The sequence below is a fragment of the Streptomyces sp. S.PB5 genome (genome assembly GCF_030403745.1).
Lineage (GTDB): Bacteria > Actinomycetota > Actinomycetes > Streptomycetales > Streptomycetaceae > Streptomyces.
On record NZ_JAQMWP010000019.1, the window covers coordinates 1 to 113076 of the forward strand.

The following is a 113076-nucleotide window of genomic DNA, read 5'->3' on the forward strand; positions in this document are numbered from 1 at the left end:
ACGCCCGGTTACATTCCGAACCCGGAAGCTAAGCCTTACAGCGCCGATGGTACTGCAGGGGGGACCCTGTGGGAGAGTAGGACGCCGCCGAACTCCTTTTAGAGCTCTGGCTCTTGGGCAACATGCCCAAGAGCCAGAGCTTTTTTGCGTTGAGGTAAGGTCAGGGGGCATCGTTGGCACGTTTCGCACAGGAGGCCCCCGGGTGGAGGTCCAGGAGACCCGCGTACAGACGGACCGGGTACTCACCATCCCCAACATCCTCAGCATGGCGCGCCTCGTCGGTGTGCCGCTCTTCCTGTGGCTGATTCTGAGGCCCGAGTTCGGTGGCCCCAAGAGTGACGGCTGGGCGCTGCTGGTGCTGGCCTTCAGCGGGGTCAGCGACTACCTGGACGGCAAGCTCGCGCGGCGCTGGAACCAGATCAGCAGCCTCGGCCGGCTCCTGGACCCCGCGGCGGACCGGCTCTACATTCTCTCGACTTTGGTCGGACTCACTTGGCGCGAGATTCTGCCGATCTGGTTGACCGCTGTACTTCTGGCGCGTGAGTTGGTTCTGCTGGTGATGGTGGGCATCCTCAGGCGTCATGGCTATCCGCCTCCGCAGGTGAACTTCCTTGGCAAGGCCGCGACGTTCAACCTGATGTACGCCTTCCCGTTGCTTCTGCTCAGTGACGGTAGTGGATGGCTTCCGTCACTCGCTGCTATTTTCGGATGGGCGTTCGCCGGATGGGGTACAACGCTGTACTGGTGGGCAGGAGTCCTCTACGTGGTACAAGTCCGCCGCCTGGTCCGTGCGGACGCCATGGCCGATTGAACTCGCCGATTGGCGAGGCCCCAGTGGCTCGATGGCCCGCTACGGAAAAGTGCGGGACAATCAGGGCGGGTGAAGTCGGCTAGACCGTCGTCTCTTAGAGGAGGACGCTTCCGACATGAAGGCCGTCGTGATGGCCGGAGGCGAAGGCACACGCCTTCGTCCCATGACCTCAAGCATGCCCAAGCCGCTCCTGCCTGTGGCCAACCGCCCGATCATGGAGCATGTGCTACGGCTGCTCAAAAGGCATGGGCTCAACGAGACCGTCGTTACTGTCCAGTTCCTGGCCTCCTTGGTCAAGAACTACTTCGGTGATGGCGAGGAGCTCGGAATGGAGCTCTCCTATGCCAATGAGGAGAAGCCACTCGGTACCGCCGGAAGCGTCAAGAACGCCGAAGAGGCGTTGAAGGACGATGCTTTCCTCGTCATCTCCGGTGATGCCCTGACCGACTTCGACCTCACCGAGCTGATCAATTTCCACAAGGAGAAGGGCGCGCTGGTCACCGTCTGCCTGACGCGCGTACCCAATCCGCTGGAATTCGGCATCACCATTGTCGATGAAGAAGGAAAGGTCGAGCGCTTCCTCGAGAAGCCGACCTGGGGCCAGGTCTTCTCCGACACGGTGAACACCGGCATCTATGTGATGGAGCCAGAGGTCTTCGACTATGTCGAGCCCGATGTCCCCGTCGACTGGTCCGGCGATGTCTTCCCGCAGCTGATGAAGGAAGGCAAGCCGGTCTATGGCTTTGTGGCCGAGGGGTACTGGGAGGACGTCGGTACCCACGAGAGCTATGTGAAGGCGCAGGCCGACGTCCTGGAGGGCAAGGTCGACGTCGAGATCGACGGCTTCGAGCTCTCGCCCGGTGTGTGGGTGGCCGAGGGCGCCGAGGTGCATCCCGATGCAGTTCTCCGCGGGCCGCTCTACATCGGGGACTACGCCAAGGTCGAAGCCGGTGCGGAAATCCGGGAACACACGGTCGTCGGCTCCAACGTGGTCGTGAAGAGCGGCGCCTTTCTGCACAAGGCCGTAGTACACGACAACGTGTATGTGGGGCAGCAGAGCAATCTGCGGGGCTGTGTCGTCGGCAAGAACACCGACATCATGCGTGCGGCGCGGATCGAGGACGGTGCCGTCATCGGCGACGAGTGCCTCATCGGTGAAGAATCGATCGTGCAGGGCAATGTACGGGTCTACCCGTTCAAGACCATCGAGGCCGGCGCCTTCGTCAACACCTCGGTCATCTGGGAGTCCAGGGGTCAGGCGCATCTCTTCGGCGCGCGTGGGGTGTCCGGCATTCTGAACGTGGAGATCACGCCGGAGCTCGCGGTACGTCTCGCCGGCGCGTATGCGACGACGTTGAAGAAGGGCTCCACCGTGACGACCGCCCGCGACCACTCCCGTGGTGCGCGTGCGCTGAAGCGGGCGGTGATTTCGGCGCTGCAGGCCAGCGCCATCGACGTACGGGATCTGGAGAACGTACCGTTGCCCGTGGCCCGGCAGCAGACCGCGCGGGGCAGTGCCGGCGGGATCATGATCCGGACGACGCCGGGGGTGCCGGACTCCGTCGACATCATGTTCTTCGACGGGCGGGGTGCCGACCTGTCGCAGGGGAGTCAGCGGAAGCTGGACCGGGTGTTCGCGAGGCAGGAGTACCGGCGGGCCTTCCCCGGGGAGATCGGGGATCTGTACTTCCCCGCCAGCGTGTTCGATTCGTATACCGGGTCATTGCTGCGGAACGTCGATACGACAGGTGTCGCCGAGTCCGGGCTGAAGGTCGTCGTCGACGCGTCCAACGGTAGTGCCGGGCTTGTGCTGCCCAGCCTGTTGGGGAAGCTCGGGGTGGACTCGCTGACCATCAATCCCGGTCTCGACGAGTCCAGGCCCACGGAGACCGCGGATGTGCGGCGGTCGGGGCTGGTGCGGCTCGGGGAGATCGTGGCGTCGTCGCGGGCCGCGTTCGGGGTGCGGTTCGACCCGGTCGGTGAGCGGCTGTCGCTCGTCGACGAGAAGGGGCGGATCGTCGAGGACGACCGGGCGTTGCTGGTCATGCTGGACCTGGTGGCCGCGGAGCGGCGGAGCGGTCGGGTGGCGCTGCCGGTCACCACGACGCGGATCGCCGAGCAGGTGGCGGCGTATCACGGCACGCAGGTGGAGTGGACGACCACGTCGCCCGATGATCTGACGCGGGTCGGGCGTGATGATTCCACCATCTTCGGTGGGGACGGCAAGGGCGCCTTCATCGTGCCGGAGTTCAGCAGTGTGTTCGACGGTACGGCGGCCTTCGTACGGCTCATCGGGCTGGTGGCGCGGACTCAGCTGACGCTCAGCCAGATCGATGCGCGGATTCCGCGGGCGCATGTGCTCAAGCGGGATCTGGCGACTCCGTGGGCGGTCAAGGGGCTTGTCATGCGGCGGGTCGTGGAGGCGGCCGGGGAACGTTTCGTCGATACGACGGATGGTGTGCGGGTCGTGGAGACCGACGGGCGGTGGGTGATGGTGTTGCCCGACCCCGCCGAGGCCGTCACCCATCTGTGGGCGGAAGGGCCGGACGACGCATCCGCCCAGGCGTTGCTCGAGGAGTGGTCGGCGGTCGTGGACAGCGCCGGGCGCTGAATGGCGCTGCACGCGTGCGTGCCGGGCAGGTCTCCCAAGGGGGCCTGTCCGGCACGTCGGTGGGGCCATTCGGAGGTAGTGGTCGCGACGTGCGACGATGTGCGGCATGCCGCAGCAGCCCCCCGTTCGGAGCACCCCCACGCGCCCCTCGCGCCCGGACGCATCTATGTCGCTGCTCACCAACGTCATGGACCACAGCCTCGACGACGGGTACGCGGAAGCGGCCGAGCGGAAGAAGGCCGCCGGCGAGGGCGGATTGCCCAAGACGCTGCGGGCGAAGCTGGGTCTGGCCGCCGGGTTGGTCCTCGCCGCCCTGGTGGTGACCGTCGGGGCTGCGCAGGCGCGGGTCGCGGCTCCGGTCGTGGCCAAGGAACGCGAGGAACTGATCGATCGCATCGACCGTGAGACGGACGCGGCGGACAAGCTCGAGGACTCCGTCGACGAACTGCGTGACGAGGTGAGTGCCCGGCAGCGCGAGGCGCTCCGGGACAGCGGCGGGAGCGGCCAGGCGGATCTGGTGGGCATTCTGTCGGGAGCCACGGCGGTGCACGGTCCCGGTGTGAAGCTCGTCGTGGACGACGCCAAGGAAGCCAGCACGGGGGGCGACGGGGATCCGCGCGAGACCTCCGGGTTCTCCGACACCGGGCGGGTGCGGGACCGGGACATGCAACGCGTGGTCAACGGACTGTGGGAATCGGGCGCCGAGGCCATCTCCATCAACGGGCAGCGGCTGACGGCGCTCTCGGCGATCAGGGCCGCGGGTGACGCGATACTGGTCGACAACAGGCCGCTGGTGCCGCCGTACACGGTGCTGGCGGTGGGGGACGGGCAGCGGCTGAGCACCAGGTTCCAGAACAGCGCCGACGGGCTCTATCTGAACGCCCTGCAGGAGAACTACGGCATCCGGACGGGCATCTCCGTCGAGGGGGATCTCCGGCTGCCCGCAGCACCGAGTGTGATCGTACGTACAGCACAGCCGAGAACTGAGAAGGGCACATCGTGATCGCCGTACTGGGCCTCGTCGTGGGAGTCGTGGCCGGCCTGTTGGTCCGGCCTGAGGTTCCGGCGGTCGTCGAGCCTTATCTGCCGATCGCCGTGGTGGCGGCGCTCGACGCCGTCTTCGGTGGTCTGCGGGCCATGCTCGACGGCATCTTCGACGACAAGGTCTTCGTGGTGTCGTTCCTGTCCAACGTGGTCGTCGCCGCGCTCATCGTGTTCCTGGGCGACAAGTTGGGTGTGGGTGCCCAGCTGTCCACGGGTGTCGTGGTCGTGCTCGGGATCCGCATCTTCTCCAACGCCGCGGCGATCCGCCGGCACGTGTTCCGGGCGTGAGGCCGATGAGCAACCAGGACGAGACGCCGGAGAACAGGCTGCGCAAGGAGCTGCCCGAAGAGGTCGCCTCGACAGCCCCCGAGGCCGCCGCACCGGCCGCAGAGCCCGAGCCCGGGCTGACCGGGCGCCAGCGGCTGGCGCAGGGGCTGTGGCCGCCGCGTGTCACCAGGGCCCAACTCATCGTCGCCGTGCTGCTGTTCGGCCTCGGATTCGGTCTCGCGGTCCAGGTCGCGTCGAACAGCGACGGGGACAGCGCCCTGCGTGGTGCGCGTCAGGAAGATCTTGTTCGCATTCTCGATGAACTGGATGACCGTACTCAGCGTCTTGAGGACGAGAAGGCGGGTCTGGAGAAGCAGCGGGACGAGCTGGAGAACAGCTCCGACCAGGCCGAAGAGGCCCGCAAGCAGACGCTGGAGAAGGAGAGGCAGCTCGGGATCCTGGCGGGCACCGTGGCCGCGCAGGGGCCCGGCATCACGATGACGATCGATGACACGAAGGGGACGGTCGAGGCGGACATGCTGCTCGACGCGATCCAGGAGCTGCGCGCGGCCGGCGCCGAGGCGATCCAGGTGAACGGGGTGCGCGTGGTGGCGGGCACCTATCTCACCGACTCGGGCAAGAGCGTGAGCGTCGACGGGAACAAGATCAACGCTCCGTTTCGTTTCAAGGTCATCGGCAAGCCGCAGGACCTGGAACCGGCGCTCAACATTCCTGGAGGCGTGGTGCAGACTCTGGAGAAGGAGCAGGCCACCGTTACCGTCGAGCGGTCGACCAAGATCGTCGTGGACGCCTTGCGAGCGGCGAAGCAGCCTGACTACGCTCGGTCGTCCTCCCAGTGAACCGCGGGTGCATGGGGGGCGTCCGGCCAGGGCATGAGGTTGCGGGGGGTCGGCGCACCGATTGGGTGGTGCGTGGTGGAAACTGTCAGGTGGATACGGACGTTGTGAGGATGTCCGGGTCGGCCGGTGTATGCAATCAGGGTTCGTCCTGCCCCACGGGCGGGTCTGTTTCGGTCAAGGGGAATCGCCCGTGAAGTTGTTTGCGAAGTTGTTCGGCAAGAGCGCGCGAGAGGGCAGTGACAATGCCAACGCGACCGCTCGTCATCGCGCGCAGCCCGACGCGGAGGGCCAGCGTCCGCTGTTCCGGGATCAGGTGGGCGGTGACGTTCCCGGAGGTCAGGGCGCGCCGTCTGTTGACCCTGCGCAGTCCGGCGGCATAGGTTTCGGGCAACCGTCAACCTCAAGTACGGGTGGAGAGTTTTCCATGTCGGCCCTGGTGTGTACGAGGTGCGGTAACCGCAACGCGGAGAACAGCCGCTTCTGCTCCAACTGTGGTGCGCCGCTGCGCGGTACGCCCGAGCGTCCGTCGGAGACGACCTCCACGATCTCCATCTCCGGTCTCGAGGCCTACGATGCCGAGGTCACCGGTCAGACGCAGATGCCCATGCTGTCTCCGGAGGCACAGGCGGCCGTCGACGCGCTGCCGCTGGGCTCCGCGCTCCTGGTGGTGCGCCGCGGGCCGAACTCGGGCAGCCGTTTCCTGCTGGACGGCGAACTGACCACCGCCGGGCGTCATCCGCAGAGCGACATCTTCCTGGACGACGTGACCGTGTCGCGTCGGCACGTGGAGTTCCGTCGCCAGCCCGACGGCTCCTTCACCGTCGCCGACGTCGGCAGCCTCAACGGCACCTATGTCAACCGCGAGCGGATCGACTCGGTGCCCCTGCACAACGGCGACGAGGTGCAGATCGGCAAGTACCGGCTGGTCTTCTACGCGAGCCAGCGGGGCTACTGACCCGCCCCCGGGCTCCGTCCGGGGGGACACCCCCAGGGAAGGTCCATGCTTCAAACACCGAGCGGCGGTGCCCGGGACGGTACCGCCGCCGCGGACAGTGGGCTGATGAGCATCGGCACGGTGCTGAACGCGCTGCGCGAGGAGTTCCCCGAGGTCACCATCTCCAAGATTCGTTTCCTGGAGTCGGAGGGGCTCATCGAGCCGCAGCGGACACCTTCGGGGTATCGCAAGTTCAGCCCTGAGGACGTCGAGCGCCTCGGACACGTCCTGCGGATGCAGCGGGACCACTATCTGCCGCTCAAGGTGATCCGGGAGCATCTGGACGCCATGGAGCGGGGTGAGGCCGTCGTGCTGCCCGTCGTGGGACGGCAGCGGGACGGCGAGGCGGTGCCGGAGGCCTTCGAGGCCCCCACCGCGGCACGGATCGGGCGCGCCGAGCTGCTCGCCGCCGCCGAGATCGACGAGCGGGAGCTTCAGGAGTGGGAGTCCTACGGGCTCATCGCTCCCCTGTCCGACGGCGTGTACGACGCCGAGGCGGCGATCGTGGCGGGGCTCGTGGCGGAGCTGGGGCGGTTCGGGATCGAGCCGCGGCATCTCCGGGTGATGAAGGCCGCGGCCGACCGTGAGGCGGGGCTGGTGGACCAAGTGGTGGCCCCGCTGAAACGTCACCGTAATCCCCAGACCCGGGCACACGCGGAGGCCCGTACGAAGGAACTGGCGGGGCTCACGGTGAAGCTGCACTCGGCACTGGTGCAGACCGCCCTCGGCGTACGGCTGCCCTGAGGGGCTTCCGGGCCGGATCCGCCACCCGTTTCCGGCCCGACTACCCAAACGTCCCGGGCACGGCCTAGGGTTGCTGTGTGAACGAGCTCGATGTCGTAGGTGTCCGGGTCGAAATGCCCTCCAACCAACCGATCGTGCTCCTGCGTGAAGTGGGAGGCGACCGCTACCTCCCCATCTGGATCGGGCCGGGGGAGGCGACGGCGATCGCTTTCGCCCAGCAGGGCATGGCCCCCGCGCGACCGCTGACCCACGACCTGTTCAAGGACGTGCTGGAGGCCGTCGGCCAGGAGCTCACCGAAGTACGTATCACCGACCTGCGTGAGGGTGTCTTCTACGCCGAGCTGGTGTTCGCCAGCGGGGTCGAGGTGAGTGCCCGCCCGTCCGATGCCATAGCGCTGGCACTGCGCACCGGAACGCCCATCTACGGCAGCGACGGTGTGCTCGACGACGCAGGCATCGCGATCCCGGACGAGCAGGAGGACGAGGTGGAGAAGTTCCGCGAGTTCCTCGACCAGATCTCGCCCGAGGACTTCGGCACCAGCAGTCAGTGAGAGGCGGCCGGACCGACGGACCCACCGCTGTGTGACGGGTCGGCTGTGTCCGGTGACCACTGAAATGCTGGCATTTGCCAGCGGCGAGTGAGAGCGTCCTGCGGCCCCGCTCGAGCGCATTCGGCTAGCCTTTCCCCGCGGTGGGGTACGGGAAACCACTCCTAGGGTGATTATCACTCGGCGTGCCGAGTGTGGCGATCGTTGACGCACCCCGGGTGACTGCCTACCGTCGAGAAGGCAGGTCAAGGACGGAGGTCGGCGTGAGAAGCAGCGGCGACGGTACGACGGCTGGGGGCGCTCCGGGACGCAGTCTCGGAGCCGGCGGTCCGTACCCGCTTCACGGCAGCGCGGCCGACCATGTACCGCAGCGACCGGCGGCCGTGCCGAGCAGCGGCGGAGGGGCGACGTCCATGGCGTCCGAGGAGATCGGCTACCGCGGTCCGACGGCCTGTGCGGCCGCCGGTATCACCTACCGGCAACTGGACTACTGGGCGCGCACCGGGCTCGTCGAGCCAAGCGTGCGGCCCGCGTACGGGTCGGGGACGCAGCGGCTCTACAGCTTCCGGGACGTCGTCGTCCTGAAGATCGTCAAGCGGTTCCTCGACACGGGTGTGTCACTGCAGAACATTCGTACTGCCGTGCAGCATCTGCGGGAGCGCGGGTTCCGGGATCTGGAGCGGATGACGCTCATGAGCGACGGTGCCACGGTCTACGAGTGCACCTCGCCGGACGAGGTCCATGCGCTGCTCCAGGGCGGGCAGGGGATCTTCGGGATCGCCGTGGGTGTGGTGTGGCGGGATGTCGAGAGTGCGCTGTCCCAGTTGCACGGGGAGCGGATCGACACCGGAGAGACGTTGGTGGGGCACAATCCCGCGGACGAGCTCGCGCGGCGGCGGAACCGCGCTGTCTGAGCGGTTCTCGGGGCTGGTGGCCCTTGGGAGCACTGCATTGTCAGTGGCGTAGGGCAGCATCGGACATGTGAGAAACGCGCCCACGATCCTGCATCTCGACATGGATGCCTTCTTCGCCTCGGCGGAGCAGGCGTCCAAGCCGAGCCTGCGGGGGAAGGCCGTGGTCGTGGGCGGGCTGGGGCCGCGCGGGGTGGTGGCCACGGCGTCTTACGAGGCTCGGGTTTTCGGCGTTCACTCCGCCATGCCCATGGCTCAGGCGCGGCGGCTCGCGCCCAACGCCGCGTATCTGGTGCCGCGCTTCGGGTTCTACCGGGCGATCAGTGAGCAGGTGATGGGGCTGCTGCGGGACCTGTCGCCGCTGGTGGAGCCGCTCAGTCTGGACGAGGCGTTCGTGGATCTGGAGGCCGGGGGAGCGGCCTGGGACGAGGAGTCCGCGCGGCTGGCCGGGGCGAAGCTGCGTGCCGACATACGGGCCGTCACCGGGCTCACCGGGTCGGTGGGGCTCGCCGCGTCCAAGATGCTTGCGAAGATCGCTTCCGAGCAGGCCAAGCCCGACGGGCTGGTGGTGATCGAGCCGGGGACCGAGCGGGCGCTGATCGGGCCGATGTCGGTGCGGATCCTGCCGGGGGTGGGGCCGGCGACGGGGGATCATCTGCGCCGGGCCGGGATCCACACGGTCGAGGAGATCGTGGAGGCGGGGGAGGACGAGCTCGTCCGGCTGCTGGGGAAGGCCCATGGACATGGGCTGTACGCGATGGCCATGGCGTACGACGAGCGGTCCGTGGTCGCTGAACGGGAGACCAAGTCCGTCTCGGTCGAGGACACGTATGACGTGGACATTCATGACCGGATGCGGGTGGGGTTCGAGGTGCAGCGGCTGGCGGACCGGTGTGTGCGGAGGCTGCGGGGAGCCGGGTTGTCGGGGCGGACCATCGTGTTGAAGGTGCGGCGGTACGACTTCTCCACGCTGACCCGGTCCGAGACCTTGCGGGGGCCCACGGATGATCCGGCGGTGGTGCGGGAGGCCGCGGCTCGGTTGCTGGAGTCCGTGGACACGACCGGCGGCGTGCGATTGCTGGGGGTGGGGGTGAGCGGGCTCGCCGATTACACACAGGAGGATCTGTTCGCTCAGGCTGCGGGAGAGCGGGTGGAGCTGGGGGAGGAGGTCGCTGAGGAGGCTGTTGCCGAGGAAGGGCCGGTGGTTGCTGAGCGGCGGTGGGCCTCGGGCCATGATGTGCGGCATGCCGAGTTCGGGCATGGGTGGGTGCAGGGGAGCGGGCTGGGGCGGGTGACGGTGCGGTTCGAGACGCCGGATTCCGAGCCGGGGCGGGTGCGGACGTTTTCCGTGGACGATCCTGCGTTGGCTGTGGCCGAGCCGTTGCCTCTGGTGCGGGTCGAGTGTGGGGCGGCCGGCCTTCGGCCGGATCCGGGTTCCCACTCGCACCGTCCGTGACGGTTTCGTCGTCGGGTGTGGGTGGCTCCTGTGTGTGGGGCAGCGCCGTTGGCGGCTGCGGCCCCGGAGCGTCAGGGTTCCACGTCCTCCGTGCCTGCAAGCTTGCCGAAGTCCCGGTCCGGGAACGGGGGCGGTGGGGCCGCGTCCAGGCCGTAGTGGTGGTAGAGCTGTAGTTCCTGGTCGGGGGAGAGGTGGCGGCCCACGCCGAAGTCGGGGGCGTCCTTGATCAGGGCCCGGTCGAAGGGGACTCGTAGGGTGCCCTCGATCAGTTCGCTGGGTTCCAGGGGGACGAAGGCGTCTCTGCTGAAGAGGCCGGTGCGTATGGCTGCCCATTCCGGCACGCCGGTCGCGTCGTCGAGGTAGATCTCGTCGATCGTGCCGATCTTGGTGCCGTTGCGGTCGAAGGCCTTGCGGCCGATCAGGTTGCGCGGATCGATATCGGTCTGCACGGGCCCTCCACTTGGTCGCGACTCGCAACTCATCCGTAAGCACTACGAAAGAGCACATTGGGGGAGGTGGCCACTCGAGGGCTCCTCGAGGTAGCGGCGTTGACCTCGCTGGTAGGCTGGCAAGCGGCTGCTGACCCCGTGCGGGAGAGTCCTCCGGACACCATCCGGAGGCGCCGAAGGAGCAAATCCTCCCCGGAATCTCTCAGGCTCACGTACCGCACGGACGAGGTCACTCTGGAAAGCAGGGCGGGTGTCGACGGCTTCCGCTCTCACCGACGGTGAAAGCCGGGCACCCTCGGGCGGTCCGGTGAAGCTCTCAGGTTGAGATGACAGAGGGGGAGGCCGTCCGGGTACCCGTGCCGTGGTGCCCCTCGAAGGTCGTGTCAGACCAGGAGGCCTCCGTAATGACCGCCCACCGCATTCCGCTCACCGAGCTCGAGCAGGGGATTCCCTTCGAGCAGCGTCATATCGGCCCTGACCATGAGGCTCGGGCCAAGATGCTGGCCCAGGTCGGGTACGGCTCGCTGGACGAGCTCACCGCCGCCGCGGTGCCGGATGTGATCAAGAACGCCGACGCGCTCGATCTGCCGGGGGCCCGCACCGAGGCCGAGGTGCTTGCCGAGCTGCGCTCGCTGGCCGACCGGAACCAGGTGCTGGGTTCCATGATCGGGCTCGGGTACTACGGGACCTTCACGCCGCCCGTCATCCTGCGCAATGTCATGGAGAACCCGGCCTGGTACACCGCCTATACGCCGTATCAGCCGGAGATCTCCCAGGGGCGGCTCGAAGCGCTGCTCAACTTCCAGACCATGGTCGCCGACCTCACCGGGCTGCCCACCTCGGGTGCCTCGCTGCTGGATGAGGGGACGGCGGCCGCTGAGGCCATGGCTCTGTCCCGGCGTATGGGGAAGAACAAGAAGGGGCTGTTCCTGGTCGACGCGGACGCTCTTCCGCAGACCATCGCCGTGATCGAGACCCGGGCCGAGCCGACCGGGGTCGAGGTCGTCGTGGCCGACCTGAGCGACGGCATTCCGGCCGAGGTCGCCGGGCGGGAGATCAACGGGGTGCTCGTCCAGTACCCCGGCGCCTCGGGTGCCGTACGGGACATCAAGCCGTTGATCGACCAGGCTCATGAGCTGGGTGCTCTGGTCACTGTCGCCGCTGATCTGCTGGCTCTCACGCTGCTGAAGTCGCCCGGGGAGCTCGGGGCCGACATCGCGGTCGGAACCACGCAGCGGTTCGGTGTGCCCATGGGGTTCGGCGGTCCGCACGCCGGATACATGGCGGTGCACGAGAAGTTCGCGCGGAGCCTGCCCGGGCGGCTCGTGGGCGTGTCCGTGGACGCGGACGGGAACAAGGCGTACCGGCTGGCGCTGCAGACGCGTGAGCAGCACATCCGGCGGGAGAAGGCGACCAGCAACATCTGTACCGCGCAGGTGCTGCTCGCCGTGATGGCCGGGATGTACGCGGTGTATCACGGGCCCGAGGGGCTGAAGGGCATCGCGCGGCGGACGCAGCGGTACGCGAGCATTCTCGCGGCCGGGCTCACCGCGGGCGGTGTCGAGGTCGTGCACGGTTCCTACTTCGACACGGTGACCGTGCGGGTGCCGGGCAAGGGCGTCGAGGTCGTTGCCACGGCGCGGGACAACGGCGTCAATCTGCATCTCGTGGACGCCGATCACGTCTCCGCGTCCTGCGACGAGACGACCACGCGGGCCCAGCTGGGTGCCGTATGGGCGGCTTTCGGGGTCGAGGGGGACGTCGAGGCGCTGGACGCCGGGACCGAGGACGCGCTGCCGGACGCTTTGCTGCGGAGCGATGACTTCCTGACGCACCCCGTCTTCCATCAGCACCGGTCCGAGACGGCGATGCTGCGCTACCTGCGCCGGCTGGCCGACCGGGACTACGCGCTCGACCGCGGCATGATCCCGCTGGGCTCCTGCACGATGAAGCTCAACGCGACCACCGAGATGGAACCGGTCACCTGGCCGGAGTTCGGGCAGCTGCACCCCTTCGCGCCGGCCGAGCAGGCGCAGGGGTATCTGACGCTCATCTGGGAGCTGGAGGAGCGGCTCGCCGAGGTCACCGGGTACGACAAGGTCTCGCTGCAGCCCAACGCCGGGTCGCAGGGGGAGCTGGCCGGGCTGCTCGCGGTGCGTGGATACCACCGGGCCAACGGCGACGAGCAGCGGACCGTCTGTCTGATTCCGTCGTCGGCACACGGGACGAATGCCGCCAGTGCGGTCATGGCCGGGATGAAGGTCGTCGTCGTGAAGACCGCCGAGGACGGCGAGATCGACGTCGAGGACCTGCGGGCGAAGATCGAGCAGCACCGCGACGAGCTGGCGGTGCTGATGATCACGTATCCGTCGACGCACGGGGTGTTCGAGGAGCATGTCGCCGACATCTGTGCCCAGGTGCATGAGGCCGGCGGGCAGGTGTACGTCGACGGGGCCAACCTCAACGCCCTGGTGGGGCTTGCCAAGCCGGGGCACTTCGGTGGGGACGTCTCGCATCTGAATCTGCACAAGACCTTCTGCATCCCGCACGGTGGCGGCGGTCCGGGGGTCGGCCCCGTCGGCGTGCGGGCGCATCTGGCGCCGTATCTGCCGAACCACCCGCTGCAGCCTGCCGCCGGACCGGAGACGGGTGTCGGGCCGATCTCCGCCGCGCCCTGGGGGTCTGCGGGGATCCTGCCGATCTCCTGGGCGTATGTGCGGCTCATGGGTGGGGAGGGGCTGAAGAGGGCCACGCAGGTGGCCGTGCTCAGCGCCAACTACATCGCCAAGCGGCTCGAGCCGCACTACCCGGTGCTCTACACCGGGCCGGGCGGGCTCGTCGCGCACGAGTGCATCATCGATCTGCGTCCGCTGACCAAGGCGACCGGGGTGAGCGTGGACGATGTGGCCAAGCGGCTCATCGACTACGGGTTCCACGCGCCGACGATGTCGTTCCCGGTGGCCGGGACGCTGATGATCGAGCCGACCGAGTCCGAGGACATCATCGAGATCGACCGGTTCTGCGAGGCGATGATCGCCATTCGCGGGGAGATCGAGAAGGTCGGGGCGGGGGAGTGGCCCGCCGACGACAATCCGCTGCGGAACGCGCCGCACACGGCCGGGGCGCTGGGCGGGGAGTGGGCGCACGCGTACTCGCGTGAGGACGCCGTGTTCCCGGACGGGGTGTCGGTCGCGGACAAGTACTGGCCGCCGGTGCGGCGGATCGACCAGGCGTTCGGTGACCGGAACCTGGTGTGTTCCTGCCCGCCGCTGGACGCGTACGAGGACTGACGCTGCTGACTGAGAAGGGCCCCGCTTTCGGCGGGGCCCTTCTTCTGTGTCACGTCTTCTGTGTCAGGTGGTGGAGAGGGAGACCTCGGTCGATTTGATCAGCGCCACCACCGGGGTGCCCGCTGCGAGGGACAGGTCCGCGGCGGCGTCCTTGGTGATGGCGGCGGTCAGTTCGGTGCCGTCGACGGCGATCTTGACGGCTGCCATGGCGGGGCCGGAGGTGACTCGGGTGACCGTGCCGGGGAGCTGGTTGCGGATCGAGAGGCCCTCGACATGGCCGGTGGCGAGGGAGACCTCCGTCGACTTCACGAGGGCGCGGACGGCGGTGCCCGGGGTGAGGGCCAGGTCCTCGGCCGCCTCTCTGGTGATCGCGGCGGTGAGGTTCTGGCCGCCGCTGAGGCGGAGCTTGACGGTGGCCATGACCTCGCCGGGGGTGACCTCGGTGACGGTGCCGGGGAGCTGGTTGCGGATGCTCAGGGTCATGGCATCAACTTAGGCGCGGGTGGGGTTTGGTGCAGGTATGCGGGTGTTTGCGTCGGCTTCGAGGGTGCGCGGGTTGCACGGGTCAGGAGAGGCCGGACGCTCGCAGTACCGACAGTGCGGTCTCGTCGTCGATCTTGTGGGCCAGGTGGTGGAGTACGGCTGTGTTCTGGTGCAGGGTGCCGTGTTCTCTGGAGCGGCGGATGCCTGTGTCGAGTTCGTGCCACAGGAGGGGGTTGGCCACGAGGACCCGTGGGTCCAGCTCCAGGCGGTTGCCGTGGGTGTCCCGGAGGATCAGGTGCGAGGAGATCTGACCGTGGAGCTGTACTGACACCAGGGCGTCCGTGTGGACCCTGCGGTGGGTGGTGAGGCTCTGCACGTCCAGCCAGCCCGGGCCGGCGGTGACGCGTTGGGGGAAGAGCACCGCGAAGACCGCGGCGGAGAGGGCGAGCCAGAGGAGGGCGCGGGTGAGGGTCAGCGTGCCCATGTCCCAGTCGACGAGGAGGGCCAGGGTGGCGAAGGCGAGGGTGAGGCAGGTCGCCAGCCGGACGCTGCCTTGCCAGTGGCGGTCGGTGGTCGGGGGCGCTGGGTCGCTCCGTCCGCTCGGTCTCATGAGGTGACGGTAAGGCGGGAGTGGGGGTGGGGGCGGGGCCGTTGATGGGGTTCTGACGTTGGGATGTTGAAGATTGACGCGAATCTGACGGCGGGGGCGGGCCGTTCTGGCGGTCAGCCCGTGTGCACCCTCGGGCGGCGTGCCCGGTCCGGTTCCGCCTCTCGGAGGACCTCCCGGGTGACCGGGGCCACCTCGCCCTGGCCGAAGAGGAAGAAGCGCAGGAAGTTGGCGAACGGGTTGCCCTCGGTCCACTCGAAGTAGATGTGAGGGGTGCAGCCCGTGGCGTCGCGGACGTGGAGGAGCAGCGCGGCCAGCGCGTTCGGGATCGACGAGGATTCCAGGGTCAGCACCCGGTAGCGGTTGTGGAGGACCTCGCCCCGTACGGTCAGACCCGCCTCGAACTCGGAGGGGTCCAGGACCGTGACCTCCACGAAGACGAAGTCCTCCTGGTCGGGCATGTCGTTGTCGGCGCGGATCTGGTCGATCTTGTCCCGGTACTCGGCCTTGTCGCGCTGGTCGGGCTCGTTGGCGATGAAGCGGATCTTGCGGCTGGCCATGTCGCGGATGAATCGTTCCGCCATCGGGTCCAGGGTCACGCTCGTCACACGGAGTTCGAAGGCGCGGGCGAGACGGGAGAGAAGGGACACGAGGATGATGCCGGCGATGAAGCAGGCGCCGATCTTCACGCCGTCCGGGCGTTCGATGACGTTGACGACGGTGGTGTAGAGGAAGACCGCGGAGATCACGGCGAAGGCGATCGTCCAGTTCCGCTGGCCCGCCTTGCGTGCCGCGATCGTCACCGCGATGGCGGCCGAGCTGATCAGGACCAGCACGCCGGTGGCGTACGCGCCGCCCTGGGCGTCGACGTCGGCGTCGAAGATCCAGGTGACCAGGAAGGCGATCAGGGTGAAGACGATGACCATCGGGCGGACGGCCCTGGCCCAGTGCGGGGCCATGCCGTAGCGGGGGAGGTAGCGCGGCATCAGGTTGAGCAGGCCGGCCATCGCCGACGCGCCGGCGAACCACAGGATGGCGATCGTGGAGACGTCGTAGATCGTGCCGAACGCGCCGCCCAGGTACTGGTGGGCGAGGAAGGCGAGCGCGCGGCCGTTGGCGTCACCGCCGGACTCGAACTCCTTCTCCGGGATCAGCAGCGTGGTGATGAAGCTGGTGGCGATCAGGAAGCAGCTCATGATCACGGCGGCGGTGGTGAGCAGCTTCTTGGTGTCGCGGATCCGGCCGACCGGGTTGTCGTCCGTCTCGCCGGGGTCGCCCTTCACATGCGGCATCACCGCCACGCCCGTCTCGAAGCCGGAGAGGCCGAGCGCCAGCTTCGGGAAGACGATCAGGGCGACGCCGATCATCACGAAGACGTTGCCGTGCTCGGCGGTCAGGGCGCTGGACCAGTCGGTGACGACATGGCCGGCCGTGATGACGTGCCACAGACCGACGATGACGACCACGACGTTCAGGGCGAGGTACACGCCCACCAGGGCCACCGCGACGCCGATCGCCTCCAGGAAGCCCTTGAGGAACACCGCGCCGAGCAGGGCGACCAGGATCAGGGTGATCAGCATCTGCTGGTCGTGCAGAGCGCTCTCGAGGTGCGGGTTCTCGACCAGGTGGGTCGAGGCGTCGGCCGCCGACAGGGTGATGGTGATCAGGAAGTCGGTGGCGGCGAAGCCCAGCAGGGTCAGGACGAAGAGCTTGCCCTTCCAGAAGGTGAGCAGACGCTCCAGCATGGCGATCGAGCCCTGGCCGTGGGGGCTTTCCTCGGCCACGCGGCGGTACACCGGCAGGGCGCCCGCCAGCGTCACGATCACGAGGACGATCGTTGCGATGGGGGACAGCAGACCGGCCGCGAGGGCCGCGATGCCGGGCTGGTAGCCGAGGGTCGAGAAGTAGTCGACGCCTGTCAGGCACATGACCCGCCACCACGGCTGGCCCTCGTGCTCCAGCTTGGACTCCTTCTGCCGAGCCGGCTGACCGTGGCCCTTGCCCATGTCGGACAGACCCTCCAGCATCCAGGCGCGCATGCGACTGGGCGGCGCTTTTTCGGTCGTGGCCATCGGGGGGCTCCTGGTGTGCGGCTCAGCATGTGGTTCCGGCCATCACACGGACGGCGGGATCAGCGTAAGCGGAGAGTTACGTCAGGGCCCACGGATGAGGGGGCTGGACGCGTCAAGCTTCCGTTAAGACTGGCCTGTCAGGCGTCCTCCGGGCATCAGAGGGAGGCATTGGGGCCAACTCGCGGTGGATTGGGCCGTATGGGGCACGGGGTGGTGTTCGTTACCCGCGGATACCCAGCGTCATCGCACGGCTCGGGGTGCTGCGGCGATTCCGGTCGGTGGGGCGGCCGGTCGGCCGCGTGGTCCAGGGGTGCGTGGGCGAGGGCGTCGGTGTGTGTGGGTGGAGGCGTATGCGCGGGAGCGCGGCCGAGCCGACCGGCGAGCTGCTGCTCACCGCCGCCCGGCTCGGGGCGAGGCTCGTCGCGTTCCGTCAGACGTCGGCGAGGCGGGCCTCCTCCAGCTCGGCGAGTTCCTCCAGGCGCTTCAGGCCCGCGCCTGCCAGGCCGTCTCCCTGGGCGACGAGGTCCGTGCCGTCTCCGTCTGCTCTCCCGACGCCGAGAACTGGGCCGCCCTGCGCGCGCTGGAGCGCTCCTGGGCCGAGTGGGACCCCGGGGTGCCGCTGGTCCGGCTGACCTCCGAGCGGCGCAGCCTGGGCCGTCCCATCGCCGCGTACGTCCGTGAGGTCATGGCGTCCGAGCCGGCCTCCCGGGTCACCGTGCTGATCCCGGAGACCCGGGCCGGAGCGGCTGTGGCTGGGGGTGCCCCCGCGCGAGCGCAGCCGAGCGTGGGGGAGGTTGCTGCGAACCAGCGGGGTGCCGTCGTCGCCCATGCCGTACGGCGGGAGACCGACGCGGTGATCTGCCGGCTGCGGTTCCGTCTGTCCTGACGCGGCGAAGACCGGATAGCCCGCAGCGACGGGCTCACCGCCGCCTTGCCCAAGGAACTGGCCGTGCAGCGCGGGCTGGTGGAGGATCTCGGCGGTACCTTCCACCATGTCGTCGGCGACGACATCCCCGCGGCGCTGCTGGACTTCGCCCGCGGGGTCAACGCCACCCAGATCGTGCTCGGCGTCTCCCGCCGCAAGAGCTGGCAGTACGCCTTCGGGCCCGGCGTCGGCGCCACCGTCGCCCGGGACTCGGGGCCCGACCTCGACGTCCACCTGATCACCCACGACGAGGCGGGCAAGGGACGCGGGCTGCCGGTCGCACGCGGCACGCGCCTCGGACGGTCGCGCATCATCCGGGGCCGGGCGGTCGGCGTGCTCGGCCCGGTCCTCCTCACCGCGCTGCTGACGAACGTCTCCTTCGAGGTCGGCCTCGCCAACGACATGCTGCTGTTTCTGTCGCTGACGGTGGCCGCGGCTCTCCTCGGCGGGCTCTTGTCGGCGCTCGCCTCCGCGGCGGCCGGCTCGCTCCTGCTGAACTGGTTCTTCACCCCGCCCGTCCACACCTTCACGATCGCCGACCCGCGCGGTGCCGGGGTCGGACTCGGGCTCGCGGTCGCCCGTGGCTTCGCCGAGGCGATGGGCGGCACGATCAACGCGGAGGACACGCCTGGGGGCGGGCTCACGATGGTCCGAGCCTGCGGAGAGTGACGGAGGGGCGGGGTCCGGGGGAGCCGGAGGTGCCGGCGGCGGTGGTGTCGTAAAGCGCTGCTCCGCGATGGAGGGACGCCGCCGAGGCCGGTGAAGCGCGGTTCCTGCAAGGTTCCGTGCGGCGTTGTCCGCGTCGCCCAGGTCGTGCCCCGGCACCAGCCCCGGTCCGCGCGAGCGGGGCCGGGGCCACCTTGCCCGTACCCCGGGCGACTCATACAGTCCGCTTCGTAATGTTCGTTGACTGGGTCGAATGTTTCGGAAGCCCCGGCCGGAGGGATTACACACATGCGGACGTACGACAACCCCGTGATCGGCGGATTCCATCCCGACCCGAGTGTGTGCCGGGTGGGCGAGGACTACTACCTCGTCTGCTCCAGCTTCGAGTACTTCCCGGGCGTGCCCCTCTTCCACAGCCGTGACCTGGTGCACTGGCGGCAGATCGGCAACGTCCTGGACCGGCCGGGCCAGTTGGAGCTGCCCGACGGGCTTCCTGCCTCGGCCGGGATCTACGCCCCGACCCTGCGCCACCATGACGGCCGGTTCCATCTGATCACCACCAATGTCGGCGCGGGCGGCAACTTCGTCGTCACCGCGGAAAGACCCGAGGGGCCGTGGTCCGACCCCGTGTGGATCGAGCTGGACGGCATCGACCCCGACCTGGCCTGGGACGAGGACGGCAACTGCTGGGTCGCCGTCGCGGGCTGTGCGGTCGCACGGATCGACCCCGCGTCGGGCAAGGTGCTGGAAGGGCCCCATCCGGTGTGGTCCGGGTCCGGGATGCAGGACCCGGAGGCGCCGCACCTGTACCGCATCGGCGAGTGGTGGTACCTGCTGGTCGCCGAGGGCGGTACGGGACTCGGGCACAGCGTCTCGATCGCCCGGGCGCGGTCGCCGCGCGGGCCTTTCGAACCGAACCCGTCGAACCCGGTGCTGACCCACCGCAGCACCGGCTCGCCCATCCAGTGCACCGGCCACGCCGACCTGGTCGAGGCGGTCGACGGGACATGGTGGATGGTGCTGCTCGGCACCCGTCCGCGCGGCTACTTCCCCTCCTTCCATGTGCTGGGCCGTGAGACCTTTCTGACCCCGGTGGAGTGGGGCGAGGACGGCTGGCCCGAGGTCGGCCCGGTCCTGGAACGGCACCCGGCGCCGGCCGCCTGGCACCCCGTCGGACTCCCGCCCGTACGGGACGACTTCGACGCCGCAGGTCTGGCCCCGCACTGGATCTCCCCGCGCCGCAGGCCGGACGAGGCGTGGTCGCTGGAGGAGCGGCCGGGATGGCTGACCCTGCGGGCGACGGGCGGCAGCCTGGACCGGGCCGCGCACACTTTCGTCGGACGCCGCCAGCAGCACCACGACTGCCGGTTCGCTGCCCGTCTTGACCCCGGAACGGGCCGCGCCGGACTCTCCGTACGCCTCGACGAGGCCCACCACTACGACATCGAGGTCGCCGGGGGAGAGGCCGCCGTGTTCGCCCGCGTCGGTCCGGCACGGCAGTGCCTGGCACGGCGGGAGGTGGCGGCGGGGCCGGTCACCCTCACCGTGGAGATCCGCACGGACCGGCTGGTGTCCCCGACCGGCCAGGAGGAGCCCGGACTGCGCGCCGGCGGCCCCGACGCGATCGCGCTCTCGGTCGACGGCGTACGGCTCGCGGACCTGGACGGCCGCTATCTGTCCACGCAGGTCGCCGGCGGCTTCACCGGGCGGGTGGTCGGGATGTACGTCACCGACGGCACCGCTGCCTTCGACTGGTTCGAGTACGAGCCCGGGACGCGGCGGTAGTTCCGGAAGGCGCCGGAAACTCTCGGAACGGGCAGTTCGGTGCCAACCGGCGCGGACGCCGTGAGAGTTGGCCGCAGATTCACCTCGTACAAGGGGTTGCCACCGTTTGGCAGCTGTCTCTAGGGTGCGGCAACAGCGAAGCTTTCTGGATCAACTCCGAAACTTTCGGTCCAGTGGACAGGCGTGGACGCGCCGTCCCGTACCCAAGGAGCACACCATGGGCGACCCGGCACTGTCCCGCCGCGGCTTCCTGGCGGCGTCCGCCGCGGCCGGTCTGGGCATGACCGCACTGAGCGGCTGCGGCGGCGACTCGGACGGAAACGAGTCGGCCGACGGGACGACCACGATCGAATGGTGGAACATCTCCACCACCGAACCGGCCCACACCGTCTGGGCGGATCTGGCCAAGAAGTTCGAGGCCCAGAACCCCAAGGTGAAGGTGAAGATCGTCCAGTTGGAGAACGACGCCTACAAGTCCAAGATGACGGCGCTGATCGCCTCCGGCAAGCTCCCCGACATCTTCCACACCTGGGGCGGCGGCGTCCTCAAGCAGCAGGTCGACGCGGGACTCGTCGAGGACCTCACCGACCGGACCAAGCCGTGGTCCGACGGTCTGCTGAAGGTGTCGAAGGAGCCCTATCTCCTCGACGAGAAGGTGTACGGCATACCGTTCGACATCGGCATGATCGGCTTCTGGTACAACAAGGCGCTCTTCCAGCAGGCCGGCATCGCCGAACCCCCCACCACCTGGAGCGCGTTCCTCGAAGCCGTCAGCAAGTTGAAGGCGAAGAACATCACCCCCATCGCCCTCGCGGGCAAGGAGAAGTGGCCCGGCATGTACTACTGGGCCTATCTCGCGATGCGCACCGCCGGCGCGAGCGCCCTGCAGAAGGCCTATGACGACAAGGACTTCACCGGCGCCGAGTTCGTCCAGGCGGGCGCCCATCTCAAGACCCTCGTGGATCTCCAGCCGTTCCAGAAGGGCTTCCTCAACGCCGCCTACTCCACCCCGACCGGCCAGGCGGCCACCGTCGGCAACGGCAAGGCGGCCATGGAACTCATGGGCCAGTGGGCCCCGAACGTACAGGCCGACTCCGGCAAGGGCCTCGGCAAGGACCTCGGCTTCTTCCCGTTCCCGGCGGTCGAGGGCGGCAAGGGCACCATCACCGAGGTGTTCGGCGGCGGCGGCGGGCACGCCCTGCGCCGGGGCGCCCCGCAGGCGGCGGTCGACTTCCTGAAGTTCTTCGCCTCGGAGGCGACCGACCTGGTACTGGTCAAGGAGACCGGCGCCCTCCCGGTGGTCCCGAACGCGGAGAGCGCCATCTCCGACCCCAACATCAAGGCCGTACAGGCGCAGTTGAACGCCGCCACCGGCTTCCAGCTCTACCTCGACCAGGCCTACGCCCCCGCCGTCGGCCAGGAGGTCAACGACAGCGTGGCCGCGCTCATCGCCGGCTCCAAGTCCCCCGAGCAGGTCGCCCAGTCGATCACGAAGGTCTCGAAGGAAGAGCAGTAGCAGCCGATGACCTCCACGTTCCTCGCAGACAAGCGGAGCGGTCCCGGCACGGACAGCCCGCCCCCGGAGAAGGTCAGGGCCCGGGGGCGGGCCCGGCGGCGCGTCCTCAACTGGCTGACCGCGATGGGGTTCCAGCTGCCCGCCCTGGTCCTGTTCAGCGGGCTCGTGCTGCTGCCGATGCTGTTCGCCCTGTACGCCGCCTTCTTCCGCTGGGGCGGCTTCGGGATGCCCGAGGACTACGTCGGTGTCGACAACTTCACCGACCTCTTCGACAACCCGGTCTTCCTGGGCGACCTGTGGCGCTGCCTCCTCCTGGTGCTGCTCACGCTGGCGTTCCAGCTGCCGTTCGCGCTCGCCATGGCCGTCATGCTCAACCAGCGGCTGCGCGGCCGGGCCGTCTACCGGATGCTGTTCTTCGCGCCCTACGTCCTGTCCGAGGCCATCACGGGCGTGCTCTTCAGCATGGTGTTCACCCCGGACGACGGCCTCGCCGACCACGTCCTCGGCAGCATCGGCCTGGACAGTCTCGGCGGGGAATGGTTCGCCGACCCGTCCTGGGTCATGCCGACCCTCTTCATCGTCATGACCTGGAAGTACTTCGGCTTCCACATGATGCTCTACCTGGCCGGGCTCCAGTCCGTCCCCCGGGAGCTGACCGAGGCGGCGCTGATCGACGGGGCGAGCGCCTGGCAGCGCTTCCGCAGTGTCACCCTGCCGCTGCTCATGCCCACCATCCGCATCAGCATCTTCCTGGCCGTCATCGGCTCCATCCAGCTCTTCGACCTGGTCTGGGTGATCACCCAGGGCGGCCCGGACCACCACTCCGAGACCATGGCCGTGACCATGTTCCAGTACGGCTTCAAGCGCTACCAGGTCGGCTATGCCAGCGCGATCAGCGTGGTCATGTTCGGCATCTGCCTCGTCTTCGCCCTCGGCTACCAGCGGTTCGTGCTCCGCCGCGACCTCGAAGGGGCCACCACCACGATGAGGGGGAACGGCAAGTGACCCGCAAGAGCAACGCCGCACGCACACTGCCGCTGCACGTCATCCTCGTCGCCGTCGGCGCCGTCATGGTCGTCCCCCTGGTCTACGCCGTCCTGTCCGGCTTCAAGTCCACCGACGAGCTCTCCAGCAACCCCTTCGGGCTGCCCAAGAAATGGCTGACCGGGAACTACACCGAGATCCTCGGCGGCGGCGACTTCTGGCGGCTGCTCGGCAACAGCACCCTGATCGCGGTCGCCACGACCGTGATCCTCGTCGCGGTGTCCGCGCTGGCGGCCTTCTCCTTCGCCCGGTTCGCCTTCCGGGGCCGGGAGGTGCTGTTCACCTTCTTCACGATGGGGCTGATGTTCCCCTTCGCGGTGGCCGCCCTGCCGCTGTTCCTGCTGCTGCGCTATCTCGGCCTGCTCGACAACCCGCTCGGCGTCATCCTGCCGCAGGCCGCCTTCGGGCTGCCGATGACCATCATCATCCTGCGCGCCTTCTTCCGGGAGATCCCCGGCGAACTGGAGGAGGCGGCCACCCTCGACGGGTGCAGCTCCTTCGGCTTCTTCTGGCGGGTGCTGCTGCCCATGGCCCGGCCGGCGCTCGGCACCGTCTCGGTGCTGGCCGTCGTCACCAGCTGGAACAACTTCATGCTGCCGCTGCTGGTGTTCACCGACAACACCTGGTGGACCCTGCCCATCGGCGTCCAGCAGTTCCAGGGCCAGTACTCCGCCGACTACGCGCGCATCTTCGCCTATCTCGTCGTCGCGATGGTTCCCGCCCTCGCCTTCTACTCGGTCGCCGAGCGACAGCTCGTCGGCGGCCTCACCGCCGGAGCCACCAAGGGCTGATGGCGTAAGTACGGCTCACCTCCCCCACCCGCACGTGAGGAGTCGCACCATGCGCAAGACCCGTCTGAGACTCATCGGCGCCCTCGCCGCCGGCTTGATGGCCGCCGGCGTCGGTACCGGCGCACCGGCCCAGGCGCAGGACGAGCCGGCCACCCTCGCCGAACTCGCCCAGCAGCACGGCCGCTACTACGGCAGCGCCACCGACAACCCCGAACTCGTCGACGAGCCCTACAAGGCCCTCCTCGGCAGCGAGTTCGACATGATCACCCCCGGCAACGGCCAGAAGTGGTACGCCACCGAACCCCAGCAGGGTGACTTCGACTTCACCCTGGGCGACGAGATCGTGAACCTCGCCCGCGCCAACCACCAGCGGGTACGCGGCCACACGCTCGTCTGGCACAGCCAGCTGCCCGACTGGCTCACCAGCCGCGAGTGGACGGCGCCCGAGCTGCGGGCCGTGCTGAAGAAGCACATCCAGACCGAGGTGCGCCACTACCGCGGCAAGATCTACGCCTGGGACGTCGTCAACGAGGCCTTCAACGAGGACGGCACCTACCGCGAGACGATCTTCTACAAGACGCTCGGCCCCGGCTACATCGCCGACGCCCTGCGCTGGGCCCACCAGGCCGACCCGAAGGCCAAGCTGTACCTCAACGACTACAACGTCGAGGCGGTCGGCCCCAAGAGCGACGCCTACTACAAGCTCGCCAAGGAACTGAAGGCGCGGGGTGTCCCGCTGCACGGATTCGGCCTCCAGGCGCACCTCGCGCTGCAGTACGGCTATCCGACGACCCTTGAGGACAACCTGCGGCGCTTCGCCAAGCTCGGCCTGGACACCGCGCTCACCGAGGTCGACGTACGGATGATCCTGCCCGCGGACGAGGCGAAGCTGGCCACGCAGGCAGAGTGGTACCGCGATCTGACCGAGGCGTGCCTCGCGGTGCGTCGCTGCGTGGGCATCACGCTGTGGGACTACACGGACAAATACTCCTGGATCCCGGCGTTCTTCGACGGCGAGGGTGCCGCCCTGCCCTGGGACGAACAACTCCAGCCGAAGCCCGCCTACTTCGCGATCAGGGAGGCACTCGAGAAGTAGCGGCACGCTGAGACACCCGGCGGCTGGGCAAGGAGGGGAGTCCGCCGGGATGAGGCCCGGCCCGGGGGTGTGGTCCACCGCCGGGCCGGTGCCGTGTCAGCGGGCCGGGGGAGCGGTGCTCGCGCGGATCACCAGTTCCGTGCCGAGCTCCACCCGCGGCGAGTCCGGCTGTTCGTCGCGGGCCAGCCGCAGGACCGTACGGACGGCCAGCTTGCCCATGTCGGCGAGCGGCTGGCGGATCGTGGTGAGGGGCGGGGCGGACCACCGTACTTCCGGAAGATCGTCGAAACCGACCAGGCTCATGTCCTCCGGGACCCGCAGACCCCGGCGGCGCATCGCCTCGACCGCGCCGAGCGCCATCTGGTCGCTGGCGGCGAAGATCGCCGTAGGGGGGTCGGGCAGGTCCAGCAGGGTGTTGCAGCCGGCGAACCCGGACTCGGGCCGGAAGTCGCCCGGTACGACGACGGCGTCGTCGACCACGAGTCCCGCACCCTCCAGCGCCGCGCGGTAGCCGTCGAAGCGGGCCCGGGAGCACAGCAGCCGGGGCGGGCCCGCGATCAGGCCGATCCTGCGGTGGCCCAGCGACAGCAGATGCTCGGTGGCCGCCATGCCGCCCGACCAGTTCGCGGCACCGATGGTGGGGGCGTCCAGCGCCGGGGAGCCCGCCGGGTCGACGACGACCAGCGGGACGCCGAGGATGCGCAACTCCTCGTGCAGCACCGGCTCCAGGTCCGAGGTGACCAGGATGACGCCGTCGGAGGCGCGGGCCCTGAGGTTGCGCATCCACTCGCGGGCGTCGCCGGAACGGCCGTGGATCGCCGAGACCACGGTCCCGACGCCGGCCGCGTGCGCCACCTCCTCGACCCCTCGGATGATCTCCACCGCCCAGGGGCTGTCGAGGTCGTTGAAGACCAGGTCGAGCAGGGCGGCGCCGGTGCCGGAGGCCGTCGGGCGCTTGCGGTAGCCGTGCCGGCGCAGCAGCTCCTCCACACGGGCCCGGGTCTTCGGGGACACGTCGGAACGGCCGTTGACGACCCGGGAGACGGTCGGTACGGAGACCCCGGCCTGCCGGGCGATCTCGGTGATGGTGATCCGGCCCCCCGTGTCGGACGGCCCCTCGGTGTCGACCTCGTGTGCTGCCAACTCCCCACCTCCGTCGACGGATCGAAACTTCCAGAAGTCTTCCGGAAAACGGGCAGCCGTGGGAGGGGAACGCGAGGGATGACCGTAGTGGACAAGGGGGAACACGAGGAGTGAGCACCCCTGGACATGCGTCGGGGCCGGTTCGCAGCGAGTGTCTGCGGGCCGGCCCCTCAAATCACCGGGGCGGTCGGTCCCACCGCCCGGTATCGCCTGCGCCTCAGGCTGCGGTCATCACCTGTTCGGTGCCCAGCGGGCGGTGCGGGGCGATGATCTTGCCGTCGGGCAGGAGCTCACCGGTGTCCTCGAAGAGCAGAACGCCGTTGCACAGCAGGCTCCAGCCCTGCTCCGGGTGGTGCGCCACGAGTCGGGCGCCCTCCCGGTCGGCGGATTCGGCGGTCGGACACGACGGCTGGTGCTGGCACATTGGTGGGATCTTTCGCTTCGGCGTGGTTTTCATCGCTGCCCCCGTTGTGATAAGTCGGTCGGAACCAGTGTTGCCCCACGGGCGTCAATCCGCAGGGATTTGGCAGCACCGCTACTCACAGGTTCATGACGCATCACCCGCCTGGACGGTTCATCCCAACTGCACTGTCTCTTCGGGTGGTTCGAGATGGCCGGATGGGGCTAGTCCGGTCGGGGCGGGGCATGAAAATGGCTCGTACGAGCTTTATTGCGCTCGTACGAGCCGGGGTTCTGGTTTTCAGGCGAGCTGTCCCAGCAAGGGGCCCGGAGATACCCGATGGGTCAGCACCGGGAGCAGTTCGGCCACCCGGTGCGGCCGGTGGGCGGCGATACCGGGCGGCGCGGGGGCGAGCGGGACGAGCAGATCGGTGGCGGCGGGGTGGCCGGAGGCGCCGTCCGCGGTGCAGTCGCCGTGCAGCCAGAGCGTGAGCATGTAGAGGCCGGGGACCGAGAGCAGACGGGGCTGGTAGGGCTGTTTCATCGTCTCGGCCTGGCGCAGTGCGCGCTCGGTCGAGGTGATGTAGGGACCCTCGAAGAAGTGCGAGAAGGCCCACCCGTCGGGGGTCAGCCGGGTCTCGGCCGCGGCCACCGCATGATCCCCGCTGCGGATCAGGAAACGCCAGCCGGCCAGCCGGGTGGCGGAGGCGCCCGCTGCGGTGATCTCGTCAAGTACGTATACGGGCAGGGGGAGTTCGGGGGTGGTCGGACCCTGGGCGGCGCGCAGGGAGGGAGTTCGGGCCTCGCGGACCGCGGTGGGCGAACCGAGCGCAGTGAGGACGGAGCGAAGTGCTGGTGCGGGAGCCGGGGGGACATGCAGCGGCATGGTGGTTCGCCTCTCATTCGACAGGCACGGTGGCGCGAGGGCGTGGGCGGACGGCGCTGTCAGCTCGCGGGGGCAGAGTGGCGGGGGCCGGGTCGTGAGGCGTGCGTGGTGTGGGTGAGCCCGCCGTACGTCACCTCGACGGCAGGATCGGACCGACCGTGGGCGCCAGCCTTCTGTCTCGTCCGCGGAGTTTATACGACACGTGTTCAGACGGTGTTTCATCTAGCCGTTTCCGACGTGAAGAACAAGGGGCAATTCGGTCGGCGACAAGCGGGAATCATCCCGATTTCCAGCGGCTGTAAGGCGATGACCTGGATGAATGTCCAAGGCGCGGTCGGCCCGTTCTCGTCGGCGTTTTTCACGAGATGTTCAGGGAACTCGAAACTGCGCCGAGCCGTATGCCCGATGAATGTGCCGCCGGTCTCGGGCAACAGGGTAGCGGGCGACGGGTCCGCGCGGGACGTTATCGATCGCCTCGGCTGGGCATCATCCCACGTGACCCGAGACCGGCGGCCGGATCTTCGGCCCGCCCATCCGAGGAGGGACGCTTCGATGGGGGAGAAGGTCGTGGCAGGTCGGTTCGATCTGTCCGATCGGCAGCTCTACCGCGGCAAGCTCCGCAAGTGCCTGACGGGACTGGAGCGGCTGCTGGAGGAGAGGCGGTTCGACCGCCCCAGGAACCTCATGGGGCTGGAGATCGAATTGAATCTCGCCGGTACCGACGGCATGCCGAAAATGCTGAATGCGCAAGTGCTCGAACGGATCGCGAGCCGAGATTTCCAAACAGAACTCGCCATGTTCAATCTGGAAGTCAACATAGCCCCACACCCTTTGGGTGGCCGGGTATTCGACCGGCTGGCGGAGGAAATCCGCACCTCGCTGGCATATGCGCACCGGAAAGCGGGCGAGCTCGACGCGGGAATCGTGATGATCGGCATTCTGCCGACGCTGGACCGGGATGACCTGGTCTCCTCCAACCTCTCCGACGTCGACCGCTACACGCTGCTCAACGACCAGATCGTGGCCGCGCGCGGTGAGGACTTCGTCCTCGACATCGACGGCGTCGAGCATCTCGTCTGCACCTCCAAGTCCATAGCCCCGGAGGCCGCCTGCACCTCCGTCCAGCTGCACCTCCAGGTCACCCCGGCCCGCTTCGCCGCCGTGTGGAACGCGGCACAGGCCGTCGCCGCCGCGCAGATCGCCGTCGGGGCCAACTCGCCCTTCCTCTTCGGGCATGAGCTGTGGCGCGAGTCCCGGCCGCCGCTGTTCCAGCAGTCCACGGACACCCGGCCGCCCGAGCTCCAGGCCCAGGGGGTCCGGCCGCGGACCTGGTTCGGCGAGCGGTGGATCTCCTCGGCGTACGACCTCTTCGAGGAGAATCTGCGCTACTTCCCGCCGCTGCTGCCCATCTGCGACGAAGAGGATCCGCTGAAGGTGTTGGACGAGGGCGGCGTCCCGTCCCTCGCGGAACTCGTCCTGCACAACGGCACGGTGTACCGCTGGAACCGCCCCGTCTACGGCATCGCCGACGGCGTCCCGCACCTCCGCGTCGAGAACCGCGTGCTCCCGGCCGGCCCCACCGTCACGGACGTCATCGCCAACGCCGCGTTCTACTACGGCGTCGTCCGCGCCCTGGCGGAGGAGTCCCGCCCGATCTGGACCCGGCTGCCCTTCGAGGCGGCCGCCGCCAACTTCGACGCGGCCTGCCGCGACGGCATCGACGCCCGCTTCGACTGGCCGCGACGGGGCCGGTACGGCGGCCTGGCCCAGATCGACGCCGTCACCCTCGTCCGCGACGAATTGTTGCCGCTGGCCGAGGCGGGCCTCGCCGCGTGGGGCGTGGAGCCCGCCGACCGGGACCTGTACCTGGGCGTGATCGAAGAACGCTGCCGCCGCCGCACCAACGGCGCGACCTGGCAGTCCGCCACCTTCCACCGGGCCCTGGAATCAGGCCTCGACCGCAGTGCCGCACTCGCCGCGACGACCCGCCGGTACGCAGAACTGATGCACCTCGGCGAACCGGTCCACACCTGGCCGGTGGGCCTCCCGGAGCCGGTGCCGCTGGGGTGAGACGGGGGTGGAACGGGCTGTGGGGTGCGGGGAGCGGTGGGCTGTCGCGGACGGTGGGTTGGGGGAGCCGTGGGCTAGGACGGGCGGTGAGTTGGGGCGAGCCGTGGGCTGTGACGGGCGGTAGGTCGGGAGGAGCGGCGGGTTGCGGCGGGCGGTGGGTTGGGGGGAGTCGTGGGTTGTGGCGGACGGTGGGTTGGGGCGGGCCGCGGGCTGTGACGGGCGGTAGGTCGGGAGGAGCGGCGGATTGTGGCGGGCGGTCAGTCGGGGCGAGCCGCTGGCTGTGGCGGACGGCGAACCGTGCTTCCCGTGCCCCCGCCGCCCCCGTTCCTGCGGCGCGGCTCGGCTTGCTGCCGGCGCCGCCGCCCTCGCCCCTGCGGCTCGCGCCAGCCTGCTCCTGGCGCCCTCGCTTCTACGGCTCGGCGCAGTCTGCTCCCCGTGCCCCCGCTCCCGCTGCCCCCGCCCCCATGGCGCGACTCGGCGTGCTCCCGGCGCCGCCGCCCTCGCTCCCGCGGCTTGCGCCAGCCTGCTCCTGGCGCCCCCGCTCCTACGGCCCGGCTCAGCCTGCTCCCCGTGCCAACGCTCCCGCGGCTCGGCTTGCTGCCGGCGCCGCCACCCCCGCTCCTACGGCTCGCGCCAGCCTGTGCCCCCGCTCGCGCTCCCGCGGCTCGGCGCGCTCCCAGCCCCCCGCTACCCCCGCTCCCGCGGCTCGCGCCAGCCTGCTCCCGGCGCCCGCGGCGCCCCCGGTGCGCCTCACCTCACCCCGCCCCCTGCGCCCCCGCCGCCACGATTGCCTTCAGGATGACCTCGTGGATCTCGGACGGGTCGGTTACCTCCTGGCCTGTGCCGCCTGTGGACCGGGCTATCTGCTGGGCCTCGGCGCGGTCCGCGTCGGGGCCGACGGCGATCATGATCAGGGGGACCGGGCGGTCGGGGTCGGTGAGTTGCTGGAGGCGGCTGATGAGGGTGCCGCGGGAGATGCTGCCGGGGTCCTGGTTGACGCCGTCCGTCAGGACGACCAGGGCGTTGAACTTGCCGTCGGCGTAGGAGGAGGTGGCCGCCTTGTACGCGGCGAGCGTGGTGTCGTACAGGCCCGTCGCGCCGTTCGGGACCGGTGTGAGGCCGCTGAAGGCCGCCGTGAGTTCGTCCCGTTGGGTTCCGCCGTCCTTGCTGTCGCCCAGGCGCCCCGTCGGCACGAGGACCCGGTAGTCCTTGTCGCCGTCCAGCTTGGTGGAGAACTTCCAGAGGCCGATCTCGTCCTCCGGTGTGAACGTGGCGAGCGCCTGGAGGAGGGACGCCTTGGTGACGTCCATGCGGGACTGGGACGTACCCGGGACCAGTTCGGACATGGAGGAGGACGCGTCGACGACCGTGGTGATCCGCGCGTTCTGCACGGTGATCGTCCAGGTGCCCAGCGCCTCCTGGAGGGCCGTCTCCGCGGCCGGCTTGAGGGCGTCCTGCGCATACGGCTGCGGCTTGCTGCCGCCCGCCCGCGTCACCAGCGTCTGCGGCACCTCGTCGGCGGACGTACGGAAGCCGTACTTCTCCATGAGCCGCGCCTGCTCGGGCTTGCGCAGATAGTTCATGAACCGCAGCGCCGCCCGGCTCTCGTCGGTGGTGAGCTTCGGCTGGTCGACCAGTGAGAACGGGTAGTCCAGCCGGGGCGAGCCGTCCTTCGGGTAGAAGAGGTCGAGTCCCTCGCCGTCCCCGGCGGAGTTGTACGCGAACGCCGCCTGCTCGCTGAGGATCAGCGCCTGGTTGCGCTTGGGGTTGCCCTGCTCGGTGCCCGAGGAGTCGCGCGGCAGGGTGTCGAGCACCTGGGTGTCGCTGTCGGAGGTCCGCTGCGACAGCGTCTTCATCATGGCCGCGGCCTGGGTGTCCCCACCCTCGATCCCGGCGGCGCCGGTGCTCAGCTGGGTCAGGGCGAGCAGCCCCGTCGCACTGCGCGAAGGATCGGCCGCGCCCAGCTTGAGCGAGTCGTCCTGCATGGTCGCGCCGACCAGCTCGATCCAGTCGTACGACTTCTGCGGCCACCCCAGCGACTTCGCGGCCTCAGGGACCATCGCCACACCGACCGGGCTGGAGGCGAAGCTGCCGACCGGGGTCACCTCCGTCGCCTTGGTGTCCGCCGCGATCCGCTGGATCCACAGCTCCGAGTCAGGAACCCACACCTGGACATCGGTCTTCCTGCCCGCCAGCAGGGTGTCGGTGAGCTTGTACGAGTCCTGCGCGGTCACCTCCATGGCGACGCACCGGCCGTCGGAGGTCAGGTTCTGGTCACGGGCGCGCTTCGCCGCGGCGCGCAGGGCCGGGGCCAGGTCGGGGGAGGCGGCTAGCTTCAGCCGCACCGCGTCGTCCTGGCAGGAGCCACCGAAGGAGAGCAGTCCGCTCTGGACCGCGGCCGCCGTACCGCCCGCGGCGGTCAGGACGAGCACCGTCGCGATGGCCACCGTACGGCGACGGGTGCGTGGGCGGGGGTCGCTGCCGCCCGCCCCATACTGATCGGGCAAGCTGTGACGTCCCATGACGGTGGTGCCCCTCCCTGTCGTACCTGCTGCCGGTCCACGGCCGTATGGCATGCGAAGGGGAGGTCTGCCCCGTACGGTGTCCGTCCCCCGACGGCCTGTCACGCACGATCTTCGTAAGTTCTTTCGAGACCCTAGCGGGGCGGCGTTGGGGATGGGACGGGATTACTGAATTGGAGTCAGGTGTGCAGGGAGAGGCGGGCCTCGTGGCCGATTCTTTTCCAGAAGACCGCCCTTCACGGCGGATCTTCCGGGACGAGACGCTGCTCGTTCTGGGGCTTTCGCTCGGTGCGAGCGGAGTGTCCGCCCTCATCAGCTTTGTCGGATCGGTCACCAAACCGGGCGGGCTGAAGGACCAGGCGGCCACCCTCAACGCCTCCGCCGCGCCGGGCCGCCCCTGGCTCGATCTCGCCTGGCAGCTCTTCGGGATCGCCTCGTCCCTGGTGCCCGTCCTCCTCGTCGCGCACTTCCTGCTGCGCGAGGGCGGGAGCCTGCGCACCCTCGGCTTCGACCGCACCAGGCCCTGGCCCGACCTGGGCCGCGGGGCGGCGATCGCGGCGGTGATCGGCAGCACCGGAATCGCCTTCTACCTGGCCGCACGCGGGCTCGGCTTCAATCTCACGGTGGTGCCGGAGGCGCTGCCCGAGGTGTGGTGGAAGTACCCGGTGCTGATCCTCTCCGCGATGCAGAACGCGATCCTCGAAGAGGTCATCGTCGTCGGCTATCTGCTGCGCCGGCTGCACCAGTTGGGCTGGACGCCCGGGACCGCGCTGGTGGCCAGTTCTGTGCTGCGCGGGTCGTACCACCTCTACCAGGGCATCGGCGGGTTCATCGGCAACATGGTGATGGGCGTGGTGTTCGTCTACCTCTACCGCAGATGGGGGCGGGTGGGCCCGCTGGTGGTGGCGCATTCCCTGCTCGACATCGGGGCGTTCGTCGGCTACGCGCTGCTGGCCGGGAAGGTGGACTGGCTGCCGACGGCATGACCCCCGGCAGCCGGCGATCCGCTAGACGAGCAGCTCGCCCTCGATGGTGGTGACCGCGCGGCCGGTGAGCAGTGTGCGGTCACCGATCAGCTGCGTGCGCACGCGGCCGGAGCGCGGCGAGGCCTGGAGGCCGGTGAGGTCGGTACGGCCCAGGCGCTCGGACCAGAAGGGCGCGAGGGCGGTGTGGGCGCTGCCGGTGACCGGGTCCTCGTCGATCCCGATGTTCGGGAAGAAGCAGCGGGAGACGAAGTCGTAGCCGAGCTCGGGGTTCTCGGCGCGGGCGGTGGCGATGACACCGCGCTCCGAGTAGGCACCGAGCGCCCTGAGGTCGGGGCGCAGTGCGTGGATCGTCTTCTCGTCCGCCAGCTCGACCAGCAGGTCACCGACGTTCGGCCCGGTGTCGAAGGCGGCCAGCGGCTCGGCGCCGAGAGCCGCGGCGACCCCGTCCGGCAGCTCGACCTGGGTGAGCGGGGCGGTGGGGAAGTCGAGGGTGACCGAGCCGTCCGCAGCGGGCGTGGCGATGAGCACCCCGCTCCGTGTGGCGAACCGCACCGGGCCCTCGTGGGCACCGGTGGTGTGCAGCACATGGGCCGTGGCCAGCGTCGCGTGCCCGCACAGGTTCACCTCGGCGGCCGGCGTGAACCAGCGCAACGCCCAGTCCGCCTCCCCGCCCGCGGGCAGCCGGTGGGCGAACGCCGTCTCGGCGTGATTGACCTCCACGGCGATGTTCTGCAGCCGGTTGTCGTCCGGGAAGGCGTCCAGGAGCAGCACCCCGGCAGGGTTCCCGGCGAAGGGGCGGTCCGTGAAGGCGTCGACGATTCGGATACGCATGAGTCCGACGCTAGAGGCCCGGGAAACCGCAGACCAAGGCCAATTCCGGAGCACTGGACCGATTTGGGGACGGGCACTCTCTGGACGCGCCCGGACAGCGGTGCGACCGTCGTCAACGCGTCCCGCGCCCACGACAGCTCAGGAGGTCTCCATGACCAAGCCGTCCGTTCTCGCCGCGCTGATGTCCGGGCTGCGGAGCGGCGCGATCGAAGTCGTCGATCTGACCGCGCCGCTGTCGTCGGAGACCCCGGTGATCCAGCTGCCCGAGCCGTTCGGGCAGACGCAGGTGTTCGAGCTGGAGGAGATCAGCCGGTACGACGACCGGGGGCCGGCCTGGTACTGGAACAACTTCCGTACCGGGGAGCACACCGGGACGCACTTCGACGCCCCCAACCACTGGGTCACCGGCAAGGACCTCGCCGACGTGGCCTCCGTACCGGCGAGCCGGCTGATCGCCCCCGCCGCCGTGCTGGACTTCTCCGCGCTCGCCGCCAAGGACCCCGACTTCCTCGTCGAGGTGGACCACATCAAGGCGTGGGAGACCGAGAACGGGCCGCTGCCCGAGGGCGGTTGGCTGCTGTTGCGGACCGGATGGGACGCTCGCTCGCACTCGCAGGAGGAGTTCCTGAACGCCGACGAGAACGGCCCGCACACCCCCGGTCTGTCGCCGGAGTGCGCGCGCTGGGTCGCCGAGGAGTCGCCGGTGATCGGCCTCGGGACCGAGACCGTGGGCACCGACGCCGGAGCGGCCCACTCCTTCGACCCGCTCTTCCCGTGCCACTCCTACCTCATGGGCAACGACAAGTACGGGCTCACCCAGCTCCAGAACCTGGGCGAACTGCCCGCCACCGGTGCCGTCGTCATCGCCGGCCCGCTGCCCATCCTGAAGGGCTCCGGCTCACCCGCCCGCGTCCTCGCCCTCGTGGAGCGCTCATGAAGGTCGCCGAAGCCGTCGGCCGGGCACTGACCGCGGCCGGCGTGGACCACGTCTTCGGCGTGGTCGGGTCGGGCAACTTCCACCTCACCAACGCCATGGTCGCCGCCGGTTCCCGCTATGTCGCCGCCCGCCACGAGGGCGGAGCCGCCACCATGGCCGACGCCTACGCCCGGATGAGCGGGGCGGTCGCCGCGCTCAGCGTCCACCAGGGCCCCGGTCTCACCAACGCCCTGACCGGCATCGCCGAAGCCGCCAAGAGCCGTACCCCGCTTCTCGTGCTCGCGGCCGAGGCGACGCAGCCCACGTCCAACTTCTACGTCGACCAGGAGGCGCTGGCCCGTGCGGTCGGCGCGGTCACCGAGCGCGTGAGCTCCCCGCACTCCGCGGTCGAGCAGGCCTGCGGCGCCGTACGCCGTGCCCTGCACGAGCGTCGTACCGTGCTGTTGAACCTGCCCCTGGACGTACAGGCCCTGGACGTCGCCGACACCGCCGCGATCGCCGTCGTCCCGCCGCCCGCGCGGGCCGCAGTCGAGCCGTCGGACGCCGACGTGGCGGCCCTGGTCGCCGCACTCGAAGGCGCCCGCCGCCCCGTCTTCGTGGCAGGCCGCGGCGCCCGCTCGCCGGGCGCCCGGGACGCGCTCGTCGCGCTCGCCGGACACCACGGCGCGCTGCTGGCCACCTCCGCCGTCGCCCACGGGCTGTTCCAGGGCGACCCGTGGTCGCTCGGCATCTCCGGGGGTTTCGCGTCCCCGGTGGCGGTCGAGCTGATCCAGGGCGCCGATCTCGTCGTCGGCTGGGGCTGCGCCCTCAACATGTGGACCATGCGGCACGGCCGTCTCATCGGCCCGGACGCCGTCGTCGTACAGGTCGACGACGACGCGTCCGCGCTCGGCGCCCACCGGCAGGTGCACCTCGGTGTCGTCGGGGACGTGGAACGCACCGCACGGCGTGCGCTCGACGCCGGCGGCAACGAGCGGCGGGAGGGGTACCGGGGCGAGGCCGTCGGCCCGCAGGTGCGATGGCGGGACGTGCCGTACGAGGACGAGAGCACCCGGGACCGCATCGACCCGCGCACGCTCGGCATCGCCCTCGACGACATCCTCCCGGCGGAGCGGGTGATCGGCGTGGACTCCGGGAACTTCATGGGCTACCCGAGCGCCTATCTGTCCGTCCCCGACCACCACGGGTTCTGCTTCACCCAGGCCTTCCAGTCGATCGGCCTGGGCCTCGCGACCACGATCGGCGCCGCGCTGGCCCGGCCGGACCGGCTGCCGGTGGCCGCGCTCGGCGACGGCGGCGCGCTGATGGGCGCGGCCGAGCTGGACACCGTACGCAGGCTGGGGCTGCCGATGGTGGTCGTGGTGTACGACGACGAGGGGTACGGGGCCGAGGTGCACCACTTCGGGCCGGACGGCCACCCGCTCGACACGGTCACCTTCCCGCCCACCGACATCGCGGCCATCGCCCGCGGCTACGGCTTCGAGGCGGTGACCGTGCGGACGTGCGCCGATCTCAAGGCGGTCGAGGACTGGGTGGCGGGGCCGCGGTCGGCGCCGCTGCTCGTCGACGCCAAGGTGGCGGGGGAGCACGGGGCCTGGTGGCTGGAGGAGGCGTTCCGAGGGCACTGAGGGGTAGCCGGGGCGAACCGCCTGTCAGTCGAGCTGGATCAGCCCCCGCCGCGCGGCCTCCGTCACGGCAGCCGCGCGGTTCTCCACCTTCAACTTGCGGTAGATCCGCACGAGATGCGTCTTCACGGTCGCCTCGCTGAGGAACAGGGCCTGGGCGATCGCCCGGTTGCTCAGCCCCTCCGACGCCAGCCGCACGACCTCCACCTCGCGCTCGGTGAGATCGACGTCGGGCCGGACCACCTGCCCGACGAGTTCGCCGACCACCTCGGGGGCGAGGGCCAGCACGCCGACGGCGGCCCCGCGCACGGCCCGGAAGAGTTCCTCGGGCGGCCCGGCCTTCAGTACGTATCCCCGCGCGCCTGCCTCCAACGCCCGCACCACGTCGGCCCGCCCGGAGTAGCTCGTCAGCATCAGCACGGGTACGGCGGGAGCCTCGGCGCTCAGCCGGCGGACCGCGTCGACACCGTCGAGGTCGGCGCCCGCGAACCGGAGGTCCATCAGCACGACGTCCGGCTTCAGCTCCACGGCCAGCCGTACGGCCTCCTCGCCGCTGCCCGCCTCCGCGACCACCGCGAGATCCGGTTCGCCCTCGAGCAGGGCGCGCAGTCCGGCCCGTACGACGGCGTGGTCGTCGGCGATCACCAGGCGGACGGGCGTCCGGTGGTCCGTCATCCGGCGGTCGCCGAGGTCAGCCGGGGAGTCGCCGCCGGCAGCACGGCCCGCACGTGTGTCCCCCGGCCCGGCGCGCTGGTGACCCGCAGGTCGCCGCCGTACTCGCGCAGCCTCGCGCGGGCGCCGGGCAGGCCGAAGCCACGGGTCGACAGGGCGGGAGCCCCGGCAGCGCCCGCCGGATCGAAGCCCACTCCGTCGTCCTGTACGTCGAGTTCGACGCGGTCCGCCTCATGGTGGAGGGTGACCAGCACATGCGCAGCGCGCGAGTGGTCACGCACATTCGCCAGCGTGCCCTGGGCCACCCGGAACAGGGTGGCGGCCGCCTGCTCGTCCAGGACGGGACGGGGCTCGCCCGCGGAACGGAACCGCACCTGCGCCGCGGCCCCCGCCTGCTCCACCTGGGCGCACAGCAGCCGCAGCGAGCCTTCGAGGCCGGCCTCGGCGACGGCGGACGGGGTGAGGTCGTGGATGATCCGGCGGGTCTCGGCGAGATTGCCGTCCAGACCATCGGCCACCGCGCGCACCCGGGTGCGGGCCGCGTCCGGCCGCCGGTCCCAGTCCCGCTCGGCGGCCTGCAGCAGCATCAGGCTGCCCGCGAGCTCCTGGGCGAGGGTGTCGTGCAGATCCCGGGCGATCCGGGCACGCTCGGCGAGCACACCCGCCCGGCGCTGCTCCTCGGCCAGGACGTCACGGGTGCTCCGCAACTCCTCGAGGAGGCGCTGGCGTTCGGCCGCGTCCCGCTGCTGCGACCGGTAGAGGGCGACGGTGCCCCAGACGGCCGCGACCGGGACCAGCGCCATCTCCAGGTCGAGCCGGCCGGTCGAGCCGAGCAGCCGGCCGCCGAGAAGGAGGGAGATCGCACCCACCGCCACGAGCGCCGCCCGCCGCCCGAGGGCCCGCAGCGCCGCGCACGCCAGGGGCACCCCGCACCAGGCGTACGCCCAGGTCAGCGGGGTCGGGGCGAGGAACAGCAGGAGGCCCCACAGGGTGAGCAGGGTGGTGATCCAGGCGGCCCGGACGGCCGGACCGAGCCGGTTCCACAGCCCGAGACCGGTCCCGTACACCACGGCCAACAGCCCGCTGACGCCGACGATCTGCGGGCACAGCGGGCTGTCGAGAGCGAGGAGCCGCACGGCGGCGACACCCACGACGAGGAAGAACACGAGGTGCGGGGCGTGTTCCAGGGTGCGCCGGGTGCCGTTGGCGAGAGCGCGGTCGGTCACGGCAGATCCCCTTGGACTCACTGATCCACTCGGACAGGGCGCCCGAGTCTATCGAGGACTCGTATGACCTATGTGAAGTGTTGTGAAGCGCTGTTGCGTCACGCCCCCGGGTGCAGCCCCGGCCAGCCCGGCGTCGGGTCACCCTTCACCTCGCCGAAGTACAGCGCGAAGGTCTGCTTCCAGCGCTCGATCGCGGCACGGTCGGCCATGAAGCGGGGGAAGCCGTCGATGTGCGCGTTGGGGTACTCCCACACCGGCTTCAGACCCGTAGGGGGAGTGACGTCGGCGCGGACGGACCAGCCGTTGAAGGAGCCCTGCTGGGTGCCGAGCGACAGCTGCCAGTTGAGGTACAGCTTGGCGGCGGCCGGGTGCGCGGCCTGCTTCAGGATCGCGGCGCGCTGGCCCCAGGCCATGAACGGGGCGCTGTCCGGGACGACCCACTTCACGGGCCCGGTGGCGAGCGGGGCGCCCGAGCCGCCGACGCCGATCGCGTGGGTGCCGGCGCGGACCGCGTCGGCGGGGGAGTTGCTGCCGCGCGCGAACCGGACGTCCTGGGCGGCGAACCCGGCCACCCATTCCCAGCCGTACTTCTGGGCGTAGAGCGAGAAGAGGTAGAGGACCGCGTCGTCGTCATGCGGGTACGACGAGGCGATCTTCCCCTTCCACTTCGGGTCGACCAGGTCCAGCGGGGTGCTCGGGGCGTCCGAACCGACCACCGACGGGCTGTACATGAAGCTGAACCCGATCGCCCCGATGGCGACCCAGGCGCCGTGCGGGTCCTTGAACTTGTCGTACACCTTGGAGAACCCGGCGGGCTTGTACCGCAGCAGCCGCCCCTGCTCCTTCCAGCGGGTGAAGTCCTGGAGGGTCTGCAGCTGGACGACATCGGGGACGAGGGTGTCGGTCGCGAGCTGGTTGTCGACGCGGACGTCGTGGTACTTGCTGTAGTCCACCACCAGGGTCAGGTCGATGTCGGGGAAGCGCCTCAGGAACGCGGCCTTGGTGAAGTCCTGCTGTGTGGGCGTGTCCCCACCGGCGTAGATGACGAGCTTCCCGCCCTCCGCGAGCGCGGCCTGGTACAGCTCGTCGAGGGTTCTGGTCTCCTCGGTACTGGTGCGGCCCGCGGCCTGGGCGGACGTGCTGCTCAGCGCGCCGAACGCGAGTGCGGCACCGGCGCTGGTCGCGAGAACACGGCGTCTGCTGGGGAAGCTGGACATGGCGTGGAGACCTCTCTGCTGGGGGTGACTCCCGCATCCTGACCGTTTCCGGTGGCTGCCCGCGTCCTCCGTGCGGAGCGAGGGGCGGGCTGGAGAGGTAAGCGCGATTCAACCGAACGATTGACCTGGGCGCTTGTCAGTCGAACTATTCCGATATATCGTTGACGCATCGCGACAGATCAACGATGGATGGAGTGATTGCGATGCGTTCCCATGGATTCGAACGTGGACACGGTGGCCCTGGCCCGCGCGGCCGGGGTGGTTTCGAAGGACGGCGTGATGCCTTCGGGCCCTTCGGTCCGGGCGGTGGCCCCGGTGGTTTCGGCGGGCCCGGTTTCGGGCCGGGGCCCTGGGGTCCGCGAGGGCGTGGCGGTCCCAGGGGGAGGGCGCGGCGCGGCGACGTACGGGCGTCGATCCTCGCCCTGCTGAGGGACCGGCCCATGCACGGGTACGAGATGATCCAGGAGATCGCCGAACGCAGCGGCGGGGCATGGAAGCCCAGCCCGGGTTCGGTGTACCCGACCCTTCAGCTGCTGGAGGACGAGGGCCTGATCGCCAGTGAGAGTGAGGGCGGCAAGAAGCTGTTCGCGCTCACCGACGCCGGCCGTACCGCGGCCGAGGAGGGCCCCGACGCGCCCTGGGAGGAAGCCTCCCGTGGTGTCGACTTCGAGGCGCTGGGCGAGATCCGCCAGGCCGGCTTCGGTCTGATGGAGGCCTTCGGCCAGGTCTGGAAGACCGGCAGCAAGGAACAGCGCGAGAAGGCCCTCGCCGTCATCAACGAGGCCCGCAAGAAGCTGTACCTGATCCTCGCCGACGAGGACTGACAGGCGTGACGACGTGAAAGAGGCGCCCCGTGGACCCGGTCCACGGGGCGCCTTCACGTGCGCGTGTGTCGGGGTCAGGCCACCAGCCCGGCGAGCTTGCGCAGCGACTCGTTGAGCGCGGCGGTGCCCGAGTCCTTGAGCTTGCCCGCCATGAGGGCGACCGCGGCGCCGGTGAACTCGCCGTCGATGCGGACGGTGGTGGCGTCGCCGTCGGGGGTCAGGGTGTAGCGCGTGGCCACCGTCACCGCCATCGGACCCTTGCCCTTGATGGCGAAGGTGCGGGCCGGCTCCACCTCTTCGATGGTCCACTCGACCTCGGCCGGGAAGCCCATCAGCTTCATGTTCTCCTGGAAGGTCCCGCCCGCCTCGAGAGCCGTCGGACCGCCCTCGGGGAAGCTGGTGTGCGTGGCGTTCCATTCGCCGTACGCGGACCAGTCGGTGAGTTGGGCCCACACCTTCTCGGTCGGCGCCTCGATCCGTGCCTCCGCGCTGATTTCGGGCATGCGACCACCTCTTTGTCTCGGGCTGTGGTGTCGCGGAACGTAGCCGCAGGGGTCGCAACATTCAATACTGATGAACTGTCAGAAAATATGGAGACCTCAGCTCACCAGCCGTATCACCGCCGCGTCGAACAGATCCCAAGCCCGCGGGAACCCGCTCTCGTCGTGGCAGTGCCACGCCTCCCAGAACAGGTCGGCGAGCAGTGCGTCCTCCGGGGCGTACACCCGGTACACGTACTGCCTGTCGTCGATGGCCGGCAGAGCAACCAGCCAGCACCTGCTCTCCATGTCCGTGTTGGACGTACGAGGGGGCACGGCGGTTGCGCACGGGGCGCGAGGCGGGACGGCACGCGCCCCTGCGGGCAGTGCGGCCTGATGTCATCCGTAAGGAGGAGATTCCGGCCGTCGGGGTCCACTCTGTGTGGGACGCGAAGATGGTTCCCTCCGGGGATGCCTCATGCCGACGTGGCTGATGGGGTGGGGGATGTGCCACCCCGTATACCCCGACAGTCCGCGAACGAGCCGGGCGGTCACCGCGCGGACATCGATGCCGGCCTCGGTGAGGACCTGGCAGCGGTGGTCTCCGGCGCGCGTCGGCGGGCGCTCCGGGACGGGGACCGGCAGATCGACACGGCCCATCTGCTGCACTCGCTCCTGGAGCACGACGCCGAGGTCCGCGCCGTCTTCGAGGACGGACCGCAGCTGGCCCGGCTCCTCGGCTATCTCGTGCAGCGCAGCATCGGCTACGGCCTGCGCTGGCAGGGCAGCGTCGAGGACTCCGGCGCGGTGCCCGTGGTGCCCGAGTCGGAGGGGTACTCGCCGCTGGCCGCGGGCGCGATGGAGCACGCCGCCGAGCGTGCCGTCCGCCGCGGCCTCGTCCGTGCGAACGGCACCGACCTGCTGAGCGCCCTCGTCCTCGACCCCGAGGCCCGCGCCGTCGAGGTCCTCACCCACGCCGGCATCGAGGCGGCCGTGGTGCTGGACCGGATCGAGAGCCGGGTGCGGCGGGCCGTCTGAGCCCGGTCGGGATCAGCCGTCCGGGCCCGATCCGGGCGGCCCTGCATGCCTAGCCCCCCTGTCCTGCTCACCTGATCCCGGCCGTCTGCCCGGTCCAGCCGCTGAGACAGGTGTCAAGGGGGGTGACGCTCATGTCATCGCCTGTCATCATGTGCCGGTGCATACGACTGACAGCAGAGGCGGCAACCGCGGAAAGGGCGTCGGGCTCGGACTCGCGCTCGCGTCCGCGGTCGCCTTCGGAGGATCCGGCGTCGCGGCCAAGCCGCTGATCGAGGCGGGGCTCGACCCGCTCCACGTGGTGTGGCTGCGCGTGGCCGGCGCGGCCCTGGTGATGCTGCCGCTCGCCGTCAGGCACCGCGCGCTGCTGCGCACCCACCCCGCCCTGCTCGCCGGGTTCGGTCTGCTCGGCGTGGCCGGTGTCCAGGCGTTCTACTTCGCCTCGATCTCCCGGCTGCCGGTCGGTGTCGCCCTGCTCGTCGAGTACCTCGCCCCCGCCCTCGTCCTGGGCTGGGTCCGGTTCGTGCAGCGCAGGCCGGTCACGCGCGCCGCCGCCGTCGGTGTGGTCCTCGCGGTCGGCGGCCTCGCCTGTGTCGTCGAGGTCTGGTCCGGGCTGAGCGTCGACGCCGTCGGCCTGCTCCTCGCGCTCGGCGCCGCCTGCTGCCAGGTCGGCTACTTCGTCCTGTCCGACCAGGGCAGCGGCTCCGGCACCGGGGCCCCCGATCCGCTGGGCGTCATCGCGTACGGCCTCCTCGTCGGCGCCCTCGTGCTCACCGTCGTCGCCCGCCCCTGGACGATGGACTGGTCCGTGGTCGGCGGCACCGCCGACCTGAACGGCACCTCGGTCGCCGCCGCCCTGCTGCTGTCCTGGATCGTCCTCGTCGCCACGGTCGTCGCCTATGTCACCGGCGTCCACTCGGTGCGACGGCTCTCGCCCCAGGTCGCCACCGTGGTCGCCTGCCTCGAAGCGGTCATCGCGACCGTCCTGGCCTGGGTCCTGCTCGGCGAGCACCTGTCCGCCCCGCAGATCATCGGCGGTGGGGTCGTCCTCCTCGGCGCCTTCATCGCCCAGTCGTCGACCCCGGTGAAGCCCTCCCCGGAACCGGTCGCGAGCGGCGGCCCCGAAAGGGAGCTGTCCGCTCGCTCCGCCGCCTCCTAGGCTGACGATCATGCATTCCCACCGAGTCATGGCAGCGCCCGCTGCCCGATTCGGCTGACCCAACCCGGCCCCCGCCGCGCCTTTTCGCCCTCGTACTGCTGACCGCCGCACGTCTGCTGCGCGGCCCGCGGTCCCGTGCCGCCGTACGGGAACCGCAAGCCCGCAAGGCCGTGCGGGCCGTCGCCACGGGGCTCGGGCTCGCGGGGTTCCAGACCGCTTACTTCGCCGCCGTGCAAGCCACCGGACTGGCCGTGGCCACCGTGGTGACGCTCGGCGCCGGTCCCGTCCTCGTCGCGCTCGGGGCCCGGCCGGCCCTGGGGGAGCGGCTCGGGCGTGGCGGGGCCGTCGCCGTCGTCGGTGCGGTCGCCGGGCTCGGGGTGCTCACGCTCGGCGGCGGGGACTCGACGGTACGGCCCTCAGGCGTGCTGTTCGGCTCGTCTCGGCGGCCGGGGGGTGCGCGACGACCCTGCTCACGCTCCGCTGGGGCCGGGACGGCGGGACGGACGCCGCCGGTACGTCGGTCGGGGTGTTCGCGGTGACCAGCGTGCTGCTGCTGCCGTTCGCGCTGGCGGAGGGGCTGGTGCCGCAGACCGGGGAACCCGCCCTGATGCTCTGGCTGTTGGGCTACCTCACGGCCGTCCCCACGGCCCTCTCCTACGCGCTCTACTTCGCGGGCGCGGCCGTCGTGCGCTCGGCCACCGTGTCCGTGATCATGCTCCTCGAACCGGTCAGCGCGGCGGTGCTCGCCGTCGTCCTGTTCGGCGGACACCTCACGGCACCGATCCTCGCCAGCACCCTGCTGATGCTGGGTGCCGTCACCGGGCTCGCGGTGTCGGAGGCACGTGGGGCGCGGCGGGCGGCCATGTGGCGCCGAGGGGCCCTCGCCGTCCGGTGAGGGCCCCTTCGGTCAGGCGCGGCGGCGCAGCAGATGCTCACGGGCCGCCGCGTCGCCCGGCCCGGACCGTTCCGTCAGTTTCTCCAGGATCCGGTCCTGCACCTCGGGCGCCCGATGGTTCGCGTACTTGAACTTCGCGCGTACGTCGGTGACTTCGAGCCGCACCCCGCGAAGACCGGACAGCAACCGGCTGTACGGCCCCTCGCCGACGGCCGCTTCGGCCGAGCCGCCCTCCGGCTGGAAGTGGCCGACCTGCCGGTTGAGCAGTGCGGCCTTCTCCGCCGGGTCGTCCACGACATGGGCCCGGCAACGGAGTTGGACGGCCGCGTAGAAGCTGGTGGGTGTGCCGTGCTCGGGCGGGGTGTCCGGGGCCGCCTGCCAGGGTCCGGGGACATACGCGTAGTCGTCGACCACGCTCAGCACGACCTCCGGGTTCGCCAGCAGCGCGGCCCACATCGGGTTCGGGCGGGCCAGGTGGGTGAGGGCCTCGCCGCGTTCGGCGTCGTACACGAAGTGCAGCGGCTGGGCGTAGGGCGGTTCGCCGTCGAGGCCGTTGACGACCAGGGTGCCGAAGTCGTGCACGGCCAGCCACCGTTGCCACTCGGTGTCGTCGCGGGCCCTGTCCCAGGGATGGATCAGCATCACAGGGCCCGGAGGTAGCCCGGGAGTTCGGTGCCGGGGGCCAGGAGCGCGTCGGCGACCGGAGTCTCGTAGCCCTTGCGCAGCGGGACCACGCCGGCCCAGTGGGGGAGGTCGAGGTCCTCCGGCTCGTCGTTGACCCCGCCCGTGCGCAGCTTGGCGGAGACCTCGTCCAGGTCCAGCCGGATCACGGCGGTGGCGGCGAGCTCCTTCTTGTTGGCGGGCCGCGAGTCCTGGGAACGGCCGGCCACGACATGGTCGACGAGCGCGTCCAGGGCGAGCCGCTTCTCCTGCGGGTCCGTCACGTCGTACGCCGTGCCGTGCACCACCACCGACCGGTAGTTGATCGAGTGGTGGAAGGCCGAGCGGGCCAGGATCAGCGCGTCCACATGCGTCACCGTCAGACACACCGGCAGCCCCGGGTCGGCCTGGCCGGTCATCCGCAGCGGGCGCGAGCCCGTCGAGCCGTGCACGTACAGCCGCTCGCCGACCCGGGCATAGAGCGTGGGCAGCACGACCGGGGCGCCGTCGCGGACGAAGCCGAGATGGCAGACGTAGGCCTCGTCGAGTATCGAGTGCACGACCTCCCTGTCGTACGACGCCCGGTCCGCGGAGCGGGTGGGAACCGTGCGGTCGGTCGCCGGGTAGGTGGCGGGCGGCGTCTGTTGCCGGGTCCCCTGCATGGTGGTCTCCATTTGCGTCCGGTATTGCACTAGTGCATAATTTGGTTTGTGCTAGGAGGATACAAGATCCAGGGGCGACGCGCAGCGGAGATTGCGGCGAGCGTCGAGCGTGCGGTGGGCGCCGGAGAGTTGGAGCCGGGGCAACTCCTGCCGCCCATGCGGGAGTTGGCGGCCGATCTGGAGGTCAATCCCAATACCGTCGCGGCCGCGTACCGGATCCTGCGGGAGCGCGGGGTCATCGAGACCGCGGGGCGCCGGGGCAGCCGGGTGCGGCCCCGGCCGGCCACGACCGGGCGCGAGAACATCCGGGTCGAGGTCCCGGAGGGGGTGCGGGACGTGGCGAAGGGCAATCCGGATCCAGGACTGCTGCCGTCCCTGGCGTCGGCCTTCGCGGCGGCCGCCGAGCAAAACGACCGGGAGCCGGTTCTCTATGGCGAGGCCGCCGTGGAGCCGGAGCTGGCGCGGCTGGTGCGGGATGCGCTGGACGCCGACGGGGTTCCGGACGGGCCGGTGGAGGTGGCCTCGGGTTCGCTGGATGCGATCGAGCGGGTTCTCGCGGCCCATCTGAAACCGGGGGACACCGTCGCGGTCGAGGACCCGGGGTGGGGGAGCCTGCTCGACCTGGTGCCGGCGCTCGGGCTGGACACCGCTCCGGTCGGCGTCGACGACGAAGGACCGTTGCCGGACGATGTGCGGCGGGCGCTGGCGGCGGGGGCACGGGCGCTGATCGTGACCGACCGGGCGCAGAATCCGACCGGGGCCGCGGTGACCGCGGGGCGGGCGCGTGCCTTGCGGGCCGTACTGAAGGAGCACCCGGAGGTGCTGCTCATCGAGGACGACCACGGGCACGGCATCGTGGATCTCCCGCTGCATCCCCTGGCCGGGGTCACTCACAGCTGGGCCTTCGTGCGGTCCGCCGCCAAGGCCTACGGGCCCGATCTGCGGCTCGCCGTGTTCACCGGGGATGCCGTGACGGTCGACCGGGTGCGGGGGCGGCAGCGGCTCGGGCCCGGGTGGGTCAGCCGGATCGTGCAGCGGGCGTTCGCCCGGTTGTTGACCGAGGGAGCGGTCGACACGAAGGCGGTGGCCGCGGCGTACGCGGGGCGCAGGGACTCGTTGATCGGTGCGCTCGCCGAACGGGGCGTCCCGGCGCACGGCCGCAGCGGGATGAACGTGTGGATCCCGGTGCCGGACGAGACCGGTGCGGTGGCTCGGCTGCTGCATGCGGGGTGGGCCGTGGCACCGGGGGCGCGGTTCCGTATGGGCGCCCCGCCCGGCATCCGCGTCACCGTGTCGACCTTGAGCGACGAGGAGACGGTGCCGCTGGCGGAGGCGATCGTGTCGGCCGTGGGGACCGGGCGCGCGCGAGGGCACGTCTAGCGGGAGGCGAGGTCATGGTCACGCTGCGGGCCGGCGGGGGCTGATCGCGCCCCGCGGCGGAGCCGCGCATTGACGGAGCCCCGCACCTGGGTCAGAGCCGCGCCCGCCAGGACGATCAGCGCTCCCACCGGTGTCGACCAGCTCAGCGGCTCCCCGAGGATCGCCACGCCCGCCGCCGCGGCGATGACCGGGATGAAGTACGTGACCATCTGGGCCGTCGTCGGGCCGACTTCCGCCACCGAGCCGTACTGGACGAGGGCCGCCAGGCCTGTGCCCAGGGCGCCCAGCGCTGCGATCGCCGACAGGGGCGTCAGGGCGAAGTGGCTCGGAAAGGCGGTGAACAACGGTGTCACGACCGCCGGTTGGAGCGTCGCCAGCAGCAACTGGGCGCCGGTCATGGACAGGTGGGAGCGGCCGGTGCCGGCCAGGGTGCGGCGGACGTGGATCCAGCCGATCGGGTGGCTCAGCGAGGCCGGCAGGGCCATCGCCGTGCCGCCCGCGTCCAGGCCGCGACTGCCGGACGGGCCCAGGTGCGCGCCCCGCGCGGCAGCCGCTCCCGCTTCACCGCCGTCGCCGCCGCCGGTCGAGGGCGGGGGCCCGGGGTGTGCGGCGGTGGTCATGGGGCACACCTCGGCCGCGAGGACCTCGTAGCGCAATCGAGATTTCCGCCCCGGTATCTCGTAGCATCGCTTACATGTTGAACCTGGAGCGCCTGCGCACCCTCGACGCCCTCGCCCGGCACGGCTCGGTGAGCGGTGCCGCGGAGGGGCTGCACATCACGACGTCCGCCGTCTCGCAGCAGATGTCCAAGCTGGAGCGCGAGGTCGGCCAGCAGCTCCTCGCCAAGCACGGGCGGGGGGTGCGGCTCACGGACGCGGGGCGGCTGCTCGCCGAGCACGCGGCCCGCATCCTGTCGCAGGTCGAGCTCGCCCAGTCCGATCTGGAGGCCCAACGCGGGCAGGTCGTGGGGGAGTTGAGGCTGTCCGCCTTCCCCACCGCCGCGCGCGGACTGTTCCCCCACGCGCTCGCCGCCCTCAAGGCCGAGCACTTTGCCCTGCGCGTGCGCTCGTGCGAGCTGGAGCCGGAGCTGGGCATCGCGGGCGTGGTCCGCGGCGACCTCGATCTCGCCGTGGTCCTCGACTGGTACAACAAGCCGATGCCGCTGCCCGACGGCCTGGTCAAGGCGTCCGTCCTCGACGACCCGGCGGATGTGGCGATGCCGGTCGGCCACCGGCTCGCCGACCGTGACGAGGTGGACCTCGCGGAGTTCGCCGGGGACGAGTGGATCACCTGGGGAGAGGGGGAGTTCTGTCATGAGTGGCTGATGTTCACCCTGCGCTCCAAGGGCATCGAGCCGATCGTCGGCCACCGCGCCGCCGAGACGCACACCCAACTCGGGCTCGTGGCAGCAGGGTTGGGCGTCTGCATCGCCCCGCTCCTCGGCCGGCACCCGATGCCCGACGGGGTCGTCACCGTCCCGCTCAAGCAGCGGGTCCGACGGCATGTGTACGTCGTCTGGCGTGCCGACGCCGACCGCCGCCCGTCGATCAGGGCAGCGGTCGAGGCGCTCAGGGACGCGGCCGCGAAACTCGGCTGATCCCGCGCAGGCCCCCTTAACTGCCCTGCAGCGCAGCCAACTTGCGGAAGTCCCACGACACGATCTTCTCCGGCGTCAGCCGCATCCACGCGTGCCGTCCGTCGTGCGGCATCTCGTCGAGACCGAAGTTCTTGCGCGCGAACAGCGTCTCGGGGGCATCGAGTTCGGCGTACAGGTCGCCGACCCGGGGCGCCTCGCCCACGAACTCCACGGCGCCGGTCAGCTCGACGCCGCGCAGCTCGTCGTACTCCTCGCCCGTGTCGACCACGATCGCGACCCGCGGATCGCGCCGCAGATCGGTCCAGCGCTTGCTCTTGACCACCGAGTACAGCCACAACGCGGTGCCGTCCCAGGCGAACCAGAGCGTGCTGACATGCGGCGCGCCGCTCGCCGACACGGTGGCGACCCGGCAGGTGCGCTGACTGGTGAGGAACTCGTCCAGCTCGCCCGGCGTCATCATGATCTTCCGGCCCCGGCGTTGCTGAGTGACGGTCATGCGGCCCCCTCTTCCTTCTCCCACGTCGTGTCAGAGGAGAGATCCTCTGACATCACGTCAGAAAAGGATGCGGTGTCTTCCGTCGGCACGCAATGGTGGTTACGCTCGCCCGCTCCACCGTCGGCGACCAGGGGGGAACCGTGCCGTCGAACCAACAGCTCAGCGAGCTCCTCGATCCGCACTCCACGGTGCTGCTCACCGTCGAGTGCCAGCAGGGTGTCGTGGGCCCGGACAGCGCGCTGCCCGAACTCGCCAAGGAGGCACGGCAGTCGGGCGCCCTCGCCAACGTGGCCCGGCTGGTGGCCGGTGCCCACGAGAGCGGCATCCAGGTGATCCACGCCATCGCCGAACGCCGCCCCGACGGCCGCGGCGCCAACCGCAACGCCCGCCTCTTCCGCGCCGCCGAACGGCTCCCCGTCCAGCAGCTCTCCGGCACCACCGCGGTCCGGGTGGCGGCCCCGATCGAGGTGGCGGAGGAGGACTTCGTGGTACGGCGGCTGCACGGGCTGTCGCCGATCCAGGGCACCGACGTCGATCCGCTGCTGCGCAACCTCGGCTGCCGCACGCTCGTCGTCACCGGAGTCTCCGCCAACGTGGCCGTCCCCAACGCCGTGTTCGACGCGGTCAACCGGGGTTACACCGCCGTGGTCGTCACGGACGCCATCGCCGGGGTGCCCTCCGACTACACCCCCGCGCTGATCCGCAACACCCTCGCCCTGGTCGCCACCCTCGCGACCACGGCCGAAGTGCTGGGCTGTCTCACGCGAGTTCGATCGAGTCGCCGCTCACGCTGATCTTCTCCTCGGGCAACGGCTGTGTGGCGGGCCCCTTCTTCACACTGCCGTCGGTCACCGAGAACTCGCTCTTGTGGCACGGACAGGTGATGACCCCGTTGGCGATCCCGGTCACCGCGCAGCCCTGGTGGGTGCACTTCGACGAGAACGCCTTGAACTCACCGGACGTGGGCTGGGTGACCACCACCCCCGCGTCCTTGAAGATCTTGCCGCCCCCCTCGGGGATGTCCGACGTCTTCCCCAGGACGGTCCCGGAGGACGCGGAGGAGGACCCCTCGTCCGAGCCGCACGCGTTGAGCGTGATGGCGAGTCCCGCCGCGCCCACCGCCGCCACGACCGTGCGGCGGCTCGGTGCCGAGGTGGGATGAAGCGATTCGCTGGACATGGTCACGTCCCCTTCCGCGGATGTCTCCTGCACTGCCCAGGGGTACGGACCCGGCGTGCCGGTTGTTCACCCACCCCTCGGTAACCTGGGGCGATGCTCAAGGAAGCCATCGCGACCCGCTTCATCACGCCCCTGCGTGAGGGCGGCTCGCTGCCGGGCCTCGTCGAGGCCGACGACTTCGGCACGTACGTCATCAAGTTCACCGGCGCCGGACAGGGCCGCAAGACGCTGGTCGCCGAGGTCGTCGTCGGCGAACTCGCCCGCCGGCTGGGCTTCCGGGTGCCCCGGCTCGTCACGCTCGACCTCGACCCCGTGCTCGGTCTCGGCGAACCCGAGCAGCAGGTCCAGGATCTGCTGAGGGCCAGCGGCGGCACCAACCTCGGCATGGACTTCCTCTCCGGCGCCCTCGGCTTCGACCCCCTCGCCTTCGGCGTGAGCCCCGAGGAGGCCGGCCGGATCGTCTGGTTCGACGCGCTGGTCAACAACGTCGACCGCTCCTGGCGCAACCCGAACATGCTGATGTGGCGGGGCGACCTGTGGCTCATCGACCACGGCGCGACCATGATCTGGCACCACAACTGGCCGGGCGCCGAGGCGTCGGCCGCGCGCCCGTACGACGCCTCGGACCACGCTCTCGCCCGCTTCCGGCCCGACATCGTGGCGGCAGCCGCGGACCTGGCCCCCCTTGTCACCGAGGACCTCCTCGCCGAGGCCACCGCCGAGATCCCGGACGTCTGGCTCGCCGACGAACCCGGCTTCGACACCCCGGACGAACTGCGCCGGGCCTACGCCCGGCCCCTGCTCGCGCGGGCCGCGGCGATCCACGAGCGCGTCACCGGAATCGAGGGGGACAAGTGAGCGAGCGGCACATCCACATGGCCGGCAGTGTCGTCGAGCGGCACATCATCAAGGGCGGCCAGGGCGGCGGCCGGGACGTCTTCGAGTACGCCCTGCTGCGTGTCGTCCCCCGTATCGAGCGCGGCGAGTGCGTCAACGCCGGCGTGCTCGTCTACTGCCGTGCGAAGGGGTACCTCGGTGCCCGCACCCACCTCGACGAGGCGCGGCTGCTCGCCCTGGACCCGGACGCGGACGTGACCGGGATCCGGGCGGCCCTGGGCGCCGTCGAAGGGGTGTGCGGCGGGGCGGACACGGCCGGTCAGGCAGCCGGGGACGACGCCGGGCGGCGCTTCCGCTGGCTGGTCGCACCCCGCTCGACGGTCGTCCAGCCGGGGCCCGTGCACACCGGGCTCACCATCGATCCGGCGGCCGAGACGGAGCGCCTGCTGAACCTCCTGGTGAGGTAATGGATCACACCTGACGGGCGTGGCGTTGACACCGGGTGCCAGGGCTTCTAGCGTCACGTCTGCCGAAGGTACTAAGCGGTCGCTCACCGATCGGGCCGCACATTCTTCAAGGGCGAGGAGAAGCAGCAATGTCCACCACTGAGCAGCGGGTAGCCGTCGTCACCGGCGCCGCGCGCGGCATCGGTGCCGCCACCGCCGTACGACTGGCCGCCGAGGGCCGCGCGGTCGCCGTCATCGACCTCGACGAGGCCGCCTGCAAGGACACCGTCGAGAAGATCACCGCGGCGGGCGGCAAGGCCATCGCCGTCGGCGCGGACGTCTCCGACGAGGCCCAGGTCGAGGCGGCCGTCGCGCGCGTCGTCGCCGAGCTCGGCGCCCCGACGATCCTCGTCAACAACGCGGGCGTGCTCCGCGACAACCTGCTGTTCAAGATGAGCGCCTCGGACTGGGACACCGTCCTGAACGTGCACCTGCGCGGCTCGTTCCTGATGACGAAGTACGTCCAGAAGCACATGGTCGACGCAGGCTTCGGCCGCGTGGTCAACCTGTCCTCCTCCTCGGCGCTCGGCAACCGCGGCCAGGCCAACTACTCCGCCGCCAAGGCCGGTCTCCAGGGCTTCACCAAGACCCTCGCCATCGAGCTCGGCAAGTTCGGCATCACCGCCAACGCCGTCGCCCCCGGCTTCATCGCCACCGACATGACCGCCGCGACCGCCGCGCGCGTGGGCATGGGCTTCGAGGAGTTCAAGGCCGCGGCCGCCACCCAGATCCCCGTCGCGCGCGTGGGCGAGCCCGACGACATCGCCAACGCGATCGCCTTCTTCACGAACGAGGCCGCCGGCTTCGTCTCCGGCCAGGTGCTGTACGTGGCCGGCGGACCGCTCGACTAAGCGATCAAGGGACCTAGGGATCATCGACATGACTGAACTGCCTGAGCTCTCCGGCAAGGTCGCCCTCGTCACGGGCGCCAGCCGGGGCATCGGCTACGGCGTCGCCGAGGCGCTCGTCGCGCGCGGTGACCGCGTCGTCATCACCGGCCGCAACGAGGACGCCCTGAAGGAGGCCGTCGAGCAGCTCGGCGCCGACCGCGTCATCGGCGTCGCCGGCAAGGCCCACGACGAGGAGCACCAGGCCGTCGCCGTCGCGCGCGCCATGGAGGCCTTCGGGCGGGTCGACTACCTGGTCAACAACGCCGGTACCAACCCGGTGTTCGGGCCGATCGCCGACCTCGACCTGAACGTGGCCCGCAAGGTGTTCGAGACCAACGTGATCTCGGCGCTCGGCTTCGCGCAGAAGACCTGGCACGCCTGGCAGAAGGACAACGGCGGCGCGATCGTCAACATCGCCTCCGTCGCGGGCGTCGCGCCCTCGCCCTTCATCGCCGCCTACGGTGTCAGCAAGGCCGCGATGATCAACCTGACCGCGCAGCTCGCGCACGAGTTCGCGCCCAAGGTGCGGGTCAACGCGATCGCCCCGGCGGTCGTCAAGACCAAGTTCGCGCAGGCCCTGTACGAGGGCCGGGAAGCCGAGGCCGCCGCGTCCTACCCGCTGGGCCGGCTCGGTGTGCCCGCCGACATCGGCGGCGCCGCCGCGTTCCTGACCTCGGCGCAGTCGGACTGGATCACCGGGCAGACGCTCGTCATCGACGGCGGCATCTTCCTCAACGCCGGCGTCGGCTGACCGACCCCGCACTCACCACGGGCGCCACTGGACACCGGTGGCGCCCGTGTCCATGTACAGCACCTGCACAGACCCTCGACAGGGAGGCCACGGCGGCCCCCGGTGTCCACAGGCCGGAGGACCCGGTTCAGGTCGGGTAAAGCTGCGGTATGGTCTGCCAACCCTTGGTATGGCAGCTCGAGGAGCGTGCGCGTGTTCAACCGGAACAGAGGCCTTCGGCGGATAGCAACCATCGCGTCCATATCGTCGCTGGTGGCCGGATGTGGTGTGTTCTCCTCGGACTCCTCCGACGACGAGGGCGCGATCATCGTGGGTACCACCAGCGCCCCGGCCACACTGGACCCCGCGGCCTCGTGGGACAACTCCTGGGAGCTGTTCCGCAACGTCTACCAGACGCTCCTGAACTACTCCCCGGGCGGCACCGCCCCCGAGCCCGACGCCGCCGAGAGCTGTGAGTTCACGGACGCGTCGAGCACCGAGTACGCCTGCACGCTGCGCGAGGGCCTGAAGTTCTCCAACGGGCACACCCTGGACGCCAGTGCCGTCAAGTACTCGATCGACCGGATCAGGAAGATCAACGTCAACGGCGGCCCCGCGGGCCTGCTGGGCACCCTCGACCGGGTGCAGGTGAAGGGCGACCGCGAGGTCGTCTTCCACCTCAAGCAGCCCGACGCCACCTTCCCGCTGGTGCTCACCACGCCCGCCATGTCGATCGTGGACCCCCAGGAGTACTCCGCGAGCGAGATCCGCAAGGACGGCGAGATCAGCGGCTCGGGGCCCTACACCCTCGACGCCTACGACGAGGGCGCGAAGGCCGAACTCGTCCGCAACGGCAACTACAAGGGCATCGCGGACCGCCAGAACAGCGCCGTCACCATCCGCTACTTCCAGCAGTCGGACGACATGGTGAAGGCCCTCAGGGACAAGCAGATCTCGGTCGTCTACCGCGGTCTGGCCGCCTCCGACACCGTGGACATCGAGGACAACCAGCGCCAGGAGGGGCTCCAGCTCGTCGAGAACGCCACCTCCGAGATCAGCTACCTGGTGTTCAACCCCAAAGACCCCTGGGCCGCGAAGCCCGCGGTCCGCAAGGCCGTCGCCCAGATCGTCGACCGCGGGGCGCTCGTGCACAAGGTCTACAAGGACACCGTCCAGCCGCTGTACTCGATGGTCCCGGCCGGGCTCACCGGCCACACCACGGGCTTCTTCGACGACTTCGGAAAGCCCAGCGTGGCCAAGGCCGAACGGATCCTCACCCAGGCCGGGATCACCGACCCGGTCCCTCTGACCCTCTGGTACACCACCGACCGCTACGGCTCGACGACCAAGCCCGCCTTCGAGGAGCTGAAGCGGCAACTGGAGGACTCCGGCCTCTTCGAGATCACCCTCAAGAGCCGCCCCTGGAAGACCTACGTCGAGGGCTACCAGAACGGCGAGTACCCGGTGTTCGGGCGCGGCTGGTTCCCCGACTTCAACGACGCCGACAACTTCATCGCCCCCTTCGTGGGCGAGCAGAACGCGCTCGGCACCCCGTACGACGCCCCCGAGATCACCGGCAAGCTGCTGCCGCAGTCCCGCGCGGAGAGCGACCGCGGGGCCGTGGCCCAGCAGATCGAGGACGCCCAGCAGATCTTCGTGGACGACGCACGGCTGCTGCCGCTGTGGCAGGGCAAGCAGTACGTGGCCGCGGACGAGGAGGTCGGCGGCCTGGAGAACGTCATCGACCCGGCGACCATGATGACGATGTGGGAGCTGTACCGGAAGACCAGCTGGTAGAGCGGGGTTTCCCGCGGAACGGAGTGCGTTGTCAGTGGTCGCCTGTAGGTTCTGAGACCTGAAGTGACCGCACGACATAAGGACGTTGACGTGACCGACATCGCCATGCTGCCCGAGTCCTGGCGCGGGGTCCTGGGCGACGAGCTCCAGCAGCCCTATTTCAAGGAGCTGACGGAGTTCGTCGAGGAGGAGCGGGCGAAGGGTCCCGTCTACCCGCCGCGCGAGGAGGTCTTCGCCGCACTCGACGCGACGCCGTACGACCGGGTGAAGGTCCTGATCCTCGGTCAGGACCCGTACCACGGCGAGGGCCAGGGACACGGCCTGTGCTTCTCGGTCCGCCCCGGCGTGAAGACCCCGCCCTCCCTGCGGAACATCTACAAGGAGATGAAGGAGGAGCTGGGCACCCCCATCCCGGACAACGGCTATCTGCTGCCCTGGGCCCAGCAGGGCGTCCTGCTGCTCAACGCGGTGCTCACCGTCCGCTCCGGCGAGGCGAACTCGCACAAGGGCAAGGGCTGGGAGAAGTTCACCGACGCGGTCATCCGCGCGGTGGCCGACCGGCCCGACCCGGCGGTCTTCGTGCTGTGGGGCAACTACGCCCAGAAGAAGCTCCCGCTGATCGACGAGAGCCGGCATGTGGTCGTCAAGGGCGCGCACCCCTCGCCCCTGTCGGCGAAGAAGTTCTTCGGCTCCCGTCCGTTCACGCAGATCAACGAGGCGGTCGCCCAGCAGGGCCACGAGGCGATCGACTGGACGATCCCGAACCTGGGCTGAGCCGCCGCCGGGCCGGTTCCCCGGTGGACCGGCCCGGTGCCGCCTGACCGGGATTGCCGGTGCGGGCCGTTAGCGTCGGGTGGTATTGACCGACGAGCGCCCGGAGGACGCGGTGGCGGAGCGACAGGAGCAGACGGTGCCCGATGCCGTGATGACACGCATCGGGCAGGTCGTCATGCTGCATCACGCGGGGGACCGCGAGGAGGCCCGGCACCGCTTCCTGGACCTGTGGGCGGAGATCGGCGAGCACGGAGACCCGTTGCACCGCTGCACCCTGGCCCACTACCTGGCCGACACCCAGGACGACCCCTCGGACGAACTGGCCTGGGATCTCCGGGCGTTGACGGCGGCCGAGGAGCTGACGGACGACCGTCTCGCCGAGCACGAGGGCGCCCTCGCGGTGCGGGCCCTGTACCCGTCGCTGCATCTGAACCTGGCGGCCGACTATGTGAAGCTCGACCGCACCGAGGCCGCCCGCACCCATCTGGCGCGGGCGCGCCGGGCCGCGGGCGCCCTCGGCGACGACCCCTACGGCGACGGCGTACGGGCGGCGATCAGCCGACTCGAACTGCGGCTGGGCGAGGAGAGCGGAGGCGGTTGGGCGCCGCCGAGACAGCGCCCCTGACCACACCGGTCAAGGCCCGCAAGGGTGCGGGTCCGCGGCCGGGGCCCGTCCGCCCGGACCGCGGCCGACGCCGGTACTGGCACCGGCGACCGCGCCGAAACCGTGCGGCCGAGCCTCGCCCACCCCTGACGCCCTCGCGGCCGCGCCCCGCCTAACGCCCGTACGCCTGCTCGCAGATCGCCGCCTCCGGGCTGTCCTTGTGCCAGCCGCCGTACTGTTTCCCGAGCTTGCACACGTCCGGGTTCTTCGGTACCTGCCTGGCCACGTCGGGGATCTCGACGCGCGGTTGCTGCGGCTGCGGGATGTCGGGGTGCCGGACCTCGGGGCGGGCCGGCTCGGGGTGCGGGTGGGAGCGCGGCGCCCGCTGCCCGGCCGGCGGTGCGGCGGCGGAGGGAGGTGCCTCCCTCGGCACGGGCGCGCTCGGTCTGGACTTCCTGGACGATTCGATCAGTTGCAGGGCCTCCTGGGCCGGCGCCTGCACGACCTGTGGCTCCGCCCTGCCGTCGGGCCGGGGCGCCGACGGTCCGGAGGGCACCGGCAGCGGCCCCGGGGCGACGGGTGGGCGTTCGACCGTCACACAGCCGGAGAGGGCCGAGAAAGCCACGGTGGCCAGGAGGGTTGCGGTGGTCGTCGTTCGATGCACCCGCGCAACTCTGCTGGGTCGAGCCGGGTTTGGGACAGCGGACAAGCGGAGGTTGCCCCGCACGGGTGATCTCCGGCCCCGTACGGAGGGCGAGCCCTCCGCGAGGGTGACGTCAGTCGCCGGTCGCGCCGTCGAGGCGCTCGCGGATCAGATCGGCGTGGCCGTTGTGACGGGCGTACTCCTCGATCATGTGGGTGTAGATCCACCGCAGGTTGAAGCGCTCGCCGGTGCGCCGGTGCTTGCCCGCGGACAGGTCGTCCAGGGCGAACCGGGCCGCGTTCGCCCGGGCGATCTCGATCTCGGCCTCCCAGGTGGCCCGGGCCTGAGCCCAGGTGTCCGCCTCGGTCAGATGGAACTCCCCGTCCGGGTCCTCGTCGCTGTAGTAGATCGGGCCCGCGTCCTCGTCGGCCAGCACCTTCCGGAACCAGCCCCGCTCGCACTCGGCCAGATGCCGCACCAGCCCCATCAGGGAGAGCGTGGAGGGCTCCACGGAGGCGGTCCTGAGCTGGGCGTCGGTCAGTCCTTCGCACTTCCACGCCAGGGTCTGGCGGTGATAGTCGAGCCAGCCCTCCAGCATGGTGCGTTCGTCGGCGTCGGTGGCGGGTTCGCTGCGCGGAGTCTGCGTCGTCATGCCCGCATCGTGTCCTACGCCGCCCGGTACGACCACGCATTTAGGGCCATGACGTCGAACCGCGCCCTGAGGGCCGTGACGCGGCAACGCGATCACCGCGCCCGCCCTAGCCGGCCCGGAGCTCCCCCTCGCGGGGATTCGACGGCGCACCCGACCGGCGGCCGCCGCGGCCGCCGTATGCTTCCGTCGTGTCAGGCGTGGGCAAGCGGTAGGGAGACCATCCAGTGAAGGTCGGCTGCATCGGACTCGGCGACATCGCCCGGAAGGCCTATCTGCCGGTGCTCGGCGGACTGCCCGGGGTCGAACTCCATCTGCAGACCCGTACGCCGGCCACGCTCGCCCAGGTCGCCGACGGCCTGCACCTGCCCGAGGGGCAGCGGCACGTGGACCTCGACGCGCTGCTCGCCGTGGGCCTGGACGCGGCCTTCGTGCACGCGGCGACCGTGGCGCACCCCGAGATCGTGACGCGGCTCCTGGAGGCGGGCGTACCGACGTACGTCGACAAGCCGCTGGCGTACGAACTCGCCGACTCCGAGCGGCTGGTGGCGCTCGCGGAGGAGCGCGGGGTGTCCCTCGCCGTCGGGTTCAACCGGCGTTACGCGCCCGGGTACGCGCAGTGCGCCGATCATCCGCGCGAGCTGATCCTGATGCAGAAGAACCGGATCGGGCTGCCGGAGGAGCCGCGGTCGATGATCCTCGACGACTTCATCCATGTCGTCGACACCCTGAGGTTCCTGGTCCCGGGCCCGGTCGACGACGTGACCGTGCGCGCCCGGGTCGAGGACGGGCTGCTGCACCACGTCGTGCTGCAGCTCTCCGGGGACGGCTTCACCGCGCTCGGGGTGATGAACCGGCTCAGCGGCTCGACCGAGGAGGTCCTGGAGGTGTCCGGGCAGGACACCAAGCGTCAGGTGGTCAACCTCGCCGAGGTCATCGACCACAAGGGGCAGCCCAGTGTGCGGCGGCGCGGGGACTGGGTGCCGGTGGCCCGGCAGCGCGGCATCGAGCAGGTCGTCCTGGCCTTCCTCGACGCGGTGCGCGCGGGCAAGGTGCTCAGCGCCCGGGACGCGCTGGCGACCCATGAACTGTGCGAGCGGGTGGTACGTGCGGTGCAGGAGCGGGCCGCCTGAGCCGCAGCGCCCTGAAGCCCCGGCCCGCGCACCAGACGGCGACGACGAGCAGCGCCGCGTGGGCCGGCCAGTCGCCGAAGCGGACGTACGGCGTGACACCGGTGGCCAGCGGTACCTCGTAGACCGCGGTCGCGTCGGCGCTCGTGCCGAGCCATGAACCCACCCGCTGTCCCTCCGGGCCGTAGACCGCGGAGACCCCGGTCAGGGTCGCGTGGACCATCGGGCGGCCCGTCTCGGCGGCGCGCAGGGCGGCGAGCGAGGCGTGCTGCTCAGGGGCCCAGCTCTGCTGGAACGTCGACGTCGCCGACTGGGCGATCAGCACCTCGGCGCCGTCCTCGGCGAGATGCCGGCTCATGTCGGGGAACGCGGACTCGAAGCAGACCATCGGACCGATCCGCAGCCCGTGCCCCACGTCCATGACGACCTGCTCGGTGCCCTGCCTGCGGTTCTCGCCCGCCGCCTTGCCGACGGAGGTGGCCCAGCCGAGCAGCGAGCGGAACGGGATGTACTCGCCGAACGGCACGAGCCGCATCTTGTCGTAGCGGTCGCCGGTGAGGCCGCTCGGACCGACCAGCACCGAACTCTTGTAGATGCCGGGCTTGTCGGAGCGCCGGGCGTCCACGTTGACGAGGACGTCGGCGCCGGTCTCCCTCGACAGCGCGGCGAGCCGGCGCGCCAGGTCGGGGCGGTCGCCGAGGTCGAAGCCGACGCTGCTCTCACCCCACACGATCAGGTCGACGTCCTGCCCGACGAGCTGCCGGGTCAGCTGCTCCTCGCGGACGAAGCGCTTGTCGCCGCCCTCGATGACGCCGGGCTGCACGACGGCGATCCGCACGCTGCCGTCGGGATCCGGCCGCGGCGACCACATCCACGCCGCGGAGCCGGCGGCCGCCGTGGCGAGGAGCGCGGCCATGGCGGGTACGCGGGAGGGCCGGACGGTGACCAGGAGGGCGACCGCGACATTCACGGCCACCACCAGGAAGCTGATCAGCCACACCCCGCCCACCGACGCCACCCGCAGTGCGGGCTCCACCTCCCACTGACTCGCGCCGAGCATGCCCCATGGCCCGCCGAGCCCCTGCCAGGAACGCACCAGCTCGACCAGCAGCCAGCCCGACGGCAGGACGAGCAGGGCCCCCGCGATCCGGCCGGGCGAGGGCGTCCCGGCGAGGAAGTGCCGTACCAGCCGGCCCCAGGGCGCCCACAGCGCGCCGAGCAGGGCCGCGATGACGAAGGTGAACACATGCAGGCTCGGCAGCAGCCAGTGGTGCATCGCCAGCATGAAGCCGAAGCCGCCCGCCCAGCCGTCGTACACAGCCCGCTTCCCGGTCGGGGCGGAGCGGACGAGAGCGATCCACGGGACCAGGGCGACGTACGCGAACCACCACAGGGACGGAGCGGGGAAGGCGAGCACGGGCAGGGCGGCGGCCAGCGCGGCGACGGCGGACCGCCGCCAAGGGGAGGTGAGCCAGTGGCCGAGCGTCTTCATACGGCGCCTCCCTACCCCGTGCGTCCCTCCAGTGTGCGTGGTGCGGACGCCCCGGGGACAGAGGGCGTCGCCTCAGTTGATCATGGACGTGGCGCGGGGGCAGGGAGGCGCCGCCACTTCTCCTGTACGACGACCTCGCGCAGCCGCCAGCCGTCGTACGTCCGCAGCAGCCGGAAGGCGTACCGGCCGCCGCAGATGAAGTCGGGGGCGGCACCGGGTCCGTCGCCGTCCCGGTCGATGCGCATCGGGTTGACGTAGTCGGCCTGGACCTGGGCCGTGTCGCCCGTGTCGTGGTCCCACTGGCCGAAACTGATCCGCCGGTTCACGATGAGATGCTGCCGCATCGAGAACACCGCCAGGCTCTCCGAGAGCCACGCGGCGACCTGCCCGGCATCCCCCTCGACACCGCCCGCCGAACGGTAGTCCGCGCGTCCGTCCGGGGTGAACAACCGCCGGTACGCCTCCCAGTCGCCGTCGTCCACGGCCACCGCGTAGTCGGTGACCAACTCGTCGACGGCCAGCCGGTCCATCACAGTGGCGAGCTCCACACGCTGCGTCATCGGCTCAGTGTTGGGCATGGGGCGGGCGGGGCCAAGAGGCGTGCGAGGAGATTCACACGCCCCGGGGCGGCGCCGTATGCGCGGCGGGGGCTCGGTGGGCGGGTGCGGCTCATCGCGTCGCCTGTCCGTCGGACCCGTCGGCCCTCCACGCCGTCGCCACCGGCAGGAACCTGCTGCCGGCCGCGTGCGCCGCCATACGGGCGTTGCGGGCCTCCGCCTCGGGGCCGTCCGGGAGGTGGAACTCGTCGCCCGCGCTCGCGGAGCGGGCCTGCATACGGGTGGCGGCCGCCAGACGGCGGCGTACGTAACGCTCCAGCGCCTCGGGTACGTCGGACGGCGTCGCGGCGGTGAGGCAGTCGACGAGGACGGCGGCGTCGACGATGGCCTGGGCCGCGCCCTGGGCCTGGAACGGCACCATGGCGTGGGCGCTGTCGCCGAGCAGGGTCACCCGGCCGGTGTTCCAGCGGGCGAGCGGGGCGCGGGTGTAGATGCCCCATCGGTACATCGATCCCGCGCGTTGGAGGATCCGGAGCACTCGGGACTCCCAGCCCTCGAAGGCGCGCAACGGCTCCTCCGGCTCGGCCTGCTCCGTCCATGACTCGCGCGCCGTGTCCGTCCCGAACACGGCCACGACGTTGAGGAGTTCGCCGCGCCGCAGCCAGTAGTGGACGAAGTGCCGGCCGGGCCCGAGCCATATCCCGGTGTCCGGGAGGTCCAGGTCGGCCACCCCGGCGGCCGGGAGCAGCGCCCGGTAGGCGGCGGTCCTGGAGAAGACGGCCTCGTCCGGGCCGAAGAGCCACTGGCGGGCCGCGGAGCGGATGCCGTCCGCGGCGACCACCAGGTCGGCGTCGAGGTGTTCGCCGCCTGCCGTCGTCACGCCGGCGGACTTGTCGTCCTGGTCGACACCGACGGCCTCGGTACCCAGTCGCACCAGCTCGGCCGGTACGGCGGCGGCCAACGCCTGCTGCAGATCGGCCCGGTGGAGCTGGAGATAGGGCGCCCCGAACTCCTCCTCGACCTCGCGCCCCAGGGCGTACCGGCAGATCTCCGTCCCGTCCGACCAGGTACGGAAGCTCAGATCCCCGGGGTGCGCGGCCCGCGCGGCGACCGCGTCCAGCAGCCCCAGCCGGTCCAACTCCCGTGTGGCGTTGGGCGCGAGCTGGATCCCCGCGCCGAACTCGGTGAACCGCGGTGTCTGCTCGATCAGCGTGACCTCATGACCGGCCCGGCGCAGACCGAGCGTCGCCGCCAGCCCTCCGATGCCCGCGCCTATGACGATCGCTCGCATGGCACGACAGTAGCGAAGGGGACTCCGCGGCCGTACCAGGTGTTTCAGGCATCCGTGCGTCTCAGTCATCTGTGCGTCTCAGGCATCCACGCGACCGATTCCTTCAAGACCGGGCCCGCGGCGCCTTCGTACCGTCGGAGCCATGGACACGATCGCCCCAGTCTCGCGACACCTCAGCACCCACATCGACCGCCCCGCCGCAGCGGTCTACGCCTACGCGTCGATCCCCTCCAACTGGCCCGAGTGGGCTCATGGGCTGGGATCGTCCATGGACGAGATCGACGGACAGTGGATCTCGGATTCGACGGCCCTGGGCGGCCGGGTCGCCGTCGCCTTCACGCAGAAGAACGAATTCGGAGTGCTCGACCACGACGTGACCCTGCCCTCGGGCGAGGTGATCCACAACCCGGTCCGCGTGATCCGCGACGGCGACGGCTGCGAGGTGGTGTTCACCCTGCGCCGCCGACCGGGCATGAGCGACGCGGACTTCGAACGCGACGCGGCCGCGGTCTCGGCCGACCTCGCCACGCTCAAGCGGCTGACGGAGCGCACCGCCCGGGGGTGAAGACATCTCCATCATGACAGGTCGGAGGCGGTTTTCGTAGGACGAACGGCACTGCTCCACAGCCTTGTCCGACCCGCGTCCCGGCTCTCAGAATCGCCGTCATGGATCACGCGGAGAAGGTCGACCAGGATGCGGTGCTCAGGGCGCGGGCGGTGCTGCTGGAGTCGGGGCGGCCGAGCGTGGCGCGGCAGGTCGAGGCGTTCCGGGTGCTGTCGGCGGTGAGTCCGTTGAGCTACGTTCCGAAACTGGCCGAAGCGCTGGTGTCGTATGCATATCAAGAGGTCTGGGGCCGTCCGGAGGCGCGGACGGACGTGCTCGCGGAGGCGGCGGCCGCGGCGCGGCGGATCGATACCGGGGACCCGCGGCGGACCGAGGTACTGGTCAGGGTCCTGGACGCCTACCGATCGAGCCTGTACGCCCTCGGGCGCCGGGCCGAGGGGCTGGCCGTCTGTGAGGAGATGGCCGAGGCCGGCCGGTGGGGCTTCGAGCACGGGCAGGTGGAGAGCGCCGTGTACGGGCACGGGCGGCTGGTGGTGGCACTCGCCGAGGAGGGGCGGCACGGGGAGGCGGCGGACATCTGCGGAAGGTCGGTCGATGCGGAGCGCCCCTTGACCCCGGAGGTCAATTCTTTCTGGTCGATGGTCGAGTGGGCGGCCGAACTGGACGCAGCCGGACGGTATGACGCGGCGCTGGAGGCCTTCGCGGAACTGGTGGATACCACGCGCGCCAAACTCGCCTTGGAGCGTACATCGTTGGCGATCCAGGTCTGGCAACTGGCGTACCTGGCCCGGATGTTCGATGCCGTCGGTCGGCGTGCCGAGGCCGCAGCGGCCCGGCAGGAGGCCCTCGCGCATCTCACCGAGCTGGATCTCACCGGGGAGCGCAGGAACTGGAGCAACATCCTCGCGTGGTGGACCACGCTCTTCGCTCTGTCGGGCCGTTCGGCGGAGCCAAAGCCGTCCGCGGCGGCTCCGGGACCGTCGTTCGGCTCGGCCCTCCACCAATGGTCGCACGATGTCCGGGAGGCGTACCTCGACGGCCTGGAACAGCTTGAGGGGCAGTTCACCGCGCTGAAGCAGGACCCCTTCACTCCTCTTCCCGAACTGATCGTCCTGCACCGCAGACTGGCCGTGCGCACCGCCGTGCGCCAGGAGTTGCGCAGCCACCGCATCCTCAAACCCCTCCGCCCCCTCTTCGATGAGGGAGTGGCACTCGCCCGCCGCCTAGCCGAACGGCACACCCTGGGCCGGGCTTTGACGGACCGTGCCATGTTCCTCGTCGCGGCCAAGCAGTACGGCGAGGCCCACGACGACTTCCGCGAGGTCTGTGACCTGCTGGCAGTTCCGGTCCGACGGCTTCTACGAGTTGGCCATCGAGGTCGGTTCGACGGATGACGCCGGGCTGGAGGCCGTCCTGAGGGCGGTGTGGGACGCGGCAGGCGTCCAGGGGTGCTACGGGCATGGGGACCGGGAGCCGGAGGAGCAGGAGGCCGTGCCCTGCACGGTCGCCTCGCTGGAGGAGTTCGGGCATCTACGCGGCCGGGTCCGGCTGCCCTCGGGCGATCTCGTCGTGTGCGGTGTCATGGCGGTCCGCGGCGGTGACGAGATCAGCGACGACAGCGACGACGACAGCAGTGGCGACAGCGGCGACTGGCTGGATTTCTATGTACCGCATGGGGCACTGGACGCGGTGGGGGCGGCCACTTCGGACGGCCGGCCCTTCTACCGCTCGGCCCGGATCGACGACTGGCTGGCGGGCATCGGCATCGAGGCGTTCCGCAAGGCGCCCTTCGGCTGTGCCGCTGTCGGGTGGGAGGTCTCCGGCTGCATCGACGCGGCGACACCGGCCGGCGAACTGCCCGAGAAGCGGGGCGTCGGACATCTGGTGCCCCGCGACGGCGTCCTGCACTACGGCGCCGCCAACGACTGACTCACAGGCCGGGTTCAGGCCGCCTTGATGACGTTCCCCCGGATCGCGGCCGCCCACTCGACGACCAGCAGCTCGTACTCCTCGCGCTCCTGGGCCGACAGCGAGCCGCCCGCCCGCAGCCACAACGCGCGGATCTGCTCGTTTAACTCGGCAGCAGACCGCACGGAACCAGAGGCCACGGAATCAGGGAACATGCGGACAAGCCTAAGGGCATGAGCTGACACTGCGCTACTGAACGGCTACACACAACGTATGTGATGGGTCACGGAGTTCGGTGTGCGAACGTGTTGACTCCGCGTCTGCACCCGCCCTTTCCGTGGTCAGCCCGCCGACTCCGCCGCGTGCGGGCTCAGTCCGCCGAAGGTCACCAGCAGGATGATCACGATGCCGAGCGCGATGCGGTACCAGACGAACGGCATGAAGCTCTTGGTCGAGATGAACTTCATGAACCACGCGATGACGATGTAGCCGACGACGAACGCGATGATCGTCGCGAAGATTGTCGGCCCCCAGTCGACATGACCGCCCTCCAGCGCGTCCTTCGTCTCGAACAACCCGGACGCGAGCACCGCGGGGATGGCGAGCAGGAACGAGTAACGGGCCGCGGCCTCACGCTTGTAGCCCATGAAGAGGCCGCCGCTGATCGTCGCGCCGGAGCGCGAGACCCCCGGGATGAGCGCGCAGGCCTGGCAGATACCGAAGATCAGACCGTCCCGTACGCCCAGGTCCTCAAGGGACTTGCGCTGCTTGGCCGCGCGGTGCTTGCCGCCGCTCTCGTCGCGGGCCGCCAGCCGGTCGGCGATGCCGATGATGATGCCCACCACGATCAGCATCGTCGCGGTGATCCGCAGATCGCGGAACGGCCCCTCGATCTGGTCCTTCAGCGTCACGCCGAGCACACCGATCGGGATCGAGCCGACGATCACCAGCCAGCCCATCTGGGCGTCGTGGTCGCTGCGCATCTCCTTGTTGAACAGCGATCTGGTCCACGCCGAGATGATCCGCCCGATGTCCTTGCGGAAGTAGATCAGGACGGCGGCCTCGGTGCCGATCTGCGTGATGGCGGTGAAGGCCGCGCCCGGGTCGTCCCACTTGGCGAAGGCCGCCGTCAGACGCAGATGCGCGCTGGAGGAGACGGGGAGGAACTCGGTCAGCCCCTGGACGAGTCCGAGGATGAAGGATTCAAACCAAGACATGAAGGTAGGGAGTCCAAGCGCTGATCGGAGGAGGGTCGACGGGCACACCGAGCCGTCCGGGCACGGTGATCACAGGTGTGGAGGGCAGCCTAGCGGCCCCGGATGACAGCCCTGGCACAGGGTGCTCGCCGAGTGCCGGTGAGCGGGGCGCGGGAGCCGCCGGTGACCAGGGAGTAGGACCTGTTGACCGGCCAGGGGGCGGCCGCTTAGGTTGCTGCGGAGAGAAAGCGCTTGCTGCTCCCGTGGCAGGTGCCGGCGTCATCCGCTGTACCTCCGAGGAGTGCTGATCGCTTCCATGTCACCCACCACTCCCTACGACGGTCGTCGCATCCGGGCGGCCGTCATCGGCACCGGCGCCATCGCCCGGGGATCGCATCTGACCGCGCTCACCGCCCTCGCCGAGGAGGGTGAGGTGGAGGTGGTCGCCGCGGTTGACATCGATGCCAGGGCCGTCGAGGAGTTCTGCGCCGCGGGCGGTGTCCCGCACGCCTACACCGACCTGGACCGCATGCTGCGCGAGCAGCGCCCCGACCTCGTCACCATCTGCACCCCGCCGACCCTGCACCGCGACCAGACCGTCGCGGCACTGCGCGCCGGGGCCTGGGTGTGGTGCGAGAAGCCGCCGGTGCCGACGCTCGCCGACTTCGACGCCGTCGAGGCGGAGGAGGGCACGGAGAGCGGCCCGTACGCCTCGATCGTCTTCCAGCACCGCTTCGGCTCAGGCACCCGGCACGTCCGCCGTCTGCTCGACGGCAAGGCCCTGGGCCGCCCGCTCGTCGCGCACTGCCAGACCACCTGGTACCGCGACACCGCTTACTACGCCGTGCCCTGGCGCGGCCGCTGGGCGACCGAGGGCGGCGGCCCCGCGATGGGACACGGCATCCACCAGATGGACCTCCTCCTGGACATCCTCGGCCCGTGGAGCGAGGTGCGTGCCATGGCCGGGCGGCTGGTGCACGACGTGGAGACCGAGGACGTCTCGACCGCTCTGCTGCGCTTCGAGAACGGCGCGATGGCGACGGTCGTCAACAGCGTCCTGAGCCCCGACGAGGTCAGCCGCATCCGCATCGACTGCGAGCGCGCGACCGTCGAACTCACCCATCTGTACGGCCACAGCAACGACAACTGGGCGATCACCCCGGCACCCGGCGTGCCCGACGCCGAGGCCGCCGCCTGGCGGGACTTCGGCGCCGACGTGCCCAGCTCGCACCTGGAGCAGCTGCGCGAGCTGATCGCGAGCATGCGCGCCGGGCAGCGGCCGAGGAGCAGCGGGGCCGACGGCCGTGGCAGCCTGGAGCTGATCGCCGCGCTCTACAAGTCGGCGTTCACCGACGTCACGGTCAAGGCGGGTGAGATCGGCCCCGGCGACCCGTTCTACACGGCCATGCACGGGAACACGCCCGGCTGGGCCCCCGTCGCCGGCGAGGAGGTGCCCGTATGACCGGACTGCGCATCGTCCACGCGCACGGCGACCGCATCACCGTGACCGATCCGGTCACCGGCGTCGAGCTGCTCTCCTACGTGTACCGCCCGGAGGCGGCCTGGGAGGCCCCGAGGCCGTACATCCACCCGCTGCGGACCCTGGCCGGCGACCTCGTCACCGACTACCGCCCCAACGACCACCGCTGGCACAAGGGCCTGTCCCTGACGGCCTCGCATCTGTCGGGCGCCAACCTGTGGGGCGGCAACTCGTACGTGCACGGCGAGGGCTACCTCGAACTCCCCGAGCGCGTCGGCTCGATGGCGCACGCCGGCTTCGACGAGGTCTCCGCGGACGACGACCGGGTCGTCATCGCCGAGCGGCTCACCTGGCACCCGTACAGCGGCGAGCTGTGGGCCGACGAGGAGCGCCGGATCGAGATCCACGACGTGGACCAGGAGTCCGGGTCCTGGGCGCTGACCTGGACGAGCGCGATCACCAACCGGCGCGACGAACCGCTGGTCTTCGGCAGCCCCACCACCGCCGGACGCGAACTCGCCGGATACACGGGCCTGTTCTGGCGCGGCCCGCGTGCCTTCCGGGACGGCCGCATCCTCGCGCCGGACGCCGAGGGCCCCGGCCTCCTCGGCGCGCAGGCCCCCTGGCTGGCCCTCTCCGGCGAGCACGACGGCACCGACGGCCACGCCACCCTCGTCTTCGAGCACGCCCCCGAGAACGACCACCTCGGCACTCAAGGCGCCCACCCGGCCCACTGGTTCGTCCGCAACGAGCCGTTCGCCGGAGTGGCCCCTTCCTGGGCCTTCTACGAGGAGTTCGAACTCGCCCCCGGCGAGACCTTCACCCGCCGCTACCGTGTCGTCGTGGCCGACGGCGCCTGGGAGCGGGAGGAGATCGCCAAGTACCTTCAGGCACACCCGTGGTGACCGCCTTCGAGGGACTGCCCGGCGGGGTCGCCGTGTCGCACCTGTGCGTGTACGACTGGCCCGCCGCCGACGGCGTCTCCGGCGGAACCCCCCATATGCACCTGACCTGTTCGGAGGCGTACGTCGTCACCGGCGGCCGGGGTTCGGTGCAGACCCTCACCACGTCCGGGTACGAGGTCACGCCCCTCGTACCCGGCACGGTTGCCCGGTTCACGCCGGGCACCATCCACCGCCTCGTGAACGAGGACGACCTGCGCATCACCGTCCTGATGCAGAACAGCGGACTGCCGGAGGCGGGCGACGCGGTGCTCACGCTGCCGCCGGAGCACCTGACCGACCCGGAGACGTACGCCGCCGCGACCGTCATCCCCGCGGACGCCCCGGAGGCGGAACGGGAGCGCATCGCACGGTCCCGCCGGGACCTCGCCCTGGAGGGCTACCGGGCGCTGCGGGAGGCTCCCGAGGGGCTCGCCGACTTCCATCGCGCGGCCGCCGCCCTCGTACGGCCCCGGCTCGCCGAGTGGCGCGAGCGGTGGCTCAGGGGCGCCGCGGCGGCCGCCGCGGCGACGGGGGAGCAGCTGGACCGTCTCGAACGGGGCGACCTCTCCCACCTCGCCGACGCCGTCGTACGGTCGGAACGGCCCTCGGAGCTCGGCAGGTTCGGGATGTGCGGGCGGCTGGACGTCTACCGGGGCGGCTGAGCGGCGCCGCCGTCGACGGGACACCGTACGCCGGGGCGTCTAGCCTGGAGTCATGGCCACGGTGCAGGTGGGCGGGCTGGAGATCGCTTACGACCGCGTCGGCCAGGGACCTCTGCTGGTCCTGGTGCACGGCGCGGCCGTATACGCCCGTATGTGGCAGCCGCAACTCACCGGACTGGCCGACGAGTTCACGGTCGTGGCCTGGGACGAACCCGGGTCCGGTCGCTCCTCGGGCATCCCTCCCGGCTTCGGCCTCGCGGACTACGCCGATGCCCTCGCCGCGCTCATCGAGGAGCTGGGGCTCGGCCCGGCGCACGTCGGCGGGCTCTCCTGGGGCGGGACGGTCGTGCTGGAGCTGTACCGCCGGCATCCCTCGGTCGTCAGGACGCTGCTGCTGTTCGACACCTACGCCGGCTGGAAGGGCTCGCTGCCCCCGGAGGAGGTGGCGGCCCGCGTCGAGGGGACGAAGCGGATGCTCGCCCTGCCCCGGGAGCAGTTCGACCCCACGCTGCCGGGCCTGTTCGCCGGGCAACCGCCCGCCGAGTACGTGCCGCTGCTCGACGCGATGGCACGCGACGTACGGCCCGAGACCCTCGGCGCGCAGCTCGCCATGATGGCCGAGACCGACCAGAACGACCTGCTGCCCGGCATCAAGGTGCCGACGCTGCTGCTGTGGGGCGAGCTGGACGCACGTTCACCGCTGGGCGTCGCCCATGCCTTCCGTGAGGCGATTCCGGGGGCCGAGCTGGTGGTGATCCCGGGCGCGGGACATGTGAGCAACCTGGAGCGGCCGGCGCAGTTCAACCGGGCGGTACGGGCGTTCTGCCGCGCGCACGCCTGAGTCCTGCGGCCCGCCTCATGCCACCGCCGGGCCCGCGACCGTCCAGCCGGGGACCTGCGGATGGGCCGTGAGGTCCTCGTGGCGTACCGCGTCGCCGCATGTCGCGCAGGTGACGACCGGGACCAGCTCGTTGCCGCAGACGTGCTCGATCACCATGGGGGTGTTGCCGTCGCGAAGATGGCGGTCGCCCCAGGCCTTGAGGGTGATCAGCACCGGCTCCAGTTCGAGGCCCGCCCGGGTCGGCCGGTACTCGAAGCGCTGCGGCCGCTCGCTGTAGGCCCGCTTGGTGAGGATCCCGGCGTCGACGAGCCGGCGCAGCCGGGTGGCGAGGATGTCGCGCGGGGCGCCGATGTTGCGGACCAGCTGGTCGAAGCGACCGTTGCCGAGGCAGACCTCGCGCAGGACGAGGAGGGAGTACTTCTCGCCGACGAGCGCCAGGGTGTCGGCGACGGAACAGGGGCGCGGGTCTTTGGGGGCGGCCATGACGGCAATTCTAAGGGAGGGTTTGATTTTCCAACCCGCAGGGCTATGGTGAGTTTGGATTTCCTACTGACTGGTAGGTCCGGTTACCTGAGGGCTGGAGGCCGCTTCCATGCGTGACGCAGTGATCGTCGAAGCCGTACGCACCCCCATAGGCAAGGGCAAGCCGAACGGCGCCCTCGCGCACGTGCACCCCGTCGAGCTCCTCGCCCACACCCTGCGCACCCTCGTCGAGCGCTCCGGAGTCGACCCCGCCCTCATCGACGACGTCATCGGCGGCACCGTCGACCAGGTCGGCGAGCAGGCCATGAACACGACCCGCTACGCCGCGCTGTCGGCGGGCTTCCCGGAGACCGTCCCCGCGACCACCGTGGACCGGCAGTGCGGGTCCTCCCAGCAGGCCGTGCACTTCGCGGCGCAGGGCGTGATCGCCGGCGCGTACGACCTCGTCGTGGCCTGCGGTGTCGAGTCGATGAGCCGTGTGCCGATGTGGTCCAACGTGCCGCCCGGCAAGGACCCCTTCGGTCCCGGCGTCGCCGAGCGCTACCCGGAGGGGCTGGTCCCGCAGGGCATCAGCGCCGAGCTCATCGCGGCGAAGTGGTCGATCGGGCGCGAGCAGATGGACGCCTTCGCGGTGTCGTCGCACCGGAAGGCGGCCGAGGCGTGGGAGAAGGGGCTGTTCGATGCGGAGGTCGCGCCGCTGGAGGGGGTCGAGCGCGACGAGTGCGTACGGCCGTCCAGTACGGCTGAGGTTCTCGGTGGGCTCAAGCCGGCGTACTACGACCCGGCCTTCGCCGAACGCTTCCCGCAGATCGAGTGGAACGTCACGGCGGGCAACGCGAGTCCGATCAACGACGGGGCGTCGGCCGTGCTGATCACGTCGAGTGAGACCGCGGCCCGGCTGGGGTTGCGGCCGCTGGCACGGCTGCACAGCTTCGCGGTGACGGGGTCCGATCCGGTGCTGATGCTCACCGGTGTCATTCCGGCCACGGAGAAAGTGTTGCGGAGGGCTTCGCTGACCCTTGAGGACATCGACCTGTTCGAGGTCAACGAGGCGTTCTCGAGTGTGGTGCTGGCCTGGCAGCAGGAGACGGGCGCTGATCTGGCCAAGGTGAACGTGCACGGCGGTGCGATCGCCATCGGTCACCCGCTCGGAGCGAGCGGCACGCGTCTGACGACGACGCTGGTGCACGCGATGCGGGAACGCGGCGCCCGCTATGCCCTGCAGACGATGTGCGAGGCGGGCGGACTGGCCAACGCGATGATCTTGGAGCGCGTCTGACCTAGCGGCCCCGGAGGTGGTGGCGCTTGCGCCAGGCCACCACCGCCCCCACCAGCGCCGGTACCGCGATCGCCGCCATGGCGATCAGGAACGCCGGGGACGTCGGAGCCGAGGCTCGGGCGCCGGCCACGACGTAGGCGGCCGTGTTCGGGATCGAGCCCAGTGCCGTTGCCAGGAGGAAAGGCAGGTAGCCCATCTTCGAGACCGCCGCGCAATAGTTGGCCGCTGCGAAGGGGACACCCGGGAACAGGCGGATCGCCAGCATCGAGCGGAAGCCGTGGCGGCTGAGCTGGCCGTCCGCTCCCTGGAGCAGCCGGCCGCGCAGGAGCGGGCGGAGGGCGTCCTGGCCCAGTACCCGGCCCAGGGTGAAGGCGAGGCCGGCGCCGAGGACCGTGCCGGCCAGCGCCGAGGCGAGGCCCAGCTGCGAGCCGAAGAGGGCGCCCGCGGCCAGGTTCAGCAGCGGGCGCGGGACGAACGCCACCGCGCACAGCCCGTACGCCACCGCGAAGACCACCGCCGCGGCCGCACCGCCGAGCTCCGGTGGCCAGCCCTCCGCCAGCAGCCGCTGCGGCTCGAAGAGCAGCACGGTCGACGCGGCCGCCGCGAGCAGCATGACGAGCAGGGACAGCCGCGACCAGGGCGAGAGCAGCATTTTGGAGCAGCGGGCGGCGAGACCGGCCGGCGCGGGGACCGGGAGCGCGAGCTCCGTGGCGGCGGCCGGGGGAGCGGCCGTGGCGGTGCCCCCAGAGCGGGTGGTGGCATCGAGCATCCGGTGACACTAACCGACCGATGTGTGTGATCGCCGTATGGTTCGTCTCATGAGCGTCACAGGTGTGGGATCTCTCTCGGTCCCGCGCAGCACTCTTGCCGACACCGTGCTGGAGCGGCTCACGGCCATGTACGGCGCCGCCGCCGACCCCGCGCGGGCCGCGCCCATGCGGGCGTACATGAAGGACGTGGCACCCTTTCTCGGCCTCACGACCCCCGTGCGCCGCGCCCTGTCCCGGACCGTCCTGGAGGGCACGCCCCGCCCAGCCGAGCCGGACTGCACCGCGATCGCGTTGCGCTGCTGGGCGCTGCCCGAGCGCGAGTACCAGTACTTCGCCGTCGACTTTCTGCGCCGCCACGCGCGCGTGCTCTCGTCCGGCTTCCTGCCGGTGGCCCGGCACCTCGTCTCCACCGTCCCCTGGTGGGACACCGTCGACCTGCTCGCCGCGCACGTCGTCGGCCCGCTGGTCGCCGCCGACCCGGCCCTGACGGCCGACATGGACGCCTGGATCGTCGACGACGACCTCTGGATCGCCCGCACCGCACTCCTCCACCAGCTCCGCTACAAGGACCGCACCGACGCCGAGCGCCTCTTCGCCTACTGCGTACGCCAGTCCGGGCACCCCGACTTCTTCATCCGCAAGGCGATCGGCTGGGCGCTGCGGGAGTACGCCAAGACCGACCCGGACGCCGTAAGGGCGTTCCTCGCACAGGAGAAGGGACGCTTCGCGCCGCTGTCCGTGCGGGAAGCGCTCAAGAACATCGGCGCCTGAAGTCCCGTACGCCGAAAACCATTCGACGCCGGGCGGCGCGTCGGCAATGATCGGCGTCATGTTCCGGTACGCCTTCGTCCTCGCAGCATCCGCAGTCGCGGATGCGCCGAAGGCTGCCGTCGAAACCTTCCTGGCCGCTGTCGACGGCGCCCGAAGCTGACCCTCTCCGGATTGTCCGGCGGACCCCGCAGGGGGAGGGTCGGCGAGTACCCGGGGTCCCCGTCTCCCACCCGGAGACTTCTTCGCTCTGCTTGAGACTTCGAGGTACAGCCATGCCCAAGACGGCATACGTGCGCACCAAACCGCATCTGAACATCGGCACCATGGGTCACGTCGACCACGGCAAGACCACCCTGACCGCCGCGATCACCAAGGTCCTCGCCGACCGCGGCGCCGGCACCTTCGTCCCGTTCGACCGCATCGACCGGGCCCCGGAGGAGGCGGCGCGCGGCATCACCATCAACATCGCGCACGTCGAGTACGAGACCGACACCCGGCACTACGCGCACGTGGACATGCCGGGCCACGCCGACTACGTCAAGAACATGGTCACCGGCGCCGCGCAGCTCGACGGGGCGATCCTCGTCGTGTCCGCGCTCGACGGGATCATGCCGCAGACCGCCGAACACGTGCTGCTCGCCCGCCAGGTGGGCGTCGACCACATCGTCGTCGCGCTCAACAAGGCCGACGCCGGCGACGAGGAGCTCATCGACCTCGTCGAGCTGGAGGTCCGCGACCTGCTCACCTCTCACGGATACGGCGGGGACTCCGTACCCGTCGTACGGGTCTCCGGGCTCAAGGCGCTGGAGGGGGACCCCCGGTGGACGGCGTCGATCGAGGCGCTGCTCGACGCGGTGGACACGTATGTGCCCATGCCGGAGCGGTACCTGGACGCGCCGTTCCTGCTGTCCGTCGAGAACGTGCTCACCATCACCGGCCGGGGGACGGTCGTCACCGGGGCGGTCGAGCGGGGGACCGTGAAGGTGGGCGACCGGGTCGAAGTGCTCGGGGCCGCCGTGGACACGGTGGTCACCGGGGTGGAGACGTTCGGCAAGCCCATGGAGGAGGCGCAGGCCGGGGACAACGTGGCGTTGCTGTTGCGCGGGGTGCCCCGGGACGCCGTACGGCGTGGGCATGTGGTGGCCGCGCCGGGGTCCGTCGAGCCTCGGCGGCGGTTCTCGGCGCAGGTGTATGTGCTGTCGGCGCGTGAAGGGGGTCGTACGACCCCGGTCGCGACCGGGTACCGGCCGCAGTTCTACATCCGGACCGCGGACGTGGTCGGGGACATCGACCTCGGTGAGGCGGCGGTCGCCCGGCCCGGGGAGACGGTCACCATGACCGTCGAGCTGGGGCGGGAGGTGCCGCTTGAGCCGGGGCTCGGGTTCGCCATCCGTGAGGGCGGGCGGACTGTCGGGGCGGGGACCGTGACCGCCGTCGTGTGACGGGGGTCCGGTGAGTGGGGGACTGCGGGCCGTGTGCGGCTCCGCCGCGCACGGACGCAGTCCCGCGCCCCTGCAGGGGCGCACCGGATCCCGGCGTTCAAAAGCACCGCACAATGGATCCGTGAACGAGCCCATACCCGTCAGTCGCGACGTCGATCACGGCACCGCCAAGCTCATGCCCGACGTCGACCGCCCCCGGGCCTGGCTGCTCACCGTCGACGGGGCGCCCCAGTCGTACGTCGATCTCGACGAGCCGGCGCATCTCGAGTTCGAGTACGCGCGGCGGCTGGGGCATGTCCTGGACACCGTCGGGGAGCCGGGGGAGCCGCTCGACGTGGTGCATCTCGGCGGGGGTGCGCTCACGTTGCCCCGGTACCTCGCCGTCACCCGGCCCGGGTCCCGGCAGGACGTCGTGGAGGCCGATCAGGGGCTGGCGGAGATGGTCGCGGAGCATCTGCCGTTGCCGGACGGGGCCTCGATCGCGCTGCACGCGGCCGATGCGCGGGCCTGGCTGGAGGCGGCGCCCGCCGACTCCGCCGATGTGCTGGTCGCCGATGTGTTCGGCGGGTCCCGGGTGCCCGCGCATCTCACGTCCGTCGAGTACGCGCGGGCGGCCGACCGGGTGGTGCGGGACCGGGGCGTCTACCTGGCCAACCTCGCCGATGCCGCGCCCTTCGACTTCCTCCGCTCCCAACTCGCCAACCTGGGCACGGTGTTCCAGGACCTCGCGCTGATCGCCGAGCCCGGGGTGCTGCGGGGGCGGCGGTTCGGGAACGCCGTGGTGGTGGCCGCGCGCGAACCGTTCGACGTGGTCGCGCTGGCCCGGCTCACCGCCTCGGACGCGTTCCCGGCGCGGGTCGAGCACGGGGCGGCCCTGCGGAAGTTCATCGCGGGTGCGCGGCCCGTGCGGGACGAGGACGCCGTGCCCTCACCCGAGCCCCCCGACGGGGCGTTCGGCATCGGCTGAGTCGCGCTCGGGGGCGGACCGGGCCACCGGCTTGGTCCTGCGCGTGAGGTTGCGTACGTCCGGTACGCACAGGACCGCCGCCGTGACCACCACGACCAGCGTCGCGCAGCCCCACAGGGCGTTGGAGCGGCCGAACGCCGACTCGGCCGGGCCGGCCAGCGCGGTCGCCAGGGGCACCATCGCGACGGAGCCGAACCAGTCGTACGCCGCCACCCGGGAGAGCTTGTCCTCCGGGATCTCCTGGTGGAGGGCGGTCATCCAGGAGACGCCGAAGACCTCCAGGGTCACACCCGTCAGGAACATCACCGCGCACAGGACCGTGACCGAGGCCGGGATCGCGAGGGCGGCCGAGGGCAGGGCCAGGGGGAAGACGCAGAGGGTGCCCCACAGGAGCAGGCGGCGGGGTTTCCAGCGGGTCATCAGCAGGGCGCCGGCGACCGTGCCCGCGCCGAAGAAGCCGAGGGCCAGGCCCCAGGGGCCCGCGCCGCCCAGGTGGTCGCGGGCGACCAGCGGACCGTAGACCGCGTCGGCCGCGCCGACCACCGCGTTGGCGATCGAGAACTGGACGACGATGCCCCACAGCCACGGGCGGCTGCTGAACTCCTGCCAGCCCTCGCGGAGGTCGGAGAGCATGCCGCCGCCCGGGGCGCGGGCCGGGATGTGGCTGACGTCGAGGAAGGAGCGGAGCGCTCCGGCCACCGCGAAGGCCGCCGCGTCCGCCGCGAGGACCCAGCCCGGGCCGATCGCGGCGACCATCGCCCCGCCCAGCGCGGCCCCGCCGAGGGCGGCGCCCTGCATCGCCATACGGAAGACGGCGAACGCCCGGCTCGCCTGCTCACCCGTGACCGAGGACATCAGCATGCCCTCGGCGGCCGGGCTGAAGAACGCGTGCCCGGTGCCGCCGAGCGCGGTCAGCAGCATCATCTGCCACAGCTGCGGATCGCCGGCGAGGACCAGGACGGCGAAGGCGCCCTGCGACACGCAGTTGAGGGCGTTCGCCGCGACCATCACCCGGTGCCGCGGCAGCCGGTCCGCGAGCGCGCCGCCGATCAGCAGGAACACCACCAGCGGCAGCGTCCGCGCGGCGGCCACGAGGCCCACGTCGCCGCCGTCGCCGCCGCTCTCCAGGACGGCGAACGCGGCGGCGATCAGCGCGCCGTGGCTGCCGAGGTTGGTGACGACCGCCGAGGCGGTCAGCAGGCTGTAGTTGCGGCCGGCCCAGTCGGGTCTGCGACGGCGTACGGGGGCGTCGGGGGAGATCACCGGCTGACTATCCCCGCACCCGCCCTGACTTGCCAAACCATTTTGAGACGGCCCCGGCCGGTCCCCGAGCGCCCGGGAAGGGGCGGGGGACCGGCCGGGGCGCCGGGGTCAGCCCGTAGGCTCGCCGTGCAGGCGGACCGTGCTGAGGATCTTGTCGATCGTCTCGTCCGGGAGCTCGTCGGAGACCCCCGTGGCGCCGTAGAGGTTGAACGCCACGTAGTCGCCCTTGGAGTTCTTGAACCCGAAGGTGACCGCCTTGCCGTCGCTCGCGCACTTGCCCTTCTGCGGCGTGTTCTTCGAGCGGGCCCAGGCGACGCTGCCCTCGACGCCGGACGTGGTGGTGAAGGGCTTCGCCGTCTTGTCGACCGTGATGCTCTTCTTGTCCGGCTGCGTGTAACCGCCGTACACCCACCACGCGACCTGGTTGAGCGCGACCTCGTCGGCGCTCTTGGCGCCGTTGGCGCCCTTGGTGCCGGCGGCGGCGAGGGCGGTGTCCTCCTTGTCGCCGTCCTTGTCGTCGTCGGCGGTGCACCACTGTTCCTTGAAGTACGCCGGTGCGGACATGGTGATCAGCGGCGGGTCGCCGGCCTTGCCCTTGGCGTCCTCGAAGCCGATGAGCATGCCCGGCGTCTCGACCTGCCAGTCCGCCGGGACGTCGAAGGCGGTGCCCCACTTGGGGTTGATGACGACCTTCCAGCCCGCGATCGTCGCCTTCTCTTCCTCGCCGCCCCGCGGATTGTCGTCCGAGCCGGAGGCCGACGCGGACGGGTCGGTGGCGGGCTTCGACGCCGGTGCCGTCTGGCCGGTCTTGCCCGAGCCGCCGTCGGCCTCGTCGTCCTTGTTGTCACCGCCCAGGACCAGGAAGCCGGTCACACCGGCGGCCGCGACCACGGCCAGGGCGGCGACGATCGCCGTCACCTTCGTACGGTTGCCACCACCTCCGCCACCGCCGGCGGGCTGCGGCTGCTGCGGAACGTCCCACTGCGGCTGCTGCCCATAAGGGTTCGGCTGCTGATATCCGGGCTGCTGATACGGATTCGGCTGCTGGTACCCCGGCTGCTGGTACGGGTTGTGCTGGTCCTGCGGGTTCTGCTCGCCCCCGGGCGGCTGCTGTCCTGGCCACATGGGCAGCCACCTTAGTGGCGTCCGTGCATCGATTCGGTCACCGGCCCTTGTCAGGGACGTAGCAAGTCAGGACTCCTCGGGCGTGAACACACGCACCGTTTCCAGGATCTTCACGACCGTGGCCTGCGGTACCTCCTCGCCGACCCCCTTGGCGCCGACGAACGACCACGAGGCGAAGTCGCCCTCGGCGTTCTTGAAGGCGAACGTCGTCGCCTTGCCGTCGGTGTCGCACTTGTCCTTCCGTGCGACGCCGGAGGGCTGCGAGGTGGCCACGGCGCCGCCCTGGTCAGGCGAGGCTACTCGTGGGTAACATGCCGGTCATGAGCGCAGACCAGATGTCCATCGGTGAGATGCTGTCCGCCACGGTGCCCATGGCCCGGACCCTGAACCTCGAGTTCCTGGAGACCACGCCGGAGAAGGCCGTGGTCGCCCTTCCGGACCAGAGCGACTATCACAACCACGTGGGTGGACCGCACGCCGGTGCGATGTTCACGCTCGGCGAGTCCGCCAGCGGGGCGATCGTCCTCGCCGCGTTCGGGGATCAGCTCGCACGCGCGGTGCCGCTCGCGGTGAGCGCGGAGATCGCGTACAAGAAGCTCGCGATGGGTGCCGTCACGGCCACCGCGACGCTGGGCCGCCCGGCCGCCGAGGTCGTGGCCGAGCTGGATGCGGGGGAGCGCCCCGAGTTCCCGGTGGCGATCGAGATCCGGCGTGCCGACGGTGCGGTGACCGGTGAGATGACCGTCGTCTGGACGCTGCGCCCCAACGGCTGAGCGGCATCCCCTCCGTGCAGGCCCCGGCCGGTTCCGGCCGGGGCCTCGGTGTGTCCTGCCTTGGTGCAGGGCGGCAAGGTTGGAGATTTCGTGTGTCAACTGTCTTGGGGCGCACACAAGTTGAGGGCCGTCGACCTCTAATTTCGAATGCGGGTGCGGATACCGCCGGTAACTTATCTGAATTCGCCGCGTTTTGAACTTTGGTCACTCGAACTTCTTGTTTCCCGTGAATCACTTGTGCGAAAGTGACCGCCCCGAGTGACCGCACCGTTACTGACGTGCGGCAAAGGTATGCACCAATCACGCACCTGCTTTCCGACGGACGCGCTTTAGCCATGCCGTCCAGCGGCTTGGAAGGAAATGGTTCAGTGCAATCCCCGTACCCCCCAAGACCCCCCTACCCGCCGCGCCCCGGTGCGAGTCCCGGAGAGTCCGACCGGAATCTCGTCGCCCAATTGGGCGGCTCCGAGGGCGGCGACCGTGCGGTCGCGCTCCTGCTCGCCCGGCACTGGCGGGCGACTCACGAATACGCGGTCATCTGCCTCGCCTCTTCGTCGAGTTCCGCGGAACTCGTGGCCGCCGCGGCCTTCCACCGGGTGCTCGGCGGGGCCGGCGGCGGCGCGGTCCGCCCCCAACTCCTCGCCGCCGTACGGGACACGGTGCGGGAGTGGGCCGCGGAGAACCGGATTTCCGCGGTACTGCCGGAACTGGGCAAGACGACCGGCGGCCGTGGGCTGCGTGTCGCACGCGGTGCCACTTCCGAAAGGCGGCTGCTCGCCGAGCGCGCATTCCAGGCTCTTCCCGGGGCCTCCCAATGTCTGCTGTGGCATGTCGAGGTCGAGGCCGAACCCATATCCGTACCGGCAGGTCTGCTGGGCGTCGACATCGCCCAGGCGACCGACGCGCTGGAACAGGCGCGGGAGCAATTCCGGGAGGGCTGCGTCCGGGCCCACCGGGAACTCGCGTCCTCCAAGGACTGCCGCTTCTACAACCGGCTCCTCGACGTCCCGATTCGCCGCGGCGGCGCCCTGCTCCCCGATGTCCAGCACCATCTGGCGACGTGCCGCTACTGCCGGCACGCCGCCGAACAGCTCAGCCATTTCGAGGGCGGTCTGGAGACCCTGCTCGCCGAGACCGTGCTCGGCTGGGGCGCCCGCCGCTATCTCGACTCCCGGCCCGGCCGGGCCGGCGAACACCGGACGCAGAGCGCCCGGCCGCGGACCGGCGGCCGGCACCGGCCCGCACCGCCGCGCCGGCTCACCGCGCCGACGCGGCGAAGCAAGGCCGCCCTGGTCGTCGGCCTCACCTCCCTCGTGCTGCTCGCGACCGTCCTCGCGGCCAAGGGCTGGTCCGATGACAACGGTGTCCCCGATCCGCGCGCCACCTGGGGAGCGCCCAGCGGCCATGACGTGGTGCCCGACCTCGAATCGGAGCCCGCCGCCTCCGCGAGCGGCCCCGTGGAACTCGGCCACGGCAGGCTGCGCAGCCATACCGCCGATCGCTGTCTTGACCTGCGGGGCGGCAGGGCCGAGACCGGCGCCGCGACCTTCCTCGCGGCCTGCTCCTCCGCGCTGTCCCAGCAGTGGTCGTACCGGGGCGACGGCCTGCTCCGCAGCCTCGCCGACCCCACCCTCTGCCTCGACTCCGACAGCGAGGACGGCTCGGTCGTGCTCACCGGGTGCCTGATGCACACCGGAGAGGTCCAGTACGACTTCACCGTCCACGGCGAACTTCTGCTCCGCTGGCACAAGGACCTCGTCGTCGCCCCGGGCGAGGGCGCGGACGTCGTCGTCGCCGAGCGGGACGGCTCCGCGGACCAGCGGTGGGTGCTCGAAGTCGCGGGCGGGGCGACGGCCGAGACGCGGAAGAAGGGCGAGGCGGAAGACCGGGGCGGGACGGCGCAGGAGCAGCCGGGGGAGCGGAAAGGCGAGGAGCGCCGGTTCCCCGACTCCGCCTCGGAGCCGCCCACCGCTGAGCCTCCGAGCTCCGACGCGCCGGGTGGCGACCTCACGCCGGGGGAGTCGGACGACTCGGAGAAGCCGGAGCAGTACGAGCCGCGCGTGGCGCAGGTCGATCACGAGAGCGATCCCGAGGACACACACGTCCTCCCGGTCGCCCCGGTCGTGGACAGCGTGGTGACCGCACTCGAATCCGTCCTTCGCTGACGTGAGGGGCCGCCCGCCCGGGCGGCCCCTCGTCCGTTCTTGTCGACATCCGGCTCGACATCCGGCCGCTTCTTGTTCAGATCATTGACACGAGTCACCTCCGGTCGTAGTTTTCCCGCCGCGCCCGGGCGTTTCTGACGAGCTGTCAATTTCGTCCGTCGCATAGTGCGTTCAGATACCGAACGTGACCGAAGGAGCGACGGCACATGCCCGAAACCGTCTCCCGGCGATCGACCTTGCGGCTGCTGGGCGGAGCGATCGCCGTCGCCACGGCGGCGACCACCGGAATCACACCCGCCGCGCACGCCCGGGCGAGACCCGACCGGGGCGCGGGCCCCCGCGTCGAAGGCCTCCTCGCCAAGCTCACCCTCGACGAGAAGATCTCCCTCCTGCACGGCGCCACCGACCCCGCCCCGCTCGGCCAGGCGGGCTACGTCCCCGGGGTCGAACGCCTCGGCATCCCCCCGCTGCGGCTCGCCGACGGCCCCGCCGGGGTCCGCGTCACCCGGCACGCCACCGCCCTCCCGGCCCCCGTCCTGCTGGCCTCCGCCTTCGACCCGGACCTCGCCCGCCGCTACGGCCGGGTCATCGGCCACGAGGGCCGCGCCCTCGGCCAGGACATCCTGCTCTCCCCGATGGTCAACCTCATCCGCACCCCCTACGCGGGCCGCAACTTCGAGACCTTCAGCGAGGACCCGCTGCTCTCCGCCGACCTGGTCGCCGCCGAGATCGAGGGCATCCAGGGCGAGGGGCTCATCGCGACCGTCAAGCACTACGCGATGAACAACCAGGAGAAGGACCGCATGTCGGTCGACGTGCGCGTCGACGAACAGACCATGCACGAGGTCGAGTTGCGCGGCTTCGAAGCGGCCGTCGACATCGGCGCCGGCGCGGTCATGGGCGCCTACAACAAGGTCAACGGCACCTACGCCTGCGAGAACAAGACCCTCCTCACCGGCATCCTGCGCGAACGCTGGGGCTTCGACGGCTGGGTCATGACTGACTGGTTCGCCGCCCACAGCACCGCCGAGGCCCTCGCCGCGGGCCTCGACATGGAGATGCCCGACGGCACGTACTTCGGCGCGGCGCTGAAGAAGGCGGTCCAGAACCGCAGCGTCCCCGAGCGTCACGTCGACCGCTCCGTACGCCGCGTCCTGGCCGTCATGGACCGCTTCGGCCTCCTCGACGGCACCGCGCCCGCACGCCCCGAGCGCGACGCGCGGGCGGGCGCGGCCGTCGCCCTCGAGGTCGCCGAGGCGGGCGCGACCCTGCTCCGCAACGAACACCGCACCCTGCCCCTCACCGACGGCAGCGTCGCGGTCATCGGCCCGACCGGTTCCCTGCCCTTCGTCAGCGGCGGCGGCAGCGCCCACGTCGTCCCCGATCATGCCGACAGCCCCCTCGACGCCATCAAGGCACGCGCGCGTGAGGTGACGTACGCCCTTGGCGAGGACCTCTACGGCAAGGCGATCCCCGCGTCGGCCCTCGACCCCGCCCTCGACACCGAGGGCCACCAGGTCGCCGCGGGCGGGACATGGACGTACGACGGGACGCTCACCGTCCCCGACGACGAGGAGTGGACCTTCGTCGTCCACTACACCGGGGCACCTCCGTCCCGGCCCAAGGTGCTCCTCGACGGGGAGGACCTCTTCCCGCTTCTGCCGGGCTACGCCGAGTACTTCTCGGGCGGCCTGGTCTCCGCCGCGCCCGACGGTCTGGTCGTGCGCCGCAGGACCGTCCGACTGGCCGGGGGCGCGCACACCTTGAGGATCACGGCGACGGGCGGTGACGCCGGGCAGCTGTTCCGGCTGCGCCGGGTCACCGCCGCGACCCGGGCCGCGGACGTGGCCGAGGCGGTGAGGGCGGCCAGGGCCGCACGCCATGTCGTCCTGTTCGCCTACGAGGACGCCACCGAGGGCCAGGACCGCACCACGATCGCCCTCCCCGGCCACCAGGAGCAGCTCATCGAGGCGGTCACGGCGGCGAACCCGCGCACCACCGTCGTCCTCAACACCTCGTCGTCGACGTCGATGCCCTGGCTGGAGCGCACGGGGGCCGTGCTCCAGATGTACTACCCGGGCCAGGAGGGCGCGGGCGCCACCGCCGCCGTCCTGTTCGGCGACACCGACCCCGGCGGCCGCCTCACCCAGTCCTTCCCGGTGGACGACGACCACCACCCGGTCGCCGGCGACCCGCGGCGCTATCCCGGCGTGGACGGCACCGAGGAGTACTCGGAGGGCATCCACACCGGCTACCGCTGGTACGACGCCGAGGACGTGCGGCCGCTGTTCCCGTTCGGGCACGGCCTGTCGTACACGTCCTTCGCCTACGACGACGTGTCCGCGCGCTGGAGCCGACGCGGTCTCGCCGTGAGCTTCGCCGTCCGCAACACCGGCCGGCGCGAGGGGATCACCGTGCCGCAGGTGTACGTCGGACGCTCGCCGGATCTCGAACTCGACCAGGCGGTGAGGGTGTTGGGCGGCTACCGGCGGCTCGGCCTCCGCCCGGGAGAGCGCAAGCGCATCACCGTGCACATCTCCGCCCGCACCCTCTCCTCCTGGGACCCCAGGCGCCACGACTGGGTGCTGGGCACCGGCCGCCGCTCGGTGTGGATCGGGGCGTCGGCGGGGGACCTGCGACTTCGGACGACCGTGGAGGTCACCAAGTGATACGCCGAACAGCCGTCGCCCTGACGGCACTCGCGGCCGCGCTGCTGATACCCGCACCCGCTCAGGCCATCGGGGCGGACGATCCCGTGGTCCGCACGCAAGCGGGCCTCGTACGGGGTGAAGTCACCGCCGAGGGACGGCAGTTCCTCGGTATCCCCTACGCCGAGCCGCCCGTCGGCGAGCTCCGCTGGAAGGAGCCGAAGGCCGTCCGGCCCTGGAACGGGGTGCGCACCGCACAGGACTTCGGCAACAAGTGCGTACAGAGCCCGAGTTGGGACCCGGGATACGAGCAGCCCTCGCACACCGAGGACTGCCTCGACCTCAATGTGTACGTCCCACATGGCGCCGAACGCCGGGCGGTCCTGGTCTGGTTCCACGGCGGCGGGCTCACCGCCGGGGCCGGCCAGGACGTCGTGCCGGACACCTTCGCCCGTCAGACCGGAACCGTCGTGGTCACCGTCAACTACCGCCTGGGCGCGATTGGCTTCCTCGCCACCGCCGGACTCGACGACGAGGCCCGCGACCGGGTCTCCGGCAACTTCGGCATGCTCGACCAGCAGGCCGCGCTGCGCTGGGTACGGGCCAACATCGGCCGCTTCGGCGGTGATCCGGGCCGCGTCACCATCGCGGGGGAGTCGGCGGGCGGCCGCTCGGTCTGCACCCAGCTCGCCTCACCGACCGCGAAGGGCCTGTTCCGGGCGGGCATCGTGCAGAGCGGGGCGTACGGCGACTGCCGGGCACGTACCCATGAGGCGGCCGTGGACCAGGGGGCCGCGTTCGCGCGGCGGCTCGGGTGCGAGACGGTGGCGTGTCTGCGGGGGAAGCCGGCCGCCGAAGTCCTGGCCGCACAGGGTGAGTTCGACTGGGGGCCGGTGACCGGCGGGCGCTTCCTGCCCTCGCAGCCCTCGGACGCCCTCGCGCGGGGCGCCGCCGCCGGGGTCCCGGTGATGAACGGTGCCAACCAGGACGAGGGCCGGCTCTTCGGGTTCGCCTCCTTCGACCTCGCCGGCAACCCGATCACGGCCGAGCGGTATCCGGCGATCATGCGGGAGGAGTTCGGCGAGCAGGTGCTGCGGCGCTACCCGCTCTCCGCGTACCCGTCCCCGACGATCGCGTACTCCACGGCCCTCGGTGACGTGCTCTTCGCGTGCACCGCGCTGCGGCTCGACGGGGTGCTCGCCGGGCGCGGCCCGGTCTACACGTACGAGTTCGCCGACCGCACCTCCCCGCCGTTCGCCTCGCTCCGCAATCTGGGGACGGACTTCGACTTCGGTGCGACGCATGTGAACGAGGTGCAGTATCTGTTCAAGCACTTCGGCCTGGAGTCCCCGCTCGACGCCGAGCAGCGGGTGCTGGCCCGGCAGATGGTCCAGTACTGGGGGTCCTTCATCCGCGGCGGTGTGCCGCGGGCGTCGGGTCAGCCCCCGATGCCCGGCGGTACGGGGACCGTGCTCTCCCTGCGGACGGCCTCGGCGGGCGGTACCGCGCTGAGCACGACCGTGCACACGGAACACCAGTGCGACCTCTGGGACGCTGTGCGGTCCGGGTGACCCGGTAGGCTTCCCGGGCGTGCGCGCCGCCCGGCGCGCACGCCCGGGGACACAGGGAGGTACCGGCGGTGCACGTCCAGGAATGGCTCGAGACCGTACCCGCGGTCAGCATCTATCTGCTGGTGGGCCTGGTCATCGGCCTGGAGAGCCTGGGCATCCCGCTGCCGGGCGAGATCATCCTCGTCTCCTCCGCGCTGCTCGCCTCCCAGCACGGCGAGATCGACCCGTTCGTCCTCGGCGCCTGCGCCACCGCGGGTGCGATCATCGGTGACTCCATCGGCTACGCGATCGGCCGCAAGGGCGGCCGGCCGCTGCTCGCCTGGCTGGGCAGGAAGTTCCCGAAGCACTTCAGCGAGGGGCACATCGCCACGGCGGAGCGGTCCTTCGAGAAGTGGGGCATGTGGGCGGTGTTCTTCGGCCGCTTCGTCGCCCTGCTGCGGATCTTCGCGGGCCCGCTCGCGGGTGTGCTGCGGATGCCGTACTGGAAGTTCCTGATCGCCAACGTGCTGGGCGGCATCCTCTGGGCGGGCGGCACGACGGCGGTCATCTACTACGTGGGTGTGGTCGCCGAGTCCTGGCTGAAGCGGTTCTCGTGGCTGGGGCTGGTGCTGGCGGTGCTGATCGGCGTCACGTCGATGCTGGTGCTGAAGCGCAAGGCCGCCAAGGCCACGGCGGCGAAGCAGGCGGCCGAGCCGGAACCGGTGCCGGCCGCCGACTGAGACTCACGGCGTGTCGTGCACCTCGCCGTGCGCCTTCGCGAGGTCCGCGTACAGCGTGCCGTTCAGCGTGACCCCCTGACGCTCCTCCTCCGTCAGCTCACGCCGCACCTTCGCCGGGACGCCCGCCACCAGTGACCCCGGCGGCACCTGCATCCCCTGCGGAACCAGCGCCTGCGCGGCGACCAGCGAACCCGCCCCGATCACCGCGCCGTTCAGCACCGTCGCGCCCATGCCGATGAGGCAGTCGTCCTCGACGGTCGCCCCGTGCACCACCGCGTTGTGCCCCACCGACACCCGCTCGCCGATCGTCACGGGGAACCCCGGGTCGGCGTGCAGCGTGCAGTTGTCCTGGATGTTGCTCTGAGCGCCGACGGAGATCCGCTCGACGTCGCCGCGCGCCACGGCCCCGTACCAGAGGCTCGCCCCGGCCTCCAGGGTCACGTCGCCGATCACCGATGCGGTGGGGGCGACGAAGGCCTCCCCGTCGATCTTCGGTTCGCGGCCGCCGATGCCCGTGATCAACGCCTTGTGCGTCATCGCCCTCGCTCCTCTTGCCCGTCTTCGGTTCCCCCGCACCGTACGCCACGCGGGTGGGGCGAAGATCACAGGCCTGTGCCGTCACCGCTCCACCGCACGCTGAGTACGGTGACCTCGTGCCGAAGAAGAACACGTTCTCATCCTGGCGACGCCGCGTAGCGCAGCGCGCCGTCCACGCGGGCTGGGCCTGGGTGCAGCGGACGGGTTCCGTCACCGCCGAGCACCCGGGACGTTTCCGCTTCGGCGCGCTCGGTGAGCACACCCGGCTCGCCTTCCCGCTCGGCACGGTCTTCGGCGAGCCGTGGATCCACCTCGGCTCCCACTGCATCGTGGGCGAACAGGTCACCCTCACCGCCGGTCTGATGCCCGACCTGGACCTCGGTCCCGAGCCGATCCTGCGCATCGGGGACGGAGTCGTCCTCGGCCGGGGCAGCCATGTCATCGCCGACACCACGGTCACCATCGGCAGCGATTGCTACTTCGGGCCGTACGTCTACGTCACGTCCACCAACCACTCGTACGACGATCCGCACGAACCCATCGGCAAGCAGTGGCCCCGGATGGAGTCGGTGGAGATCGGCTCGGGGTGCTGGATCGGGACCGGTGCCGTGATCCTGCCGGGGGCGCGGATCGGGCGGAACGTCGTCGTGGCGGCCGGCGCGGTGGTGCGCGGTGCGGTGCCCGACCATGCGGTGGTGGCGGGGGCGCCCGCCAGGGTCGTACGGCGTTGGACGGCCGAGGACGGGTGGCAGCCGCCGCTGCGGACGCCGGCGCCCGTGCCGATACCGGAGGGGGTCACCCCGGAGCAGCTGAACGCGCTGGCGGGGCTGGACGAGGAGACGGCGGCGAAGCTCGCCGAGCTGGACTGACCCCCGGGAGGGCAGGGGCAGGTCAGCCTGTCGCCAGCAGCAGCGTGCCCACCAGGGCCAGGCCCGCGCCGGCCGCCTGGACCGTCCGCAGCCGTTCGCTCAGGAAGCCGCGTGCCGCCAGGGCGGTGACCACCGGGTAGAGCGAGGCCAGGACGGCGGCCACGGTGACCGGGCCGAGCCGGGCGGCGATGGCGTAGGTGCCGTTCGCGGCGACGTCCGCGAGGCCCACGAAGGCCAGGGTCGGCAGGGCGGCCCAGGGGAAGCCGTCTGCCGGGAGGGCGGGCATGCCCCGGCGGACCGCGGCGTACAGGGCGGCTCCGCCGACCGCCACGTTCGTCACGCGCTGTACGAAGAGGGCCAGGAAGAGGCCGGTGACGGTGGTCGACGCCTCCGCGATCAGGGCGAAGACCGTGCCGAAGCCGAAGGCCGCGATCAGGGTGAGCAGGATGGCCCGACGCTGCACGGGGGCGCCCCTGAGCTGAGGGCCGCCCGCGAGGACGACACCGACGACGGCGACCGCGATCCCCGCGACCTGCACCAGGCCGGGCCGCTCGCCGAAGAAGAGGCCCACACCGACCGGGACGGCCACGCCGACGGTGCCGAGCGGGGAGACGACGCCCATCGGGCCCAGGGCCAGCGCCTTGTAGAAGCAGATCAGGGCGACAGGGCCGACCAGACCGGCGGCGAAGGCGAACCAGAGACGGGGGCCGGCCTCGCTCCAGCCGCCCGTGGCGACCACGATCACGCCGAGCACGGCTGCCGCGATCGTCTGCGAGACGACGACCACCGTGAGGGCCGGGGTGCGCCGGGCCAGCAGTCCGCCGCCGAAGTCGGCCAGACCCCACAGGAGGCTGGTGGCCAGGGCGAAGAGTGCTGTCACGGCGTGCCTCGCAGTACAGTTCGGTGAACAATCGGGTGCACCCCACCGTAGTTCATTCAAGTGCACCGCGCCATGCAAAATATTGGACGTCGGAATATTGGACGTGAAGTGTCGGACCTCGATCTGCTGACCCAGTCCCTCGCGCGCAATGTGAAGCGCTGGCGGACCGAACGCGGCTTCACCCTGGACGCCCTCGCCGCCCGCGCCGGAGTCAGCCGCGGCATGCTCATCCAGATCGAACAGGCCCGGACCAACCCGAGCCTCGGCACGGTCGTGAAGATCGGCGACGCGCTCGGGGTCAGCATCACCAGCCTGCTCGACTACGAACAGGGCCCGAAGGTGCGGATCGTCCCGGCCGACCAGGCCGTACGGCTGTGGCACACCGACGCGGGCAGCTACAACCGGCTGCTCGCGGGAGCCGAGGCGCCGGGCCCGCTGGAGATGTGGGACTGGCGGCTGATGCCGGGCGAGAGCAGCCCCTCCGATCCGCACCCCAACGGCACGGTCGAACTCGTCCATGTCACGGCGGGCGAGCTCACCCTCACCGTGGACGGTGTCGAGCATCGCGTCCCGGCCGGCGCCAGCGCCTCCTTCGAGGCCAACACCGCGCACGTGTACGGCAATCAGGGCGACGTCCCGATGGAGATGGTCATGGCCGTCTCGGTGCCGGCCGCGCACTGAACTGCTGTTAGCGTGCCGCCATGGACGCACCCATCGGACACTTCGACAACGCCCGGCCCGCCCCCGACTGCCTCGACGAGCTGACCGCCCCGGTCGCCGACGCCGTACGCCGCTGGAGCGGCAGCGTCCCCGCCGACCAGATCGTCTACGTCGAGACGGACCCCCAGTGGGCCGACACGGCCGTCTTCGTGGAGCACTACGGGCAGGAACTGCTCGAACAGTCCGCCAACTGCGTCGTCGTCGCGGGCAAGCGCGGCGGCGAGTCCCAGCTGGCCGCGTGTGTCGTGCTGTCCACCACCCGGGTCGACGTCAACGGCGTCGTCCGCCGCCAACTCGGCGCCCGCAAGGCCTCGTTCGCCCCGATGGACATCGCGACGGGGGAGACCGGCATGGAGTACGGCGGCATCACCCCCGTCGGACTCCCCGCCGACTGGCCCGTGTTGGTGGACTCGGCCGTCGTGGACCTGCCGTATGTGCTCGTGGGCAGCGGCCGGCGGACCGGCAAGCTGCTGGTGCCGGGGAAGGCGTTCGCGGAGCTGCCGGGTGCCGTGGTGCTGGAGGGGCTCGGCGTCGCCTGAGCCCCTGGTCTCAGGCCGCCGTGTGGTGGGCGAGGGTGAGGTGCGGGTCGTCCTCGCCCGGCCGGGGCGCGGGGTCCGCGTGCACGAGGGCCGCGGTGAGCCGGGGTACGGCGTGCAGCAGGGCGTGTTCCGCGTCGACGGCGATGCCGTGGGCCTGGCGTACCGTCACATCGCCGTCCACGACGACCGCGATCTCGGCGCGCAGCCGGTGACCGATCCAGCGCAGCCGCAACTCGCCCACCTCGCGCACCCCTTCGACGTGCCGGAGGGCGTGCTCGGCCCGGTCCACGAGGGCCGGGTCGACGGCGTCCATCACCCGCCGGAACACCTCGCGCGCCGCGTCCCGCAGGACGAGGGCGATCGCCGCGGTGATCGCCAACCCCACGATCGGGTCGGCGAGTTGCCACCCCAGGGCCGATCCGCCGGCGCCGATCAGCACGGCCAGTGAGGTGAACCCGTCGGTGCGGGCGTGCAGTCCGTCCGCGACGAGAGCGGCCGAGCCGATGTCGCGGCCGACGCGGATGCGGTAGCGGGCCACCCACTCGTTCCCCGCGAACCCGACGAGCGCGGCGACGGCGACCACCGGGACGTGCTGGACGGGGCGCGGGTCGAGGAGCCGCTCGATCGCGGTCCAGCCGGCGAAGACCGCCGACGCTGCGATCGTCAGCACGATCACGAGGCCCGCGAGATCCTCGGCCCGCCCGTATCCGTAGGTGAAGCGCCGCGTCGCCGCCCGTCTGCCCAGCAGGAAGGCGATGCCGAGCGGTACGGCCGTCAGCGCGTCCGCGGCGTTGTGCACGGTGTCCCCGAGCAGCGCGACCGACCCGGACAGCGCCACCACGACCGCCTGCGCCAGCGCCGTCGCCCCGAGCACCGCGAGCGAGACCCACAGGGCGCGCATGCCGCGCGCCGAGGACTCCAGGGTGGAGTCGAGCTTGTCGGCGGTCTCGTGGGAGTGGGGGGTGAGGAGATGGGACAGGCGGTGACGGAGGCCGGAGGGGGCGTGATGGTGGTGCCCGTGGTCGTGGTGATGGTGGTCGCTCACGTGGTTCCCCTTCCGGTGTGTGTGGTGGACGTTCCCCGCCCATGGCGCCATTATGTGCGTATGAGCGCACGCATGCACCTGTCACCTGCGCATCATGCGCACCCGCGTACCCCCGGCGACGAACAGTTCGCCCTCGCCGCGGAACTCCTATCCCTCCTCGGAGACCGCACCCGCCTCGCGCTGCTGCACGCCCTGACGGGCGGGGAGGCCGATGTCACGACCCTCACGGAGGCGTGCGGGGCCGCTCGGCCGGCCGTCAGCCAGCATCTCGCGCGGCTGCGCCTGGCGGGGCTGGTGAACACACGCAAGGAGGGCCGCCGGGTGATCTACTCACTCGGTGACGGGCATCTGAGGCGACTCGTGGACGAGGCGTTGAGCGTGGCGGACCATCGGCTCAGTGACCGGCCGGTGCACGACTGAGCTCAGTACCCGGCGTCCTTCCCCAGGTACTGCTCCGCGAACGTCGACGCCGCCGCCGGGGAGCCGAAGAGGCGGCGCAGGCGGGCCAGGGTGGTGCCCGCGCGGTAGGGGTCGCCGGAGGACGTGCCGTGGTAGATGCCGGAGAGCCACTGGGAGAACTCCTGGTAGTCCCAGACCCGGCCCAGACAGGCCGAGGAGTAGTTCGCCAGGCCGCTGCTGTCGCCCTTGCCGAGGTGGGCGAGGAGCGCGTCGGCCAGCACGAACGCGTCGTGCAGGGCGAGGTTCATGCCCTTCGCCGCGATGGGCGCCGTGAGATGGGCCGCGTCCCCGGCGAGGAACAGGCGGCCGAACACCATCGGTTCGACGACATAGCTGTGCATGTCGAGGACGCGCTTCTCGATGAGGCGGCCCTCCTTCAGCGGCGGTGCGCCCGCCGCGTCGAGGCGGAGCCGCAGCTCCGACCAGACCCTGTCGTGCGACCAGTTCTCCGGGTCGTCGCCCGGCGGGCACTCCAGGTAGTAGCGGGTCACCTCGGGGCTGCGGGCCATGTGCCCGGCGAAGCCGTTCGGGTGGATGCCGAAGACCACGCAGTCGTTGGAGGGCGGCGCCTCGGCGAGGAGGGCCAGCCAGCCGATGCCGTAGTCGTAGCGGGAGATGTGCGCGCGGTCCGGGGTCAGCACGGCGCGGGTCGCACCGCGGGCGCCGTCGCAGCCCGCGACGAAGCCGCACCGGATCCGCACCCGTTCACCGCTCGCCGCGTCCGTGTACGACACCGACGGCAGATCCGTGTCCAGGTCGTGGAGTTCGACGTCCCGCACCTCGAACCGGATGTCCCCGCCGCGCACGTCCGCGTACTCGTGCACCAGGTCCGTCACGAGTAACTGCTGCGGATAGATCCAGTGGTGATGGCCCGTCAGCTCGCCGTACTCGAACCGGTACCGCTCCCCGCCGAACCGGAACTCGCACTCGGTGTGCCGCTGCGCCCGCGCCAGCAGGTTCACCGCGAGACCCCGCTGCTCCAGCCCGCGTACCGCCCACTCCTCCAACACCCCTGCGCGAGGCCGCTGTTCGATGAACGCGCGGGTCTCGATCTCCAGGACCACACAGTCCACGTCGGCGGCCCGCAGGATGTTGCCGAGAGTGAGACCGGCGGGTCCGGCGCCGATGATGACGACCGGACTGCGTTGCGCGGCACCGGAGCCGGGGTGGGGGGAGGCGGAAGTCACCCGAGCATTATTCAGTGGGCGGGCGCGTCCGTCACCCGGCAAGTGCCCCGCCGGATGCAGCAGAGGGACGGGAACGGCGACTCGTGCACGCGGCGAGGGCGGGCGGGGTTCCTGTGTCAGCCGAGCCGGGGGATCTCGATGGCCGGGCAGAAGTCCATGACCATGTCGAGACCGGCCGCGCGCGTCCGGTCGTACGCCGCCTCGTCGATGACCCCCAGCTGGAACCACACCGCCTTCGCCCCCTTGGCGACCGCCTCGTCGGCGACGGGACCCGCCAGGTCGCTGTTGACGAAGACGTCCACGACGTCCACGTCGAAGGGGATGTCCGCGAGCGAGGCGTACCCCTGCTCGCCGTGGACCGTCTCCGCCTTCGGGTGCACGGGCACGATGCGCTTGCCGTACCGCTGCAGGACGTCGGCGACGCCGTACGCCGCCCGCCGCTGGTTCGACGACAGGCCCACGATCGCCCAGGTGTCGCCGCTCTCGGTGAGGATCTTGCGGATCGTTGCTGGGTCGCCGTACACGCTCGGCCTCCTCGGAAGTCCTGCCAGGGGTGGTGTGCGCGACAACAGCGGGCGGGGCGCCGGGATTCCCCCCGGCGGTTCGGGATTCCCCCGGCCGTCCGGAATTCCCTGCGCCGTCAGAGAGCGGCGGGGTAGCGGCCCGGCCGGTGGTTCATGACCAGGACCAGGTTGAGGACCACGACGCCCACCGTGGACAGGGCGACGGTGTGGAGCGGCGCCGTCACGGCCGACAGGGCGACGACCGTGGCGTCGAGCACGAGGAGCACATAGCCCGCCCGCCAGCCCAGGCGGTCCTGGCAGATGAGGGCGAGGACCTGGAAGCCGCCGAGGCTGGAGTGGTGGCGCAGCACGATGAGCAGGCCGAGTCCGCAGGCGAGGTTGCCCATGACCACGGCGTACACCGGGTTGATGCGGGCCGCTTCGATGTACAGCGGGTGCAGCGCCGAGAACGCCGCCAGCGCGGACACCGCGATCACCGAGCTCACCACGAAGCGCCGGCCGCGCCGCGTCCAGGCCAGCACGGCGAACGGCAGGTTCACCACGGCGAAGACCGCGCCGAACGGCAGGTGCAGCAGCTGCGAGATCAGCAGCACCAGACCGGCCGTGCCCCCGGTGACCGCACCGGCGGTGCCGATCAGGAACAGTCCGAAGGACGTCACGAAGGTGCCCACGGCGAGGGCGACGGCGTCCTCGGCGAGGGTGTGCGGTACGACTCGGGCAGGGGCGTGCGGCACGGCTCGGGCGGGGGACGGGACGCGGATCGAAGGGGAAGGGGACTCGTGCATCTCGACAGGGTGCAGAAGACTGCCCCAGGTGCGCAACACGGGCCTGTTCTATTGAGCAGAATGGAATGCGGCGAGTCGAGTGGGTGACAGAATGCTCAGGTGGACAGCCTTGACGCCCAGATCCTCCTGGCCCTCGACGACGACCCGGACGCGACCGCGCTGGCGCTCGCCGCACGGCTGGGTATCGCCCGCAACACCCTCAGCGCACGCCTCCAGCGCATGCAACAGGCGGGTGTGCTCCGGGAGTTCACCCGCCGCGTCGACCCGGCGCTTCTCGGGCACGGCCTGACCGCCTATGTGTCCATCCTGCTGAGCCAGGCCAGTTCGGCCGGGGCGATCCAGACCCTGCGCGGCATTCCGGAGGTGATCGAGATGCACTCCACCACGGGAGAGGCGGACCTGCTGGTCAAGGTGGTCGCCCGGGACACCGCCGACCTCCACCGGATCACCGGCCGGATTCTCGCCGCACCGGGCGTGGTGCGCACCAGCACCGCCATCTCCCTGCACGAGGAGATGCCGTTGAGGATCCGGGCGCTCATCGAGGAGGCCGCGAAGGGGTGATCCTCCTTGACCGGAATCCGCGCCACCTGACTGCGCACCATGGCGACCCCCTTTACGCTCACCTCGTGCTCCGCATCATCGACGCCCGAACCGGCAACCCCGTCGACGCCACCCCTGCCCGCCGCGGCCTGGCCCGCGTCGAGGCGCATGTCGGGGGGTACGACACCACGGCCCTGCGCGTCCTGCTCGCCGCCGACGTCCTCGTGCGCGCCCTGGAACTCGGCGGTACACCGGTCTGGTCACTGCTCAGCACCGAAGGGGACCGGGCCGAACTCCGGGCCGGCGCGGCGGCCCTCGGCATGCGGCCGTTCGAGGACGGCGGGGAGGCCGAGGCGGGGCTGGGAGCGGCACAGGTCATCCATGTGGTGGGCGACGGCGACGAGGGAGCTGTGCCGGACGGGGTGCGGATCGCGGTCGCGCCGGTCGCGGGAACGCCCGGGGAGGCCGACCCCGCCGTGCTCCGCCTGGCCCTGCTGTCCCGCCGCCGCGATCTGCCCGTACGCCTCGACGCCGACGTCCTCTCGGACGCGCACGACACCCTCGTACGCTGGCGCCGGTCCGTCGCCGGCTGGGCCCGGCAGCCCTCGCGGCCCGTCCCCGAGGAGGTGCGCGCGGAACTCCGTACCGCCTGGGAGGACGACCTGGACATGCCCGGTGTGCTGCGCACCCTGCGCCGGATCGAGACCTCAGGCCTGCCGGAGGGCGCCCGCTTCGAGACGTACGCCTACGCCGACCGGCTCCTCGGTCTGGAGCTGACCCGCGACATCGGAGCGCTCGCGTGATCGCGCGCGCCGGAGCCGGCCCGCTGCGCCGTCTGGTCGTGCTGCGGCACGCCAAGTCCGCCTGGCCGGAAGGCGTGCCCGACCACAGGCGCCCGCTCGCCCCGCGCGGCCGCCGGGACGCCCCCGCCGCCGGACTCGCCCTCGCCGAGGCCGACCTGCTGCCCGGCCTCGCGCTGTGCTCCACCGCCGTACGCGCCCGCCAGACCTGGGACCTCGCCTCCGCGGAGTGGGGCACCCCGCCGCCGGTCCGCTACGACGGCCGCCTGTACGGCGCTGACGTCCCCGAGCTGCTGGACGTTGTGCACGAGGTGTCCGCCGAGGTCGAGACGCTGCTGCTCGTCGGTCACAACCCGGGCCTGGAGGACCTCGTCCTGGAGCTGGCCGGGGACGGTCTCGACGACGCCCTGGAGCAGGTCGGAGTGAAGTTCCCGACCTCGGCCGTCGCCGTACTGGCCTGGCGCGGCACCGGATGGGAGGCGCTGGCCCCGGGGACGGCGCTGCTGACGATGTTCACCGTGCCGCGGGGCAAGAAGCGGTGAGCGCGGCCAAGCGGTATGTCTTCCTCGACCCCGACGGCACCGGAACCGACCAGGGCTGGATGTTCGTCGTCGTGGCCGCGCCCACCGGCGTGGTCTACCAGACCCAGGGCGGCGGATACGGCTGCGTGCCGTACGAGCAGGAGGGCTATCTGATCCCCGTGTTCGGGCGGGACCTCGACGTGGAACTGAAGGAGATCTTCGTCAGGGATCTGAAGGGCTGGGGATCGCGCGACCTGGACTGGCCGGAGGAGCTCCTGGACCGGCTCAGGCGGGCGGTCGCGCTCCATGTCTACGGCTCCGAAAACCGCGACGACACCTACCCCGGCCCGCTCGCCCTCGACGAGTCCCGGCTGGCCGAGGCCGACGAGGCGTGGGTCCCCGTGCTCACGCCCGACGGGCCGGGATTCCTGGCCTGGGAGAACTCCGACTGAGCGACACCGAGCGACCCGGTCGGCGCATCAGCCCACGTGCACCCGCGGCCGCCGCTCCGGATCCGGTTCCGCCCGGCGCAGCACCTCGCGGGTGACCGGGGCGACCTCGCCGTCACCGAAGACCAGGAAGCGCACGAGATGGCTCACCGGGCTGCCCTCGGTCCAGCTGAAGTAGGCGTGCGGGACCTGCCCGGTGCGGTCGCGCACCGCGAGCATGACCGCGGCGACGGTGTTGGGGACGGTCGCGCCCTCCACCCGTAGTCGCCGCACCCCGTGCTTCTCGTCGCCGCGCACCACGAGATCGGTCGTGAAGTCGGAGGAGTCCCGCACGAACACCTCCAGGAACAGCACCGGACCGCCGTCGGGGATATGGGTGAGCTCGCGCTGGCTGTACTCCTTGGCGCGGTACTCCCGGGTGCTGTGCTCCTGCGGCTCGTTGGCGATCAGCCGCAGCGACCCGTACCGGGCGGCCTCGTCGACGAACGCCGCCGCCCTCTCGTCGAAGCTCACCTCGGCGGCCCGCAGTTCGAAGGCCCGGTGGACGCGGGAGCTCAGCGAGGTCACGAGGATCGCGAAGATGAAGATGGCGGCGATCCGGATGCCGTCGGGCCGTTCGATGACATTGGCGACCAGCGTGTAGGCGAAGACGGCGGTGATGGCACCGAAGCCGAGCGTGGCCCGCCGATGCCCGTGCCGGTGCACCGCGACCGTGGACGCGAACGCCGCCGACAGCATCAGCACCAGCACACCCGTCGCGTACGCCCCGCTCTGGTCGTCCACGCTCGCGTTGAACCACAGCGTGATGAGGACCGCGGCCGCCATGAACACCAGCACCAGCGGCCGCACCGCCCGCGTCCACTCGGGTGCCATGCCGTAGCGCGGCAGATAGCGCGGTACGAGGTTCAGCAGCCCGGCGAGCGCGGAGGCGCCCGCGAACCACAGGATGGCGATCGTCGAGATGTCGTAGACCGTCCCGAACACCTCGCCCAGATGCGCGTGCGCGAGATACGCCAGCGCCCGTCCGTTCGCCGGTCCGCCGCTCTCGAAGTCCTCCTGCGGGATCAGGATCGTCGTCGCCAGACTGGACAGCAGCAGAAAACAGCTCATGATCACGGCGGCCGTGGTCAGCAGCTTGCGGGTGTCGCGGATCCGCCCGCGCGGCTGCTCCCGGGTATCGCTCGCGTCCCCCTTGACCTGCGGCATCACCGCCACACCGGTCTCGAACCCGGACATGCCGAGCGCCAGCTTCGGGAACACCAGCAGCGCCACGCCGACCATCACCCAGGGCGAGGAGTGCTCGGCCGTCATGGCGTGGGTCCAGTCCTCGATCCGCACCGGATGCGACAGCACCTCCCAGGCGGACACGGCCAGAACGACGACATTGAGTGCGAGGTACGTCGCCACCAGGACGACCGCGATACCGATGGCCTCCCTAAACCCCTTGAGGAACACCGCCCCGAGCGCCCCGACGAGCAGCAGGGTGATCCACTCGTTGCCGCCCTCCATCCAGTGCGGGGCGTACGGGTTCTCCACGACGTGCGCGGCGGCGTCCGCGGCCGACAGGGTGATCGTGATCATGAAGTCGGTGGCCGCGAACCCCAGCAGCACCAGCACGAAGACCTTCCCCGACCACCACGGCAGCAGCCGCTCCAGCATGGCGATCGACCCCTCGCCGTGCGGGCTCTCGTGCGCCACCCTCCGGTAGACCGGCAGCGCGCCGAGGAGCGTCAGCGCGATCAGCACCAGGGTCGCGAGCGGGGACAGCAGACCGGCCGCGAGTGCGGCGATGCCCGGCTGATAGCCCAGAGTGGAGAAGTAGTCGACACCGGTGAGACACATCACCCGCCACCACCTGTGCCCCTCGTGGCCCTCCTCCGGGGTGGCGTGCGGCCCTGGATGGCGTGCGGACCGCTCGCTCAGCCCCTCCAACAGCCAGGCACGGCAGCGGTTCTTCGCGTCGCCCTCCAGCCGGGTGCCCGTCATCCGGTGATCTCCCTGCCCGCGGTGTTCCCCACATGATCGCCCGCACCACCCGTGCGAGCGACCCGGGCCGGTGCGCATAGGCTGGCCCGATGCAGGACGAGTACCGCACAGTGGCCCGAGCAGGCGTGCACGAGACCGAGGTCAACCGCTCCCGCTTCCTGTGCACCCTCGCCCCCGCGGCCACCGAGCAGGAGGCCCAGGACGTCGTCGCGGCCGTCCGCAAGGAGCACGCCGACGCCACCCACAACTGCTTCGCCTACGTCATCGGCGCCGACGCCGCGATCCAGAAGGCGAGCGACGACGGCGAACCGGGCGGCACCGCCGGCGTCCCCATGCTCCAGATGCTGCTGCGCCGCGACATGCGCTACGTCGTCGCCGTCGTCACCCGCTACTACGGCGGGGTCAAGCTCGGCGCGGGCGGCCTCATCCGCGCCTACGGCGGAGCGGTCGGCGAGGCCCTGGACGCCGCCGGCACGATCACCCGCCGCCGCTTCCGCCTCGCCACCGTCACCGTCGACCACCAGCGCGCCGGCAAGGTGCACAACGACCTGCGCTCGACCGGCCGCGAGGTGCGCGACGTGCAGTACGGCGAGTCGGTCACGATCGAGATCGGGCTGCCGGACGCCGACGTACGCGCCTTCGAGGCGTGGCTCGCGGACGTGACCGCGGGGACGGCCGGGTTCGAACTGGGCGGAGAGGCCTACGGAGATGCCTGAAATGCAGGTAACCACCCGTGTTGTCAGACCCGGCCGTTAGTCTCGGGGATCATGAGACTGCTGCACACTTCCGACTGGCATCTCGGCAGGGCGTTCCACCGGGTCAACATGCTCGGGGCCCAGGCCGAGTTCATCGGCCACCTCGTCACGACCGCGCGTGAGCGCGGCGTCGACGCCGTGGTCGTGTCGGGGGACGTGTACGACCGCGCGGTGCCGCCGCTCGCCGCGGTCGAGCTGTTCGACGACGCGCTGCACCGGCTGGCCGACCTCGGCGTGCCGACGGTGATGATCTCCGGGAACCACGACTCCGCCCGACGGCTGGGCGTGGGCGCGGGACTCATCGACCGCGCGGGCATCCATCTGCGGACCGAGCCGGGGGCGTGCGGGACGCCGGTGGTGCTGTCGGACTCCCACGGGGACGTGGCCTTCTACGGGCTGCCGTATCTGGAACCCGCCCTGGTGAAGGACGAGTTCAGGGTGGAGAAGGCGGGTCACGAGGCGGTGCTCGCCGCCGCCATGGAGCGTGTCCGCGCCGACCTCGCCACGCGCGCGCAGGGCACCCGGTCCGTCGTTCTCGCCCACGCCTTCGTCACCGGCGGCGAGGCCAGCGACAGCGAGCGGGACATCACGGTCGGCGGAGTGGCCGCCGTGCCCGCCGGTGTCTTCGACGGCGTCGACTACGTGGCGCTCGGCCATCTGCACGGCAGCCAGACCATCACCGCGCGCGTGCGCTACTCCGGCTCCCCGCTGCCGTACTCCTTCTCCGAGGCCGACCACCGCAAGAGCATGTGGCTGATCGACCTGGACGCCGAGGGCGCGGTGACCGCCGAGCGGATCGACTGCCCCGTGCCGCGTGCGCTCGCCCGCATCCGGGGCACGCTGGAGGAGCTGCTCGCCGATCCGGAGCTCGAGCGGCACGAGGAGGCGTGGATCGAGGCCACCCTCACCGACGCGGTCCGCCCCGCCGACCCCATGGCCCGTCTCACCGAGCGCTTCCCGCACACGCTCAGCCTCGCCTTCGACCCCGACCGGGCACCGGACGACCCCGATGTGTCGTACGCCCAGCGGCTCGCGGACCGCACCGACCAGGAGATCGCGGAGGACTTCGTGGCCCATGTGCGGGGGGCGGGACCCGACGAGCACGAACAGGGCGTGCTGCGGGACGCGTTCGACGCGGTGCGGGCGGACGAGGCCGTGCGGGAGGTGGCGCGGTGAGGCTGCACCGACTCGATGTCACCGCGTTCGGGCCCTTCGGGAGCTCCCAGAGCGTCGACTTCGACGCGCTGTCCGCCGCGGGGCTGTTCCTGCTGCACGGGCCGACGGGTGCGGGCAAGACCTCCGTCCTCGACGCCGTGTGCTACGCCCTCTACGGTTCCGTGCCGGGCGCCCGCCAGTCCGGACAGGGCCTGGCCCTGCGCAGTGATCACGCCGCCGCCGGCACCCGCACCGAGGTCCGCCTCGAACTGACCGTCGCCGGGCGCCGGTTGGAACTCACCCGGCAGCCGCCCTGGGAGCGTCCCAAGAAGGGCAACCGATCGGGCACCACCGTCGACAAGGCCCAGAGCTGGCTGCGCGAGTACGACTCCAGGACCGGCGCCTGGAAGGACCTCAGCCGCTCGCACCAGGAGATCGGCGAGGAGATCACCCAGCTGCTCGGCATGAGCCGCGAGCAGTTCTGCCAGGTCGTGCTGTTGCCCCAGGGCGACTTCGCCCGCTTCCTGCGCGCCGACGCGGAGGCGCGCGGCCGGCTGCTGGGCCGCCTCTTCGACACCCACCGATTCGCCGAGGTCGAGAAGCGCCTCGCCGAACGGCGCCGCGCCACCGAGGCCCAGGTCCGCGAGGGCGACGCCGAACTGCTCGCCGACGCCCACCGTATGCAGCAGGCGGCCGGTGCCGCGATGGAGCTGCCGGACATCGCGCCGGGTGAGCCGGGGCTCGCCGACGCCGTGATGACCGCGGCTGCCGTCGCCCGCAGCACCGCGCGCGAACAGCTCACCATCGCCCACAGCCGCCTCACGGCCGCCGAATCCGCCCAGGCCGGTGCCGAGCGGGAACTTGCCGACGTACGCGAACTCGCGCGGCTGCAACAGCGGTTCGCCCAGGCGCGGGAGCGGGCCGCGCTGATGGAGGAGCGCGCCGACGGCTACCGGCAGGCCCAGGCGCGGATGGAGCGGGCCCGCAAGGCGGAGGCCGTCGCGCCCGCGCTGGAGCTGCGGGAAGCCGCCGAGACGGAGCACGGCCGGGCGGCCTCGGCACAGACACGCACGCGTGCCCTGCTGCCGGACACCTTCGCGGGCTCCGGCGCCGGCGGGCTCGCGACCGCCGCACGCCGGGCCGCCGAGGAGCTGGGCGGGCTGGAGTCGGCGCGGCGCGGTGAGCAGCGGCTGACCGAACTCATCACCGAGCGGGCCGGTCTGGACCGTCAGGAGCGCGCCGACGAGGAGGTCCTCCAGGAAGCGGACGCCTGGCTCGCCGGGTGGGAGGAGAGCCGCGCAGGACTGCAGAGCCGTATCGACTCCGCCCAGGAGGCCGCGACCCGGGCCGAACAGCTGGGCGTTCAGCGCGAACCCGCGCAGCAGCGGCTCAAGGCCGCACGGATGCGGGACCAGTTGGCGGGCGACACGGACACCATCGCCGAACAGGTCCGCCTCGCCCAGGAGCAGGCCCTTGCGGCGAAGGCGCACTGGCTCGACGTCAAGGAACAGCGGCTGAACGGCATCGCCGCCGAGCTCGCCGCCCAGCTCACCGACGGCGAACCCTGCGCCGTGTGCGGGGCGACCGACCACCCCGCCCCGGCCCGCAAGGACGCCGGGCACGTCGACCGGGAGGCCGAGGAGCAGGCGCTGGCCGCCTACCAGCGCGCGGAGGAACGGCACATCGAGCAGGAACGGCGCCTCGGCGTCGTGCGGGAAGCCCTGGCCGCCGCCACCGCCGAGGCCGGGGACACGCCCACCGGGCAACTGGCGGAAGCCGCCGAGGAGTTGGAGCGGCGCTACGCGCAGACCCATCAGGACGCCTCCGATCTGCACCCCGCGCGGGAGGAGCTGCGGCGGGCGCAGGCGGAGCACGAGCGGCGCACCGCGGCTCAGCAGCAGGCCGCGGTGCGGGCGGCCTCCCGGGTGGGTCACCGGGAGCGGCTGGACCAGGAAATCGCCCTGCTGGAGACGGAGCTGGCCGAGGCCCGCGGGCCCGCCGACAGTGTGGCCGCGCGCGCCGCGCAGCTGGAGCGGCAGGTCGCGCTGCTCACCGACGCCGCCGATGCCGCCCGCGCCGCCGAGGACACCGCCCAGCGGCTGAAGGACGCCGACGCCCGGCTCGCCGACGCCGCGTTCCGGGCCGGTTTCGACACGCCGCAGGCCGCGGCCGCCGCCCTGCTCGACGACGCGGCCCACCGGGACCTCCAACGGCGGCTGGACGCCTGGCAGTCGGAGGAGGCCGCCGTCCGGGCCGTCCTCGCCGAGACCGACACCGCGGCCGCCGCCCAACAGCCGCCCGCCGACCTCGCGGCGGCCGAACAGGCGGCCGGCCACGCGGCGCAGCGGGTGCGCGACGCCGCCTCCGCACGGGATGCCGCCGCGCGGCGCTGCACCGACCTCGACCGGCTGTCCACGCGCGCGACCGCCTCCGTACGACGGCTCGCCCCGCTGCGCGAGGAGTACGACCGCGTGGCCCGCCTCGCCTCGCTCACCGCGGGCACCTCGGCCGACAACGAGCGGAAGATGCGCCTGGAGGCGTACGTCCTGGCGGCCCGTCTCGAACAGGTCGCCGCCGCCGCGACCGTACGGCTGCGCCGGATGTCCTCCGGCCGCTACACCCTCGTCCACTCCGACGACCGGGCCGGGCGCGGCCGCAGCGGGCTCGGCCTGCATGTCGTGGACGCCTGGACCGGGCGCGAGCGGGACACGGCGACGCTGTCCGGCGGTGAGACCTTCTTCGCCTCGCTCGCGCTCGCCCTCGGTCTCGCGGACGTGGTCACGGACGAGACCGGCGGGGTCCGGCTGGACACGCTCTTCATCGACGAGGGCTTCGGCAGCCTCGACGACCAGACGCTCGACGAGGTCCTCGACGTCCTCGACTCACTGCGGGAACGCGACCGCAGCGTCGGCATCGTGAGCCATGTCGCCGATCTGCGGCGGCGCATCCACGCCCAGCTGGAGGTCGTGAAGGGGAGAGCCGGGTCGGCGCTCAAGCAGCGCGGCACCGGGTGAGGCGAGGTGGGGCGAGATGGCGTGGGGTGGCGTGCCGCGCGGTCAACGGCCCAGCGGGCGCCTCGGGAGCGGTGAGGAGTAGACGACGCTCGTGGTCACCGAGCCGAGGCCGCCGATCTTGCCCGACACCTCCTCCAGGTGCCGCATGGAACGGGCGGCGACCTTGATGACGAAGCAGTCGTCGCCCGTGACGTGATGCGCCTCCAGGATCTCCGGCGTCACCTCGACCAGGTCGTGGAACGGCTTGTAGTTGGCGTTCGGATAGCGCAGCCGTACGAAGGCGAGAATCGGCAGCCCCAGCCGGTCCGGGTCGACCACCGCCGCGTACCCCTGGATCACCCCCGCCTCCTCCAGCCGGCGCACCCGCTCGGTCACCGCGCTCGGTGACATGGAGACCGCGCGGGCCAGCTCGGCGAAGCTCGCCCGGCCCTGCCGTTGGAGGACATCGAGGATGCGCCAGTCGGTGGCGTCCGGGGAAAACTCGGTCATGCCCGAGAAATAGCAGGGGAATCACCGGCTGATCAAGGTGAACGCCGGGGATCGGCCCTTCAGTTGCATGATCGTCGGACGTAGATTTCTGGTCGTGGCGTGAAGGTACGCCACGGGAACCGCCACGGGAGGGCCAGAACATGACCATCAGCACCGCCACCGTCAACCCTGTCCTGCGCGTCGCCCCCGCGGCGCCGGCCGAGGCTGCCGCGTACTTCCGTGCGAGCCTGGCCTTCCACGCCGACGTCTCCGATGTGGCCGCCGCCCTCGCCGCCGACGGCGACCCCGGCTTCGTCGTCCTCGACTCCCGCTCCACCGAGTCCTGGGACCTCGGGCACATCCCCGGCGCGGTCCACCTGCCGACCGCGCTCATCCCGGAGCAGGCCGAGCAGCTCCTCGACAAGAGCGTGCCGGTCGTGACGTACTGCTGGGGCCCGGCCTGCAACGGCGCCACCCGCTCCGCGCTCGCCCTCGCCGAACTCGGCTTCCAGGTCAAGGAGATGCTCGGCGGCTTCGAGTACTGGGTGCGCGAGGGCTTCGAGTACGAGACCTGGCAGGGCAAGGACCGCCGGGACGCCGACCCGTTGACGGTGCCGGTGGACGCGGAGGACTGCGGCTGCTGAACCTGGTATTCCGGTTTTCTTGACCGGCCTTTGAGATCCGCCGACGCGCGCTGTCATGCACGCGGTAGATTCCGCGCCATGGTGCGATACGCGGAGCCGGGCGTGGCGGAGTGGGTGGAGTCGGCCGGCGGGCCGCTGATTGCGGTGCCGGAGACCGTGCTGCCGTTCTGGGCGGGCGCCGACGGCGACGAACTGGCCTCGGACTACGACCGGGCCTGTGAGGTGGACGGCTACGTCGGGCTGCTGCCCGTCGGCGACAGCGCGGCGCTCGTACTCGGCGACGAGCCCGCCGCCACCACCTATCTCCCGGACCACGGCATCTTCGTACGGTGGTCAGCGGGGGAGTCCGAGGAACAGCTGCTCGCCGAGGTGCCGGCTGCGCTGGACGCCGCGGTGTGGGGACCGGAGGTGGCCTGGAACGTCCCCGGCCCCGTCCTGCTGTTCGACGCCGCGTGGCCCGGCAACGACTCCCTGCGGACCGACCATGTGTGGATCGCGCTGGACCCCGGGCGGTACGCGGTGCGGGCAGCGCATGTGCAGCCGGGACCGGAGACGTGGCTGGGGCTCGTACAACTGCGGCCGTTGGCGCACGGGTAGTCGGAGGGGGCGCGCGGCGGTTCGGGCGCGTCGCTCGGCGGGTGCCCGGCGGAGTGTGGGGCGGGGTGGACGCTTCGCTGGTCGCTGGTCGCTGGTCGCTGGTCGCTGGTCGCTGGTCGGCTGGACGGATGCTTTGCCGGGTCGGCGCTCCGCGGGTGGATGCCTCGCCGGTCGGCGCTCCGCTGGGTCGATGCCTCGCCCGTCGGCGCTCCGTTAATCACGTGCGTCGCAAGGGTGCCGTCAGCATCATGGTCGTTCATGCCCCGACTTCCGCATCCCGCTCCCGAAGACCTCCGCCGCGACCCGCTGCCCCTGCGCGGCCGTACCGCCCTCGTCACCGGCGCCAGTCGGCGCGGTGGTATCGGGTATGCGGTGGCGCGGCGGCTTGCGGCGTACGGGGCGAGTGTCTATCTGCATCACCATGTGCCGCACGACGCCGCCCAGCCGTGGGGCGCCGACCGTCCCGAGGACGTGGCCACCGCCGTGCGCGCGGCACTCGGGGACCCGCAAGCCCAGGTCTTCGACGGTCCCGGTGATCTGTCCGACCCGGCCGCGCCCGCCGAACTCATCGCCACGGCCGCCTCCGCGCTCGGCGGCCGCATCGACATCCTGATCGCCAACCACGCGCTCAGCGGCAGCGACGGCACCCTCGACGACATCGACGCGGCGATGCTCGACGCGCACTGGGCGGTCGACGCGCGCTCGGTGCTGCTGCTCGTGCAGGCCTACGCCCGGCACCGGAGTCCGGGCGACCCCGGCGGCCGGGTCGTGATGATGACGTCCGGTCAGGACAACGCGGGCGGGATGCCGGGCGAGATCGCCTACGCCCTGCAGAAGGGCGCCCTCGCCTCCATCACCCGCTCCCTGTCGACGACGCTCGCCGAGCGGGGGATCACCGTGAACACGGTCAATCCGGGCCCGGTGGACACGGATTACCTGACCGGCGAGGTGTACGACGCCGTCGCGGCCCGCTTCCCCGCCGGCCGCTGGGGCATGCCCGACGACCCCGCCCGCCTCATCGCCTGGCTGGCGACGGACGAGGCGGGCTGGGTCACCGGACAGGTGATCGACTCGGAGGGAGGATTCCGGCGCTGAAGGGAGGGCTCCTTCGGCGCGGAGGCCGGCGCTGAACTCCGCTCCGTCGCCGGATCAGAGCGCGGAGAGCTCGTCCACCAGGTCGTCGAGGCCGAGGGAACCCTGCGACAGGGCCGCCATGTGCCAGGCCTTGAGGTCGAAGGCGTCGCCGTGACGGCGCTCCGCGTTCTCCCGGCCCAGCAGCCAGGCACGTTCGCCCAGCTTGTAGCCGATGGCCTGCCCCGGGATCGTCAGATAGCGGGTCAGCTCGCTCTCCACGAAGTCCGCCGGACGGCTGCTGTGCGCGCCGAAGAACTCCTGCGCCAGCTCCGGAGTCCAGCGCTCACCCGGGTGGAACGGCGAGTCGGCCGGGATCTCCAGCTCCAGATGCATGCCGATGTCGACGATGACCCGCGCCGCCCGCATCATCTGCGCGTCGAGATAGCCGAGCCGCTGCTCGGCGTCCGTGAGGAAGCCGAGTTCGTCCATCAGCCGCTCCGCGTACAGCGCCCAGCCCTCGGCGTTGGCGCTGACGATGCCGATCGAGGCCTGGTAGCGCGAGAGGCTCTCGGCCACGTGCACCCACTGCGCGAGCTGGAGGTGATGACCCGGGACGCCCTCGTGGTACCAGGTCGAGACCAGGTCGTACGCCGGGAAGCGGGTCTGTCCCATCGTCGGCAGCCAGGTGCGGCCCGGGCGGGAGAAGTCCTCCGACGGGGGCGTGTAGTACGGCGCCGCCGCACCGCCGGGCGGGGCGATGCAGGACTCCACCTTCCGTACCCGCTCGGCGAGTTCGAAGTGGGTGCCGTCCAGGGAGTCCATGGCCTGGGTCATCAGCCCCTGGAGCCACTCGCGGACCTCGTCGACGCCCTCGATGTGCGTGCCGTGCTCGTCGAGGTGCGCGAGCGCGACCCAGGGCGTCTCGGCGCCGGGCAGGATCTTCTCGGCCTCCTGCTTCATCTCGGCGAGCAGCCGGTGGTACTCGGACCAGCCGTACGCGTACGCCTCGTCCAGGTCGAGGTCCGTGCCGTTGAAGTAGCGCGACCAGCGGGCGTAGCGCTCCCGGCCCACCGTGTTCGGCGCGCCCTCGATCGTCGGCGCGTACACGTCCCGCATCCAGTCGCGCAGCTCCACGACCGACGCGGTCGCGGCGCGGGCCGCCTCGTCCAGCTCGCCGCGCAGTGCCTCGGGACCCTCCGCCGCGAAGTCCTCGAACCAGCCGCGTCCCTCGCCCGTGTCCGCCCACTCGGTGAGCTGGTCGATGAAGGTGGCCGTCGGGCGGGGGCTCGCGTACAGCTTGCGCTCCAGACCGAGCGCCAGGGACTCCCGGTACCCGGCGTACGCGGCGGGTACGGCCCGCAGCCGCTCGGCGATCGCCGTCCAGTCCTCGTCCGACTGGTTCGGCGTCACGGTGAACACCTCGCGCACCGAGTGCGCGGCGGTCGCCATGTTGCCCACCGAACGCAGCCCCTCGTCGGCCTCGTGCACCGCGAGCTCAGCGTTCAGGCGCTCACGCAGCAGCCGGCCGCAGCGCCGCTCGCTGTCACTGTCCGCACCGGGCTGCCGCTCGGCCTCGTCGAGCTTCGCGAGCGTCGCCCGCTGCAGCTCCGCGAGTGCCTCCTGACCCGCTGGTGAGGTGTCGGGAAGCCTGCTCGAACTCTCCTTCACTCCGAGGTAGGTGCCGGTGATCGGATCGAGGGCGATGAGGTCGTCGACATAGGCGTCGGCGACCTCACGGGGCAGCGGGCTCTTGGTCTGTGACATGCGGTCCATCCTCGTACGAGGGGCCGCCGCACGTCACGTGGATTGAGCCGAGGGCGAAGGCGGCAGCAGCGGTCCGCAGTCCCACTGCTGGAAGATCAACCGTGTTTCCACCCGGGCCACTTCCCGGTGCGCCGTGAACTCGTCCAGGACCAGCCGCTGCAGATCCGCCATGTCCGCGACCGCGACGTGCACGAGATAGTCGTCGGGCCCGGTCAGATGGAACACGGTGCGAGACTCCGGCAGCGCCCGGATCCGCTCCACGAACGGCCCCACCAGCTCCCGCCGATGCGGCCTGACCTGCACGGACAGCAACGCCTCCAGCCCGCGCCCGAGCTTCGCCGGATCCAGCCGCAGCTGATGCCCGAGGATCACCCCGGCGCGCCGCAGCCGCGTCACCCGGTCCAGACAGGTCGACGCCGCGACCCCCACCTGGGCGGCGAGGTCGCGATAGGTGGTCCGGGCGTCGTTCTGCAGCAGCCGCAGAAGATGGAGGTCCACCGGATCCAGTACGACAGATTCGGCCATTGGCCGAACGTAGCACGGCGTTCGACCCCCTCACCCCGGCCGGTGTTCACCCTTGCCCGCATGGAGACGACGCCCGCGCCCACCCGAGCCCTGGCCACCGAGGCCGTCCACGCCGGCCGCGACGACCTCGCCCGGCAGGGACTGCACGCCCCGCCCATCGACCTGTCGACCACCTACCCCTCGTACGACAGCCGCGCCGAGGCCGCCCGCATCGACGCCTTCGCCACCACCGGGGCCGACCCCGAGGGCCCTCCGGTCTACGGCCGCCTGGGCAACCCCACCGTCGCCCGCTTCGAGACGGCCCTGGCCCGCCTGGAAGGCACGGAAGCCGCGGTCGCCTTCGCCAGCGGCATGGCCGCCCTGAGCGCCGTACTTCTCGTACGGTCCTCCCTCGGCCTGCGCCATGTCGTCGCCGTCCGCCCCCTGTACGGCTGCAGCGACCACCTCCTGACCGCCGGCCTCCTCGGCTCCGAGGTCACCTGGACCGACCCGGCCGGCATCGCGGACGCGCTGCGCCCCGACACCGGCCTGGTCATGGTCGAGTCCCCGGCCAATCCGACGCTCGCCGAGGTGGACCTGCGCGCGGTGGCCCACGCCTGCGGCTCCGTCCCCCTCCTCGCGGACAACACCTTCGCCACGCCCGTGCTCCAGCGCCCCGCCGAACAGGGCGCCCGCCTGGTGCTGCACAGCGCCACCAAGTACCTCGGCGGACACGGTGACGTGATGGCGGGCGTGGTGGCCTGCGACGAGGAGTTCGCGGGCCGGCTTCGGCAGATCCGCTTCGCCACGGGCGGCGTACTGCATCCACTGGCCGGCTATCTCCTGTTGCGCGGCCTCTCCACCCTCCCGGTCCGCGTCCACGCCGCCTCCGCGACCGCCGCCGAACTGGCCCGCCGCCTGACCTCCGACCCCCGGATCGCCCGGGTGCACTACCCCCGCATCGGCGGCGCGATGATCGCCTTCGAGGTCCACGGCGACCCGCACGAGGTGATCGCGGGTGTCCGGCTCATCACCCCGGCGGTGAGCCTGGGGAGCGTGGACACGCTGATCCAGCACCCGGCGTCCATCAGCCACCGGATCGTGGAGGAGGACGACCGGCGAGGGGCGGGAGTGAGTGACCGCCTGCTGCGGTTGTCGGTGGGCCTGGAGGACGTGGAGGACCTCTGGGCTGATCTGGACAACGCCCTTGGGGCGACGCCGGTCGGGGACGCGGACCCGCATCGGTCTGCGGCTCCGCCGCGGGGTGCGATCAGCCACAACGCACCCGCGGTGGCCGGCGCCCCCTGAGCGGATCCGGTGGGGGCGACTACGGTCCGGCAGCGCCCTGAAGGGGCGCGGTGCCGTACCGGATGTGGGGCTCCGTCGCGTGGGGGCGGTCGGCCACGACGGCGCCGCGGTCGACCGACACCCCTAGCCGTACTTCCAGCGGAGCGCTTGGCCGCCTAGGAGGCTTCGGCCTTCGTCACATTCACGGCGTCCGCTTCGAACGCGGCAGCACCGAGCCGAGCCGTGATCACCAGGGTTCCCTCCTCGATCTGATAGTCGAGGGGGAGCCCCAGCCCCCGCATCGCCGCGACCATCCCCGTGTTGGACGACTGCGTCACCGCGTAGACACTCTCGCACCCGGCCTCGGAGGCCATCGCCACCAGCCTGCGGAGCAGCTCACTGCCGATGCCCCGCCGCTGCCACTCGTCCTCGACGAGCAGGGCGACCTCCGTCTCGTCCCCGTCCCACAACAGATGCCCGAGACCGACGAGCCGCCCCGACGTGGTCTGCACGGCGAGCGTCCGGCCGAACCGCGGGCTGAGGAGATGGTTGAGATACCGGTCCGCGTCACCGACCGGCCCGTGATACCGCATACTCAGCGTCCGCGGGCTGCACCGCTCGTGCATGGCCTTCGCCGCGTCCAGGTCGTCGACGTCGGCCCGGCGCACCGTGATGTCGTTGCCCTCGGGCAGCGTCAGCACGTCCTGGCTGCGCGGCACCCGCGGCCCGAGCACCGCATCCAGGTCCACCAGCGCCCGTGCCCGGGCGAACTCGGTCGGGGTGAACGGCAGATAGGGCCGCTCCACGGTGATCACTCCGCCTTCCGGTGCCTGCAGCCTCATCACGGTCTCCTCGAACGCCCCCTCCACGGGCACGGCCTCGGCCCCCGGACCGGCCGGCGACTGCCGGATCGTGCACCGGCCCAGCAACTGCCGCAGCGCCAGCGGCAGTTCCGCCGCGTCCAGGGCGGTACGGGCCGCCAGCCCGAGCACCCGGGTCGGCGCGTCGACCAGGTCATGGGCGTCGGCCCGCTCGATCCAGGTACCGGCACCACCGGCCAGCGAGGTCGCCCGGGTGATCTCGGACGCCTCCAGGTCACCCGGTGCCCGCAGCAGGAACTCGTCCACCGTGCCCTCGGCCAGCGGGTGCGTCTGCAGGCTCAGGATGTCGACCTGACGGTCGGCCAGTGCCGTGCACAGCGCTGCCAGTGAGCCCGGCGCGTCCTTCACCGTCGTCCGCATCCGCCACAGCGTGGTCTCCCCGGTCCGCTCCGAGGGGAGCGGCCGGGGGTCGGTATCGGTGTCCGTGCCGCTCGGCGGCGGCGCGTGACCGTGGTGTCGTGCCCACCATGTGTGGAACGCCGCCGTGGCGACCAGTGCCACCGCCGAGGCCAGCAGCAGTACCGGACCGTCGGGGCCGTGCCCGACCAGGTTCGCGATGGCGTCCGCCACCGCGACCGCCGTGAACAGCGCGGCGAGTTCGATGACGTCCCGCCGCCAGTGGTGGACCGGACGACCGTGCCGCGCACGCGTCACATCAGACATTTGTCGATTCATGCAACCACTGTGAAGGAAGGGTGTTGCGTGATCACGAACGCTTTGTGACCGGGCGGTAAAGAGTTGATATGTGCCTTTTGTTGGCTTTGTTGCGCTTGTGTTGCACGGGATCATGGCCGGGTTTCATGGCTGGGGTTCACGGTCGGGTTTCATGGCCGGGGTTCTGTGTCACGCGGCCATTTCCAGCGCCAGCGCACTCCGCAGCCGACGTGCCTGTGTCACCAGCCGCGACGAGCCGCGCCGGTCCGCGGCCCCCGCCAGATGCGGCAGCTCGCCCCGCGCCCCGCACCGCTCGGCGCACTCCGCTGCCACCCCCAGCAGATCACCCAGTCCCCGGCTCCCGGCCGCCTGCCCGTCCGGCCCTCCGGTCGCGAGGTCGGCGAGCAGCACGGGCAGGGTGTGGCGCAGCATCCCCCAGATGGTGGCGTTCGCCCCGGTCGCCGCCGCCGTACGCGCCGAGTCGGCCAGCCGAAGCGGCTTCACCGCCCCACGCCGCACCAACTGCCCCAGGTCCGCGCCCAGGAGAGCCACGTCCAGCTGCCCGCGCGCCGCGAGCACCAGCAGGGCGTCGACGGCGGCGAGGCTATCCTCCTCGTGCCGGGCCCCGAGCCCGTACGCGAGACACAGGTGCACGGCGTCACCGGCCTCACCGCCGGACTCGGCGAGCAGGGGGAGGACGGCGGCCGCGCCACGGGTGTCCTCGACGGCGACAGTGGAAAGGTCGCGGAGGATGCGGGCCGCGATGAGCTCCCGCTGCTCGGGGAGAAGGGCCAGCCAGTGCTGACGCAGGCCGTCGCCCCAGTGGTAGCAGCGCCAACGGTCCCGGTAGATGCTCACGGGGCCGCCCAGGTCCTGGAACGCTGGTGGGAAGTCCACCCGCAGCTCCTCGAGTTCGCCGAGCTCCACCAGAATGCGGGCGTGGGCGGTGCGCCGCCGGTCCGCGGGCAGGGCGGGGCCACCCGCCGTGAGCCACCGGGCTAGCCGGGATCCTTCGGCGGTGCCGAGGGCGGCCGCGGCCTCTGCCGCCGACGTGGCGGCCGACCGGTCCGCACGGCGCACTCGCAGCAGCGCCTGGGCGAAGTCCGCCTCCGACACACGTGCGCCCAGGCGCCGGTACTCGTCGAGGCGGGTCACCAGCTCGTCCGGCTCCAGCAGGCCCGTGCTCCAGGTGGGAGTGGAGAGGAGGAAGGGCAGCGGCTGAGTGCGGATCCGGTACGCCACCTCCCACAGGCGGGCGTCGAACGCCTGGGAGAGCGGGCTGTGGACGCAGCCCTGGCTTGCCGTCCAGCTGTTCAGCGCGGCATGAAGGGTGGTCGTGAGGACCGTGCCGTGCACCGTCGCCACGATCAGGTCGAGTCCGTCCGAGGCACCGAAGAACCCACGGTGTCTGTGGAAGTAGTCGTCGCCACCCACGTGCCCCATGTGCGCGCTGCTCCACCAGCGGCGAGCGATGACCGGCCCCAGCGCCTCCAGCAGCGCGTCCCGGTCCCGGTACGCCTGCCGGACCAGCCCGTCCAGAGCACGCTCGAACGTCGCCACGTCGCCCTCCGCCGCCAGCAACGCGCCCACCTCTTCGGCCAGTTCGGCGGCGGATCCGGGCGCGGGTGCCACTCGCACCGGCTCCGGTGCCGGAGGCAGTACCTCTTCGTGAGCCTCAGGTGTGGGCCCCACCGGGACCGCCCCCAGCGTCCCGACCGCACGGGCGTGCAACGCGGGGATCAACTGCTCCGCCGCCGCGGCGACTTCCTCCCGCGCCTGCGCGCCGGCCTTCTTCACATGCCGCTCCACCAGCTTCAGTGCCCGCTCCTGCACGTCCGAGTCGGCGTGTCCGAAGGCCTGCGCGGCGGCGGCCAGCAGGTCGTCGGCCGCGGCGGCGTCCCGCGCGAGCACCTTGCCCAGCAGGACGAGCTGGGCTCGCACCAGCTTCTTCTCGGTGCGGAACAGCACCGCGCCCGACATCTCGGCGAGCCGGCGCACGGGCAGTTCACCGTCCAGGGCCAACGCGGCCAGCACCGACTGCGCGTGTGCGGCGACCGTCGAGACCGCGTCGGAGGCGAGGGCCAGCCAGTCGGCCGTCCGGGCCCGCTCCTCGTCACGGGTGAGGGCGAGGCCCTTCAGCACGCGCAGGAACACCCGGTTGTCGGCCGTCGAACCGCCCCTCAGCAGCCGGGCCACGCACGCGTCGACCACCGCCCAGCGCTTCAGCACGCCCTCGGTGGTGAGCTGCGCGAACGCCTTGGTCCAGTCGTCGACCCCCTCCCCGCCGGACCACTCCATACGGCCGCCGATGTCGTCGGTCTCGAACAGCGCGGTGACGAGTCGCGGGGCGTGCGGGTCCTGTCGCAGCCGGGCGAGCACCGAGTCCGAACGCCGCCACGCACCGCCGATGTGCCGCACCCAGCCCTCGACGTAGGCCTGGGTCGTCGGCGCGGGGCAGCCCGCGAGCCGCACCAGGCCTGCCATCAGTTCGTAGGGCACGTCGGCGCTCGCCGGGCGCTCCGCCAGCCGGTGCGCCACATCGGCCAGCCACTCGGGGTCCCGGTCGCCCAGCACGTCGATCAGTGTGGCGGGCTTGGCCTGCGACCATCGCATGTCGGAGGCCGCGAGCCAGCTCGCCACGGCCGCCGCCCCCGTCTGGCAGGCCGCACCGGCCACATGCAGGGTGGGATGGGCGCGCCGCGCGGGCGCGTCCCAGCGGTCCGCCCTGAGCTCCTTGCGGAGCTCCTTCAACTCGGGGAAGAAGGCCCGCCGTTCGGCATCCGTCATCCCGTCGAGCAGACCCACCACCTCGGCCGTCCGCCCGCCCCGCACCGCTTCGATCAGCGAACTCATCGCACACCCCCGTCGATCCCTGCCATGCCCCGCTCCACAGCGGCGCCCCGCCGCACCATCCGCACCGCCAGCGCGTGCTTGCACGGCCCGCGCCCGCCCCGGTATCTCGCCCACCACAGACAGCTGCAGCTGAGCACCCCCGCCTCGTCCCGCACCCGATGCACATGTCCGTCCTCGGCCGTCACGGTGCCGCCCGCGCCGTCCGGGGTGACCGCGCCGGCCGCCACCAGGGCACGGGCCGAACGCAGCCGCGGGTTGTGCCG

General features: G+C 71.2%; 107 protein-coding genes, 1 rRNA gene, 5 pseudogenes and 1 riboswitch (1 of these 114 only partly in view). Of the genes and pseudogenes, 69 read left to right on the plus strand and 44 right to left on the minus strand.

Annotated elements, in window-relative coordinates:
• From rrf to PH203_RS38095, 11 genes are all read left to right on the plus strand, one after another.
• A 5S ribosomal RNA gene (rrf, locus tag PH203_RS38045) occupies nucleotides 1-93 on the plus strand; the annotation flags it as partial.
• Between the two features lie 109 nt (nucleotides 94-202).
• The gene (locus PH203_RS38050) at nucleotides 203-811 is read left to right on the plus strand and encodes a CDP-alcohol phosphatidyltransferase family protein (RefSeq protein WP_289926227.1); all 609 of its coding nucleotides are present in this window, start codon (nucleotides 203-205) and stop codon (nucleotides 809-811) included.
• Nucleotides 812-926: 115 nt separating this feature from the next.
• On the plus strand, nucleotides 927-3422 hold the full coding sequence (locus PH203_RS38055; RefSeq protein WP_289926230.1) for a mannose-1-phosphate guanyltransferase: 2496 nt from the start codon (nucleotides 927-929) through the stop codon (nucleotides 3420-3422).
• Between the two features lie 166 nt (nucleotides 3423-3588).
• Nucleotides 3589-4425, plus strand: coding sequence for a DUF881 domain-containing protein (locus PH203_RS38060; protein WP_289926232.1), 837 nt, complete (start codon nucleotides 3589-3591; stop codon nucleotides 4423-4425).
• Entirely contained in the window at nucleotides 4422-4754 is a 333-nt protein-coding gene (locus tag PH203_RS38065; protein ID WP_003988855.1) for a small basic family protein, read from the plus strand. Before PH203_RS38060 ends, PH203_RS38065 begins: the two co-directional genes overlap by 4 nt.
• A 5-nt stretch (nucleotides 4755-4759) precedes the next feature.
• Nucleotides 4760-5593 (plus strand): DUF881 domain-containing protein, encoded by an 834-nt coding sequence (locus tag PH203_RS38070; protein WP_289926268.1) that lies wholly within the window; start codon nucleotides 4760-4762, stop codon nucleotides 5591-5593.
• A gap of 61 nt (nucleotides 5594-5654) precedes the next feature.
• On the plus strand, nucleotides 5655-6548 hold the full coding sequence (locus PH203_RS38075) for an FHA domain-containing protein (RefSeq protein WP_289926269.1): 894 nt from the start codon (nucleotides 5655-5657) through the stop codon (nucleotides 6546-6548).
• Between the two features lie 45 nt (nucleotides 6549-6593).
• Complete coding sequence (locus PH203_RS38080; RefSeq protein WP_289926271.1) at nucleotides 6594-7331, plus strand: MerR family transcriptional regulator; 738 nt, start codon at nucleotides 6594-6596, stop codon at nucleotides 7329-7331.
• A 77-nt stretch (nucleotides 7332-7408) separates the two neighbouring features.
• Nucleotides 7409-7882 (plus strand): bifunctional nuclease family protein, encoded by a 474-nt coding sequence (locus tag PH203_RS38085; RefSeq protein WP_004002801.1) that lies wholly within the window; start codon nucleotides 7409-7411, stop codon nucleotides 7880-7882.
• A 260-nt stretch (nucleotides 7883-8142) separates the two neighbouring features.
• Nucleotides 8143-8793: a MerR family transcriptional regulator gene (locus PH203_RS38090; protein ID WP_289926273.1), complete on the plus strand. Its 651-nt coding sequence runs from the start codon at nucleotides 8143-8145 to the stop codon at nucleotides 8791-8793.
• Nucleotides 8794-8860: 67 nt separating this feature from the next.
• On the plus strand, nucleotides 8861-10246 hold the full coding sequence (locus PH203_RS38095; protein ID WP_289926274.1) for a DNA polymerase IV: 1386 nt from the start codon (nucleotides 8861-8863) through the stop codon (nucleotides 10244-10246).
• Between the two features lie 71 nt (nucleotides 10247-10317).
• On the opposite strand, the gene PH203_RS38100 is transcribed toward PH203_RS38095, so the two are convergent.
• Nucleotides 10318-10695, minus strand: a complete 378-nt coding sequence (locus tag PH203_RS38100; RefSeq protein WP_289926276.1) for a PRC-barrel domain-containing protein — start codon at nucleotides 10693-10695, stop codon at nucleotides 10318-10320.
• 131 nt (nucleotides 10696-10826) lie between these two features.
• Nucleotides 10827-10923, plus strand: a riboswitch (glycine riboswitch).
• Nucleotides 10924-11099: 176 nt separating this feature from the next.
• On the opposite strand from PH203_RS38100, the gene gcvP reads away from it, so the two are divergent.
• Nucleotides 11100-13985, plus strand: a complete 2886-nt coding sequence (gcvP, locus tag PH203_RS38105) for an aminomethyl-transferring glycine dehydrogenase (protein ID WP_289926278.1) — start codon at nucleotides 11100-11102, stop codon at nucleotides 13983-13985.
• Between the two features lie 63 nt (nucleotides 13986-14048).
• Here gcvP and PH203_RS38110 read toward each other — a convergent pair whose 3' ends face one another.
• From PH203_RS38110 to PH203_RS38120, 3 genes are all read right to left on the minus strand, one after another.
• A complete protein-coding gene (locus tag PH203_RS38110; RefSeq protein WP_289926279.1) occupies nucleotides 14049-14468 on the minus strand; it encodes a TOBE domain-containing protein in 420 nt (139 codons plus the stop codon).
• Nucleotides 14469-14550: 82 nt separating this feature from the next.
• Entirely contained in the window at nucleotides 14551-15078 is a 528-nt protein-coding gene (locus PH203_RS38115) for a hypothetical protein (protein ID WP_289926280.1), read from the minus strand.
• Between the two features lie 113 nt (nucleotides 15079-15191).
• Nucleotides 15192-17147, minus strand: coding sequence for an APC family permease (locus PH203_RS38120; RefSeq protein ID WP_289926283.1), 1956 nt, complete (start codon nucleotides 17145-17147; stop codon nucleotides 15192-15194).
• Nucleotides 17148-17649: 502 nt separating this feature from the next.
• Between PH203_RS38120 and PH203_RS38125 the strand changes: the two are divergent.
• From PH203_RS38125 to PH203_RS38155, 7 genes and pseudogenes are all read left to right on the plus strand, one after another.
• Nucleotides 17650-18033 (plus strand): annotated as a pseudogene (locus PH203_RS38125) (amino acid permease); the annotation flags it as partial.
• 15 nt (nucleotides 18034-18048) lie between these two features.
• Nucleotides 18049-18618: pseudogene (locus PH203_RS38130) on the plus strand (DUF4118 domain-containing protein); the annotation flags it as partial.
• A 408-nt stretch (nucleotides 18619-19026) separates the two neighbouring features.
• The gene (locus PH203_RS38135) at nucleotides 19027-20523 is read left to right on the plus strand and encodes a glycoside hydrolase family 43 protein (protein ID WP_289926285.1); all 1497 of its coding nucleotides are present in this window, start codon (nucleotides 19027-19029) and stop codon (nucleotides 20521-20523) included.
• 217 nt (nucleotides 20524-20740) lie between these two features.
• Entirely contained in the window at nucleotides 20741-22039 is a 1299-nt protein-coding gene (locus tag PH203_RS38140) for an extracellular solute-binding protein (RefSeq protein WP_289926288.1), read from the plus strand.
• 6 nt (nucleotides 22040-22045) lie between these two features.
• A complete protein-coding gene (locus tag PH203_RS38145; RefSeq protein WP_289926290.1) occupies nucleotides 22046-23044 on the plus strand; it encodes a sugar ABC transporter permease in 999 nt (332 codons plus the stop codon).
• A gap of 65 nt (nucleotides 23045-23109) precedes the next feature.
• Nucleotides 23110-23874 (plus strand): carbohydrate ABC transporter permease, encoded by a 765-nt coding sequence (locus tag PH203_RS38150; RefSeq protein ID WP_289926559.1) that lies wholly within the window; start codon nucleotides 23110-23112, stop codon nucleotides 23872-23874.
• Nucleotides 23875-23923: 49 nt separating this feature from the next.
• Nucleotides 23924-24970: an endo-1,4-beta-xylanase gene (locus PH203_RS38155; RefSeq protein WP_289926291.1), complete on the plus strand. Its 1047-nt coding sequence runs from the start codon at nucleotides 23924-23926 to the stop codon at nucleotides 24968-24970.
• A gap of 96 nt (nucleotides 24971-25066) precedes the next feature.
• Here the strand turns inward: PH203_RS38155 and PH203_RS38160 are convergent, their stop codons facing one another.
• The 3 genes from PH203_RS38160 to PH203_RS38170 all read right to left on the minus strand — a co-directional run bounded on the left by PH203_RS38160 (nucleotide 25067) and on the right by PH203_RS38170 (nucleotide 27398).
• Nucleotides 25067-26113, minus strand: a complete 1047-nt coding sequence (locus tag PH203_RS38160) for a LacI family DNA-binding transcriptional regulator (RefSeq protein ID WP_289926294.1) — start codon at nucleotides 26111-26113, stop codon at nucleotides 25067-25069.
• A 217-nt stretch (nucleotides 26114-26330) separates the two neighbouring features.
• A complete protein-coding gene (locus PH203_RS38165) occupies nucleotides 26331-26537 on the minus strand; it encodes a DUF5999 family protein (RefSeq protein ID WP_289926295.1) in 207 nt (68 codons plus the stop codon).
• A gap of 276 nt (nucleotides 26538-26813) precedes the next feature.
• Nucleotides 26814-27398: a hypothetical protein gene (locus PH203_RS38170; protein ID WP_289926296.1), complete on the minus strand. Its 585-nt coding sequence runs from the start codon at nucleotides 27396-27398 to the stop codon at nucleotides 26814-26816.
• Nucleotides 27399-27950: 552 nt separating this feature from the next.
• Here PH203_RS38170 and PH203_RS38175 point away from each other — a divergent pair.
• A complete protein-coding gene (locus PH203_RS38175) occupies nucleotides 27951-29468 on the plus strand; it encodes a glutamate-cysteine ligase family protein (RefSeq protein WP_289926297.1) in 1518 nt (505 codons plus the stop codon).
• Nucleotides 29469-30223: 755 nt separating this feature from the next.
• Here PH203_RS38175 and PH203_RS38180 read toward each other — a convergent pair.
• Nucleotides 30224-31990: a substrate-binding and VWA domain-containing protein gene (locus tag PH203_RS38180; RefSeq protein WP_289926300.1), complete on the minus strand. Its 1767-nt coding sequence runs from the start codon at nucleotides 31988-31990 to the stop codon at nucleotides 30224-30226.
• 185 nt (nucleotides 31991-32175) lie between these two features.
• Between PH203_RS38180 and PH203_RS38185 the strand changes: the two genes are divergently transcribed.
• Complete coding sequence (locus PH203_RS38185; RefSeq protein WP_289926302.1) at nucleotides 32176-32976, plus strand: type II CAAX endopeptidase family protein; 801 nt, start codon at nucleotides 32176-32178, stop codon at nucleotides 32974-32976.
• 21 nt (nucleotides 32977-32997) lie between these two features.
• Here the strand turns inward: PH203_RS38185 and PH203_RS38190 are convergent, their stop codons facing one another.
• Nucleotides 32998-33807, minus strand: a complete 810-nt coding sequence (locus PH203_RS38190; RefSeq protein ID WP_289926303.1) for a PhzF family phenazine biosynthesis protein — start codon at nucleotides 33805-33807, stop codon at nucleotides 32998-33000.
• A gap of 151 nt (nucleotides 33808-33958) precedes the next feature.
• Here PH203_RS38190 and PH203_RS38195 point away from each other — a divergent pair, with 151 nt between their 5' ends.
• The gene (locus PH203_RS38195) at nucleotides 33959-34744 is read left to right on the plus strand and encodes a cyclase family protein (protein WP_289926306.1); all 786 of its coding nucleotides are present in this window, start codon (nucleotides 33959-33961) and stop codon (nucleotides 34742-34744) included.
• On the plus strand, nucleotides 34741-36372 hold the full coding sequence (locus PH203_RS38200) for a thiamine pyrophosphate-binding protein (RefSeq protein ID WP_289926307.1): 1632 nt from the start codon (nucleotides 34741-34743) through the stop codon (nucleotides 36370-36372). Before PH203_RS38195 ends, PH203_RS38200 begins: the two co-directional genes overlap by 4 nt.
• A 24-nt stretch (nucleotides 36373-36396) precedes the next feature.
• Here the strand turns inward: PH203_RS38200 and PH203_RS38205 are convergent, their stop codons facing one another.
• The 3 genes from PH203_RS38205 to PH203_RS38215 form a co-directional block, all read right to left on the minus strand.
• A complete protein-coding gene (locus tag PH203_RS38205) occupies nucleotides 36397-37044 on the minus strand; it encodes a response regulator transcription factor (RefSeq protein WP_289926308.1) in 648 nt (215 codons plus the stop codon).
• Nucleotides 37041-38267, minus strand: coding sequence for a sensor histidine kinase (locus PH203_RS38210; RefSeq protein WP_289926310.1), 1227 nt, complete (start codon nucleotides 38265-38267; stop codon nucleotides 37041-37043). Before PH203_RS38210 ends, PH203_RS38205 begins: the two co-directional genes overlap by 4 nt.
• A 98-nt stretch (nucleotides 38268-38365) precedes the next feature.
• Complete coding sequence (locus tag PH203_RS38215; protein ID WP_289926311.1) at nucleotides 38366-39484, minus strand: extracellular solute-binding protein; 1119 nt, start codon at nucleotides 39482-39484, stop codon at nucleotides 38366-38368.
• A gap of 203 nt (nucleotides 39485-39687) precedes the next feature.
• Between PH203_RS38215 and PH203_RS38220 the strand changes: the two genes are divergently transcribed.
• Nucleotides 39688-40308: a PadR family transcriptional regulator gene (locus PH203_RS38220; RefSeq protein ID WP_289926313.1), complete on the plus strand. Its 621-nt coding sequence runs from the start codon at nucleotides 39688-39690 to the stop codon at nucleotides 40306-40308.
• A 74-nt stretch (nucleotides 40309-40382) separates the two neighbouring features.
• On the opposite strand, the gene PH203_RS38225 is transcribed toward PH203_RS38220, so the two are convergent.
• Both PH203_RS38225 and PH203_RS38230 read right to left on the minus strand, forming a co-directional pair.
• Nucleotides 40383-40811, minus strand: coding sequence for an SRPBCC family protein (locus PH203_RS38225; RefSeq protein ID WP_289926314.1), 429 nt, complete (start codon nucleotides 40809-40811; stop codon nucleotides 40383-40385).
• A gap of 96 nt (nucleotides 40812-40907) precedes the next feature.
• Nucleotides 40908-41096, minus strand: coding sequence for a hypothetical protein (locus PH203_RS38230; protein WP_289926316.1), 189 nt, complete (start codon nucleotides 41094-41096; stop codon nucleotides 40908-40910).
• 198 nt (nucleotides 41097-41294) lie between these two features.
• Here PH203_RS38230 and PH203_RS38235 point away from each other — a divergent pair, with 198 nt between their 5' ends.
• From PH203_RS38235 to PH203_RS38245, 3 genes and pseudogenes are all read left to right on the plus strand, one after another.
• Nucleotides 41295-41825: a Clp protease N-terminal domain-containing protein gene (locus PH203_RS38235; RefSeq protein WP_289926317.1), complete on the plus strand. Its 531-nt coding sequence runs from the start codon at nucleotides 41295-41297 to the stop codon at nucleotides 41823-41825.
• A 151-nt stretch (nucleotides 41826-41976) separates the two neighbouring features.
• A complete protein-coding gene (locus tag PH203_RS38240) occupies nucleotides 41977-42981 on the plus strand; it encodes a DMT family transporter (RefSeq protein ID WP_289926319.1) in 1005 nt (334 codons plus the stop codon).
• An 89-nt stretch (nucleotides 42982-43070) separates the two neighbouring features.
• A pseudogene (locus tag PH203_RS38245) lies at nucleotides 43071-43876 on the plus strand (DMT family transporter); the annotation flags it as partial.
• Between the two features lie 12 nt (nucleotides 43877-43888).
• On the opposite strand, the gene PH203_RS38250 reads toward PH203_RS38245, so the two are convergent.
• Together PH203_RS38250 and PH203_RS38255 are read right to left on the minus strand one after the other, a co-directional pair.
• Nucleotides 43889-44518 carry an FMN-binding negative transcriptional regulator gene (locus PH203_RS38250; protein ID WP_289926321.1) on the minus strand — a complete coding sequence of 210 codons (630 nt, stop codon included), beginning with the start codon at nucleotides 44516-44518 and terminating at the stop codon, nucleotides 43889-43891.
• On the minus strand, nucleotides 44518-45198 hold the full coding sequence (locus PH203_RS38255; protein WP_289926323.1) for a pyridoxamine 5'-phosphate oxidase family protein: 681 nt from the start codon (nucleotides 45196-45198) through the stop codon (nucleotides 44518-44520). The genes PH203_RS38250 and PH203_RS38255 overlap by 1 nt, the downstream gene beginning before the upstream one ends.
• Before the next feature lie 48 nt (nucleotides 45199-45246).
• Between PH203_RS38255 and PH203_RS38260 the strand changes: the two genes are divergently transcribed.
• Nucleotides 45247-46578, plus strand: coding sequence for an aminotransferase class I/II-fold pyridoxal phosphate-dependent enzyme (locus tag PH203_RS38260; protein WP_289926325.1), 1332 nt, complete (start codon nucleotides 45247-45249; stop codon nucleotides 46576-46578).
• On the opposite strand, the pseudogene PH203_RS38265 reads toward PH203_RS38260, so the two are convergent.
• Nucleotides 46575-47087, minus strand: a pseudogene (locus PH203_RS38265) (DMT family transporter); the annotation flags it as partial. The gene PH203_RS38260 and the pseudogene PH203_RS38265 overlap by 4 nt on opposite strands.
• A 185-nt stretch (nucleotides 47088-47272) precedes the next feature.
• Between PH203_RS38265 and PH203_RS38270 the strand changes: the two are divergent.
• On the plus strand, nucleotides 47273-48175 hold the full coding sequence (locus tag PH203_RS38270) for a LysR family transcriptional regulator (protein ID WP_289926327.1): 903 nt from the start codon (nucleotides 47273-47275) through the stop codon (nucleotides 48173-48175).
• Nucleotides 48176-48191: 16 nt separating this feature from the next.
• Here PH203_RS38270 and PH203_RS38275 read toward each other — a convergent pair whose 3' ends face one another.
• Nucleotides 48192-48671, minus strand: coding sequence for a pyridoxamine 5'-phosphate oxidase family protein (locus PH203_RS38275; protein ID WP_289926328.1), 480 nt, complete (start codon nucleotides 48669-48671; stop codon nucleotides 48192-48194).
• Between the two features lie 140 nt (nucleotides 48672-48811).
• On the opposite strand from PH203_RS38275, the gene PH203_RS38280 reads away from it, so the two are divergent.
• The gene (locus PH203_RS38280; protein ID WP_289926329.1) at nucleotides 48812-49465 is read left to right on the plus strand and encodes a cysteine hydrolase; all 654 of its coding nucleotides are present in this window, start codon (nucleotides 48812-48814) and stop codon (nucleotides 49463-49465) included.
• On the opposite strand, the gene PH203_RS38285 is transcribed toward PH203_RS38280, so the two are convergent.
• Nucleotides 49431-49850: a Rieske (2Fe-2S) protein gene (locus PH203_RS38285; protein WP_289926330.1), complete on the minus strand. Its 420-nt coding sequence runs from the start codon at nucleotides 49848-49850 to the stop codon at nucleotides 49431-49433. The two genes, PH203_RS38280 and PH203_RS38285, sit on opposite strands and share 35 nt — an antisense overlap.
• Before the next feature lie 93 nt (nucleotides 49851-49943).
• Here PH203_RS38285 and PH203_RS38290 point away from each other — a divergent pair, with 93 nt between their 5' ends.
• The 7 genes from PH203_RS38290 to PH203_RS38320 all read left to right on the plus strand — a co-directional run bounded on the left by PH203_RS38290 (nucleotide 49944) and on the right by PH203_RS38320 (nucleotide 56009).
• Nucleotides 49944-50708 (plus strand): HipA family kinase, encoded by a 765-nt coding sequence (locus tag PH203_RS38290; protein WP_289926332.1) that lies wholly within the window; start codon nucleotides 49944-49946, stop codon nucleotides 50706-50708.
• Nucleotides 50705-51154, plus strand: a complete 450-nt coding sequence (locus tag PH203_RS38295; protein ID WP_289926333.1) for a DUF3037 domain-containing protein — start codon at nucleotides 50705-50707, stop codon at nucleotides 51152-51154. The genes PH203_RS38290 and PH203_RS38295 overlap by 4 nt, the downstream gene beginning before the upstream one ends.
• Before the next feature lie 128 nt (nucleotides 51155-51282).
• Nucleotides 51283-52044, plus strand: a complete 762-nt coding sequence (fabG, locus tag PH203_RS38300) for a 3-oxoacyl-ACP reductase FabG (protein WP_289926334.1) — start codon at nucleotides 51283-51285, stop codon at nucleotides 52042-52044.
• Between the two features lie 28 nt (nucleotides 52045-52072).
• A complete protein-coding gene (locus tag PH203_RS38305; RefSeq protein WP_289926335.1) occupies nucleotides 52073-52834 on the plus strand; it encodes an SDR family oxidoreductase in 762 nt (253 codons plus the stop codon).
• Nucleotides 52835-53026: 192 nt separating this feature from the next.
• The gene (locus PH203_RS38310; protein WP_289926336.1) at nucleotides 53027-54610 is read left to right on the plus strand and encodes an ABC transporter substrate-binding protein; all 1584 of its coding nucleotides are present in this window, start codon (nucleotides 53027-53029) and stop codon (nucleotides 54608-54610) included.
• A 90-nt stretch (nucleotides 54611-54700) separates the two neighbouring features.
• Nucleotides 54701-55384, plus strand: coding sequence for a uracil-DNA glycosylase (locus PH203_RS38315; protein ID WP_289926337.1), 684 nt, complete (start codon nucleotides 54701-54703; stop codon nucleotides 55382-55384).
• 112 nt (nucleotides 55385-55496) lie between these two features.
• A complete protein-coding gene (locus tag PH203_RS38320) occupies nucleotides 55497-56009 on the plus strand; it encodes a hypothetical protein (RefSeq protein WP_289926560.1) in 513 nt (170 codons plus the stop codon).
• Nucleotides 56010-56160: 151 nt separating this feature from the next.
• Here PH203_RS38320 and PH203_RS38325 read toward each other — a convergent pair whose 3' ends face one another.
• Together PH203_RS38325 and PH203_RS38330 are read right to left on the minus strand one after the other, a co-directional pair.
• Complete coding sequence (locus PH203_RS38325; RefSeq protein ID WP_289926338.1) at nucleotides 56161-56652, minus strand: hypothetical protein; 492 nt, start codon at nucleotides 56650-56652, stop codon at nucleotides 56161-56163.
• A gap of 112 nt (nucleotides 56653-56764) precedes the next feature.
• A complete protein-coding gene (locus PH203_RS38330) occupies nucleotides 56765-57283 on the minus strand; it encodes a DinB family protein (RefSeq protein ID WP_289926340.1) in 519 nt (172 codons plus the stop codon).
• Between the two features lie 224 nt (nucleotides 57284-57507).
• Here PH203_RS38330 and PH203_RS38335 point away from each other — a divergent pair, with 224 nt between their 5' ends.
• Entirely contained in the window at nucleotides 57508-58413 is a 906-nt protein-coding gene (locus PH203_RS38335) for a Gfo/Idh/MocA family oxidoreductase (RefSeq protein ID WP_289926344.1), read from the plus strand.
• Here PH203_RS38335 and lnt read toward each other — a convergent pair.
• From lnt to PH203_RS38350, 3 genes are all read right to left on the minus strand, one after another.
• Nucleotides 58337-59902: an apolipoprotein N-acyltransferase gene (gene lnt, locus PH203_RS38340; RefSeq protein WP_289926345.1), complete on the minus strand. Its 1566-nt coding sequence runs from the start codon at nucleotides 59900-59902 to the stop codon at nucleotides 58337-58339. The genes PH203_RS38335 and lnt overlap by 77 nt on opposite strands.
• A gap of 80 nt (nucleotides 59903-59982) precedes the next feature.
• The gene (locus tag PH203_RS38345) at nucleotides 59983-60462 is read right to left on the minus strand and encodes a nuclear transport factor 2 family protein (RefSeq protein WP_289926347.1); all 480 of its coding nucleotides are present in this window, start codon (nucleotides 60460-60462) and stop codon (nucleotides 59983-59985) included.
• A gap of 109 nt (nucleotides 60463-60571) precedes the next feature.
• Nucleotides 60572-61750: an FAD-dependent monooxygenase gene (locus tag PH203_RS38350; protein ID WP_289926348.1), complete on the minus strand. Its 1179-nt coding sequence runs from the start codon at nucleotides 61748-61750 to the stop codon at nucleotides 60572-60574.
• Nucleotides 61751-61892: 142 nt separating this feature from the next.
• Between PH203_RS38350 and PH203_RS38355 the strand changes: the two genes are divergently transcribed.
• The 3 genes from PH203_RS38355 (at nucleotide 61893) to PH203_RS38365 (ending at nucleotide 64244) form a co-directional block, all read left to right on the plus strand.
• The gene (locus PH203_RS38355; RefSeq protein WP_289926350.1) at nucleotides 61893-62315 is read left to right on the plus strand and encodes an SRPBCC family protein; all 423 of its coding nucleotides are present in this window, start codon (nucleotides 61893-61895) and stop codon (nucleotides 62313-62315) included.
• 101 nt (nucleotides 62316-62416) lie between these two features.
• Nucleotides 62417-63709 carry a hypothetical protein gene (locus tag PH203_RS38360; RefSeq protein WP_289926351.1) on the plus strand — a complete coding sequence of 431 codons (1293 nt, stop codon included), beginning with the start codon at nucleotides 62417-62419 and terminating at the stop codon, nucleotides 63707-63709.
• On the plus strand, nucleotides 63642-64244 hold the full coding sequence (locus tag PH203_RS38365; protein ID WP_289926352.1) for a hypothetical protein: 603 nt from the start codon (nucleotides 63642-63644) through the stop codon (nucleotides 64242-64244). Before PH203_RS38360 ends, PH203_RS38365 begins: the two co-directional genes overlap by 68 nt.
• 14 nt (nucleotides 64245-64258) lie before the next feature.
• Here PH203_RS38365 and PH203_RS38370 read toward each other — a convergent pair whose 3' ends face one another.
• The gene (locus PH203_RS38370) at nucleotides 64259-64438 is read right to left on the minus strand and encodes a hypothetical protein (protein ID WP_289926353.1); all 180 of its coding nucleotides are present in this window, start codon (nucleotides 64436-64438) and stop codon (nucleotides 64259-64261) included.
• A gap of 126 nt (nucleotides 64439-64564) precedes the next feature.
• Nucleotides 64565-65440, minus strand: a complete 876-nt coding sequence (locus PH203_RS38375; RefSeq protein WP_289926354.1) for an undecaprenyl-diphosphate phosphatase — start codon at nucleotides 65438-65440, stop codon at nucleotides 64565-64567.
• Nucleotides 65441-65735: 295 nt separating this feature from the next.
• On the opposite strand from PH203_RS38375, the gene PH203_RS38380 reads away from it, so the two are divergent.
• Genes PH203_RS38380 through PH203_RS38395 form a run of 4 tightly spaced genes read left to right on the plus strand, consistent with a single transcriptional unit; the run spans nucleotide 65736 to nucleotide 69346 of the window.
• Nucleotides 65736-66881, plus strand: coding sequence for a Gfo/Idh/MocA family oxidoreductase (locus tag PH203_RS38380; protein WP_289926355.1), 1146 nt, complete (start codon nucleotides 65736-65738; stop codon nucleotides 66879-66881).
• Complete coding sequence (locus PH203_RS38385; RefSeq protein ID WP_289926356.1) at nucleotides 66878-67804, plus strand: PmoA family protein; 927 nt, start codon at nucleotides 66878-66880, stop codon at nucleotides 67802-67804. The genes PH203_RS38380 and PH203_RS38385 overlap by 4 nt, the downstream gene beginning before the upstream one ends.
• A complete protein-coding gene (locus PH203_RS38390) occupies nucleotides 67798-68505 on the plus strand; it encodes a cupin (RefSeq protein ID WP_289926357.1) in 708 nt (235 codons plus the stop codon). The genes PH203_RS38385 and PH203_RS38390 overlap by 7 nt, the downstream gene beginning before the upstream one ends.
• A 52-nt stretch (nucleotides 68506-68557) precedes the next feature.
• Nucleotides 68558-69346: an alpha/beta hydrolase gene (locus PH203_RS38395; protein WP_289926358.1), complete on the plus strand. Its 789-nt coding sequence runs from the start codon at nucleotides 68558-68560 to the stop codon at nucleotides 69344-69346.
• Nucleotides 69347-69361: 15 nt separating this feature from the next.
• Here PH203_RS38395 and PH203_RS38400 read toward each other — a convergent pair whose 3' ends face one another.
• Nucleotides 69362-69829: a helix-turn-helix domain-containing protein gene (locus tag PH203_RS38400; protein ID WP_289926359.1), complete on the minus strand. Its 468-nt coding sequence runs from the start codon at nucleotides 69827-69829 to the stop codon at nucleotides 69362-69364.
• 109 nt (nucleotides 69830-69938) lie between these two features.
• Between PH203_RS38400 and PH203_RS38405 the strand changes: the two genes are divergently transcribed.
• Nucleotides 69939-71108: a thiolase family protein gene (locus tag PH203_RS38405; RefSeq protein ID WP_289926360.1), complete on the plus strand. Its 1170-nt coding sequence runs from the start codon at nucleotides 69939-69941 to the stop codon at nucleotides 71106-71108.
• A gap of 1 nt (nucleotide 71109) precedes the next feature.
• On the opposite strand, the gene PH203_RS38410 is transcribed toward PH203_RS38405, so the two are convergent.
• Nucleotides 71110-71877, minus strand: a complete 768-nt coding sequence (locus PH203_RS38410; RefSeq protein WP_289926361.1) for a TVP38/TMEM64 family protein — start codon at nucleotides 71875-71877, stop codon at nucleotides 71110-71112.
• Between the two features lie 49 nt (nucleotides 71878-71926).
• Between PH203_RS38410 and PH203_RS38415 the strand changes: the two genes are divergently transcribed.
• From PH203_RS38415 to PH203_RS38425, 3 genes are all read left to right on the plus strand, one after another.
• Nucleotides 71927-72649, plus strand: coding sequence for a DNA alkylation repair protein (locus PH203_RS38415; protein ID WP_289926362.1), 723 nt, complete (start codon nucleotides 71927-71929; stop codon nucleotides 72647-72649).
• A 272-nt stretch (nucleotides 72650-72921) separates the two neighbouring features.
• Complete coding sequence (gene tuf / locus PH203_RS38420; protein WP_289926363.1) at nucleotides 72922-74091, plus strand: elongation factor Tu; 1170 nt, start codon at nucleotides 72922-72924, stop codon at nucleotides 74089-74091.
• 121 nt (nucleotides 74092-74212) lie between these two features.
• A complete protein-coding gene (locus PH203_RS38425) occupies nucleotides 74213-75058 on the plus strand; it encodes a fused MFS/spermidine synthase (protein ID WP_289926365.1) in 846 nt (281 codons plus the stop codon).
• Here the strand turns inward: PH203_RS38425 and PH203_RS38430 are convergent.
• The 3 genes and pseudogenes from PH203_RS38430 to PH203_RS38440 all read right to left on the minus strand — a co-directional run.
• On the minus strand, nucleotides 75020-76318 hold the full coding sequence (locus PH203_RS38430; RefSeq protein WP_289926562.1) for an MFS transporter: 1299 nt from the start codon (nucleotides 76316-76318) through the stop codon (nucleotides 75020-75022). The two genes, PH203_RS38425 and PH203_RS38430, sit on opposite strands and share 39 nt — an antisense overlap.
• Before the next feature lie 111 nt (nucleotides 76319-76429).
• Complete coding sequence (locus PH203_RS38435) at nucleotides 76430-77446, minus strand: hypothetical protein (protein ID WP_289926366.1); 1017 nt, start codon at nucleotides 77444-77446, stop codon at nucleotides 76430-76432.
• Nucleotides 77447-77512: 66 nt separating this feature from the next.
• A pseudogene (locus PH203_RS38440) lies at nucleotides 77513-77725 on the minus strand (hypothetical protein); the annotation flags it as partial.
• A gap of 41 nt (nucleotides 77726-77766) precedes the next feature.
• Here PH203_RS38440 and PH203_RS38445 point away from each other — a divergent pair.
• The 5 genes from PH203_RS38445 to PH203_RS38465 all read left to right on the plus strand — a co-directional run bounded on the left by PH203_RS38445 (nucleotide 77767) and on the right by PH203_RS38465 (nucleotide 85322).
• On the plus strand, nucleotides 77767-78219 hold the full coding sequence (locus PH203_RS38445) for a DUF4442 domain-containing protein (RefSeq protein ID WP_289926368.1): 453 nt from the start codon (nucleotides 77767-77769) through the stop codon (nucleotides 78217-78219).
• 335 nt (nucleotides 78220-78554) lie between these two features.
• Nucleotides 78555-80384: an RICIN domain-containing protein gene (locus PH203_RS38450; protein WP_289926369.1), complete on the plus strand. Its 1830-nt coding sequence runs from the start codon at nucleotides 78555-78557 to the stop codon at nucleotides 80382-80384.
• A 206-nt stretch (nucleotides 80385-80590) separates the two neighbouring features.
• On the plus strand, nucleotides 80591-83053 hold the full coding sequence (locus PH203_RS38455; protein WP_289926371.1) for a glycoside hydrolase family 3 N-terminal domain-containing protein: 2463 nt from the start codon (nucleotides 80591-80593) through the stop codon (nucleotides 83051-83053).
• Complete coding sequence (locus PH203_RS38460; protein ID WP_289926373.1) at nucleotides 83050-84603, plus strand: carboxylesterase family protein; 1554 nt, start codon at nucleotides 83050-83052, stop codon at nucleotides 84601-84603. Before PH203_RS38455 ends, PH203_RS38460 begins: the two co-directional genes overlap by 4 nt.
• A 68-nt stretch (nucleotides 84604-84671) precedes the next feature.
• Entirely contained in the window at nucleotides 84672-85322 is a 651-nt protein-coding gene (locus PH203_RS38465) for a DedA family protein (RefSeq protein WP_289926374.1), read from the plus strand.
• 3 nt (nucleotides 85323-85325) lie between these two features.
• On the opposite strand, the gene PH203_RS38470 is transcribed toward PH203_RS38465, so the two are convergent.
• Complete coding sequence (locus PH203_RS38470) at nucleotides 85326-85859, minus strand: gamma carbonic anhydrase family protein (RefSeq protein WP_289926377.1); 534 nt, start codon at nucleotides 85857-85859, stop codon at nucleotides 85326-85328.
• A gap of 116 nt (nucleotides 85860-85975) precedes the next feature.
• Here PH203_RS38470 and PH203_RS38475 point away from each other — a divergent pair, with 116 nt between their 5' ends.
• Nucleotides 85976-86728: an acyltransferase gene (locus tag PH203_RS38475; RefSeq protein ID WP_289926379.1), complete on the plus strand. Its 753-nt coding sequence runs from the start codon at nucleotides 85976-85978 to the stop codon at nucleotides 86726-86728.
• A gap of 22 nt (nucleotides 86729-86750) precedes the next feature.
• Here the strand turns inward: PH203_RS38475 and PH203_RS38480 are convergent, their stop codons facing one another.
• Nucleotides 86751-87608, minus strand: a complete 858-nt coding sequence (locus tag PH203_RS38480) for a DMT family transporter (protein WP_289926380.1) — start codon at nucleotides 87606-87608, stop codon at nucleotides 86751-86753.
• Between the two features lie 108 nt (nucleotides 87609-87716).
• Between PH203_RS38480 and PH203_RS38485 the strand changes: the two genes are divergently transcribed.
• On the plus strand, nucleotides 87717-88289 hold the full coding sequence (locus tag PH203_RS38485; protein WP_289926382.1) for an XRE family transcriptional regulator: 573 nt from the start codon (nucleotides 87717-87719) through the stop codon (nucleotides 88287-88289).
• Between the two features lie 20 nt (nucleotides 88290-88309).
• The gene (locus PH203_RS38490) at nucleotides 88310-88867 is read left to right on the plus strand and encodes a YbaK/EbsC family protein (protein ID WP_289926384.1); all 558 of its coding nucleotides are present in this window, start codon (nucleotides 88310-88312) and stop codon (nucleotides 88865-88867) included.
• A gap of 10 nt (nucleotides 88868-88877) precedes the next feature.
• Here the strand turns inward: PH203_RS38490 and PH203_RS38495 are convergent, their stop codons facing one another.
• Nucleotides 88878-89912, minus strand: coding sequence for a cation diffusion facilitator family transporter (locus PH203_RS38495; RefSeq protein ID WP_289926386.1), 1035 nt, complete (start codon nucleotides 89910-89912; stop codon nucleotides 88878-88880).
• A gap of 60 nt (nucleotides 89913-89972) precedes the next feature.
• On the opposite strand from PH203_RS38495, the gene PH203_RS38500 reads away from it, so the two are divergent.
• Nucleotides 89973-90332 carry a metalloregulator ArsR/SmtB family transcription factor gene (locus PH203_RS38500; protein WP_289926387.1) on the plus strand — a complete coding sequence of 120 codons (360 nt, stop codon included), beginning with the start codon at nucleotides 89973-89975 and terminating at the stop codon, nucleotides 90330-90332.
• Between the two features lie 2 nt (nucleotides 90333-90334).
• On the opposite strand, the gene PH203_RS38505 is transcribed toward PH203_RS38500, so the two are convergent.
• From PH203_RS38505 to PH203_RS38515, 3 genes are all read right to left on the minus strand, one after another.
• Nucleotides 90335-91558, minus strand: a complete 1224-nt coding sequence (locus PH203_RS38505; protein WP_289926389.1) for a 4-hydroxybenzoate 3-monooxygenase — start codon at nucleotides 91556-91558, stop codon at nucleotides 90335-90337.
• A gap of 116 nt (nucleotides 91559-91674) precedes the next feature.
• On the minus strand, nucleotides 91675-92082 hold the full coding sequence (locus tag PH203_RS38510) for a CoA-binding protein (RefSeq protein ID WP_289926391.1): 408 nt from the start codon (nucleotides 92080-92082) through the stop codon (nucleotides 91675-91677).
• A 116-nt stretch (nucleotides 92083-92198) separates the two neighbouring features.
• Nucleotides 92199-92867 carry a YitT family protein gene (locus PH203_RS38515; RefSeq protein ID WP_289926392.1) on the minus strand — a complete coding sequence of 223 codons (669 nt, stop codon included), beginning with the start codon at nucleotides 92865-92867 and terminating at the stop codon, nucleotides 92199-92201.
• 99 nt (nucleotides 92868-92966) lie between these two features.
• On the opposite strand from PH203_RS38515, the gene PH203_RS38520 reads away from it, so the two are divergent.
• From PH203_RS38520 to PH203_RS38535, 4 genes are all read left to right on the plus strand, one after another.
• Entirely contained in the window at nucleotides 92967-93428 is a 462-nt protein-coding gene (locus PH203_RS38520; RefSeq protein ID WP_289926394.1) for an Lrp/AsnC family transcriptional regulator, read from the plus strand.
• 65 nt (nucleotides 93429-93493) lie between these two features.
• A complete protein-coding gene (locus tag PH203_RS38525; protein ID WP_289926395.1) occupies nucleotides 93494-94210 on the plus strand; it encodes a hypothetical protein in 717 nt (238 codons plus the stop codon).
• Nucleotides 94207-94749, plus strand: a complete 543-nt coding sequence (locus tag PH203_RS38530; protein WP_289926396.1) for a histidine phosphatase family protein — start codon at nucleotides 94207-94209, stop codon at nucleotides 94747-94749. Before PH203_RS38525 ends, PH203_RS38530 begins: the two co-directional genes overlap by 4 nt.
• Nucleotides 94746-95180 carry a DUF6210 family protein gene (locus PH203_RS38535; protein ID WP_289926397.1) on the plus strand — a complete coding sequence of 145 codons (435 nt, stop codon included), beginning with the start codon at nucleotides 94746-94748 and terminating at the stop codon, nucleotides 95178-95180. Before PH203_RS38530 ends, PH203_RS38535 begins: the two co-directional genes overlap by 4 nt.
• A 27-nt stretch (nucleotides 95181-95207) precedes the next feature.
• Here PH203_RS38535 and PH203_RS38540 read toward each other — a convergent pair whose 3' ends face one another.
• Nucleotides 95208-97163: an amino acid transporter gene (locus tag PH203_RS38540; protein WP_289926398.1), complete on the minus strand. Its 1956-nt coding sequence runs from the start codon at nucleotides 97161-97163 to the stop codon at nucleotides 95208-95210.
• An 89-nt stretch (nucleotides 97164-97252) separates the two neighbouring features.
• Here PH203_RS38540 and PH203_RS38545 point away from each other — a divergent pair, with 89 nt between their 5' ends.
• From PH203_RS38545 to PH203_RS38555, 3 genes are read left to right on the plus strand one after another with little or no spacing between them, the layout of a single operon-like run.
• Entirely contained in the window at nucleotides 97253-97879 is a 627-nt protein-coding gene (locus tag PH203_RS38545; protein WP_289926399.1) for a YigZ family protein, read from the plus strand.
• Nucleotides 97880-97930: 51 nt separating this feature from the next.
• Nucleotides 97931-99094, plus strand: a complete 1164-nt coding sequence (locus PH203_RS38550) for an exonuclease SbcCD subunit D (RefSeq protein ID WP_289926400.1) — start codon at nucleotides 97931-97933, stop codon at nucleotides 99092-99094.
• Nucleotides 99091-102087: an SMC family ATPase gene (locus PH203_RS38555; protein WP_289926403.1), complete on the plus strand. Its 2997-nt coding sequence runs from the start codon at nucleotides 99091-99093 to the stop codon at nucleotides 102085-102087. The genes PH203_RS38550 and PH203_RS38555 overlap by 4 nt, the downstream gene beginning before the upstream one ends.
• 42 nt (nucleotides 102088-102129) lie before the next feature.
• On the opposite strand, the gene PH203_RS38560 is transcribed toward PH203_RS38555, so the two are convergent.
• On the minus strand, nucleotides 102130-102576 hold the full coding sequence (locus PH203_RS38560) for an Lrp/AsnC family transcriptional regulator (protein ID WP_289926404.1): 447 nt from the start codon (nucleotides 102574-102576) through the stop codon (nucleotides 102130-102132).
• 140 nt (nucleotides 102577-102716) lie between these two features.
• Between PH203_RS38560 and PH203_RS38565 the strand changes: the two genes are divergently transcribed.
• From PH203_RS38565 to PH203_RS38575, 3 genes are all read left to right on the plus strand, one after another.
• Nucleotides 102717-103199, plus strand: coding sequence for a rhodanese-like domain-containing protein (locus tag PH203_RS38565; protein WP_289926406.1), 483 nt, complete (start codon nucleotides 102717-102719; stop codon nucleotides 103197-103199).
• Nucleotides 103200-103277: 78 nt separating this feature from the next.
• Nucleotides 103278-103796 carry an immunity 21 family protein gene (locus PH203_RS38570; protein WP_289926408.1) on the plus strand — a complete coding sequence of 173 codons (519 nt, stop codon included), beginning with the start codon at nucleotides 103278-103280 and terminating at the stop codon, nucleotides 103794-103796.
• 258 nt (nucleotides 103797-104054) lie between these two features.
• Nucleotides 104055-104891 carry an SDR family oxidoreductase gene (locus PH203_RS38575; RefSeq protein ID WP_289926409.1) on the plus strand — a complete coding sequence of 279 codons (837 nt, stop codon included), beginning with the start codon at nucleotides 104055-104057 and terminating at the stop codon, nucleotides 104889-104891.
• Nucleotides 104892-104945: 54 nt separating this feature from the next.
• Here PH203_RS38575 and PH203_RS38580 read toward each other — a convergent pair whose 3' ends face one another.
• Together PH203_RS38580 and PH203_RS38585 are read right to left on the minus strand one after the other, a co-directional pair.
• A complete protein-coding gene (locus PH203_RS38580; protein WP_289926410.1) occupies nucleotides 104946-106634 on the minus strand; it encodes a DUF885 domain-containing protein in 1689 nt (562 codons plus the stop codon).
• Between the two features lie 33 nt (nucleotides 106635-106667).
• Nucleotides 106668-107159, minus strand: coding sequence for an Lrp/AsnC family transcriptional regulator (locus PH203_RS38585; protein ID WP_289926411.1), 492 nt, complete (start codon nucleotides 107157-107159; stop codon nucleotides 106668-106670).
• Between the two features lie 60 nt (nucleotides 107160-107219).
• Here PH203_RS38585 and PH203_RS38590 point away from each other — a divergent pair, with 60 nt between their 5' ends.
• Nucleotides 107220-108446, plus strand: a complete 1227-nt coding sequence (locus PH203_RS38590) for a PLP-dependent transferase (RefSeq protein WP_289926412.1) — start codon at nucleotides 107220-107222, stop codon at nucleotides 108444-108446.
• Nucleotides 108447-108601: 155 nt separating this feature from the next.
• On the opposite strand, the gene PH203_RS38595 is transcribed toward PH203_RS38590, so the two are convergent.
• The 3 genes from PH203_RS38595 to PH203_RS38605 form a co-directional block, all read right to left on the minus strand.
• A complete protein-coding gene (locus tag PH203_RS38595) occupies nucleotides 108602-109969 on the minus strand; it encodes a GNAT family N-acetyltransferase (protein ID WP_289926413.1) in 1368 nt (455 codons plus the stop codon).
• Nucleotides 109970-110149: 180 nt separating this feature from the next.
• Nucleotides 110150-112813, minus strand: coding sequence for a DUF6493 family protein (locus PH203_RS38600; protein ID WP_289926414.1), 2664 nt, complete (start codon nucleotides 112811-112813; stop codon nucleotides 110150-110152).
• Nucleotides 112810-113076, minus strand: partial view of an SWIM zinc finger family protein gene (locus PH203_RS38605; protein ID WP_289926415.1) — the final stretch only. Its footprint extends 1140 nt past the window's final position; 267 of the gene's 1407 nt are visible here — the last part of the coding sequence; its start codon lies beyond the right edge, outside the window; its stop codon occupies nucleotides 112810-112812. Before PH203_RS38605 ends, PH203_RS38600 begins: the two co-directional genes overlap by 4 nt.

Coding starts and splice junctions, on each gene's coding strand:
- PH203_RS38055 (WP_289926230.1), top strand. CDS start 927: ATGAAGGCCGTCGTGATGGCCGGAGGCGAAGGCACACGCCTTCGTCCC.
- PH203_RS38060 (WP_289926232.1), top strand. CDS start 3,589: ATGTCGCTGCTCACCAACGTCATGGACCACAGCCTCGACGACGGGTAC.
- PH203_RS38070 (WP_289926268.1), top strand. CDS start 4,760: ATGAGCAACCAGGACGAGACGCCGGAGAACAGGCTGCGCAAGGAGCTG.
- PH203_RS38080 (WP_289926271.1), top strand. CDS start 6,594: ATGCTTCAAACACCGAGCGGCGGTGCCCGGGACGGTACCGCCGCCGCG.
- gcvP (WP_289926278.1), top strand. CDS start 11,100: ATGACCGCCCACCGCATTCCGCTCACCGAGCTCGAGCAGGGGATTCCC.
- PH203_RS38110 (WP_289926279.1), bottom strand. CDS start 14,468: ATGACCCTGAGCATCCGCAACCAGCTCCCCGGCACCGTCACCGAGGTC.
- PH203_RS38115 (WP_289926280.1), bottom strand. CDS start 15,078: ATGAGACCGAGCGGACGGAGCGACCCAGCGCCCCCGACCACCGACCGC.
- PH203_RS38120 (WP_289926283.1), bottom strand. CDS start 17,147: ATGGCCACGACCGAAAAAGCGCCGCCCAGTCGCATGCGCGCCTGGATG.
- PH203_RS38135 (WP_289926285.1), top strand. CDS start 19,027: ATGCGGACGTACGACAACCCCGTGATCGGCGGATTCCATCCCGACCCG.
- PH203_RS38140 (WP_289926288.1), top strand. CDS start 20,741: ATGGGCGACCCGGCACTGTCCCGCCGCGGCTTCCTGGCGGCGTCCGCC.
- PH203_RS38145 (WP_289926290.1), top strand. CDS start 22,046: ATGACCTCCACGTTCCTCGCAGACAAGCGGAGCGGTCCCGGCACGGAC.
- PH203_RS38150 (WP_289926559.1), top strand. CDS start 23,110: ATGGTCGTCCCCCTGGTCTACGCCGTCCTGTCCGGCTTCAAGTCCACC.
- PH203_RS38155 (WP_289926291.1), top strand. CDS start 23,924: ATGCGCAAGACCCGTCTGAGACTCATCGGCGCCCTCGCCGCCGGCTTG.
- PH203_RS38165 (WP_289926295.1), bottom strand. CDS start 26,537: ATGTGCCAGCACCAGCCGTCGTGTCCGACCGCCGAATCCGCCGACCGG.
- PH203_RS38170 (WP_289926296.1), bottom strand. CDS start 27,398: ATGCCGCTGCATGTCCCCCCGGCTCCCGCACCAGCACTTCGCTCCGTC.
- PH203_RS38175 (WP_289926297.1), top strand. CDS start 27,951: ATGGGGGAGAAGGTCGTGGCAGGTCGGTTCGATCTGTCCGATCGGCAG.
- PH203_RS38180 (WP_289926300.1), bottom strand. CDS start 31,990: ATGGGACGTCACAGCTTGCCCGATCAGTATGGGGCGGGCGGCAGCGAC.
- PH203_RS38190 (WP_289926303.1), bottom strand. CDS start 33,807: ATGCGTATCCGAATCGTCGACGCCTTCACGGACCGCCCCTTCGCCGGG.
- PH203_RS38195 (WP_289926306.1), top strand. CDS start 33,959: ATGACCAAGCCGTCCGTTCTCGCCGCGCTGATGTCCGGGCTGCGGAGC.
- PH203_RS38200 (WP_289926307.1), top strand. CDS start 34,741: ATGAAGGTCGCCGAAGCCGTCGGCCGGGCACTGACCGCGGCCGGCGTG.
- PH203_RS38205 (WP_289926308.1), bottom strand. CDS start 37,044: ATGACGGACCACCGGACGCCCGTCCGCCTGGTGATCGCCGACGACCAC.
- PH203_RS38215 (WP_289926311.1), bottom strand. CDS start 39,484: ATGTCCAGCTTCCCCAGCAGACGCCGTGTTCTCGCGACCAGCGCCGGT.
- PH203_RS38220 (WP_289926313.1), top strand. CDS start 39,688: ATGCGTTCCCATGGATTCGAACGTGGACACGGTGGCCCTGGCCCGCGC.
- PH203_RS38225 (WP_289926314.1), bottom strand. CDS start 40,811: ATGCCCGAAATCAGCGCGGAGGCACGGATCGAGGCGCCGACCGAGAAG.
- PH203_RS38230 (WP_289926316.1), bottom strand. CDS start 41,096: ATGGAGAGCAGGTGCTGGCTGGTTGCTCTGCCGGCCATCGACGACAGG.
- PH203_RS38250 (WP_289926321.1), bottom strand. CDS start 44,518: ATGCTGATCCATCCCTGGGACAGGGCCCGCGACGACACCGAGTGGCAA.
- PH203_RS38255 (WP_289926323.1), bottom strand. CDS start 45,198: ATGCAGGGGACCCGGCAACAGACGCCGCCCGCCACCTACCCGGCGACC.
- PH203_RS38270 (WP_289926327.1), top strand. CDS start 47,273: ATGTTGAACCTGGAGCGCCTGCGCACCCTCGACGCCCTCGCCCGGCAC.
- PH203_RS38275 (WP_289926328.1), bottom strand. CDS start 48,671: ATGACCGTCACTCAGCAACGCCGGGGCCGGAAGATCATGATGACGCCG.
- PH203_RS38285 (WP_289926330.1), bottom strand. CDS start 49,850: ATGTCCAGCGAATCGCTTCATCCCACCTCGGCACCGAGCCGCCGCACG.
- PH203_RS38290 (WP_289926332.1), top strand. CDS start 49,944: ATGCTCAAGGAAGCCATCGCGACCCGCTTCATCACGCCCCTGCGTGAG.
- fabG (WP_289926334.1), top strand. CDS start 51,283: ATGTCCACCACTGAGCAGCGGGTAGCCGTCGTCACCGGCGCCGCGCGC.
- PH203_RS38305 (WP_289926335.1), top strand. CDS start 52,073: ATGACTGAACTGCCTGAGCTCTCCGGCAAGGTCGCCCTCGTCACGGGC.
- PH203_RS38330 (WP_289926340.1), bottom strand. CDS start 57,283: ATGACGACGCAGACTCCGCGCAGCGAACCCGCCACCGACGCCGACGAA.
- lnt (WP_289926345.1), bottom strand. CDS start 59,902: ATGAAGACGCTCGGCCACTGGCTCACCTCCCCTTGGCGGCGGTCCGCC.
- PH203_RS38345 (WP_289926347.1), bottom strand. CDS start 60,462: ATGACGCAGCGTGTGGAGCTCGCCACTGTGATGGACCGGCTGGCCGTC.
- PH203_RS38350 (WP_289926348.1), bottom strand. CDS start 61,750: ATGCGAGCGATCGTCATAGGCGCGGGCATCGGAGGGCTGGCGGCGACG.
- PH203_RS38355 (WP_289926350.1), top strand. CDS start 61,893: ATGGACACGATCGCCCCAGTCTCGCGACACCTCAGCACCCACATCGAC.
- PH203_RS38360 (WP_289926351.1), top strand. CDS start 62,417: ATGGATCACGCGGAGAAGGTCGACCAGGATGCGGTGCTCAGGGCGCGG.
- PH203_RS38370 (WP_289926353.1), bottom strand. CDS start 64,438: ATGTTCCCTGATTCCGTGGCCTCTGGTTCCGTGCGGTCTGCTGCCGAG.
- PH203_RS38375 (WP_289926354.1), bottom strand. CDS start 65,440: ATGTCTTGGTTTGAATCCTTCATCCTCGGACTCGTCCAGGGGCTGACC.
- PH203_RS38380 (WP_289926355.1), top strand. CDS start 65,736: ATGTCACCCACCACTCCCTACGACGGTCGTCGCATCCGGGCGGCCGTC.
- PH203_RS38385 (WP_289926356.1), top strand. CDS start 66,878: ATGACCGGACTGCGCATCGTCCACGCGCACGGCGACCGCATCACCGTG.
- PH203_RS38395 (WP_289926358.1), top strand. CDS start 68,558: ATGGCCACGGTGCAGGTGGGCGGGCTGGAGATCGCTTACGACCGCGTC.
- PH203_RS38400 (WP_289926359.1), bottom strand. CDS start 69,829: ATGGCCGCCCCCAAAGACCCGCGCCCCTGTTCCGTCGCCGACACCCTG.
- PH203_RS38405 (WP_289926360.1), top strand. CDS start 69,939: ATGCGTGACGCAGTGATCGTCGAAGCCGTACGCACCCCCATAGGCAAG.
- PH203_RS38410 (WP_289926361.1), bottom strand. CDS start 71,877: ATGCTCGATGCCACCACCCGCTCTGGGGGCACCGCCACGGCCGCTCCC.
- PH203_RS38415 (WP_289926362.1), top strand. CDS start 71,927: ATGAGCGTCACAGGTGTGGGATCTCTCTCGGTCCCGCGCAGCACTCTT.
- tuf (WP_289926363.1), top strand. CDS start 72,922: ATGCCCAAGACGGCATACGTGCGCACCAAACCGCATCTGAACATCGGC.
- PH203_RS38435 (WP_289926366.1), bottom strand. CDS start 77,446: ATGTGGCCAGGACAGCAGCCGCCCGGGGGCGAGCAGAACCCGCAGGAC.
- PH203_RS38445 (WP_289926368.1), top strand. CDS start 77,767: ATGAGCGCAGACCAGATGTCCATCGGTGAGATGCTGTCCGCCACGGTG.
- PH203_RS38450 (WP_289926369.1), top strand. CDS start 78,555: ATGCCGTCCAGCGGCTTGGAAGGAAATGGTTCAGTGCAATCCCCGTAC.
- PH203_RS38455 (WP_289926371.1), top strand. CDS start 80,591: ATGCCCGAAACCGTCTCCCGGCGATCGACCTTGCGGCTGCTGGGCGGA.
- PH203_RS38470 (WP_289926377.1), bottom strand. CDS start 85,859: ATGACGCACAAGGCGTTGATCACGGGCATCGGCGGCCGCGAACCGAAG.
- PH203_RS38490 (WP_289926384.1), top strand. CDS start 88,310: ATGGACGCACCCATCGGACACTTCGACAACGCCCGGCCCGCCCCCGAC.
- PH203_RS38500 (WP_289926387.1), top strand. CDS start 89,973: ATGAGCGCACGCATGCACCTGTCACCTGCGCATCATGCGCACCCGCGT.
- PH203_RS38515 (WP_289926392.1), bottom strand. CDS start 92,867: ATGCACGAGTCCCCTTCCCCTTCGATCCGCGTCCCGTCCCCCGCCCGA.
- PH203_RS38540 (WP_289926398.1), bottom strand. CDS start 97,163: ATGACGGGCACCCGGCTGGAGGGCGACGCGAAGAACCGCTGCCGTGCC.
- PH203_RS38545 (WP_289926399.1), top strand. CDS start 97,253: ATGCAGGACGAGTACCGCACAGTGGCCCGAGCAGGCGTGCACGAGACC.
- PH203_RS38550 (WP_289926400.1), top strand. CDS start 97,931: ATGAGACTGCTGCACACTTCCGACTGGCATCTCGGCAGGGCGTTCCAC.
- PH203_RS38560 (WP_289926404.1), bottom strand. CDS start 102,576: ATGACCGAGTTTTCCCCGGACGCCACCGACTGGCGCATCCTCGATGTC.
- PH203_RS38565 (WP_289926406.1), top strand. CDS start 102,717: ATGACCATCAGCACCGCCACCGTCAACCCTGTCCTGCGCGTCGCCCCC.
- PH203_RS38570 (WP_289926408.1), top strand. CDS start 103,278: ATGGTGCGATACGCGGAGCCGGGCGTGGCGGAGTGGGTGGAGTCGGCC.
- PH203_RS38575 (WP_289926409.1), top strand. CDS start 104,055: ATGCCCCGACTTCCGCATCCCGCTCCCGAAGACCTCCGCCGCGACCCG.
- PH203_RS38580 (WP_289926410.1), bottom strand. CDS start 106,634: ATGTCACAGACCAAGAGCCCGCTGCCCCGTGAGGTCGCCGACGCCTAT.
- PH203_RS38585 (WP_289926411.1), bottom strand. CDS start 107,159: ATGGCCGAATCTGTCGTACTGGATCCGGTGGACCTCCATCTTCTGCGG.
- PH203_RS38590 (WP_289926412.1), top strand. CDS start 107,220: ATGGAGACGACGCCCGCGCCCACCCGAGCCCTGGCCACCGAGGCCGTC.
- PH203_RS38595 (WP_289926413.1), bottom strand. CDS start 109,969: ATGTCTGATGTGACGCGTGCGCGGCACGGTCGTCCGGTCCACCACTGG.
- PH203_RS38600 (WP_289926414.1), bottom strand. CDS start 112,813: ATGAGTTCGCTGATCGAAGCGGTGCGGGGCGGGCGGACGGCCGAGGTG.